The sequence below is a fragment of the Microlunatus endophyticus genome (assembly GCF_014646195.1).
In the GTDB taxonomy this organism is placed as follows: Bacteria; Actinomycetota; Actinomycetes; order Propionibacteriales; family Propionibacteriaceae; genus Microlunatus; species Microlunatus endophyticus.
This window is the reverse complement of the sequence record NZ_BMMZ01000005.1, coordinates 57,672-173,014: the sequence shown is the minus strand read 5'-3', so window position 1 is coordinate 173,014 and position 115,343 is coordinate 57,672. Positions and strand designations below refer to the sequence as shown.

Here is a 115,343-nt window from a genome sequence, read left to right as displayed (position 1 = left end):
CGTGGGTTTCCTAAGCGACGACGAGTTGGCGCAGGCCGCCGACCCGCAGGTCGAGACCGGGGTCGGACCGGCCCCAAGACCGTGGCCGACCGACCCGCGGCTGGACGTCGGACTGCTGGCCGAGGGCGACCGGCGCAATGTGGTCGACAAATACCGCTATTGGTCGGTGGAGGCGATCGTGGCCGATCTGGACCGGAGCCGCCGACCGCTGCGGATCGCCATCCAGAACTGGGAGCACGATTTCAACATCGGCTCGATCGTCCGGACGGCCAACGCCTTCAACGTCGCGGCAGTGCACATCATCGGTCGCCGGCGGTGGAATCGGCGCGGCGCGATGGTCACCGACCGCTATCTGCACGTGCAGCACCATCCCGACGTCGCCGACTTCGCCGACTTCCTGCAGGCAGGCGACTACCGTCCGATCGGCGTCGACAACCTGCCGGGCTCGGTCCCCCTGGAGACCGCGAAGCTGCCCGAGCGCAGTTGCCTGGTCTTCGGTTCCGAGGGCCCCGGCCTGACCGAGGAGATGGTTGCGCTGTGTGACAGCCTGGTCGCGATCAGCCAGTACGGCTCCACCCGCTCGATCAACGCCGGCGCGGCGGCAGCGATCGCGATGTATCACTGGTCACTGCAGTGGAACTAGTGATCACGAACCCGGTGCTCACCGGCCGGCGGCGTGATCGCGTACGGCTGCACCCATCTGCCTGACCGCAGTGGTGAGGATCGGCTCCGGCGTCGCGAAGATCATCCGTACGAATCCGGGCGCCCCACAACCTTCGCCGTCGGTCAGTGCGACGCCGGCGTGCTCGCGGAAGAAGTCGGCCGGGTTCATTCCCAGCTCAAGATCACGACAGTCCAGCCAGCCGATGTAGGTGCCCTCCGGTGGGGTGTACTTGATCATCGGTAGCTCCTCGGCCAACAGCTCGCCGAGCAGCCGGCGATTGTTGTCCAGATAGCCGACCACCTCGTCCAGCCAGGGTCGTCCCGAGGTGTAGGCGGCGGTGTTGGCGACCACTCCCGGGGTCGCCGTGCCGTGTCCGGCGAACTGCCCGAAATCCTCCCAGGCAAGGGCATCGGCATCATTGCTGATGATCAACTGCGCACACTTGAGTCCGGGCAGGTTCCAGGCCTTCGACGCCGAGATCGCGGTCACGGTGTGGCTTGCGGCGACCTCGTTGACCGAGGCGTACGGGACGTGCTTGGCACCCGGGTAGACCAGCGGGGCGTGGATCTCGTCGGAGAAGACCCGGCCGCCGTGCTCGGCGACCACATCGCTGATCGCGGTCAGCTCATCGATGCCGAAGACCCGGCCGACCGGGTTGTACGGGTTGCACAGCACCAGCAGATGGCCGCCCTCGTCGAAGGCACGGGCGAGCCCGTCCAGATCGAAGCTGTACCTCCCCTGATCCTCGGCCAGCGGCAACTGGATGATCTTACGGCCGAGGCTGGTCGGCACCTTCAGGAAGGGCATGTACGCCGGAACCGGGACGATCACCGGCGACTCCGGTCGCGAGTAGTGCTCGATCGCGATCTCCAGCCCCTTGATCACGTCCGGTATCGGATGCACCCGGGACGGATCGACCTGCCACCCGTAGCTCTTGGCCTCCCACTCGGCGGCGGCCACCGAAAGCGCCTCCGACAGCTTCTTGGGCAGGTAGCCGAAGAGGCCGTCGTCGACCAGGGCATGCAATGCCGCGGTGATCGCCGGAGCAGCGCCGAAGTCCATCTCCGCGACGAACGCCCCGATCGTCTCGGGGAAGAGCGTCCACTTCATGCTGCCGATGTCGCGGAGCCGTTCGGCTGAGATCGTGTCGAAGTCGGTTGCGTAGCTCATCGGAAAACCACCATCTGGTCAACTCCCTGGGTATCGGATCAGTCGTCGGTAGCGTCGTTGATCTCGTTCAAATAGTTGTAGATCGTGAATCGGGTGACGCCGAGCGACGTGGCGATCATGTCGACCGCGTCCCGGAGGAGGAACATCCCTCGGGCCTTCAGGTCGCGGACGACCGCGACCTTGTGCTTCTTCTGCATCAGATCGACCGGGACGCCGGTCTTCTGGACAGCCTGGTGGATCAGATGGGCTGCGAGCTCGTCGACGTCGTGGGCGAACACCTCGTTCGACTCGGTCCGGGCTGTCTCGGACTCGACCTCCGCACTCGGGGCGGTCGGCCGACTGGCGGCGGGCACTGCGGGTTCCTCGCCGATCATCATCCGGGCGATCCTTTGGACCGAATACCAGTGGGAGAGGTCGGTGTTGATGCACAGTGCTGCAACGGGAGTCCCCGCCACGTCCCGGATGACCATCGTCGAGGATTTCATCCGCCGCCCGTCCGGCAGCGTCGTCTCGTAACCGACCTGATGCTCCAGCGATCCCGATACCGCCTTCTGCAGCAGCAGATTGGTGGCGGGATCGCCCACCTGCCGTCCGGTCACGTCTCCGTGGATGGCCACGATCGAGTCTGGCAGCAGGCTGAGATCGTGCAGGACGACTTCGCTCGAGGCCGGCAGAGACCTGCCGATCGGCTCCACCAGAGCCGAGAACACGGCAATCAATCGCTCACCGTCCACACTGCGCTTCACCGCACTGACTTCAACATCCGGTTGAATGTGGTCCGCAGCCGTCTCGTTCAACGCCATCAGTAACTCCCGGTCCCCTAGGTCTGGTGACAGCTCCTCCTCCGTGGAGCCCTTGCGAAGAATAGGCCGCCCGGCCAGGGGTTACCGGGCTCGCTCAGCTGGCGGGCACCCTCGCCGGCTCCCATCTGATCAAACAGATGTGACGATCGTGTCAACAGCATGTTGCAGTCATCAACAAGTTCTTGACGGTCTCAACATACCGTCCGTACGTTGATCGGAGATTACGGCGATCTGCTGTCCGGTCGGGTGCCCGGTTCACCTGGCGTCCACGGGCTCGACAGCCGGCGCCGGACACCTCAAGCCGAGGAGCGTCGCCATGGACTCGGATTCATCCGCTTCGTCTCGTTCCGCCCTGCACTACTCCGCCGCTCACCACGCCCGCCTGCCGCAGCTGGCCAGGGCGGCCTTCGCCGCGGTCGCTGTGCTGACCGCTCTCGTGCTGGCAGCCTGCTCAGGTGGCGGCACATCGTCGTCGCCGCCCGGAAACGCCGGCTCCGCCGCGACCTCCGGCGGCAGCGCCACCTTCGCTGTCGACACCCCGTTCGTCTCCTTCGATCCCAACGTCGCTGCCGCGGCCCAGGACGCGCGGGTGATGCGCCAGATCTACGACTCGCTGGTCGCCCTGAACGCTGATCGGCAACCGGTCGGCTGGCTGGCCAAGTCGTGGAAGGTCAGCGATGACGGAAAGACCTACACCTTCACCCTCCGCGACGACGTGAAGTTCCAGGACGGATCGAAATTCGACGCAGCAGCGGTGTGCTTCAACCTGAACCGGATCGTCGATCCCAAGAGTGCGTCCATCTACGCGGTCAGCCTGATCGGTCCCTACCAATCCTGTCGGGCGACCAACGCCACGACCGCAGTCGTCAAGCTCAAGACGGCCTACGCGCCTTTCCTCTACAACCTGAGCTCACCATTCCTGGGAATGGTCTCGCCGAAGTCGGCGAAGTCCATGTCGTTGGCCGCCTTCGCTCTGCATCCCGTCGGCAGCGGTCCGTTCAAGTTCTCCAGCTACACGCCCAACGACCGCATCGTGCTGGTCAAGAACCCCGACTACGACTGGGCACCGTCGACCGCCAAGCACACCGGGCCCGCCCACCTGGACAAACTGACCTTCCAGATCATTCCGGACGCAACGGTCCGGATCGGATCGCTGCGCAACGGCAGCGTCCAGGCGATCGGCAACGTCCCGGAGAATCAGGCGGCGGTGATCAAGAAGGATCCGACGCTGAGCTTCTACGCGCAGGCACAGTCGGGATCGCCGTTCCAGCTGAATTTCAACACCAGCCATGCACCGCTCAACGACCCGGCGGTCCGCAAGGCGATCCGCGAGGGCATGGATGTCGGTTCCGCGGTCAAGGCGCTCTACTTCGGCGTCTACCAGCGCGCCTGGGGGCCGCTGGCGCCGACCACGGCCGGCTACGACAAGTCGCTGGAGAACTCGTTCAGCTACGACCCGGCGGCAGCGAAGAAGGCGCTGGATGATCTTGGTTGGAAGGTCGGTCCGAACGGCATCCGGCAGAAGGACGGCAAGCAGCTGACGCTGACCTACGTCGAAGGCGCCCCGAATCGCGAGAAGCGCCAGGACATCGCCCAGTTCATGAAGGACAACCTGAAGGCCATCGGCGTCAACGTCAACGTCGTGCTCCAGCAGTCGGCCCCGCTGCAGACCACCCTGCAGAACGGCGACTACGACATCGCCGGGCTGAGCCTGGTCAGCGTCGACCCGAACGTGCTCTACTCGCTCTACAGCCCGGAATTCATTCCCAAGCCGGGGCGCAGCGGATTCGACTTCACCCACGCGGACGACAAACAGCTGAGCAGCGAGATCCTCAAGGCTCAGCAGGAGAGCGATCCGGCAAGCCGGGACAAGCTCTACCAGCAGGTCCAACAGCAGGTCGTCGATCAGGCGTTGAGCGTCGGGATCTACGTCCCGACCTACACGGTCGCCACCAGTGGCATCACCGGGCTGCGTTTCGATGCCGAGGGCTATCCGGTGCTGTACGACGTCTCCTTGACCAAGTCCTGAGAGCGGAACGGAGGTCAGGAATGGGATTCTTGATCATCAAGCGCGTCGGCCTCGGTATCCCGACCCTGATCGGCGTCACCCTGGTGCTGTTCATCACGCTCCGGATGCTGCCAGGTGACCCGGTCTCGGTGTTGCTGGCGGGCGCGCCGGCAACGCCGCAGGCCGAGGCAACACTGCGGCAGCAGTTCGGACTCGATCAGCCGATCGGGCTGCAGTACCTCAACTTCATCGGGCACGCGGCCGGGCTCGACCTCGGGCTGAGCTACACCACCCGGCAACCGGTGACGACCATGATCGGCCAGCAGATCCTGCCGACGCTCGAGCTGGCGCTGGCCGCAGCGTTCGTCTCGGCGGTTCTGGGCATGGTGCTGGGATCGCTGTCGGCGATCTATCGCAATCGGTGGCCGGACGCGGTGATCCGGGTGCTCAGCCTGCTCAACACGTCGATGCCGTCATTCTGGGTCGGACTGTTGTTGATCATGATGTTCTCCTTCACGCTGAAGATCTTCCCGGCGACCGGCAGTTCCGGCGTGCAGAGCCTGGTGCTGCCGGCCTTCACCCTCGGGTTGTCGGCTGCCGGGACCGTGACCCGGCTCGTCCGCAACAGCGTGATCGAGGTGCTGGGGGAGAATTTCGTCACCGCGCTGCACGCCAAGGGGCTGCGGCCACGGGTGATCGTTTTCAAGCACGTGCTGCGCAACGCGGTGATCCCGACGGTGACGATCGTCGGACTCCAGCTGGGCGCATTGATCGCCGGCGCCGTCATCGTCGAGGCCGTGTTCGCCCGTCAGGGCCTCGGCCAGATGCTGGTGCAGGCGATCGCCGGCAAGGACTATCCGGTCGTCCAGGGTGTGGTGCTGGTGATCGCGGTCATCTACATCGTGATCAACATTGTGGTCGACGTGTCCTATGCAGTTATAGACCCCCGTGTCCGTACGGTCGCCTGACCTGTCGATCGACAGAGAGGTTGGAGAATGAAGCTCTATACAGCTGGTTTGGTGCTGACTCAGGATGCCGGCCGGGCATATGCTCCCGGTGCCGTCCTGGTCGATGACGGCAAGATCATCTGGGTCGGCGCGGAGGCGGACTTTCCGCTGGCGAGCTATCCACCGGATCTTGTGATCGAGTCGCTGGGGGACGCGACGATCATGCCCGGCCTGATCGACGCCCACGTCCATCTCGGCTTCGACGGCGGTCCGAAGCCGGTCGAGCGGATGATGGCCGAGGACGATGTCCGTCAGGTCGCATTGATGCTGCAGAGTGCCCGCCAGCTGCTCAGTGTCGGCGTCACCACCGCCCGGGATCTCGGGTCGCGGGACTATCTCGGGCCGGCGGTGCGCGACATCATCCAAGACGGAACGGCACGTGGGCCGCGGATTCTCACCGCTGCCTCGCCGATCACCGTCACCGGCGGTCACTGCTGGTTCATGGGTGGCGAGGCCGACAGCATCTCCGATGTCCGGACCATGGTGCGCCGGCACCACAAGTTCGGTGCCGATCTGATCAAGGTGATGTCGACCGGTGGATTCATGACCGCCGGGTCGGCGCCGTGGTATGCCCAGTTCGAACAGGATCAGTTGTCGGCCATCGTGTCCGAAGCGCGTCGGGTCGGCAAGCAGGTGGCGGCCCACGCACACGGTATCGAGGGCATCGAGCGTGCGGTCACCGCCGGGGTGACGACGATCGAGCACTGCTCCTTCGTCCACGCCGACGGCAGTCGGTACGTCGACCCGGAACTGGCCGACCGGATCGCTGCCTCGCAGAGCTATGTGTCGCCGACGATCAACTATCGGATGCCACAGATCGTCGAGCTCACCCAGGGACGGTTCCAGCCTGCCCTGGCCGAGCTCTATCGCCGTGGCTGCAAGATCATCGCCAGTACCGACTGCGGCATCGACAACACTCCGCACCACGGTTTCCCCGGTGCGCTGGAGGCGATGGTGTCGTTGGGGCTGCCGGCGCAGGCCGTTCTCGACGCCGCGACCTCGGTCTCGGCGACCGCACTGGGCATCTCCGACGTCACCGGGCGGCTGGCCGTCGGACTCGATGCCGACCTGATCGCGGTCGGTGGCGATCCGAGATCCGACATCTCGGTGATCAGCGACTTGCGACTGGTCGTCAGCCGCGGCGTGGCGTTCATCCCGGATCCGCTGCCGCCCCTGGAACCCCTTGATCCGACGACCTTGTCGCCCTTCCTGCGCGCCGCAGCGGCGTCCGATCCCGGCGTCCGCCATGACCCGCAGCCCGCCGGGGCGGTGACCTGATGAGTGCATCCGCCGACGCCGCACTCGTCGGCACACTTCCCCTGCGGACCCGGCGTCGCCGGATGTCCGCGGCCTCGGTCGTCACCGCACTGGCGTGCGTGTGGATCCTGCTGGTGGTGCTCGCGAGCCTGGTGCCCGGGCTGCTGGTCCGCGGCGACATCGGGGCGTTGCATGCGAGTCGAGTCCTGCAGCATCCCGGGGTGACACTGCTCGGCACCGACCAGTACGGCCGCAGCGTCGCCGGACTGCTGGTCTTCGGCGCCCGGGGAGCCATGATCATCGGTGTTGCGGCGACCTTCCTTGCACTGGTCCTGGGCGGACTCATCGGTCTGATCGCCGGTTACTACGGCGGGGTCACCGACATGATCATCGGCCGGGTGCTGGACGTGCTGTTGTGCTTTCCGGGTGTACTGCTGGCCTTGATCATCACGGTCGCACTCGGACCGACGACCGGCAACCTGATCCTCGGCGTCGGGATCAGCGCGACGCCGTCCTTCGCCCGGGTGATGCGCGGCCAGGTCATGTCGGTCCGCGGCAGGTTGTACGTGCACGCGGCGCGGTCCGTCGGGTTCCGGCCCTCGCGGCTGCTGTTCCGGCATGTGATGCCGAACGCCATCACTCCGGTGGTCGTGCTGGCGACCGTCTCGATCGGGACCGCGATCGTGGCGAGCGCATCGCTGAGCTTCCTGGGACTCGGCCCCAAACATGACATCCCGGACTGGGGCCAGCTGCTCGCCGAGGGACAGCCCTATCTCGGGACGGCGTGGTGGATGTCGACCTTCGCCGGACTGGTGATCACCTGCACCGTGATCGCGGTCAGCCTGCTGGGTGACTGGATCCGCGACCGGATGGATCGAGGATGATCATGGGTGAGTCGGCCGACGGCAGCGGTCCGCTGCTGGAGATCGATCGGGTCTCGGTGACGCTGCATCGTCCGGGCGCGTCGTCGTTGCCGCTGGTCCGGGAGGCGACCCTGGAGGTGCGCGCCGGTGAGATCGTCGTCCTGGTCGGGGAATCCGGCAGTGGCAAGTCGGTTACGGTCCGGACGCTAATGGGGTTGATGCAGCTCGACGGCGACGTCGAGGTCGGTGGGTCGATCCGGGTCGACGGCGTCGAGCTGAGCAGTGATGATCAGTTCGGGGCCTTGCGTGGACGGGACCTCGCGATGGTCTTCCAGGAGCCGATGAGCTCCCTGGACCCGGTGTTCACCGTCGGCAGTCAGCTGACCGAAGCACTGCGCCGCAGGGGGCGACTGGACAGGCAGGCGGAGCGGGAGCGGTTGCGCGAGTTGCTCCGGGAGGTCGGCATCTCCGATCCGGATCGCGTACTGCGCAGCTATCCGCACCAACTCTCGGGCGGCATGTGTCAGCGGGTCATGATCGCCGCCGCTCTCGCTGCCCGGCCCCGGTTGCTGCTGGCCGACGAGCCGACCACGGCACTGGACGTCACCATCCAGGCACAGATCCTGGATCTGATCGACCGGCTGCGGATCGAAGCCGATCTTGGCGTTCTTCTCGTCACCCACGATCTGGGGGTCGCCGCCGAGGTGGCCGATCGCGTCGTGGTGATGTATGCCGGTCGCGTCGTGGAGACCGCCGCGCCGTCCACGGTCTTCACCAGGCCGGCGCATCCGTACACCCAAGGATTGCTGGGGAGCATCCCCTTGATCACGGGGCCGCGGCCGGACCGGCTGCCGGCGATCGACGGCAGCGTCCCGGACCCTGGGCAGCTGCCGTCCGGATGTGCGTTCCACCCGCGCTGCCCGCGTGCGGATGCGCAGTGTGCGGTGGAGGATCCCCCGGTCGTGGCGTTCGGCGACAGCACGACCGCCTGCTGGCATCCCGGCCAGGAGGGCCTCGTGGCGGCCGTCCAGGACCACACACCACCTGCCGAGCAACACGAGATGGCCACCGGGCCCCTCCAGAAGGCAGGGCGGCCATGATCGAAGCACCGGCATCCGCCCCGAGCCAGGCACCGGCGTTGCTCAGCCTGGAAGGGGTGAGCAAGCACTTCCGGGTCCGAACCACCTCCAATCCGTTGGCGCCACGTGCTGTGCTGAAGGCGGTCGACGACGTCTCGGTGAGCATCGCCGAGGCCGAGACGTACGCGCTGGTGGGTGAGTCGGGATCCGGCAAGTCGACGCTGGGTCAGGTCGCGCTGCGCCTGCTCGAGCCGACGGGCGGCCGGATCGTCTTCGACGGCACCGACATCACTCATCTGCACGACGCCCGGATGCGACGGCTCCGCTCCGGACTGCAGGTGATCTTCCAGGACCCGCTGGGATCGCTGAATCCGCGGATGCGAGTGGCGCAGATCGTCGCCGAGCCGCTGCGGGTGCTCGGCGGTCTGACCGGATCCGAGCTGGAATCACGGACCGAGGAGTTGATCAAGGCCGTCGGGCTGGATCCGTCGCGGGCCGGTGCCCGGCCGAGATCGCTGTCGGGCGGCCAGCGGCAGCGGGTCGGGATCGCCCGCGCGATCGCGCTCAATCCGAGGCTGGTCCTCGCGGACGAGGCGACGTCGGCGCTCGATGTCTCGGTGCAGGCCCAGATCGTCAACCTGCTCGTCGATCTCCGCGAGCAGCTGGGGCTCAGCTATCTCTTCATCGGGCATGGCCTGCCGGTCGTCCGGCAGATCTCGCAACGGGTCGGTGTGATGTATCTCGGCCGGATCGTCGAGGACGGTCCGACCGACGAGGTCTTCGCCGAGCCGCGGCACCCGTACACCAGGGCGCTGATCGCGGCTTCTCCGGTTCCGAGACCGGGGGAGCGGGAGCGGGTGCGGTTGGCAGGCGAGCCGCCGGATCCTCTGGCTGTCCCCACCGGCTGCCGCTTCCGGACCCGCTGCCCGCTGGCGACCGAGCTGTGTGCCAACGAGGCCCCTCCGGTGGTCACGATCAGTCCCGGGCACACCGCCGAGTGCCACTACGCTACTTGATCTTCCCGGGCCGGATTCGTCCGCCGGTCCGATTGGCGGTTGGATGGCAACACAGACCCGAGGCTTCTTCAACAGAAGGATTGCGATCATCGACAACGCAGCGAACGAACCAAGGACGGTGCCGGTCGTGACGTCGGCGGTCGGCTGGCAACGGCGACCGGAGATCATCGCGGCCCAACGCCGCAGCGTACGGCTGCTGATCCTGGGGCAGGTCCTCGGCTCGTTCGGCATGGGCGCCGCGCCGTCGGTCGGGGTGTTGCTGGCCGAGCAGGTGACCAACAGCGAGACGATGGCCGGGCTGGCACGGACATCGATGACGCTCGGTGCGGCGCTGGCCGGCATTCCACTGGCAGTGCTGGCCACCCACGGCGGGCGCCGGGTCGCGTTGTCCATCGGCTGGTTCGTCGCTGCGGTCGGCGCCGCGGTGCTGATCGGTGCGGCGATCACCGACAACGCCGCGCTGATGATCGGTGGCATGCTGCTCTTCGGCTGCGGTACGGCGGTCGGCCTGCAGTCCCGCTTCGCCGCGACGGATCTGGTGTTGCCGGCGCTGCGCGGCAGGACGCTGTCCTTCGTCGTGTGGTCCGGCACCCTGGGGACGGTTCTGGGCCCGAATCTCGGTGAGCCGGGTGAATGGGTGTCCCGGCGCCTCGGGCTACCGCCGCTGGCGGGTGCTTTCGTGATCTCGATCGTCGTGCTGGTGGTCGCCGGACTGCTGATCATGATCATGCTGCGCCCGGATCCGCTGCTGACCGCCGCACGCTACGAGGTCCGCGCCGACGGGCACACCGGTCGCGCTTCCATCCGCGAGGTGTTCGCCACCCTGTGGTCGATCGGGCCGGCGCGATTCGCGCTGTTGACGGTGATCGGCGCGCACCTGTCGATGGTCAGCCTGATGACCATGACGCCGGTCCAGCTCAGCCATCACGGATCAACCCTGACGATCGTCGGCATCACGATCAGCATCCACGTGCTCGGGATGTACGCGCTCTCCCCGCTGGTCGGCTACGCGAGCGATCGCATCGGCCCGGTCCGGGTGATCATGATCGGGCAGTTGATCTTCCTCAGCAGCACGTTGATCGCGATCATGTCGGCCGGGGCAGCGGGCTGGACGATGCTGAGTCTTTTCCTGCTGGGGTTGGGCTGGTCGTGCGGAACGGTGCCCGGATCGATCATGTTGACCGAATCCGTACCGGCCCCGATCCGCCCGTCCGCTCAGGGAGTCGTCGACAGCGCCATGAACGGGTTCGCGGCGCTGGCCGCGTTGATCTCCGGCCCGATCTTCGCCGCGGTCGGCTTCGGCGGGCTGTCCCTGATCGCGGTCCTGGTCGCCGTACCGCTCCTGGCATACGCCGTCCGGATGGACCGCCGCATCATCGTCCCGCTGGCCCCCAGCGTCGACCCCGACTAGTCGTCCCGGTACACACTGCCTAATCGGTCTGCGTGATCTTGCGCAGTCCTCGGGGCGCATCCGGATCCAAGCCCAGCTTGTGGGCGAGGCGTTCGACTGTCAGCTGCGCCGGGATGATCAAGGTCAGAGGGGCAAGCGTCTCGCTGGAGTCCGGCCCCGGGACGGCAAGATCGCAGGCGGCCCGGAAGCTCTCGTCGCCGCCGATCCCGATCACCATGCTGTGCTTCTCCCGTACGATCCCGGCAAGCTCGGTCAGTCCGGGGACGGTTGGACCGGACGGGCCAGCGACCAGCACGGTCAGCAGCTCATGATCGACGATGGCGATCGGTCCGTGCTTGAGGTCGGCGTACGACAGGCCGCGGACCGGGCGGAGGCAGGTCTCTTCGAGCTTCAGTGCGGTCTCCAGCGTGGTGCCGAAGGCGAGTCCGCGTCCCGAGGTGAGCACCTCGTCGACCTCCGCCAAGGCACCGGCCATCGCGTCAAGCGTCTCGGCCGGCGTCTCCAGCATCGCCCGGGCCTGGTCACCGATCTTGGCGAATTCGGCGTCCAGCGCACCTGACCGTCCGAAGGACGCGGCCAGGGCATCGACCGTCACGGCCAGTGCGGCGACCTGCGTGGTGTAGGTCTTGGTGGCCGGCACGGCGCGTTCCTGCCCGGCCTGGGTGATCAGCGCCAGATCCGCGGCCTCGGCCAGCGGCGACCCTTCGGCGTTGGTGATCGCGATGGTTGCCGCGCCGCCGCGCTTGCTCCACTCCAGGGTGTCGACGATCTCGGCGGTCGAGCCGGACTGGCTGACACAGACGGCGATGGTGTCGGAGAGGTCGACGTGGGCGTCGTACAAGGTCGCCACCGACGGCGCCGCCAGCGAGGCGGCCATGCCCGCATGCAGTTCGGCGAGATAGCGGCCGTAGATCGCGGCGTTGTCGCTGGAGCCGCGTGCGACCAGCAGCAGCCGCTTGCGGCCTGCGGTCACCTGCGCGATCCGGGACCGCAGCGGCAGCAAAGCAGCCAGGGTTGCCTCGAGCGCGGCAGGTTGCTCGGCAATCTCCGAGGCCATCAGGGTGGCCGCGGGCCGGGTTTCCCCTGACAGCTCGGATGCAGGCTGGTTGTTGGGCACAGACACCCTCCGTCATACTGGTATGGACTGGTCTAGCAGGCGGACTCATCGTAGTGGCCGCAGCGACCAGATGCGGAGTCGGGCCGCCCGGGGTCCGGCCGCCTGATCCAGGGAGCAGGGAGTGTCCGAGCGTGCACCGTTCGACGGTCGTGCGGCGCCCGTCGCGGCAGCATCGCCGGGCGGCTTCGTCGAACGCTACCGGTTGGATCGCCCGGTCGGGCCGGCTACGACGAAACGGGCCCAGGTGCGGGGCATCCTGGAGGAGTTGATCGACACCGAGTTACATCCCGGTGACGCGATCCCGTCCGAGCGGGTGCTGGTCACCCGGCTCGGCGTCAGCAGGGTCACCATCCGGCAGGCGATCGCCGATCTGGTCGAGACCGGGGCGCTGGAGCGGGTGCACGGCAAGGGCACTTACGTCACCGGCCCGCAGATCGACTCCCGGCTGCACCTGACCTCCTTCTCCCGGGAGATGCGTGATCGCGGGCTCATCCCGGCGACGGTCGTGCTGTCGGCCGGCGAGGAGCGTGCCGGTGACGATGTCGCGTACGCCTTGCGGATCCGGCCCGGCCGGCCGGTGATCCGGGTGGAGCGGTTGCGGACCGCCGACGGCACCCCGATGGCGTACGAGGTCGGCTACTACCCCTCGGCACTGTTCCCCGGGCTGCTGAAGTGCGAACTCGGCTCGCTCTACGATGTCTTCGCCACCGAGTACGGCCTGGTCGTCACCAGCGGCGAGCAGACCGTCCGCGCGGAGGCCGCCGACGTCCACCAGGCACGAATCCTGAATATCCCGCGCCGGGCGCCGCTGTTGGTGCAGGAGCGGGTCACCTACGCCGGTGACCGGGTGATCGAGATGTCGACCTCGGCCTACCGTGCCGACCGCTACCGGATCCACATGGCGATCACACCGCGAGGAGCCGGTTGATCATGTACGTGCCGAAACACTTCGCCGCCGACGATGATCAACTGTCCGGCCTGTTGACCGGCCCGCTGGCCGGTGATCTGATCACGCCGACCCCCGACGGTCTGCAGGCCACCCTGTTGCCGTGGTTGCATCTGCCCGACTCCGACGGCGGACCGGGCCGCCTGCAAGGTCATCTGGCCCGCAACAACCCGCACTGGCAGCTCACGCCGACCGGCGACTCGCTGGTGATCCTGAAGGGACCGGACGCGTACATCTCGCCGTCCTGGTATGCCAGCAAGGCCGAGCACGGACGGGTGGTGCCGACGTGGAACTACCTGATCTGCCATGTCCACGGCCGGTTGGTCGTGCACGACGACGTGGCTTGGCTCGATGATCTTGTCCGCAGGCTGACCGATCACCACGAGCGGCTGCAGCCGGGCGGTGATCATCCGTGGTCGGTCGACGATGCGCCCCAGCGCTTCGTCAGCGGCCAGCTGCGGGCGATCGTCGGCGTCGAGTTGATCATCAGCAGGATCGAGGCGAAGGCCAAGCTCAGCCAGAATCGACCGGCCGCCGATGTGCTCGGCGTGATCAACGGGCTGACCGAGCGCGGCGACCTCGCTTCGGCCAGGGCGGTCAGTGCAGCCAGTACGACGAGGATGAGGGGAGACGGCCGGTGACAACGGGGATCGATGAATTGGTTGTCCCGTACGATCCCACTCCGGCAGTCAACCGGGTCCAACGGTGGCAGCGGATGTTGCGGAGCCGATTGATCAGCCTGGGCATCTCAGTCCTGATCCTGCTCCTGGTGTTCATCTGGCAGCGTGATCGACTCACTGCCAATCCGACCGGGACGATCGTGGTCTACGGCGTCATCCTGCTCGCTGGGCTGGGCTGGGCGCTGTTCTGCTGGATCGCTCTGCGGCGCTCCCGTGCGGTGGTCGCGGCGTCCGGGCGAGGAACCGCGCTGCGGGTGACCCGGGCCGGCATCGAATTGGCGGATCGGCAACTCGGCTGGTCCCAGCTCGCCGTGCTGACCACGGCCAAGGGCGTCTGGCCATCCGGGCCGGTGTTGCGGGCGGTCGGCGTCGATGGCAGCCAGGTCGATCTTCCGCTGGAGCAGCTGCCGGTGCTGCCGGCAACCCTGGACACCACCGTACGGGCCTACTCGGGCGGCCGGCACGGGCTGGACCTGAGCGGCCTGGACGCCTGACCGGGCCTGCCCGACTTGCCGAACCTGCCCAAGCGCTTGCCTAGCCGGCCAACAGGGACCCGCCGTCGACTCCGAGCACGGTCCCGGTGACGTAGCCGTTCTGCATCAGATACAGGTGTGCCTGAGCGATCTGCTCCGGTTCCCCGACGCTCCCTACGAGGGTCTGCTGCGACAGCCGTGTGAAGATCGCCTCGCGCTGCGCCTCGGGGACGCGCTCCCACAGCGGCGTCCGGAATGCGCCGGCGCGGACGGCATTGACCCGCACCGGCGCAAGCTCGACGGCCAGCCCACGGACGAGCGCTTCGGCTGCGCCCGCGCCGGCGGCCGCCAGTGCGGTGCCCGGCGATGGCCGCTGCACAACGGTGCCGGTCGTCAATGAGATCGAGGCACCCGGACGCAGATGCGGGATCGCGTACTTGATGGCGGTAACCGCGCCCCAGAAGCGGACCTCCAGTAGCGCGTGGGCGTCGGCGAGGTCGAGATCGGCCAGCGGACGGGGCGTGAAGCTGTCGCCGGCGGTGAAGACCAGGTGATCGACCTCGCCGACCTGATCGAACATCGCGGCGACCTGTTCGCGATCCCGGACGTCGAGCACTGCACCCGCGCACCCCGGCGGCAGCTCTGCCAGTGCGGCGTCGATGCGTTCCGGCCGGCTCGACGCGATGGTCACCTGTGCGCCCTCGCCGGCGGCGGCCCGTGCCGTCGCCAGCCCCATGCCGGAGCTGCCTCCGACGACGACGATCCGCTGCCCGTTCATGGTCTGCCCGTTCATGGTCATGAATGTCTCCAGTCTTGTGTTATGTCTCACTGAGACATCACAGTAGCAGGTTGATGTCCCAGTGAGACATCGCGAGTACCATGACCCTGTGGCCAGATGGGAACCCGACGGCGAGGAACGGCTGCGCAGCGCGGCCATCGAACTGTTCCTGGAACGCGGATACGACAACGTCACGGTGGCCCAGATCGCCGACCGCGCCGGCCTGACGCGACGGACGTTCTCGCGCTACTTCGCCGACAAGCGCGACGTGCTGTTCGCCGGCTCCGACCAGCTGTCCGTGCTGCTGGCCGAGGCGCTGCACCGGGTCGAGCCCGAGGTCCGGCCGTTCGAAGCCGTCGAGCAGGCGCTGGCCGCGGTAGCGGAGGTACTCGGCGAACGGGTTGCCGAGCACGCGCCGCAACGTCGCGCGATCATCGCCGCCAGCCCCGAACTGCAGGAGCGTGGACATGCCAAATTCGCCGCCATTGCCGCCGCGTTGGCCGCTGCGCTACGTGGCCGCGGCGTCGACGAGTCGACGGCGATGCTGCTGGCCGACGTCGGCGTTGCGCTCTTTCGCGTCGGGTTCGATCGCTGGGTGCAGGAGGCCGGTGCGATCGATCTGGCTTCCAGTGTCCACGCCGCGGGCCTGCAGCTCAGGGAGGCCACGGCGGTGGCGTCCGGTTGATCGGATCGCCGGGATGCACTGTTGGGGGCACAGGTGAAAGACTGGCCCCAAGCAAAGCCGTGAGCGCCAGAGAGGGACCCCACATGCCTATTGCAAGCCCCGAGGTTTACGCCGAGATGCTGGATCGGGCGAAGGCCGGATCATTCGCCTATCCCGCTATCAACATCACCTCGTCCCAAACGCTGAACGCGGCGTTGCAGGGCTTCACCGACGCCGGTTCGGACGGGATCGTGCAGATCTCCACCGGAGGTGCGGAGTACGCGTCCGGACCGAAGATCAAGGACATGGTCACCGGTGCGGTCGCGCTGGCCGAATACGCCCACGAGGTCGCCAAGAACTACCCGGTCAGCGTCGCCCTGCACACCGACCACTGCCCCAAGGACAAGCTCGACGGCTACGTCCGTCCGCTGCTGGCGATCTCCGCCGAGCGGGTGAAGGCGGGCAAGGATCCGCTCTTCGGCTCCCACATGTGGGACGGTTCCGCGGTGCCGCTGGAGGAGAATCTGTCGATCGCCTCCGAGCTGCTCGCCCAGGCCGCCGCTGCCAAGATCATTCTCGAGATCGAGGTCGGTGTCGTCGGTGGCGAGGAGGACGGCGTCAGCAACGAGATCAACGAGAAGCTCTACACCACCCCGGGTGACGGGCTGCGTACGGTCGAGGTGCTGGGCAGCGGTGAGAACGGCCGCTACATCACCGCGTTGACCTTCGGCAACGTGCACGGCGTCTACAAGCCCGGTGCGGTCAAGCTGCGTCCGGAGGTGCTCAAGGACATCCAGGAGCAGGTCGGCGCCAAGATCGGCAAGGACAAGCCCTTCGATCTCGTCTTCCACGGTGGCTCCGGTTCGACGCTGGAGGAGATCCGCGCCGCGGTCGACTACGGCGTGATCAAGATGAACATCGACACCGACACCCAGTACGCCTTCACCCGCCCGGTCGCCGCGCACATGTTCAGCAACTACGACGGTGTGCTCAAGGTCGACGGCGAGGTCGGCAACAAGAAGGCCTACGATCCGCGTGCCTGGGGCCGGGCGGCCGAGGCCGGTCTGGCCGAGCGTGTGGTCGTCGCCTGCGAGGACCTGCGCAGCACCGGAACGTCGCCGAAGGCCTGACCTTGGCGGCTGGCGGGCCGGTCGCGCTGAGCGAGGCGTGGATCGGGAGTCGGGTCATCGCACACGATCTGGACGGCGATGACCTGGCTGACGTCCTGCAGCAGAACGGGGACGCTTCGGCGTGGGCGATCGTGCCTCGTGAGGAGACCCCCGAGCTGCTCCGGCTCGCCAAGATCCTCGGGCTCGACGAATACGCGGTCAGCGAGTTGCTGACCCCCCGGCATCGCTGCCGGGTCAGCGAGTACGCCGACTGCCTGCTGGTCAGGATGCTCGCCGTTGAGCTTCATGATCGTGATCTGGTCGACGAGGACGTTTCCATGATCATCGCCGACCAGGTGGTGATCGTGCTGGCCGGGGACGGGTACGGACAGCGGATCGCGCGAATGCTCGAGGAGGCCGGGTCCCGGCTCACCGAAGGCGGCGCCGACCGCGCCGCCCAACTGGTCGTCGATCTCGTGATCGACACCACCATCTCCACCACCGAACAACTCGAGGCCGCCTCCGACGAACTGGCCGACGAGTTGTTCGGCGGTAGGCCGTTGAGCACCCAGCGCAAACTCGACGCCTTCCGGCTGCGGCGGGCCGTGACGGACCTGCGGCGGATCACGGCGCCGACCCGCGACGTCGTCCAGGAGCTGGCCGACAACGTGCCGGCATCCGACGAGATCAACTTCCGGCACTGGAGCAAGATCATCGACCGGACCGAGCGGGTCACCATCGAGGTCACCGCGCTGGCCGACGGCCTGACGTCGATCTTCGACACCAGCCTGTCGCTGGACAACGCCCGGCTGGACGAGGTGATGAAGAAGCTGACCGGCTGGGCGGCGATCATCGCTGCGCCGACCTTGATCACCGGGTTCGTCGGGATGAATGTCGACTTTTGGTTCCAAGGCTCGCAGCTCGGCTTCTACGTCTACCTGGCCTTGATCATCATCACCGCCGGCGTGCTGTACATCGTCTTCCGCCGCAAGTCCTGGATCTAGCCGGGTCCGCCTCCCTCCCTCGGCCAGCGCCCGCGGCAGCGGAACTCGCGACAACACGAGATCCGGGCCCGTTTCGGCTCCGGCAGCCCGTGGAACTCGTGACAACTCGACTTTCGGCCCGGAACCCGCGGAAGTCGAGTTGTCACGACTTCGATGGCTCAGGATGCCCGATCGGCCTCGCAACTTGAGTTGTCGCGACATTGCTCGTACGCGTCCGTGGCGGCGACCCGGACCGGATCCCGATGATCTTGCCCGAGTAGGGTCGAGGTGATCGGGGAATCCCAGTCGCCCAGAGATGTGCACGAGAGGACAGCCATGGTCACGCCCAACCAGAGCCAGGACATCACCCGGCCCGATCCGGACCTCGTCGCCGCACTGGCGAGGATCGGCAGTGCGACGGCGAGCGGCGAACTCGCCAAGCTCGGCGTCCGCAGCGCCCACCTGGTCGGACCGGTCAGCCACACTCCCGGCGTTGCCACCGCAGGCCCCGCGCTGACGTTGCAGTTCGTCCCCCGGCGCGAGGATCTGCATGCCGTCGACGAGTACGACAACCCGGACCGGCAGCTGCACCGCGAGGTGCTCTACCACGTGCAGCCCGGGGATTTCGTCGTCGTCGACGCCCGGGGCAGCATGACCAGCGGGGTCTTCGGGGAGATGATGTTGACCTACTTCGCCGGCCGTGGCGGCGCCGGGGTGGTGATCGACGGCTGCATCCGGGATTCCGGTCATGCCAAGCAGCTCGGGATCGGATTGTGGTTGCGGGGCGTGACACCGAACTTCCACACCCAGACAGACGTTTTTCCGTACGCCGTCAACGTCCCGGTGGCCTGCGGCGGCACGCTGGTGATGCCCGGCGACATCATCGTCGCCGACGACGACGGCGCCGTGGTGGTGCCGATCGCGTTGGCACCGAGGCTGCTGGAGACCGCCGGCGAGCACGCCGAGTGGGAGGAGTTCTCCCGGCTCCGGTTGTCCGAGGGCGGCGACCTGCGGCGCTACTACCCGTTGTCCGACGAGGCCAGACCCGAATACGAGCAATGGCGGGCCGGACAGGCGGCGGCGCAGCGATGAAGATCACCGCGATCGTTCCGTGGTTGATCACCACGCCGGCCTCCTTCTGGGGCGAGTTCCTCTTCGTCGAGGTGCGCACCGACACCGAACTGAGCGGTTGGGGAGAGGTCACCACGACGACCCCGATGGCCAACCGCGCCGTTGCCGGGATCCTGCGCCAGTTGAATGATCTTGTCGTCGGGGACGACCCGGCGCGGATCGAGGCGATCTGGCACAAGATCTTCCGCACCTTCACCTACACCGGCAGCAGGGGAGCGGCGCTGAACGCCTTGAGCGCCATCGACATCGCGCTCTGGGACCTGCGCGGCAAGTCTCTCGGCGTGCCGATCCATGAGCTGCTCGGCGGACGGGTCCGTGACGACATCCGGCTCTACACCCATCCCGACCAGTCGCAGTTCCGTTCCCCGGCAGCGATCCGGGAGGAGATCGGGCGGATCACCGACTCTGGTCACGACGCGATCAAGTTCGACCCGTTCCCGCACGCCGCCGGTGTGTCGTCGGCCAACGACGGCTACCTCGACGGCTTCCTGCCGCGGGACCTCGAACGGCAGGCCGCCGAGCTGACTGCGGTGGTCGCCGAGGCCGCCGGACCGGGCACCGAGGTGCTGATCGACGCACACGGGCGCTTCGACGTGCCGACGGCGATCCGGGCCGCTCGGGCACTGACCGCGGTCGCGGATCTGCACTGGTTCGAGGAGCCGGTGCCGCCGGAGAGCTATCACGCGCTGGCGCAGGTGCGCGGGATGCTCGACGTGCCGATCTCGATCGGCGAGCGGCTGCACACCCGCTGGGACTTCGTGCCGATTTTCGAGAACAAGCTCGCCGACTTCGCGATGCCGGACGTCACCTGGACCGGGGGCATCAGCGAACTCAAGAAGATCTCGATCATGGCGGAGGCGTACAACATTCCCATGTCGCCGCACGACGCCAGCGGTCCGGTCAACGTGATGGCCGGCGCGCAGGTGATGGCCACGGTGCCGAATTTCTACCGGGTGGAGACCAGCAGCTTTGACCTGAGCAAGTACGACCCGATGCTGACCGAACCGCTCGACAACAGCGGCGGCGCGCTCAAGCTCCCGACCGGACCAGGTCTGGGGATCGGCTTCGACCTCCACTACCTGCGGGCTCACGTGGTGGAAGGTTTCGGGGACTGAGCGTCCGTCGGGTCGGCCGGTCGGTGCTGGCAGGATGGGGTCTGTGACCGAGGCCCATCGCAACCTGTTGTCCAGTAACGCCGGCACCCCCGAGACCCGGCTGCCGGAAGATCCGGCCGCCGCCGAGGTCGAGGCCGACGGCACCCGGCTGGTCGAGATCGTCGGCCGGCATCCGGCCTCGAGTCTCGGCTGGGCACTGCTGGCCGAGCTGGCGCTGGACCGGAACACTCCCGAGGACACGATCAGGGCGTACGCCTTCGCCCGGACCGGATACCACCGGGGCCTGGACGCGCTCCGCCGAGCCGGCTGGCGCGGCTCCGGCCCGGTGCCGTGGGAACACCTGCCCAACCGCGGCTTCCTGCGGGCGCTCTGGGCGCTGTCGGTGGCGGCCGGGCGGATCGGCGAGACCGAGGAACGGGAGCGCTGCGCGCAATTCCTGCGGGACTCGTCCGAGACCGCCTACGGCGAGTTGGCCGGCTGACCGGCCGGTAAACAGAGGAGCGATCCGTCAGGGGCGGGCCGGCCGGCGTCGTACGCGTCCGGTCCGCTTCGGCTTGCCGAGGATCTGGATGTTGAGCTCCATGTGCTTGTGCATCACCTGCCGGGCGCGCTCGGCATCTGCTGATTCGATGGCTTCCAGGATCTCCCGATGGATGGCAGTTGCAGCGGCCAGGCCGTGTGGCTCCTCGTTGGTCACCCGACGACTGGTCGCCAGCAGCCATCGAGCGGCGTACATGATCCGGTCGAGGATGCGATTCTGCGAAGCCCGGCAGATCTCCATGTGGAAGGCGTGGTCGACCTCGAGGTAGTCCTCGGGGCTGTTCTCGAGGTCGAGCATCCGGTCCACCAGTTCGTTGAGCCGGCGCAACGATGACTTGGAAATCATGGTCGCTGCGCGGGCAGCGAGTTCGGGCTCCAGCAGCAGCCGCGTCTCCTGGAACTCACGGAGCAGGGCGGTGACCTGATCCTCGGGCAGCCACTCGAGCAGTTGAGGGCTGAGATAGTCCCATTCCTCCGCCGGCCGCAGCACCAGCCGACGTCCCTGCGCGATGTGCACGATGTCCAACGACGACAGGATCTTCAGGGTCTCGCGGGCGACCACCCGCGACACGCCGAACTGCTGGGTGATGTCGAGCTCGGACGGCACGTGCTCGTCGGTCAGTTCACCGGCGGCGATCCTGCGGACCAGATGCGATGCCACCTGCATCGGAAGCGTTCGGACCTTGACATCAGGCCGCACTTCCTGTTTGCTGACCATGTCGTCAGCTTATATGACAAGTTCCTATCAGCAGGACCGACACGAGGGATCAATGAAGATCACCAACATCACCACCGCCGTTGTCCGCTATCACGGCGAAGCAACTCTGGTCCGAATCGACACCGACGAAGGCATCTCCGGATATGGCGAGGCCAATCCTGACGCCGGCGCCGGTGGCGTCGTCGGGGTAATCAACACCGTCCGGCCGATGCTGATCGGCGAGGACCCCCGAAATGTCGAGCAGTGCTGGGAGAAGCTACGCCGCCGGGTCTTCGCCGGCGCCCAGTCAGGAGTCTTCGTGATCGCGATCAGCGGGATCGAGCTGGCACTGTGGGATATCGCCGGCAAGGCGATGGGTCAGCCCGTCTATCGTCTGCTGGGCGGCAAGTTCCGCGACCGGATCCGGGTGTACGCCGACTGCGGCGACGGCGATGATCCCGAGGGCTCGATCGCGGGTTGCGTCGACCGGGCGCAGCGCATGGTGTCGGAGGGCTTCACTGCGATCAAGTTCGACATCGACAATCTCGGTCACCCGGCGAAGTTCGACCGCTACAACCACACCTTGGGGGGCCGGGAGATCCGCGACATGGTCGACCGGGTGGCCGCGGTCCGCGAGGCCATCGGGTCCGATGTCGATCTCGCCATCGACATGCACGCCCGCTACGACGTGCCAAGCGCCTGCCGGATCGCGGCCGAGCTGGAGCCGTACTCCCTGATGTGGTTGGAAGAGCCGACGCCGCCGGAGAACCCCCAGGCCCTGGCCCGGGTCCGTGCCAGCACCAAGACCCCGATCTGTGCCGGAGAGAATCTCTACCTCCGCTGGGGATTCCGGGAGCTGCTCGATGCCGGTGCGGTCGATGTCATCGAGCCCGACATCCCTAAGTGTGGCGGGCTGGCCGAGAGCAAGAAGATCGCGAATCTGGCGGAGATGTACTACGTCCCGTTCGCCCCCCACCTGGTGTCGACCCCGCTCGGCACCATGGCATCGGCCCACCAGTGCAGCACGGTGCCGAATTTCTACGTCCAGGAATGGCACGCACTGGAGGAGCGCGAGGTCTGGGACAGCTATGTTGTGCCGCCCGATGGCAGCGGGTCCATCGTCAAGGACGGTTACATCACTCTTCCCGATACGCCGGGGATCGGCGTCGAGCCGGATCTCGACGCCGTACGGCGGCACGCGGTGCCCAGCTTCGGGATCTTCGAATAGGGCCACAACCAACCCGAACCAACCAACCCGAACCAACCAGCACGAACCGATCAGTAGCAACCATCTCCGTCCACGTTGGGACAGCGTCGTACCCAGGAGGATCGATGACGAACAAGATCACAACACCTGCCGGCTTCTCCCGCCGGGCAGCGCTCGGGCTGGGAGGCGGTGCAGCAATCGCCGGCCTGGTCGGCTGCGGCGGCAGCACCCCGCCGAGCAACTCCAGCAAGATCACCGTCGAGAAGTCGGTGGTCGATGCCGCCAAGCCGTTCAAGGGCTCCAAGCTGGGCATCCTCGCTCAGAAGCAGTACGCCCAGTCCGCCAACACCGCTTTCACCAACGCGATCGCGGCGTTCAGCAAGGCGACCGGCACGAGCGTCACCTCCAGCACCATCGAGGGCGACACCGGAGACCTGGTGGCCAAGACCGATGCCGCGATCAAGGCCGGGAACAACCGAGACATGGCTTTCGTCGACGACGGCCGCTTCCTGGCCGAGTTTCATGAGCTCGGTGATCTCGAGGATGTCACCGATGTCGTGGAGGAACTGAAGAAGACCTGGGGCGAGCCGTCGCCCGAGGCGCAGCTGAACTGCGTGTTCGACGGCAAGTGGTACGGCATCCCCTACTACTTCATCGGCCAGGGCATGTTCGCTCGCAAGGACTGGTTCGCCGACAAGGGCATCAAGACCAAGGAGTACTACTCCTACGAGGAATTGCGCGACATCTGCCTGGAGATCTCCGACCCGACGAAGAAGCGGTACGGCTGGGGGATGACCGTCAACCGGTCCGGGGACGCCAACGGGATGATCGAGGGAGTGATCAACTGCTACGGCGGCGCGATGACCGACAACACTGGTCGCAAGGTCAAGCTCTACAGCTCCGAAACCATCGACGGGGTCAGCTTCCTGGCCGATATCTTCACCAGTCCGAAGTACAAGCCGATGCTGCCGCCGGGTATCGGGAGCTGGACCGACTCCAGCAACAACGAGAACTGGCTGGCCGGCATCGTGGGCGTGATCAACAACCAGTTCAGCGTCTACGCCGACTCCAAGGCCCAGAAGAATCCGGTCTACAAGAACACCCAGTCCTTCATCGGCTGCACCGGACCAGCCACCGACACGCCGCTGTCCGCCGGCGCCAGCGAGGCCCTGGTGGTCTTCAAGGGGGCCAAGAACGCCGGGCTGGCCAAGGTTCTCGCGCAATACCTGATGCACGGGGACGCCCTGCTGGACATCGCCAAGGACTCCACTGGCTTGGTGTTGCCCGCGTGGAAGAAGGTCTGGGACTCCGATTCCTTCTACACCAACGGCGATCCGGCCTTCACGATCATGCGCGACATGCAGGAGGCGCCGCTGCCGCACAAGACAACGACCGGTTACACCTTCCCCTCCGTACCGAGTGCCGGCCGGCAGGCGGCCAACCAGTCCTATGTGTTGACCGACATGATGCAGCGGATTCTGAAGGGGATGTCGGTCAAGCAGTCGGTGCAGCAGGCCAACGATGATCTTATCAAGATCTTCGAGCAGCAGGGCGTCAAGCAGTGACCGCAGTGCACACGGCGGCCGCGAGGCCGGTCGCGGGCAAGGCGCCGCCGCAACGCCGCCGCCCCGCTGGGGAGTGGCGGCTGGCCTGGATCCTGCTCGCACCGACCGCGCTGTTGGTCGGCGCGCTGATCCTCTTCCCGATCGTCTACTCGATCGTGTTGAGCACCACCCAGCGGCACGGCAGTTCCACCGTCTTCGTCGGGGTGGCGAATTTCGCCTCGCTGGTGCACGACGACCTCTTCCACGCGGGCGTGGTCAACTCCTTCGTCTTCACCTGTTATTCGGAGTTGTTCAAGGTCGTCGCCGGGCTGGTGGCTGCACTGCTGCTGCACAACCTGCAGCGCGGCCGGGCCGTTGTGGCCGGGGTGCTGCTGCTGCCCTGGGTGGTACCGACCACGGTCACCGCCTTCACCTGGCGGTCGCTGCTCGACCCGATCTTCGGCAGTGTCAACACGCTGCTCAGCGCCTCCGGTATCGGTCCGCTGCTGGCGTCGTTGCATCTGGTCTCCAGCTGGCCGGCACAGTGGCTGTCCGATCCGAGCCTGGCGATGCCGTCGGTGATCATGGTCAATGTCTGGAAGGGCATCCCGTTCTTCACCGTCAACTTCCTGGCGGGACTGAAGGCGATCGACTCCGGTCTCTACGAGGCGGCGATGGTCGACGGGGCTTCGGCATTTCAGCGCTTCCGGCATGTGACGCTGCCGGGTCTGCGTTACGTGATCATCGTGACGACGCTGTTGTCCTCGATCTGGACCTTCAACAATTTCGACCTGGTCTGGCTGATGACCCAGGGCGGCCCGGGCAACGCAACCGCACCGTACGTCCTGGTGGCCTACATCAAGGCCATCCAGCAGCTGCAGTTCGGTCCCGGTGCCGCCTCGACGCTGGTTCTGCTGCCGGTGGTCGGAGTCCTGGTCGTCCTGCTGGTCAGGATGATGCGGTCCGGCGATCGCGAGACTGCCGAGAGGAGACAGCGGCTGACCGCGATGCAGCGACGGACGTTGGTGATCATCGCGTTCATCGCTGTCGCCGTGCTGCTGCTGATCGCCAGTGTCAGTTTCTTCTGGCGGGCGGCAGTGCTGATCGTCGTTCCGGCGCTGATCGTGCTCGGCGTAGGCGGGCTGGCGTCCTGGCTGGCATCCCGCGGTCGGATCGGTCCCTCGAAGCTGGTCTCCGGGGCCGGCACCGGCGTGGTGCTCGCCGTCCTGCTGGGCTTCGTACTCCTTCCGCTCTACTGGATCGTGGTCACGGCGTTCAAGTCCGACATCCAGATCACCACCCGGTTGCACGACCTGTGGCCGACGCCGTGGAGCACCCAGCAGTTCACCGAGTTGTTCACCTCCCAGCCGTTCGCGATCTGGTATCGCAACACCCTGATCGTGTCGTTCTCCTCGACCGCGCTGACGCTGGTCTGCGGCTCGCTGGCCGGCTACGCGCTGGCCCGGCTCCGGTTCCGCGGCGCGCAGAGCTTCACCTCGACGATCCTGCTGACCTACGTGATGCCGGGCGCACTGCTGTTCATCCCGCTCTACCGGTTGCTCAGCGGCATCCATCTCACCGACTCGCTGTGGTCGTTGTTCCTGACCTATCCGACCTTCGGGTTGCCGTTCGCGACGTGGCTGCTGATGGGCTACTTCCGGTCCATCCCGGTCGATCTCGAGGAGGCGGCGCTGACCGACGGTTGCTCGCGGATGCAGGCGTTCCTACGGATCGTGCTGCCGTTGGCCAAGCCCGGCCTGCTGGCGGTGGGGCTGTTCACCCTGACCAACGCCTGGAACGAATTCCTCTTCGCCTTCGTGTTGATCACCAAGGACGAGCTCAAGACGCTCCCCGTCGGCATGCAGTCGATGATCTTCGGCGACGTGGTGCCGCAGGGCCAACTGGCCGCAGCCTCGCTGTTGATCAGCATCCCGGTGGTGCTGATGTACGCCTTCGGCCAGCGGTTCCTCACCGAGGGACTCACTGCCGGAGCCGTCAAGGGCTGACAACTCACGACCGCATGCAGGGCCGGGTCGGCACCCCGAAGCTGTGACGGACCTGAGAGATCCTCGGTCGCCGCTGAGTCGGCCGCAGGTCGACACACCTTCGACGCTGCGACGTCTATCGCGGAGTTCGGATCGCTTCGGTCCTAGAGTCCGGACCGGAACCGAGCCTTGTGAGGAGTGGCACAGTGGAGGCAACGCTGCCCGAGTCCGGCGCCGTGAGCGGCGCACCGCCGAGGACCCGGGTTGCTCGTCGGACCAGGTCACGGTCGGCCCGGGACGCCTGGGTGTTCGTCGCCTGCGTGGCTCCGAACGTCGCGTTGATCATCGCCTTCATCTACCGTCCGCTGATCTCCAACATCTACTACTCGACGCTGAACTGGTCGCTGGGCGACCGGTACGCGACCCGGGTGGGCTTCGGCAACTACGTGCAGTTCTTCACCGGTTCCGACGCCGGGACGATCCTGGGTACGACGGCGATCTTCACCATCGCAACGGTCGGCGGATCGATGATCATCGGGCTGGCGTTGAGCCTGGTGCTGAATCAACGGCTGATCGGTCGAGGGTTCGCCCGGGCGACTGTGTTCGCACCGTACGTCTTGTCCGGAGTCGGTATCGGACTGGTCTGGACCTTCATCTTCGATCCCACCACCGGCGCTCTCAGCGACATCCTGCGTGGGCTGGGCCTTTCCGCCCCGAACTGGTTCGGCAATCCCCATCTCACTCTGCTGATGGTGATCATCGTCTACGTCTGGAAGAACCTCGGCTACTGTGCGGTGATCTACCTGGCGGCGCTCCAGGCGGTACCGGTCGATGTCCTCGAGGCCGCCTCGATCGACGGAGCCGGGGCCTGGAACCGGTTCTGGCGGGTGACGCTGCCGCTGATCTCGCCGACGACGTTCTTCTTGTTGCTGACGACGATTCTGAGCTCACTCCAGGCTTTCGACCTGCTCTACATCATCTCGCCCCAGGGCTACGGCACGAACACCCTGATGTTCGCGACCTACTACCAGGCGTTCCAGGCTTCGCAGGCCGGCTACTCGGCCGCGATCTCCACCATCCTGTTCGCCATCTTGTTGATCATGACAGTGATCCAGATGGTGCTGATCGAACGGCGGGTGCATTACCGGTGACCGCGTCCATCCTGCAGAGCCCCGCCCGGCCGGTAAGCCGCCGGCGGCGGCTGAACCGGTCGTCGCCCGCCGGTTACGTGCCGCTTATCCTGAGTGCGGCGGTGATCGTGATCCCGCTGCTGTGGATGGCGATCGGCTCGCTCAAGACCTCTGATGAAGTGGTCACCCAGCGACTGGTGCTCGTCCCCTCACACCCGAGCTTCGCGGCCTACCAGACGGCGTCAGAGCTGGTGGACTTTCCCCGGCTGTTCCTGAACAGCTTCATCGTCACCTTTGTCGGCTCGTTGGTGAAGATCGTGCTCGCCATCACCAGTGCGTACGGGCTGGTGTTCGTCCGGTTCCCCTTCAAGCGGATCATCTTTCTCGGCATCCTCGTCGCGCTGATGGTGCCGTCCCAGGCTGCGCTGCTGCCCAACTACACATTCATAGCCAGCCTCGGGGGAGTGAACACCTACTGGGGCATCATCCTGCCGGGCCTCGGAACGGCGTTCGGCACTTTCCTGCTCCGGCAGCATTTCCTCACCCTGCCGCCTGAGCTGCTGGAGGCCGCGGAAGTCGATGGCGCGGGCCACTTCACCCGGTTGACGCGAATCGTCGTCCCGGTGTCGCGGCCGACCATCGCGACTGTGGCTCTGGTGACGATCGTGACGGAGTGGAACGACTACATCTGGCCCCTGGTGATCACCAATTCACAGCAGATGATGACGCTGCCGGTCGGTCTGACGCTGCTGCACAACACCGAGAGCGACCCGAGCCTGTACCCGGTGATGATGGCCGGAGCGGTGCTCGTGGTCCTCCCGGTCCTGATCGTCTTCGCCGTCCTGCAGCGCCAGATCGTTGCCGGCCTGACCCAGGGGGCGGTGAAGTGACCTTCCGACCTGGTGTGCGCGGTCTTGATCGTCGAGCCTTCCTGGGACTCACCGGTGCCGTCGGCGTGGGTGCCGCTGTCACCGCCTGCGGCGGGCCCATCGTGACCAAGAACGGCAGCGGCACGTCCTCCACGATCAAGCCGCCGGACTTCTCGGGAGTCAAGCCGGCGAGCAAGATCACCTTCTGGACCGACAACCCGGGCAGCTCGCAGCAGGTGACCCAGCAGATCATCGACAAGTTCACGGCCCAGACCAAGATCCAGGTCGAGCTGGTCACAGCCGGGTCGAACTACGACCAGATCGCCCAGAAGTTCCAGACCGCGCGGGTCGGCGGCGGGGTGCCCGATCTGATCGTGCTCTCCGACGTCTGGTGGTTCCGCTACTACCTGCAGGGTTCGATCATCCCGCTGGACACCGCACTGACCGCGGCCGGGATCGATCCGGACGACTACGTCCCGACGTTCTTCAACGACTATCGCTACGGCGGCCATCAATGGGCCGTGCCGTGGGCCCGCTCGACGCCGCTCTTCTATTACAACAAGAACCATTGGCGGACGGCCGGTCTGCCGGATCGTGCTCCGATGACCTGGGAGGAATTCTCCGAGTGGGCGCCGCGGCTGCAGTCAGTGACCGGCAGGACCGGTGCCCAGCATGCCTTCGAGTACACCAGCTCGGTGAACACCCCGGCCTGGGTGGATCAGTCGATGCTCTGGGGTGAAGGCGCCGCGCTCTCGGCGGCTGACAGTTTCAAGCTGACGATCGACGCGCCGGAGGTGGTGTCGGTCTTCCAGAGGATCCAGGACAACATCAGGGTCCACAAGTGGGCGATCATGGCCGGGAGCAACGAAGCCAACGACTTCTCCGCCGGCGCGGCCAGCGCGACCTGGGGCTCCACCGGAAGCTCGGTCGGCATCCAGAAGACCGCAACCTTCGAGATCGGTGTCGGCTTCCTGCCCGGCGGTTCGAAGGTCAGGCAGCCGGTCTGTCCGACCGGCGGCGCCGGACTGGGGATCGCAGCGCAATCGTCGCCGGCCAAGCAGTTGGCCGCCGCTAAATTCATCGCCTACCTCACCAACGCCGAGAACACGGTGACCTTCGGCGAGGCGACCGGCTATCTCCCGGTCCGTACGAAGGTCGACACCGCGGCGCTGCGAAAGGCCAACCCGCTGGTCGGGACACCGCTGGAACAGCTGGCGCGGACCCGTTCGCAGGACTGGGCGCGGGTCTTCATCCCCGGGGCGGACACCGCTATGACGCAATCGATCACCCAGATCTGCAATTCCGGTGCCGATGTTCACAAGACTCTGACCCAGCTGCAGGAGACCGTCCAGGGGCTCTACACCCGACAGGTCGAGCCGAAGATCAGCTAGCTCCGCGTTCCAGCTGGGGCCCGGCCGGCTGGCCCGACTGGACTGGCTGCTGAGGACGGTCCGATAGACTCTGGTCGCAAGAGTCCCGCAGCCTTGTGGTGTGCGGGACTTAACAATTGACGGGTAAGGGCGGCGATCACATGCCGGGAATCGTTGTGGTGGGCTCGCAATGGGGCGACGAGGGCAAGGGCAAGGCGACCGATCAGATCGGTGACCGGATCGACTACTGCGTGCGCTACTCCGGTGGCAACAACGCCGGGCACACGATCGTCGTCAACGGGGAGAAGTTCGCGCTGCACCTGCTGCCGTCCGGGCTGCTGAACCCCGGCGTACGGCCGGTGATCGGCAACGGCGTCGTGGTCGACCTCGACGTGCTCTTCGCTGAGATCGATGCCCTAGAGGCACGAGGGGTCGACTGCTCAGGGCTGGTCGTCTCAGCCAACGCGCACGTGATCACCAGCTACCACCAGACCATCGACAAGGTGACCGAACGGTTCCTCGGCAAGGCCCGGATCGGCACCACCGGGCGCGGCATCGGCCCGGCGTACGGCGACAAGATCAATCGACTCGGCATCCGGATCCAGGACCTGTTCGACGAGTCGATCCTGGCCAAGAAGGTCGAGGCCGCGCTCGAGCAGAAGAACCATCTGCTGGTCAAGGTGTACAACCGGCGCGCTGTCGACCCGACTGAGGTCACCGAGCATCTGCTCGGCCACGCGGAGCGCATCAAGCCGCAAGTCGTGGACACCGCGCGGATGCTCAATGACGAGCTCGACGCCGGCAAGGTGGTGCTCTTCGAGGGCGCCCAGGCGCATCATCTAGACGTCGATCACGGCACCTATCCCTACGTGACCAGCTCTAACCCGGTCGCTGCCGGTGCCTGTGTCGGAGCCGGTGTCGGACCGACCCGGATCGACCGGGTGATCGGCATCGCCAAGGCCTACACCACCCGGGTCGGTGAGGGGCCGATGCCGACCGAGTTGCTGGATGCCGACGGCGACCGGCTCCGCGAGACCGGTGCGGAGTTCGGCACCACGACCGGACGGAACCGGCGCTGTGGCTGGTTCGACGCGCTGGTGGTCGAGCATGCACACAAGATCAACTCGTTCACCGACATCTTTCTGACCAAGCTGGACATCCTGACCGGCTGGGAGAAGATCCCGGTCTGCGTCGCCTACGACGTCGACGGGGTCCGACACGACACGATGCCGATGACACAGACCGAATTCCACCACGCGAAGCCGGTCTACGAATTCCTGGACGGTTGGCAGGAGGACATCTCCGGCTGTCGCAAATTCGGCGATCTTCCGGCCAACACCCAGGCCTACGTCAAGCGCCTCGAGGAGCTCGTGGGCTGTCGGATCTCCGGGATCGGTGTCGGCCCCGGACGCGGCGAAGTCGTGATGATCAACGATCTGCTGGCCTGAGCGCGGGCAGCCGCCGCCGCGCTCCCCGCTCGGGTCTGGCGCCGCGGAATCGCTGTCACCCGGATCCGCTCGGTAGGCTAGGTGGACGTGGCAGAGCTTGGAGCTGAGATGTCCGTGCTGGTGGTCGGCAACGGTGCCCGTGAGCACGCCATCGCTCTGGCACTGAGTCGCGATCCTGAGGTCGGCGACCTCTACGTTGCACCCGGCAATCCCGGCACCGCGGCCATTGCCGAGAATCGCGCGGTCGATGCTGACAACCCCGCTGCGGTGGCCGCATTGGCGACCGAACTCGGCGTCGATCTGGTGGTCGTCGGACCCGAGGCTCCCTTGGTCGCAGGGGTTGCCGACGCAGTCCGGCTAGCCGGCATACCGGTCTTCGGCCCGAACGCTGCCGCGGCCCGGATCGAGGGCAGCAAGGCCTTCGCCAAGGAGATCATGACCGCTGCCGGCGTACCGACGGCCGCGGCCGTGGTGTGCACCGATGCCGGAGAGGCCCGACAGGCGCTCGAGGAGTTCGGTGCGCCGTATGTGGTCAAGGACGACGGCCTGGCCGCGGGCAAAGGGGTCATCGTCACCGACGACCTTCGAGCCGCCATTGAACACGCCGCACATTGCGGCCGGGTCGTGATCGAGGAATTCCTGGACGGGCCTGAGGTCAGCCTGTTCGCCTTCGTCGACGGCCGTACTGTCGTCCCCTTGCAGCCAGCCCAGGATTTCAAGCGGGCCCACGATGATGATCAAGGACCCAACACCGGGGGGATGGGGGCGTACACCCCTTTGCCATGGGCTCCGGACGATCTCGTCCAGCAGGTGGTCGACACGGTGATCCAGCCGACGGTCGACGAGTTGGCCCGCCGCGGTGCACCGTTCGTCGGGCTGCTCTACACCGGGCTCGCGTTGACCAGCCGCGGCATCCGGGTGGTGGAGTTCAACGCCCGGTTCGGCGATCCGGAGACCCAGCCGCTGCTGATCAAGCTCGACACCCCCCTCGGGGGCGTGCTCTACGCCGCCGCCACCGGCAAGCTCGCCGATCTCGCGCCGCTGCGATGGAAGCCTGGCGCGGCGGTCGGTGTGGTCCTGGCCTCGGAGGGCTATCCGGAGCAGCCGGTCACTGGCCGGGTGATCACAGGGCTTGATGACGTCCCGGTTCCGGTGCTGCAGGCAGGCACCAGCACCGACGATCGCGGGCAACTGGTCAGCTCGGGTGGCAGGGTGCTGACAGTCGTCGGCCTGGGTGAGGATCTGCACGCGGCCCGCGACCAGGCGTACGCCGAGATCGCCAAGATCAAGCTCGAGGGTGCCTTCTACCGTACGGACATCGCACTCGCCGCAGCCGAGGGCAAGGTGGAGATTCGATCATGAGCATTCCCAATGTGCTGGCCAACCGGTACGCGTCCACCGCGATGCAGCAGCTGTGGTCGGCGGAGAACAAGATCATTCTGGAGCGGCGGCTGTGGATCGCCGTACTGACCGCACAACGTGATCTTGGTGTCGACTTCGGCGGCGACGACCCCGACGTGGTGATCGCGGCGTACGAGAAGGTCGTCGACCAGGTCGACCTGGCCAGCATCGCCGCCCGGGAGCGGATCACCCGGCATGATGTCAAGGCGCGGATCGAGGAATTCAACGCGCTGGCCGGATTCGAGCACATCCACAAAGGGATGACCAGCCGGGACCTGACCGAGAATGTCGAGCAGCTGCAGATCGTCTCGGCGCTCAAGATCATCCGCGACCGGGTCGTCGCCACGTTGGTCACGCTGACCAGGCTGGCCGCCGAGTACGCCGAGCTGCCGATGGCCGGCCGCTCGCACAATGTCGCAGCCCAGGTGACCACGCTCGGGAAGCGCTTCGCCACCGCGGCCGACGAGGCGCTGGTCGGCTATGCCAGGATCACCGATCTGATCAACCGCTATCCGCTCCGCGGTATCAAGGGCCCGGTCGGCACCAGCCAGGACATGCTGGACCTGCTGAACGGCGACGAGTCGAAGGTCGCCGAGCTGGAGCGGCGGATCACCGAGCATCTCGGCATCCCCGAGGTGTTCACCTCCACCGGGCAGGTGTATCCGCGGTCGCTGGACTACGACGTGGTCTCGGCGCTCGCGCAGATCGCCGCGCCGCCGTCGAATGTCGCAACCAGCATCCGGCTGATGGCCGGCAACGAGTTGGTGACCGAGGGCTTCCGTCCCGGCCAGGTCGGGTCGTCGGCGATGCCGCACAAGATGAACACCCGGTCCTGCGAGCGGGTCAACGGCCTGTCCGTGATCATCCGCGGTCACGTCTCCATGATCGGCGAGTTGGCCGGTGATCAGTGGAACGAGGGTGACGTCTCCGATTCGGTCGTCCGCCGGGTCGCGCTGCCGGACAGCTTCTTCGCCTTGGACGGTCTGTTCGAGACCTTCCTATCGGTGCTCGCCGACTTCGGCCCGTTCCCAGCGGTGATCGAGGCCGAGCTGGAGAGCTACCTGCCCTTCCTCACCACCACGAAGGTGCTGATGGCAGCGGTCCGCAACGGCGTCGGCCGGGAGACCGCCCACGAGGCGATCAAGGAACATGCGGTCGCCGTCGCATTGGAGATGCGGGAGACCGGCCGGCGGGACAACGACCTGCTGGACCGCTTCGCCGCCGATCCGCGGCTCGGGCTCGATCGGCACGCTCTCGACCAGGTCCTCGCGCATCCGCTCGAGCTTGCCGGTACGGCGGTCAGCCAGGTCTCCGCGCTGGCGGCCGAGGTCGAGAAGATCGCCCAGGAGCATCCGGAGGCGGCGGCGTACCGGCCCGGCGACATCCTCTGATCCAGGCTCCCTGAGCTTGTCGAAGGGTCAGCGATATCCCCGAGCCTGCAGGTCGTACAACTCGGCGTAATGGCTGCCGGCCGCGTACAACTCGGCATGGGTGCCGACCTCGGCGACCCGGCCCTCCCGCAGCACCACGACCAGATCGGCCGACGCGACGGTCGAAAACCGATGGGTGACCAGCAGCGTCACGCCGCCTCGGCCGCCGGCCCGGCGGGCGGCATCGGCGTACCGCTCGAAGAGCGCGTGTTCGGTGCCGGCGTCCAGTGCGGCGGTCGGCTCGTCCAGCACCAGCAGCAGAGGGCTCTCGCGCATCATCCCGCGCGCGATCGCGAGCCGCTGCCACTGACCGCCGGAGAGTTCGACACCGCCCGGCCAGGTGGTGCCCAGCTGGGTCTGCAGACCGGTCGGCAGTGCGGTCAGCACGTCCGTCGCCGACGCCCGGTCCAGCGCCGCGTGCACGGCGGTCTCGCTGTCCAGAGTGTCAAGATCACCAACGCCGATCGACTCCTGGGCGAGCAGCTCCAGCCGCGCATAGTCCTGGAAGGCGCCTGACATCCTTGCCCGCCACTGCTGATGATCAAGATCATTCAGGTCGACACCGTCGACGAGCACCCGGCCTTCGGTCGGAGTGAGCATCCCGGTCAGCAGTCCGATCAGGGTGGATTTGCCGGCCCCGTTCTCGCCGACGACGGCCACGACCGCGCCAGCGAGCAGGTCGAGATTCACATCGCTCAGCGTCGGCTTCTCGGCGCCGGGATAGTTGTAGCCGAGACCGATAGTGCTGATCCCGGCGCGGAGCCGTCGGGGCGGCGTTGCCGTGCCGGTGTGCTGGGCCTGCTGTTCGGCGGCATAGTCCCGCAGCCACAGGAATCGCCCGCCGTCGTTGCCGACCCGGATCAGCACCCGCATCGACCACTGCAACACGTCGCTGGTCATCTGCAGCCGAGTCACCAGGCTCGCGGCCAGGACGAACGCGGCGACCGGGACTGCGCCGGCGATGGTGTCCCGCAGGATCCAGGCCAGCACGATGCCCGCAACGGCGAAGAAGAAGACCGACGTCGAGGTCTGCACGATCGCCTGCCGCCGGGCCAGCGCCACTCGCAGGTCCAACCAGCGGCGGGTCGCCGCTGCGGTCGCATCGCGCAGCCAGGACTGCAGTCCGAAGACCCGGACCTCGGCTCCGGGGCCGGGCCGGACGGCCAGGTCGAGCAGGTGCTTGACCTGCCGGCTGGGCTGGGCGGAGGCGTCGTCGGTCTGGGTCTGCCACCGGCTGGTCCAGCGTGCGGTGATCACTGCCGGAACGCCGGCGATCACCACCAGCAGCATCCGGGGATCCGCGGTCAGCGCCAAGGCCAGCGTTCCGCCACCCTGGACCGCCATCCGCAGCGCGTTCAGCACCATGTTGAACGCGAAGCCCAGCAGGCCCTGATGATCGCGCAGGGTCTGGGCCTTATCCTGGTATTCGGCACTCTGCAGATGATCAAGGGTGCTGATCGATGAGGTCAGCCGGGAGATCTCGGTGTCGAACCAGAAGCCGACCCGTTCGTACTGGGAGATCCGGGCGTTGTTACCGATGATCATCAGCACGCTGACGACGGTCAGGGAGACGACGAAACAGATCAGCGCCCTGATCACCAAGCTTCCGTCGTGCTGGATGGCGCCGGTCACCAGCCAGGCAATGAACAGCGGCTGCAGCATCCCGACGAAATTGCCGAGGGTTTCCAGCAGGCAGACCAGGCTCTGCCGAGGGCTGACCCGGATCGAGGCGGCGACCACCAGGGCGATGGACTTGATCATGGTGATCAACGGACTGCTCCTTCAGCGATCGCGGCGGACTCGGTGGACCGCCCGGAGGCCGTGGCGAACCGGCTGGCCTGCAAGGTGAACATGTCGGCGTAGCGGCCGCCGCGCTGCAGCAGCTGGTCGTGGTTGCCGTCCTCGACGATCCGTCCGTCCTCGATCACCACGATCCGGTCGACGTGGCGTACGGAGCTCAACCGGTGGCTGACCAGGACGGTGGTCATCCCGCGCGTCACCTCCAGGAACCGGTCGAACAGCTGTGCCTCGGCCCGTACGTCCAGGGCCGCGGTCGGCTCGTCCAATACCAGCACTCCGGATCCGCCGGCGACCGCGGCCAACGCCCGGGCCAGCGCGACCCGCTGCCACTGGCCACCGGAGAGATCGGTGCCGCCGGCGTATTCACCGGAGAGCACGACATCCCAATCGTCGCCGAGCCGGGCCAGGACATCGTCGCCGGCGGCATCATGCAGGGCAGTACGGATCACGGCATCGATGTCGGCTGCGCCGCGAGCACCCAGGGCGACGTTCTCCTTCAGCGACAGCTGGTAGCGGACGAAGTCCTGGAAGATCACCGCGACTCGGTCGCGGGCCGACGGGTCGGTCGCGGGATCGGCACCGTCGACCAGGACCGCACCGGAGTCCGGTCGGTAGAGGCCGCAGAGCAGCTTGATCAAGGTCGACTTGCCGGCGCCGTTGACGCCGACGATCGCGACGGACTGGCCCGCCGGGATCCTCAGATCGAGTCCGTCGAAGACCGCCGTCTCCCGGCTCGGATAGCTGAAGTGCAGATCGCGGATCACGATCTCCGCCGGGGCGACCGCAGGATCGTCGACACGTCGCACAGATGGAGGAATTTGTGACCCCTCGGCATATCGGAGGCCGGGGAGCTTGACCTGGAGTCGGGCCGTACGCACCCGCTCGGTCGTGGCCATCGCCTGACTGAAGAGCACCTGCTCATCTCCCAGCATTCCGAGCGCCTGCAGGCCGACCGAGGCCCCGACCAGGGCAGTGACTGTCGCTGCCGGGATGGCGCCGGTCCAGGCCTCATGGCCGAGGACCGCGTAGAACAGCGCTGTGCAGGCGGCCATCACGATCGTGCTGGACAGCACCGGCCCGATCGTCGCATTGCGACGGCGCCAGACGTCGGTCATCGCTTGCCGCCACATCGTGCCGTAACGCTCGATCATCCACGTGGGCAGGCCGAACAGCCGGATCTCCTTGGCTGCGTCGGCCTTCATCAGGGTGTCGAAGAGATAACTGGCCCGGCGGCGCTCGATCGGTGGATCGAGGGCCATGTCGGCGAAGATCGACAACAACCAGGCGGTGAGTGCCCGGCCGGTGACCAGGTAACCGGTGACCAAGATCAGCGCGGCCCACCAGTGCCAGGTCACGATCACCGCGAAGGCGCCGATACCGCTCAATCGGGTCTGCAGCACCGTCCAGGTGCCGGCGATCCCTTCCAGGTAGGTCCATTCGCCGATTGCCTGCACCATCCGATGCAGCCGGCGTGACTCGTCCGGTTCCTCGAGGTGCTCGATCCCGCTGGGGGAATTGGCATATTCGGATGTCAGTGCGGCCACCCGGGCGGCGGCCGCGGAGGTGATGTGCTGGCTGAGCACGTTGATCACGCCGCCGACGACCGGCGGGACCAGGAAGCTGATCGCCAGCCAGACCAGCCACATCATCGCCTGATGGGAGGCCGCCGACCCGGGATGGCCGACCGCTGCTACCCCGGACCCGATCACTTTTCCGAGCAGCACAATGCCGGCTGTCGAGGCGGCCGCTCCGATCAGAGTGAGGATCAGCGCGGCCAGTGAGGCGGCCGGTGCCGTCAGCCAGAGCAACTGCGCATGGCTGAGGTAGGAGCGGCCGACCGGCGCGATCGAGGCGATCCGTGTCCTGACGGCGCGTCCGGAGCGGGTCTGCGAGGCGGCTGACAGAGGCATGGCGCCATCGTGACATCACTATGACGCCATGTCAACCAACAATGACGTCAAACTGGCATCAGAGCGGTGTCATTGTTGGCCCTGCGGCGTGTGGGCGATCATGGTCGCGGCTCGCGGCGAACCCCGTGGTCCGATGATCTTGGTGCGGTCGTCCGTTCCGTGGGCCAATAAGGCGGATCATTCGGAGTCCGGTGGCTCCAGGCGCCATGCGTAGTCCTTTGCGGCGTCGTCCGGGCTGTGCCAGCGCTGTGCTGGGCCGGCCACGCGCAGGATGTCGGTCAGCCACCAGGTCTGGTCGGGGTCCCAGCCCGCCAGCACGGTCGCGGCCTCGTCGGTGACAGCCAGCGATCGGGTGGCGGTGGTCAGGTAGCCGGATCACGGTCAGGTGGACGCCGTCCCAGTCGTCGGCGTCGCCAGGGCTGTCCTCCTCCCAGATCAACTTGATCGCCCCAAGTCGGGGTAGCTGTCTCGTGGTGGCGATCAGTCCGCTGAGGGCGGGAATCGACCACCAGTGCCCGCTGTAGTTCGCGGCTGGGTCGGCGGACAGCAGCCGACGATCCCGCTGGTTGGTCTGCATCTCGGCTGCACGCCACCGCTCGAGGCGCGTGGTGGTGTCGCCAAGAGTCGGGTCTACAGGCGGGTGCAACTTGTCGTGGCGGTCGAACCGGCTGGTGTAGCGGAGTGCGTCGAGGTCTACGGCGGTCGGCCACCACCTCGCGCCGGGCGCCGACACCACGGCCTCGCCGATCGGACCGAGGGCCGCAACGACTGGTGCGGCTCGGCTGATGACGTCTTCCGGATGTGGTTCCTGCCAGCCCATCGCGCTCGACACGGTGAGGTCCATCGGATCGGCGAATGCCAGCGGGTCGGTCCAATCCGGGATCGGGCTCGGATCGATGTCGGCGAGCAACTGGACCAGATTGTCCAGCAGCCGGTCGTTGCCCGGCTGCCAGGCGGCCTGCGACCACGCGGAATGAACCTGCTCATCGACGCCGCCGGCGATTGCCAAGCACAATCCCCGTCCGCGCGGCGCGGACAACAAGGCTTCGACGTTCGGGAGGGTCACTGCGCCAGAGTCGGGCAGAAGCTGCCGGACACGCAATCGGGTTTTGCCAGATCTCGGTGCGGATCCGGGGACGTTGTCAGTGCAGACATGAATGATGGGCGCATGCGATGGGATCCTGGAGCTGCGAGGGCGTTTTCCGCGACGCACGCTCGCGTGATCGATCGTCGCCGGCTGAGCGTGGTGCTGGGAGACGATGGCGATACTGCCGCAGTGGTGGCCGCGTTGGACGGGTACCGGAACCCCGACGGCGGTTACGGGTGGGCACTGGAACCTGACCTCAGGTCGCGGACGAGTCAACCGGTTGGTGCGATGCACGCATTGGAGGTCCTGGCTGACATCCGCGATGTGTTCACCCCGCGGCCACGCGAGATCTGCGATTGGTTGGCCGAGCATGCCCTGGCGGATGGAGGTCTGCCGTTCGGGCTTGGTCATGCCGACTCCGAAGGGGAGGCACCGCACTGGAGGGACGCCGATGCGTCGGTGTCGTCGCTGCAGATGACAGCCCAGCTTGCCGCCCAGGCGCACCGGCTGGCGGCCCTACGGCCGGATGTGGCCGGCCACCCCTGGCTGGCCGGCGCCACCGAGTATTGCCTGTTCGCGATCGCGGATCTGCGGGAGCCGAACCCGTACGAGTTGATGTTTGTGCTGCGCTTCCTCGACGCGGCCGCAGGGGTGAACCGGCGTGCCGCCGAGTTGGTGGACCCGTACGCCGGCCGGGTGATCAGTGACGGGCCGACTCCGGTCGCTGGTGGGGCAGAGGGCGAAGCGCTGCACCTGCTGGACTTCACGCCGTACGCCGATGCGCCGTCGCGGGCGGTATTCGGGTCGGCGGCAGTGGCGAAGGACCTTGAGCGGCTGGCGGGCCAACAACAGCCCGACGGCGGCTGGACCGTTGACTACCAGACATTCAGCCCGGCGTCCGCCTTGGAGTGGCGCGGCTATGCAACCGTCCAAGCGGTGCGCATTCTCCGCAGCGGCGGTCTGTGATCAAAGTCAGAGCTTCCTGCCGACGATCATGTCCGAGGGACTTCCTGGCACGATCGTGATTGTGGATTCGGCAGTGTTGGTGACGTTTGACGACCTGCGCGGTGTCGTGGACCCGCTTCGTAGCGTTTCGCGATTGCCTGCGGGTGATGGCTTGAGCCTCGCGGAGGTGATCCCGCCACATATGACCATGGCATCGCCGGCCTGTACGGATCCATCAGGGGAGGCTGCCCGGGACAGGCTCCGCGGCTGCGTCGCTGGACTCGATCAGTTCATGGTCCGGTTCGCAGACGTCCGGACCTTCCCTCAGGGAACGGTCTATCTGGCACCGGAATCAAGTGTCGATCTTGATCGCTTGCTGGCGGCCGTTGCGCACGGATTCGCAGAGTTCGGCGGCGTTCGGGCCGACCACGTCTGGCACCTCAGCGTTGCACGTCGCGGCGGCGAGCCATTGGCCGGGCGATTCCGAGCATCATTTCGTCCAATTGATGCACTTGTCAGGAGTGTGTCGATCTGGACGCAGGAAGCGCCGGGAGGCCGCTGGTCGCTCTGCCACGACGCGCCACTCGCCGGATCCGCTTCATCGTCGCGATCGGGGTAGTGCGATGCGCGTCGATGATCATCTAGGGTTCGGCACAGGAGGCTGACGATGAGCGATGATGCTTCGGATGGCTGGACACGCGCGGCGATGGTTGTCGGTGGTGTTGCCCGCCGCGGCGACGAGATCTTGCTGGTTCATGAGCACACTCTTGGCGGTGAAGGACCGGACCAGTGGGTGTTGCCGGGTGGACGCCTCGAGCCGGGTGAGCTGCTCGATGCTGCTGTCAGGCGCGAGGTCGAGGAAGAGACCGGGTTGGTGGTGAGATCGGTCGGTTCGCTGGCGTTCGGCACCCAGCATTACGCGCCCGGACGTGATCAGCCGCTGTTGTTTCTGGCGTTCAATGTTGATCTTGGCGAGGTCACGGAGGACAGCTTCACGCCCGATGATCCTGACGATTTGATCATCGAGGCACGATTCGTGCCGTTGCGAGAGGCGATCGACCTGGTGCTGAGTGCCGGTGTCTTTCCCGGTTCGCAGTCGACCGCAGACTTTCTTCGCCAGGAACCCGGCGATGGTCCGACGTTCTCGTTGTGGGATCTGAACCGGTACGGCGATGGGCCGCTTGTGCGCCTCCCGGACGATCATCCTCCGGCTGGCTCCGCCCGCCAGCCAGACGGAAGTGACCAGGCGTTCCCGCCCCACCCATGACTGGCCGGCAGTGGTCGGGTCGTGATCCAGGCACTATCGATGGACTCCACTCAGCAGTCGGTCGCGGCCTGCTTCGACTCCGGCAGGTAACCCGGTCACGTGGTAGTGGCGCAGATACCAGAGCCCGTGGAGCAGCCAGAGTGCACGGTAGCTGCGATCGTTCGGCGTCCGGAACATCCCGGGATCGCCGTAGCCGTCCAGGATCCACTCGACCGGGAATCGTGACCCTTCTCGGAAGTCCCATTTGGCGAAGTCGTTGGCCACGGGTTCCGCTGCGGCCACACCGAAGTCGATGATCCCCGACAGCCTTCCGTCGTGCACCAGGACATGGATAGCCAAGAGATCGTTGTGGCTCATGATCATCCGAGGTGGAGCCGTACGGAACGTGTCGACGATCTCCCGCAACCATCCATGGATCATCGCGGGTGCGAGCCCGACGGACCGACCGGCTTCCTCGAACTCCTTCGCCCGACCGGTCACGTTGGCCAGCCACTGATCCGGGGTGGCGAACTCGCCGACGCCGGAGCCGTCCAGATTGCCGAGGCCGTGCACCGGGATGGCGTGGAGCTGCTTCAGCCATTCCCCAACCTCTCGCAGGACGCGGCGAACGTTGACCTCGTCCGGACCAAGATCGGCGAGTCGCTCGCCCGGCAGCTTCTCCATCACCATCACGGACCGGACCTCGCCGTCGACCTCCATGCGACGAACGGCGTGAACCCGGGGAGCCGGAATGCCTCGTGCCCTGCACTCGCCGACGACCCACGCCTCCCGGTCGTGGCTTTCGGCCCCGTCATGCGCGATCCGCACGATCACGGATGGGGCCCGCTCCATCGTGACGTCGTAGACCTCGTTCTGCTCGCCGTCGAGAATCCTGCGGGAGTTGATGATCGGCGCCCTCGTCACCTCGCCGACCACCGACGCCACGACGTCCATCGGCGTCGTCCATGCACCGTGCAGAGCGGCCAGGTGCTGGCCTCGGTCGACGTCAGACGGTGCCCCGACTCCGCGCTCCGACATCCCAGGATCGTAAGCGCCGGCGTACCGAACAGGCGACGCAGTTTCTCGCGACCGGCGTCGGTTCCTGGGCACTCTGCGTCTTCGCCCCGCGCCGGTGTTGACTCTCGGGCGGACGAGGATGGCACCGTATCGGTGTGGCCCCTGATGAATGGATCGGAATCGGCGCATTCGCGCAGCTGTCGGGACTGACCGTCGACACGTTGCGGCATTACCACCAGATCGGCCTCCTGGTGCCGGCGGAGGTCGATGACCGCACCGGCTACCGCCGCTACCGACTGCGCCAACTGCCGCGCGCCCGCACCCTGGCCGTCCTGCGGGACGTCGGGATGCCCCTCGAGGAGGTCGCCGCCATCGTCGACACCTCGGATCGAGGGGCCCGCCGGGCGCGGCTGGTCGAGCACCGCCGTCGCTTGACCCAGGCGGCTCGCCGGGCGGCTGCGCAGGTGGACGCAATGGACCGGATGATCGAAAGAGAGGATGTCGTGGAGTCATCGCTACGCGTGGACGAGGGAGCGCCGTTGATCAGCAGCGAGAGATTCGCCAGGGAAGTGCGCGGGGCTCTCGACCGCACCGACTTCGACCACCTGGGTGCCCGGCACGAGGGGAAGGTCCGTGACAGCTACGTCGACGGGGATGTTCGCACCATCGTGACCACCGACAGATTGTCGGCGTTCGACCGGCTGGTGGGAACGATCCCGTTCAAGGGGCAGATCCTCAACGCAATCGCGAAGTATTGGTTCGACGCCACCGCAGATATCGTCCGCAATCACCTGATCGAGGCGCCCGATCCGAATGTCTGGCGGGTCCGCGAGTGCACGCCGGTGCCGCTGGAATTCGTTGTCCGTGGCTACATCACGGGCGTCACGAACACATCGCTGTGGATCAACTACGAGGCCGGGACACGAAGTATCGCGGGCAACCGACTGCTCGACGGGCTTCGCAAGAACCAGCAATTGCCGGATCCGATCCTGACACCGACGACCAAGCTCGAGGAGCACGATCGAAACCTCAGTCGTTCGGAGGCGATCGCCGGCGGCCTCATCACAGCCGAGCTGTTCGACCGCTGCGCCGAAATCTGCTTCCAGTTGTTCGCCCGGGGCACCGAGATCGCTGCCGAACGCGGGTTGATCCTGGTCGACACGAAGTACGAGCTGGGGCTGCTCGGCGACGAGATCGTGCTGATCGATGAGGTTCACACACCCGACAGCTCGCGCTATTGGTATGCAGACACCTACCAGGAACTGTTCCGCAGCGGACAGGAGCAGCGAGCACTTGACAAGGAGCCGTTGCGGGAGTGGATGGTGGAGCGAGGTTTCCACGGCGAGGGAGAACCGCCGATCCTGTCCGACGACGTACGGATCGCGACAGCGACCCGCTACATCCTCCTTGCGGAGGAGCTGACCCAGCGATCCTTCGAGCCTTCAGAGCTGACCGCGAGCGAGCGGGTGGTGAAAGTCCTCGGCGGCTGACCCAGGGCAGCGCAAAAAGCTGTTGACGCCGCCGATCCGGAGTCGTAACGTCGCGTGATTGTGCGCCGCTACCTTCTCCTCGCTTCGGCAGAGTTCCGGCGGCAGAGCACCTACCGGCTCGCGCTGGCCGCCGGCATCAGTGCCAACACCGTCTTCGGGTTCATCCGGTTCAGCGTCTTCTACGCCGCCCTGGTCGGAGCCGGCGGGACCATCGCCGGCTACGACCGGGCTCAAGCGTCCACCTACGTCTGGCTGGGCCAGGGTCTGCTCGCCGGTATCGGGCTGCTCGGCACCCATGAGGTCTCCGAACGAGTCCAGACCGGTGAGATCGCGATCGATCTGTCCCGGCCGATCGACCTCCAACTTTCCTACTGGGCAAGGGACTTCGGTCGGGCGGCTTTGATGATCCCGGCCCGTGGCCTGTTGCCGGTGATCATCGGCGCGGTCACCACCGGGCTGGCGTTCTCGTCCTCCCTGTGGGCGATTCCGCTCGGATTGATCAGCCTGGCGCTGGCGGTTTCGATCAGCTTCCTGCTGCGCTACGGGGTGAATCTGATCAGCCTGTGGACCATCGATGTCCAGGGCTACACCAGCCTCTACATGCTGCTGATGTCGCTGCTCAGCGGCTTCTACGTGCCGGTGCACATCTTCCCGGGATGGCTGCAGGTGATCGCCACCGCGTCGCCGTTCCCGTCGATGTTCCAGAGCCCGATCGACGTGATGTCCGGCAGGGTGGTCGGTGCGGCCGCGCTCCGGGTGGTCGGCGTGCAGCTGGTCTGGACGATCGTGCTGGCCGCGGCTACCAGGCTGATGCTGTGGCGCGGCTCGTCCCGATTGGTGGTGCAGGGTGGCTGAACTGGTATCCCCGCCGACGACCGATCTGGTCACCAAGCGGGAGTCGTACGCGATCCTGCTCGCCTCCAGACTGCGCGCCCAGATGACCTACCGGTCCAGCTTCTGGATCAACACCGTCAACTCCTTCTTCACCGGCGTGCTCGAATTCGTCGAGACCTATGTGCTGCTCACCAACACCCCGACCCTCGGCGGGCTCAACTTCGCGCAGGCGTCGCTGGTCTTCGGTCTGGCCAACCTGGGGTGGAGTATCGCGGATCTGATCTTCGGCCAGACCGACACCATCCCGCGCTACATCCGGGAGGGCAAGCTCGAGGCGTTCCTGATCCGGCCGATGCCGCTGCTGGCGCAGATGATCACCGCGGACTTCCAGCTGCGTCGCGTCGGCCGTGCCTTCCTTGGACTGCTGATCGCGGTGATCGTCCTGTTCTGGGTGCACCTGGATTTCAACGCCGCGACCATCTACTTGTTGATCACCACGCCGCTCTACGGTGCCGCCATCTACGGCGCTCTGTTCGTGCTCGCCGGCGGTCTGCAGTTCTGGATCGTCGACGGATCAGAATTCACCAATTCCTTTGTCTACGGGGGCTCGTACGCCGGACACCTGCCCGGCAGCGCACTGCTGCTGCCGCTGCGGGTGCTCTTCACCTTCGTCTTCCCGGTGACGGCGACGGCGTACGTGCCGTGTTTGATCATGTTGGGAATGGACGGTCCGAGCTGGCTGCCGGCCTGGTTGGGCTGGTTGCCGCCGGTCTTCGCGGGCTGGACCTGGTTGCTCGCCGCCGTGGTGTGGCGCCGGGGCGTACGTCATTACACCGGAGCCGGAGGGTAGGCGTGTTGACCATGAGCGATGCCATCATCGAATTGGACGAATTGCGCCGCACCTTCATCGTGCGGGCGCGGACCGGTGGCCTTCGCCGGGTCGCCCGCGAGGTGCATGCCGTCGACGGCATCAGTGCACGGATCGACGCCGGCGAGGCGGTCGGCTACATCGGGGCCAACGGCGCCGGCAAGTCGACCACGATCAAGATGCTGACTGGGATTCTGGTGCCCAGTGGTGGACGGGTCCGGACCTGCGGCTATGAGCCGGTGCCGCAGCGCAGGACTCTCGCCCGGGAGATCGGTGTCGTCTTCGGTCAACGCAGCCAGCTGTGGTGGGACCTGCCGCTGCGGGAGTCCTTCGACATCCTGGCCGCGATCCACCGGCTGCCGGCGGCACGGGCCAGACCGCGGATCGAGCAGTTGATCGAGGGTCTCGAGTTGCAGGCCTTCCTGAGCACTCCGGTCCGGCAGCTGTCCCTGGGGGAGCGGATGCGGGGTGAGGTCGCGGCTGCCCTGGTGCACCGGCCGCGGCTGTTGATCCTGGACGAGCCGACCATCGGGCTGGACATGATCAGCAAGGAGCGGCTACGACAGTTCCTGATCACCGAACGAGCCGAGGAAGGCACCACACTGCTGCTGACTACCCACGACATGAGCGATATCGAGCGACTCTGCGAACGGGTGCTCGTCGTTGATCATGGAAAGCTCGCCTACGACGGAACACTCCGCGGACTGTCCCGGCGGGTGGCGCTGCAGCGGGTCCTGGTCGTCGACCTGGCCGAGCCCCAGCCGGGGCTGGAGGTTCCGAGCGCCGTCAACGTCGGGACCGAGTTGAACGGCGCCCGGCAGAGCTTTTCGTTCGCACCGGACCAGACCACCGCGGCGATGGTGCTGGCCGAGGTGAGCGCCGTTGCCGAGGTCAGGGACCTGACACTGACCGAGCCGGCGATCGAGGACATCGTCCGCACGCTCTACCACCAGTCGATCGAGTCCTGAGCAGGGTCAGCAGTCAGCGCTCGTTGGGGATCAGCACCCAGCCGATGATGTAGAGGATGAACTGCGGGCCCGGCAGCAGGCAGCTCAGCACGAAGATCAGCCGGACGATGTTGGTCGGGATTCCGAACCGCCGGCCCAGGGCCGAGCAGACACCGGCGATCATGCGGTCGTTGCGAGGACGGGCGAGGGTGGGCATGTCAGGTTTCCTTCTGCTGGTTGCCAGCGCGGCCGGTCCGGCCGCGTCGATGCCTCCACTGTGCCGCATTTCAGTGTCTAGATCGAGGGTTCGGGCCACGGTCCCGGGCGAGGTCAGGGACAGATCCTGGGGATTCCCCTGTGAAGATCCGACTCGCGACGGATGCGGCCGACCCTTCGACCGCCTAGCGTCGTACAAGATCACCGTAGTTGCGGTGGGTGGATGTGGTGAGCGGACGCGGCAGGGGGACTTGGGACATGCAGGGCTCGGAGAACCGACCCAGACGAGCGCAAGCGGACGGCGACTCCGGATCCGACGATGTCCGGCCGACCGCAACGCCCCGGTACGGAACGGGTGCTATCAGCGCTTCACCGACCGAGTCACCGACAGCCTCGCCGATGGAGTCACCACCCGCCTCGCCGGTGGGGATCTCCGCAGGATCCCCGGCCGTTTCCCTCCGAGGCCGGCCGGCACACACCCCGACCGGGCCGGGTGCAGCGCCGATCGTGATCGACAACCTGACCAAGCAGTTCGGCTCCGTCCGCGCGGTGTCCGGTCTGAGTTTCACGGTCGAGCCCGGCCGGATCACCGGCTTCCTCGGGCCCAACGGCGCCGGCAAGTCGACAACACTACGGGTCCTGCTCGGCCTGGCCGGCGCGACCGCAGGGTCGGCCACTTTCGGCGGGGTCGCGTACGCAGAGCTCGACCAACCGCAGCGGCGGGTCGGCGCGGTCCTTGAACCCGCCTTCCACCCTGGCCGGACGGGCCGCGACCACTTGAGAGTGCTGGCGGTCACGGCCGGTGCCAGCGACAGCCGGGTCGACGAGCTGTTGAATCTGGTCGGGTTGGCCGATGCCGGAAGCCGGCGGATCGGCGGTTATTCGCTCGGCATGCGGCAGCGGCTGGCCCTGGCCGGGGCGTTGCTCGGTGACCCGGACTATCTGATCCTCGACGAACCGGCGAACGGCCTCGACCCGGAGGGCATCCGCTGGCTGCGCGGCTTCCTGCGCAACTTCGCCGGCCACGGCCGGGTGGTGCTGATGAGCTCGCACCTGCTCAACGAGGTCGAGGCGACCGTCGACGACGTGATCGTGATCGGCCACGGGCGATTGATCCGGCAGGCGCCGATGAGCGAACTGGCCGCCAGCACCTCGGCACGCGTACGGGTCAGGGACCCGGAGGCCGCCGGGGCGGCACTTGATCAACTCAATGCGACCTGGACGCGGCAGGAGGACGCGGCCGGTCCATACCTGATCGTTGCCGGCGCCGAGCTGGCGACCATCGGCCTGAGGTTGTTCGAGGCGGGCATCCCGGTGCTCGAGCTCGCGGCCCAGGTGGTCGACCTGGAGTCGGAGTTCTTCGCGCTGATCAATGAGCAGGACGGCGGCACGCCGCCTTCCGGCGCATCAACTTCGACAGGAGTACGGGCATGACGACGGTGCTGGCATCCGAGGTCCGCAAGATCGCCACGACCCGCGGCTGGATCATCATGATCTGCATCACGGCCGGTGTCTCGTTGGTCTTCTCCGGCATCTTCGCCCTCGTCGGGCTGATCGGACCGACCGAGGGGAACGTCTTCACCCATCCGGAGTTCATCGCCGCGATCTACACCGGCAACAATCAGGCCGCGCGGGTGGTGGCGATCATCGCCGGTGCCTTGATGATGGGCCAGGAATTCCGCTACAAGACCCTGTCCAGCAGCTATCTCGCCGTCCCGAACCGTACGAAAGTGGTCGGCGGCAAGGCGATCGTCACCTTCGGCTACGGACTGGCTTTCGGCCTGGTCGCCACGGTAGCCGGATTCATCGTCGCGACCGTCTTCGTCCTGATCAAGAACGGCAGCCTGGCGCTGGGCCACCGGGGGACCTGGCAGGCGCTGCTGCTCAACATCGTCGCGATCGCACTCTGGGCGATGATCGGTTTCGGATTCGGCATCCTGATCAAGAACATGCTTGCCTCGGTCCTGATCGCGGTCGGCTTCGCCTACATCATCGAGCCGATCATCAGCGTGATCTTCGCCCTCCAGCACTGGACGGTGCCGGCGAATCTGATGCCCAGCAGTGCCACGTCGACGCTGCTGGGGGTCGACGCCACCAGCGCGATCGGGGCGGCTGCACCCGGCGGTGCCGGTTGGCCGGCCTGGGCCGGCCTGCTGGTGCTCCTCGGATGGGCCGTCATCCCGGCGGTCGTCGGCATCATCACCACCGTCCGCCAGGACGTCGCCTGATTCCCGGCGAAGATCTGATCACATCGATAACCGCGGCCCGGCACCGGTAAGGTGCAGTCGATGTCTGAATCGCTTTATGGGTCCGTTGTCGACCTCCCCCTGGTGCACGCCGGCAAGGTGCGCGAGTTGTACGCGATCGGCGACGACCGGCTGTTGATGGTCGCCACCGACAAGATCTCCGCGTTCGACTTCGTGCTGACCCCGCCGATCCCCGACAAGGGCGAGATTCTCACCCGGATGTCGCTGTGGTGGTTCGACCAGCTGCGGGATGTAGAGAATCACGTCGTGTCCACCGACGTGCCCGAGGCCGTCGCCGGGCGTGCGGTGATCTGCGAGAAGCTCGAGATGATCGAGATCGAGTGCGTCGCCCGCGGCTACCTGATGGGTTCGGGCTGGGCCGAGTACGAGCGCACCCGGACGGTCTGCGGCATCGAGCTGCCGATCGGAATGCAGAACGGTTCCCGGCTGCCCGAGCCGATCTTCACCCCCGCCACCAAGGCGCCGATCGGTGAGCACGACGAGAACATCGACTTCGATGAGACCGTCCGCCGGGTCGGGCGGGACACCGCCGAGCAGATCCGCGACCTCACCCTCAAGATCTACCGCCAGGCGGAGTCGTACGCCTCCGAGCGCGGCATCATCCTGGCCGACACCAAATTTGAGTTCGGTCGCCGCGCCGACGGCACCATCGTGCTCGCCGATGAGGTGCTGACCCCGGACTCGTCGCGGTTCGTCGACGCGGAGACCTGGCAGCCGGGCGTGCGGATCGATTCCTACGACAAGCAGTTCCTGCGCAACTGGCTGACCGACGAGACGGACTGGGACCGGGCGTCGAACGTCGCTCCGCCGCCGCTGCCGGAGGAGATCGTCGCAGCCACCCGCCAGCGCTACGTGGAAGCGTACGAGGCACTCACACAGCAGCGCTTCCGGTAGCGGCTCAGGACGCTTGGGTGATTCATAGCCGCCCCAACTAGGATTCACTCCATGGCGCGCGTTGTGGTTGATGTAATGCCCAAGCCCGAGATCCTCGATCCACAGGGCAAGGCGGTGACCGGGGCCCTACAGCGGCTGGGCTTCGACGGACTCACCGTCCGGCAGGGCAAGCGGTTCGAGATCGAGGTCGACGGCGACGTCACCGAGGACCGGCTCGAGGAGATCCGCAAGGCGGCCGACACGCTGCTCGCCAACACCGTGATCGAGTCGTTCACCGTCCGCGAGGAGACGGTTGCCGACCAGGCGGCCAACCGATGACCGCACGGATCGGAGTCATCACCTTCCCCGGCTCGCTGGATGATCACGACGCGCTGCGCGCGATCCGGCAGTGCGGGGCCGAGGCGGTGCCGCTGTGGCACGGCAGTGACTCCCTGGACGACGTGTCCGCGGTCATCCTGCCCGGCGGCTTCTCCTACGGCGACTACCTGCGCTGCGGTGCGATCGCCCGATTCGCGCCGATCATGTCCGAGGTGATCACCAGAGCCGGCGCCGGGCTGCCGGTGCTCGGGATCTGCAACGGCTTCCAGGTGCTCTGCGAGGCCCATCTGCTGCCGGGCGCGCTGATCCGCAACGACGTCCAGATCTTCACCTGCCGGGACCAGAAGCTGATCGTGGAGAACGACCGGACCGCCTGGACCAACCAGTTCAGCGCCGGCCAGGAGATCACCATCGTGCTCAAGAACGGCGAAGGCCGCTACGTCGCTGACGCCGACACCCTCGACCGGCTCGAGGGTGAGGGCCAGGTCGTCTTCCGCTACGCGAGCAGCGATCTCAATCCCAACGGCTCTTACCGCGACATCGCCGGGGTGTCCAACGAACGGGGCAACGTCGTCGGTCTGATGCCGCATCCGGAGCACAACGTCGACCCGCTGACCTCGCCGACCCTGGACGGAGTCGGCTTCTTCGCCAGCGTCCTGGCGCAGTTGCAGGCTGTCTGAAGCTGACGCTCCGGCCGTGAGAGCAGGCGTACGACCCCGGCGGGCGCTGACCGTCCGGACCATCTTGATCATCGTCGCCCTGGCGGTGATCTTCGCGATCCTCCGGCTGCTCAGCGGGCTGCCGACGCCCGCCAGTGACAGCGGCTTCTACACCACCAAACTGGTGCTGGTCGGGGTCACCGGCAGGACCACTCCGGACGCCACCGACCGGAGGGTGATCGACGCCCACCGTGACGATGCGCAGATCGGCGCGATCTCCATTAGGCCCCAGGAACAGCAGGAATGTGCAGCCGCCGGCTGGCTGACCATCGGAGCCGGTCGACGAACGACTGCCGGCGGCTTGTGCGATCCGACCGTGACCGGTTCGGGTACGACGGCAAGGGTCACGGACTGGTCGCAGCGGCTTGACATCGCGGCTCGCAACGCCGGCGACGCAAAGCTAGGTACCCTCGCCTCGACAAGCCCCGGTTGTGTCGAGGCGGTCGGGCCGGGTGCGGCCCTGGCGGCAGCCAACCCGGACGGCACACTCGATCGCTACGAGACCGCCACCGACCTGATCGGCAGCAAGGAGCGGCTGGACTGCCCGCTGACGATCGTCGACGCCGGCTCGGAATCGGACAAGATCATCTCGGCATTGGCCGCCCGCAGCGACGTCACCCTGATCGTCAGCGGCGTGGGGCCGAATGCCGGCAGCCGGAACCGGGATCTGCAGGCCATCTACCGGATCGGCACCACGCTGCCGGGGATGATGACCTCGGACAGCACCCGGCGTCGCGGGATCGTGATCCTGACCGACCTCAGTCGCACGCTGATCGGCTTCAGCCTGGGGGACAAGCCGGTCCCGGCCGGTGCGCCGATCGACGGCAGTCCTATCGAGGTGCAGACCGACCGGACCCCGTCGGCCGCGCTGCTGGCCGGCCACCTGCGATCGATCCACAACCTGTCTGCGGTCGCGCCGGCCGGCTACCTGGCCGGCACCATCGTCGGCGTGCTGCTGGCAGCCGTGCTGGCCGTCGCCCTGCTCCGTCGGTGGTGGCGTACGGCCTGGGCCATGATCGCCGGGCTCGGCACTCTGACCGCCACGCTGATGCTGACCGGGTCCTTTCCCTGGCAGGCCAGTTCGCACCCAGGTGTGGCGCTGGTGATCACGCTGGTGCTGTGGACCGCGATCCTGATCGGCCTGACCTTGTTGATCTCCCGATGGCGACGGCTTCCGGTCCCGATGGTCGCGGCCGGCCTGGTGATGGCCGCCTTCACCACCGACGCCGCGCTCGGCGGGCTGATGGAACCGGGATCGCTGCTGAATTCCAAGCCGGTCATCGGCGGGCGGTGGTACGGCTTCGGCAACGTCAGCTTCGGCTGCTACGCCGCCTCGATCCTGTCCGTCGCCGGATACGTTGCCCACCGCTACCTGCGCCACGGCCATCGAACGGCGGCCATGATCGGCGTCCTCACCGTCGGCGCGCTCGGCGTGCTGGTCGAGGGCTGGCCGTCGATGGGCTCCGACTTCGGCGGCGTCATCACGCTGGTGCCGGCGATCCTGCTGATGGCGATCGCGATCTCCGGCCGACGGATCACCTGGGGCAAGATCATCGGCATCGTTGCGGCGGCCGTGATCGTCGTCGCCGGGGTATCGCTGCTGGACTGGTCGCGCGGCGCGGGTCACCGCACCCACCTGGGCGACTTCGTCCAGCGGGTGATCGCCGGTGACGCCTGGCCGATCCTGATCCGCAAGGCCGAGGCCTCCTTGCACACGATGATCCTGCCCGGCGGGATCGCCGGGATCATCGTCGCCGCCGCGATCTGGGTAATCATCCTGCGCTGGTTGCGCAAGGCCGTACCTGAGGATCTGTACGCCCCGTTCACGATCACCGCGATCGCGGCCTGCCTGACCAGCGTGCTCGGCACACTGGACAACGACGGCGGGGTCTGGGTGCTGGTAACCGTGACCGGGCCCTTCGCGCTGACCACCTTCGCGCTGCTGATGTATCGCTACCAGGCGTACGGCCTCGGGGCGGTGCTGCGCTGGGAGGAATTCGCCGACCGGCCGACACCGGGGGTCGAGCACCCGGTTGCCGATCACCGTGATCCGCACCGGTCGGGCAATCCTGCGATCCGTGGCCGTACGCGTCGCCGCCGCTAGCCGCCGATGAACTCCAGCATGTCCTTGTCGAGTTGCTCCTGGTAGGCGCCGTAGATGCCGTGCGGTGCGCCCGGATAGACCTTCAGGGTGCCGTTCTTCACCAACTTGATCGACTTCTCGGCGGCGTCGGCGATCGGCACGATCTGATCATCGTCCCCATGGGCGATCATGATCGGGACGTCAAGGGACTTCAGGTCCTCGGTCTGGTCGGTCTCGGAGAACGCCTCCACGCAGTCGTACGCCGCCGCCAGATTGACCAGCATGCTCTGCCGCCAGAAGTCGTCGATCGCACCCTGGGAGACCTTCGCCCCATCGCGGTTGGCACCGTAGAACGGAACCGCAAGTTCCTTGTAGAACTGGGATCGGTCCCTGAGCACGCCGGCGCGGATGTCGTCGAACGCTTCGATCGGCGTGCCCTCCGGATTGGCATCGGACTTCACCATGATCGGTGGCACCGCTCCGGCGGTGATCACCTTCGCGACCCGCCCGGCGCCGTACCGGGCCGCGTAGCGCACCACCTCGCCGCCTCCCGTGGAGTGCCCGACCACGACGAGATCGTGGAGATCGAGCGCCTCGACGAGCTCGGAGACGTCCTTGGCATAGGTGTCCATGTCGTTGCCGGTGTAGCTGGACGATGACCGTCCGTGACCACGGCGATCATGAGCGATGGTACGGAAGCCGGCGTCGGCGAAAGTCTTCAACTCGACCTGCCAGGCATCGGAACTCAGCGGCCAGCCGTGGCTGAAGAGGATCGGCTGACCCGATCCCTGGTCGGTGTAATAGATCTCGGTGCCGTCGGTCGCAGTGATGTGGGGCATCAGGAACCTTTCGGTGGTGGGAGGTCTCGTCGGGAAGCGCGGTCAGGAGGTGAACCGCTGGACGAATTCCAGGGTCGGCTCGGCCACCTCCCGCCAGCCGTGGTCGATGGTCAGCGAATGGCCGCGATCGGGAATCTCGGTGAATTCGGTGACGCCCGGGTTGTGCTTGTGCTGGTAGTTGTAGGTCGCCCTGGTGATCGCCAGCGGGACCGTATTGTCCTTGGCCCCGCCGATGATCAACAAGGGGCCGCGGTCGGTGTTCCTGGCAGCCACGGTGACCTCGTTGTGGAAGGGGTTGAAATTGGCGACCACGGCCTGGAAGAGCGGCACCCCGGAGGCGGCCACGTGGTAGCTGTCGTAGAGCTGCCGGGCCTCGTCCCGATCGAGATTGTTGGCCCAGCCGTAGACGAACTGGTCGAAGGTCAGCGCGATCGCCTTGCCGCGATTGGCGGGGTTGCCGAGCACCGGCGACGACGACCGGATCGATGACAGTGGCACCGGCAGCACACCTTTGAACGGTGCGTTGTCGATCGCCACCGTGGCCGCGGCGGCGCCCGTGCCGGCGATCTTCTGGGCGATCAACCCGCCGAAGGAGTGGCCGACCACGGCGGGCTTCCTGTCCAGCTGTGCGATCGCAGACAGGTAGTGGTCGGTGACCTGCTGGACCGTCTTGTGGGCGAACACCTCGGGGTATGCGCGGGCTTCCTGCACCGTCGGCGGATCGTCCGGCCAGCCCGGGGCCAGTGTCGCGTAGCCGCTCTCCTCGAAGAGATCGCGCCACGGCTGCCAACTGCTGGACAGCAACCACAGTCCATGGACGAAGACCACCGGCGTCCGACCGGACGCGTTGGCCCGGTCGATCTCGTCCTGCTCCCACTGCGCCAGCTCGGTCGCCAGATCGGTCATGGACCGCCCCCACTGTCCGGATGCGGCCGAGGCCGCCACGAGAAGCTATCCATCAGTGTGGTGCAAGTCCGCACATTCCGATAGAGGGGAGAGACCGGATTCGCCGGCGGGCGGCGCGGCTCGATAACCTTGGCCCGTGGCGGACACCGTTGATCAGGCGGCCAAGACTCCCGATACCCAGCAGCCGTGGAGCGAGCTGGGTCTCAAGGAGGACGAGTATCGGCGTATCCGGGAGATTCTCGGTCGACGCCCGACCGGCAGCGAGCTGGCGATGTACTCGGTGATGTGGTCCGAGCACTGCTCCTACAAGTCCTCCAAGGTGCATCTGCGCCGGTTCGGCGAACTGGCGCCCGAGACCCCGGTCGGCAAGCTGTTGGCCGGTATTGGCGAGAACGCCGGTGTGATCGACATCGGCCAGGACTGGGCCGTCACCTTCAAGATCGAGTCCCACAACCATCCGTCGTACGTCGAGCCCTATCAGGGTGCGGCGACCGGCGTCGGCGGCATCGTCCGCGACATCCTGGCGATGGGTGCGCGGCCGGTCGGCGTGATGGACGCGCTCCGCTTCGGGCCGCTGGACGCGGCCGATACGCATCGGGTGCTGCCCGGTGTGGTCGCCGGGGTCGGCGGCTACGGGAACTGCCTCGGGCTGCCCAACATCGGCGGCGAGGTGGTCTTCGACCGGTCCTATCTGGGAAACCCGCTGGTCAACGCGTTGTGCGTCGGAGTGCTCAAGCACGAGGACCTACACCTGGCCAAGGCGACCGGGGTCGGCAACAAGGTGATCTTGTACGGCGCCGCGACCGGTGGCGACGGCATCGGCGGTGCCTCGGTGCTCGCCTCCGAGACCTTCGACGAGACAGGCCCCGCCAAGCGACCGAGCGTCCAGGTCGGCGATCCGTTCCAGGAGAAGCTGCTGATCGAGTGCACGCTGGAGCTCTTCGCCGCCGGTGTGATCAACGGCATCAGCGATCTCGGCGCCGCCGGACTCAGCTGCGCGACTGCGGAGCTGGCCAGCTCCGGTGACGGCGGCATGCATGTCGAACTCGACCGGGTGCCGCTGCGCGACCACACGCTCAGCCCGGAAGAGATCCTGATGAGCGAGTCCCAGGAACGCATGATGGCGATCGTCGAGCCGCAGCATGTCGAGCGGTTCTTCGAGATCTGCCGCAAGTGGGACGTGCTGGCCACCGACATCGGCGAGGTCACCGAGACCGGGCGCCTGATCATCGACTGGCACGGCGAGACGATCGTCGATGTCAAGCCGCGCACGGTCGCCGCCGAGGGCCCGGTCTACGAGCGGCCGTACGCCCGCCCGGACTGGCAGGACCGCGTCCAGGCCGACGGCGTCGCCGGGCTTGCCCGACCGACGACCGATGATCAGCTGCGCGACACCCTGCTCGCGATCATCGGCTCGCCGAATCTCGCCGACAAGTCCTGGGTGACCGATCAGTACGACCGCTACGTCCGCGGCGATTCGGTGCTGGCCCAGCCGGAGGATTCCGGGATGCTGCGGATCGATGAGGGCACCGGCCTCGGCGTCGCTCTGGCGACCGACTGCAACAGCCGCTTCGCCTATCTGGATCCGTTCGCCGGCGCGCAGCTGGCGCTGGCGGAGGCGTACCGGAATGTGGCCGTCACCGGCGCTCGTCCGGTCGCGGTGTCGGACTGCCTGAATTTCGGGTCTCCGGAGGATCCCTCGGTGATGTGGCAGTTCGAGCGCGCGATCGCCGGGCTGGTCGATGCCTGCAAGAAGCTCGGCACGCCGGTCACCGGCGGCAACGTCAGCTTCTACAACCAGACCGGGACCCAGGCCATCCTGCCCACCCCGGTCGTCGGAGTGCTCGGCGTGATCGACGACGTCGCCAAGCGGACGCCGATGGGCTTCGCCGCCGATGACGATGTGATCCTGCTCCTCGGCGACACCAAGGACGAGCTGGCGGGCTCCGCCTGGGCCGGGGTGGTCCATGATCATCTCGGTGGCCGGCCACCGGCCGTCGACCTTGATCACGAGCAGCGGCTGGCCGAGGTGATGATCACCGCGGCGCACCAGGGCGCTCTGACCAGCGCCCACGATCTGTCCGAGGGCGGCCTGGCCCAGGCGCTGACCGAGGCGGTGCTGCGCAACGGGCACGGTGCCCGGATCACGCTGGCCGACGACGCCGGCCCGTTCGTCGCGCTGTTCTCCGAGAGCACCGGGCGGGTGCTGGTCTCGCTGGATCGCGACCGGCTGGAGGGATTTGTGGAGCTCTGCCGGACCCACCGGGTCCCGGTCCGCGAACTGGGCACCGTCGGTGGCGACCGGCTGGACTTCGACGGTCGCTTCAGCCTCGGTATCAAGGAGCTGCGGACCGCCTGGCAGGCACCGATCCGGGCCGTCCTCGCCGCCTGACAGGCCCCCGCTGGACCAGCCGCAGGCGGTGCGGATCCGCGGGGTGGGCCTGGTCCCGGGCTGCGATAGCGTCGGGATCGTGACCTCATCGTTCGCGGTCGACGTGCAGGGCGGCACCTTGGCCGTTCACGAACTCGCCGGCGACAGCGACAGCCCGACCACGATCCTGGCCGTGCACGGCATCACCGCCAACGGTCTGTCGTACGCGACCCTGGCCCGGCGGCTGCCCGGAGGCGTACGGCTGCTGGCTCCGGATCTGCGGGGTCGCGCCGAGAGCGCCGCTGTCACCGGTCCCTGGGGACTGGCTGCGCACGTAGCCGACCTGATCGCGGTTCTTGATCACTTCGGACTGGACCGGGTCCCGGCGATCGGCCACTCGATGGGCGCGTACGCGCTGGCGCTGGCTGCCGCCCGGCACCCGGATCGGTTCGAGCGGGTGGTCCTCGTCGACGGCGGGATCGGCTTCCCGACACCGCCCGGAGCCGATGTCGACGCGATGCTGGGCGCCGTCCTCGGCCCGGCCCAGGCGAAGCTCTCGATGACGTTCGCCGACCAGGCGGCGTACCTGGAATTCATGCGGACCAACCCGGCGATCGTCGAGACCGAGGCGCTCGGACCGAAGATCGCGAAGGACCTGCAGAGCTACCTGTTCCACGATCTCGTTCCCCGCCAGGGCGGCGTGCTCGGCAGTTCCTGCGTCCCGGAGGCGATCCGGTCCGACGGTGCGGATACCATGATCGACTCCGAGGTGCTGACCGCCGCGAGCCAGCTGACGATGCCGGGCACGTTGTTCTGGGCGCCACGTGGGCTGCAGAACCAGACGCCCGGGCTGTTGCCACCCGAGCTGGTCGAATCGGCCGGGCTCGGGCCGCGCGTGCGAACCGAGTTCGTGCCGGACTGCAACCACTACTCGATCGTGTTCGCCGACCATGCCCTGGATCGGGTCCTGAACGCGCTCTTCGGTTGATGGCGGACGCAGTCCCGGCTGAGAGCCGGATCGACAGGATCACCGGCTTCGGCGATCACGTCCGGATGTTGTGGTCGATCACACCCGGCTGGACGCTGCTGTGCCTGATCACTTCCCTGATCAGCGTCGGTTGCAATGTGCTCGCCATGATCGCCATCGGCCGGCTGATCGGCGCGCTGGCAGCGGTGGTCGGGCACAGCGGCCCCGCCGCGACGCTGTGGCAGTGGTTCGTGATCTTCGCCGGCGGGGCGATCCTGCTGCAGCTCGTCAGTGCGGTGACGACCTGGGGCAATGCCCGGGTGAGCGCCGCCTACCGGGTCCGGCTGGACGAGCTGATCGCCGAGGCCGGTCTGCACCCGCGCGATCTCGGCACCCTCGAGGACCAGCAGTTCGCCCAGCGGCTGACTGACCTGACCGCCAACAGCAAGGGCTGGCTGTTGCGCAACGGGTTGACCGGCTCCTGGATGTTCCTGGTCCACAAGCTGGTCGCGGTCGGCGCGGCGGTGATCGTCTTCTCCTGGCGCTGGTGGGTGCCGTTCGTGGTGATCGCGGCCTTCCTGCTGGTGGCGCGGCTGAGCCGGTCCTGGCTGGATTCGATGCTGGACAACGTCTTCGAGAAGCCCAATGTCGACCGGCAGCGTTCGGACTACATCGGACGGCTGATGATCCATCCTCAAGCAGCGAAGGAGATCAGGATCTTCGGCATCGGCCGCTGGCTGGAGCGCCGCTACGTGCTGCTGTTCGAAGCCGCGGGGAACGCGTACTGGCCGAAGGCGCACCGTGGGCTGGTCCGGATGGCCGGGGTGCTGCTCATCGAGGCCGCGGTGATGTTCGGTGCCCTCGGCCTGCTGGGTCGGGACGCCTGGCGCGGCGCCGTACCGATCGGCACCGTCACCACCACGGTGATGGCGATCCTCGCGCTGGAAGCGTTCGCGCCGATGGGCGATATCGAGTCCGGCCTGATCCGGATCGCGGTCTTCCTGCGCAATCTCTTCGGGCTGCGGCGATCGGTCGGGCTGCCCGAACTGCATACGGTGACGCCGGCTCCGGCCGCCGCGCGGCGGCCCGGCGCAGTCGGGATCGATATCGACGGCCTGACCTTCACCTATCCGACCCGCGACGAGCCGACCCTGCAGGAGCTGTCGCTGCACGTCCCGGCCGGCCAGTCCCTGGCGATCGTCGGCGTGAACGGCGCCGGCAAATCGACCTTGATCAAACTGATCGCCGGCCTCTACCCGGCGGGCAGCGGGACCGTACGCGTCGACGGCAGGGATCCGTACGCCGACGAGACCAGCCGCGGCCAGGTCGCGGTGGTCTTCCAGGATTTCGTCCACTATCCGCTGTCGTTGCGGGAGAACGTGGGCTTCGGTGCCATGGGTTTCGGAGGCACAGCCGGCGGTGAGATCGACCAGGCGTTGCTGGACCGGGCCCTCCGTGATGCCGCCGGTATCGCGGTGCTGGAGCGGGTCGGCGGTGACTGGGACACCGTGCTGACCAACCAGGCCGAGGGCGGCACCGACCTGTCAGGCGGTCAGTGGCAGCGGGTCGCGCTGGCCCGGGCGCTGGCGGCCGTCGGCGGTGGTGCCGGGGTGCTGGTGCTGGACGAACCGACCGCGGCGTTGGACGTCCGGGCCGAGGCGGAGATCTTCGACCGCTTCCTCGACATGACCCACGGCGTCACGACGATCCTGGTCAGCCACCGGCTCTCCACCGTCCGCCGGGCCGAGCGGATCGTCGTCTTGGACGGCCGCACCGGCAGGATCGCCGAGGACGGCAGGCACGAGGAGCTGATCGCCCGGGGCGGGGCGTACGCCGAGATGTTCACCCTGCAGGCGCGACGCTTCGCGATGGCCGGCCCCGAGGATCCCGCATGATCGCCACCGTACGGGCGCTGTGGCTGGTGACCGTGATCGCCTTCAGGGTCAGCAGGACCCAGAGCCTGCTGGCCTTCGGCGAGACCGCGGGCAAGGTCCTCTACGGCCTGAATCCCTTGTTCTACGGGCTTTTCGACTCCGGAGTCATCCATCGCGACGTCCGCCAGTTGATGATCGCGGTCATCGGGCTGGGCTTCGGGACCGGCATCAACGGCATCCTGCAATGGGTCGGCACCAGTGCGCGGCTGAAGCAGCAGGTCTACGTCGGCTTCGAGTTCTCCCGGCAGATCGCCCTGATGATGTCGGAGATCGAGACCCTCGACCACCACGAGGATCCGGTTCTGCTCGACAAGCTGCAGTCGTTCCGCAGCTGGTCAGGCGGGGTCGGTGGTGCCCTGAACGCCCTTCTCAATATGGTCAACTCCGTGGCCTGGAGCGCCACCACGCTGATCGTCGCACTGTCGGCCGACTGGCGGTTGATCATCCTTGCGCTGCTGGGAATCCCGCGGCTGCTGCTGGTGCCGGTGACCCAGCGCTGGAACAAGATCGCCGAGGAGACCGGCAGCCCGTTCCGCCGGCTCGCCGACCAGTTGGTCGATCTGACCCGGGATCGTGACGCCGGCGCCGAGAGCCGGGTGTTCGCCCTGCGGACCCTGCTGATGCAACGGATCTCCAGCAGCAGCCGGCGTGCCCAGCGGCCCGATCAGGATCGCAACACCAAGACCGCAATGCTTGAGCTGGGTAACGGATTGTTCTTCTTCGGCGGCGCCGCCGCGATCATCGGTTGGATGGTGCACGACGCGATCGGCGGGACGGTGGCGGTCAGCGCACTGACCATCGCCGTCACCTCGATGGGTTCGCTGCAGGAGATCAGTTCCGGCCTGGTCAGTACGGCGCGGTGGCTGGGCCAGGAGTCCCGATCGGCGACCCGCTTCGTCTGGTTGCGCGACTATGCTGCGACCATCCACGCCCGGCACACCGGGCACCGCCGGCCGCCGGCCCGGCTCGACAACGGGATCCGGCTGGAGCACGTCAGCTATCGCTACAACGGCGCCGATTCCGACGCCCTCTGCGATGTTGATCTTGACCTGCCGGCCGGCACCGTGGTCGCCGTAGTAGGGGAGAACGGCGCCGGCAAGTCAACCCTGGTGAAGCTGTTGACCGGCATGTACCAGCCGACCGGCGGCCGGGTGCTGATCGACGATGTCGATCTTGCCGAGATCGATCTCGACGCCTGGCGGGCACGGACCTCTGCAGCCTTCCAGGATCATGCCAATCTCGAATTCCTGGCCGGCGAGGCGATCGGCCTCGGCGACCTCGACCACATCGAGGACGAGCCCGAGATCAATCGCGCGCTGGCCGACGGTGCCGCCTCCGACGTCCTGACCGCCCTGCCGCAGCGGTTGCAGACGCAGTTGGGCACCACCTGGCCCGACGGGGTCAACCTGTCGGGCGGCCAGTGGCAGCGACTGGCGATCGCCCGCGGGATGATGCGCCGGCAGCCGCTGCTGCTGGCGCTCGACGAGCCGACCTCGGCGCTGGACGCGGCGACCGAACACGCGCTCTTCGACCGCTACGCCACTGCGGCCCGCGACGCCGGCCGCAGCGGCGGCGTCACGGTGCTGGTCACCCACCGGTTCTCCACGGTGGCGGCCGCCGATACGGTGCTGGTCCTGGCGGAGGGACGGATCGTCGAGCAGGGCACCCACCGGCAACTGATGGCCGCCGGTGGCGCCTATGCCGAGTTGTACGAGATCCAGGCCCGCGGCTATCGCTGACCGGCCCCGGTATAGGTTGCGGTCATGACGATCCCCAGCACTGCCGACGAGGTCCGCGCGGCCGTCGAGCGCGAGCTGCCGCGCGTTCTCGCCGATCTTGCCAGCCACGTCGCCATCCAGTCGGTGAGCGCCGATCCGGATCGCGCCGACCAGGTGCAGGCCAGCGCCGAGTGGGTCGCGAACCAGTTGCGTGATCTTGGTGCTGCGACGGTGGCGATCGACGCCGTCGACGGTGGCAAGCCGGCCGTGATCGCGCACTTCCCGGCGCCCGAGGGCAGGCCGACGATCTGCCTGTACGCCCACCACGATGTGCAGCCGGAGGGTGACCCGGGGCTCTGGGAGACCGGAGATCCGTTCCAGGTAACGGAGAAGGGCGATCGGCTCTTCGCCCGCGGGGTCACCGACGACAAGGGCGGCCTGGCCATGCACCTGGCCGTGCTCAGGGCGTACGAGGGCAGGCCGCCGGTCGGTGTGACCCTCTTCATCGAGGGCGAGGAGGAGGTCGGATCGCCGACCCTGAAGGCCTTATTGGCCAAGCACCGCGACGAACTCGCCTCCGATGTCTTCGTGATCGGCGACTCGGGAAACTTCGCCGTCGGCGTGCCGACGTTCACCAACACCCTGCGCGGCCTGGCCGAGGCGTATGTGGAGGTGCAGACGATCGATCATGCATTGCACTCGGGCGGCTTCGGTGGCGTCATTCCCGATGCGCTGATGGTGCTGGTCCGGCTGCTCGGCACCCTCCACGATGATCAAGGAAACGTGGCCGTCGAAGGCCTGCACTCCGAGCCGGCGCCCGACGTCGACTACCCCGAGGAGCGGATCCGGCAGGAGTCGGCAATCCTTGACGGCGTCGACTACATCGGCGACGGCAGCTTCGCCGAGCGGCTGTGGACCAAACCGTCGATCACCATCGTCGGCCTGGACGCGACGCCGGTCTCCAAGGCCTCCAACACCCTCTGGCCGAAGGCTGCTGCCAAGATCAGCATGCGGCTGGCGCCGAACGAGGACGCGGCCGCCGCGCAACAGAAGTTGATCAAGCACCTCGAAGATCACGTGCCGTGGGGCGCACAGGTCAGCGTACGAGCCGGTGAGGCGGGCGAGCCGTCCGTCGTGCCGTTCGACGGCCCGTACGCCGAAGCCGCCCGGTCGGCCTTCCGGGATGCCTGGCAGGCCGAGCCGGTCTTCATGGGCCAGGGCGGCTCGATCCCGATGATCGCCGATTTCCAGCAGGCCTATCCGCAGGCGACGGTTCTGGTCACTGGTGTCGGTGATCCGGACTCCAGGCCGCACGGCAGCAACGAATCCCTGCACCTGGGCGATTTCCGGCGCGCCTGCCTGTCCGAGGCGCTGCTGGTGCACAACATCGCCGGCCTGTAGTTCATCGATGTTCGTGGGGATGATCGCGCCGTCACGACGCGGCACATTCTTTCCCCACCAGGCGGCGTCAGCCGAGCAATGAGAGTGTCACCGACCGGGTTGCGGCCCACACGGAACTCGTCACATCCAGATATTCGAAGTGCCCGGCTCCGGTCAGCGTGAAGGACCGGCATTCGTCGCCGGCTCTGGTCGCGGCGGCGACGAAGGTCTGGGTCTGCTCGTACGGCACACGGTCGTCCTTGGTGCCGTGCAGGCAGACGCCCGGCACGCCGATCGGCAGCCGGTTGATCGGCGAGCCCAACTCGTAGGCTTCCGGCTGTTTGTTCGGTTCGCCGCCCAGGAAGCTCTGGATCGCGCCGTTGTCCAGCCGGTCGCGAGCGCCGGTGATCAGATCCAGTACGCCGCCGAGACTGACGTAGCCGGACAACCGCACCAAGGGATCCGCGCCGGGCGCGCCGGCCGGTAGCCCGGGACGCGCCGCAGCCCAGACCGCCAATTGGCCGCCGGCTGAGTGGCCGACCGCGACCACCCGACCAAGATCAAGTTCGTCGCGTCCGGCGAGGGAGTCGATCGCCGCCGCGATGTCGAGGAAGGTCGCCGGCCAACCGCCGCCGCCACTGACCGGGCTCTTGCCGACCCGGCGGTATTCCACGTTGACGGCGGCGACCCCGTTGGCGACCAGATCCTTGATCAACGGCTCGCCCTGGTCGGCGCCGTGAAGCTGGCGCCAATAGCCGCCGTGGATGAAGATCACCACCGGCAGTGGAGCGGTTGCGCTCTCCGGGGTGCTCAGGTCGATCCACTGGCTCGGATGGTCGCCGTAGGGGATCCGCGTGGTGTGCACGCGCCACAACTACCAGAGTCCAGATGAGGCGATCCCGGTGCCCGGCGGGTAAACTCCAGGCGTGCCCCGCGGAGACGGTCGTCTGACCCACGAGCTCGATCCCAACGACCGCGGCCCCCAGGACGCCTGTGGCGTCTTCGGTGTCTGGGCCCCCGGCGAGGAAGTCGCCAAACTCACCTACTTCGGCATCTACACGCTGCAGCACCGCGGCCAGGAGTCGGCCGGTATCGCGGTCAGTGACGGTCGCCGGATCACCGTCTTCAAGGACATGGGCCTGGTCAGCCAGGTCTTCGACGAGGCGACCCTCAACTCGTTGCGGGGCCACCTGGCCATCGGCCACACCCGCTATCCGACCACCGGCGCCAGCGTCTGGCAGAACGCCCAGCCGACCTTCCGCCCGACGGCGACCGGTGGCATCGCCCTGGGCCACAACGGCAATCTGACCAACCTCGACGAGCTCGAGGCCTGGCTCGCCGATCGCGACCTGCCGGGCAACTCGCTGATCCCCGGTGCGCTGAGCAAGGAGGTCACCAACGACACCTCCGCGGTCACCGCGCTGATCGCCACCTTCACCGACCTGAGCACCGAGGACGCGGCGATGCAGGTGCTGCCCCGGTTGCGCGGCGCCTTCAGCCTGGTCTTCATGGACGAGGAGACCCTGTACGCCGCCCGCGACCCCCAGGGCATCCGTCCGCTCGTGCTCGGCCGGCTCGAGACCGGGTGGGTGGTGGCTTCCGAGACCGCGGCACTGGACACCATCGGTGCCTCCTTCATCCGCGAGGTCGAGCCCGGCGAGATGATCGCCATCGACGCCGCGGGGCTGCGCAGCCGCAGATTCGCCCAGCCGGAGCCCAAGGGCTGTCTCTTCGAGTACGTCTACCTGGCCCGTCCGGACACCATGATCAGCGGTCAGCGGCTGCATTCGGTCCGGGTAGAGGTCGGGCGCACGCTGGCCAAGGAATTTCCCGCCGACGCTGATCTGGTGATCCCGGTCCCGGAGTCGGGCACGCCGGCTGCGATCGGCTACGCCGAGGAGTCCGGTATCCCGTACGGCCAGGGGCTGGTCAAGAACTCCTATGTCGGGCGGACGTTCATCAAGCCCAGCCAGACCCTGCGCCAGCTGGGTATCCGGCTGAAGCTGAATCCGCTGCGCGATGTGATCGCCGGCAAGCGGCTGGTCGTCGTCGACGACTCGATCGTCCGCGGCAACACCCAGCGAGCGTTGGTCCGGATGCTCCGCGAGGCCGGTGCCGCCGAGGTCCACATCCGGATCTCCTCGCCACCGGTCAAGTGGCCGTGTTTCTACGGCATCGACTTCCCGACCCGCGCCGAGCTGATCGCCACCGGGCTGAACACTGACGAGATCTGCCGGTCGATCGGCGCGGATTCGCTCGGTTACGTCAGTCTCGACGGGTTGATCGACGCCACCAACATCGGCAAGGACAACCTCTGCCGCGCCTGTTTCGACGGTGTCTACCCGGTCGAGATCCCGCTCCGCGAGCGGCTGGGCGCCCAGCTCGCCGATCTGTCGGTCGAACGCACCGACGTCGACGGCCTGGCGACCAGCGCACCCGGCATCGGCGCGATCGACGCGCTGACCCGTCCGTAGGCCACCCGACCCGAACGCGAGGACCGATGAGCGCCAACGAACAATCCGCGTACGCCCGGGCCGGCGTCGACATCGAGGCCGGTGACAAAGCCGTCCAGCTGATGAAGCAGTGGATCAGCCGGACCGAGCGGTCCGAGGTGATCGGCGGCATCGGCGGCTTCGCCGGGCTCTTCGACGCCAGCAAGATCGCTCGCTACCACCACCCGGTGCTGGCCACCTCGACCGACGGTGTGGGCACCAAGGTCGCGATCGCCCAGGCCATGGACGTGCACGACACCATCGGCTTCGACCTGATGGGCATGCTCGTCGACGACCTCGTGGTCACCGGCGCCGAACCGCTCTGGGTGACTGACTACATCGCCTGCGGCAAGGTCGTGCCCGAAAAGATCGCCAGCATCGTCAAGGGCATCGCCGACGCCTGCGTGGTCGCCGGTTGCGCACTGCTCGGCGGCGAGGTCGCCGAACATCCCGGCCTTCTCGGCCCGGACGAGTACGACGTCGCCGGCGCGACCACGGGCGTCGTCGAGCACGACGACATGCTCGGCCCGGACCGCGTGCGGTCCGGTGACGTGGCGGTCGCAATGGCCTCGTCGGGCCTGCATGCGAACGGGTATTCCCTGGTCCGCAAGGTGCTGCTCACCGACGCCGGCTGGTCGCTGGACCGCGAGGTGCCCGAATTGGGCCGTGCGCTCGGTGCCGAGTTGTTGGAGCCGACCCGGGTCTACGCGCTGGACATCCTCGCCCTCATCGAGGCCGTCGAAGTCCATGCGATGAGCCACATCACCGGCGGTGGCCTGGCCAACAACCTGACCCGGGTGGTGCCGGCCGGGCTGGCCGTACGGATCGACCGGGCGACCTGGCAGCCGCCGTCGATCTTCCGCCTGGTCCAGGAGGTCGGCGCCATCTCCCAGCCGGACATCGAGGCCACCCTCAACCAGGGCGTGGGCATGGTGGCCCTGCTGCCGGCAGACCGGGCCGAGGACGCCGTGGCACTGCTTGCCCGACGGGGCATTCCCGCCTGGGTCTGCGGCGAGGTGGTGTCCGCGGCGGATCCGGGGCTTCCGGGGTCGGTCGAACTGGTCGGCCGGCACCAGTGACAGACGCCCGGCGACGGCGACAGTAACCGAATCGTCACAGACTCGGGCGCGGGGTTGGCCGGGGTGCGGTTTGCGGTGTGGGCGGCATTAGGTAGCCTTGGCCTCACGACATTGACCAACACATAGCCGCGGTTTACCGCCGGCGGATCACGCGAGGGGGTCGACCCTATGGGGCGCGGCCGTGCAAAGGCAAAGCAGACGAAGGTTGCCCGCGAGTTGAAGTACCGGTCGGTAGACACGGACTTCTCCTCCTTGGAGCGCGAATTGCGAGGGCAACCTCCGCACGAGGAGTCGGTGGACTCGGTCCCCGAGGCGTACGCCGACCTCGCCGAGGAGTACGAGCACGGCTCGCCCTCCCATGCGGACGACTACCAGGACGTCCGCAAGTCCGGCTAGTCCTCGCCGCCGCGAGCCTTCGCGGATGATCGAGTACGAGGGAAACGGCGACTATGCCGGTGATGGACCCGTGTTGGCTTTACGGTCATTCTCATGACCGAGCCACACTTGGGTGACGATCCCTACTGGCAGAACGGCTCCGGCCAGCCTGGTCCGGGGCCGAGCGGCCTGGGGCTGCCGCCGCACTCCCCGGGGTCTCACCAACAGCAGGGGTCGTACCGACAGCCCCAGCAACCCCCGTACCAGCAGGGGCCGTACCAGCAGGGGCCGTACGGGCCGACCGGTCAGCCACCGCTGTCGGATGCCGATGCCCAGCTGTGGTCCATGCTGTCCCACGTGGGCGTCATCGTGACCGGATTCATCGGGCCGCTGATCATCTGGGCTGTCTTCAAGGACCGCAACCCGCTGGTGCGGCAGAACGCGGCCGCGGCGACGAATTTCGGTTTTCTGATGGCGATCGGATATGTCGTCGGCTCGATCCTGCTGGTGGTCGTCGTGGGCGGTCTGGTGATGGCCGCGGCTGCGGTGCTGGCGATCATTTTCGGCATCATCGGAGCGGTCCGGGCCAACAACGGCGAGGTGTATTCGTATCCGTTCAATGTGAAGTGGATCAAGTGACCCCGCTTGGTTGGGATCGGTCTGGCAATCTGGATCTATGAGCGAGGAGGTCGTCGACGGCTGGCAGCCGGACATTCTGCCGGGTTACGAGTGCCGGGACCTGCCGCTGCCGGACGCCGAGATCGTCGCCGGTGACGCGGAAGGCCCGCTCTCCGCAACACTCGTACGCCGCCGCGGCCGCCGCCGGGAGAAGGTCGTGCTCTATCTGCACGGCTGGAACGACTACTTCTTCCAGACCCATCTCGGGGACTTCTTCGCCGAGCTCGGCTACGACTTCTACGCCATCGACCTGCGCCGCTACGGCCGTAGCCTCCGCGAGGGCCAGCTGCAGGGCTACATCACGACGCTCAGCCACTACACCGAGGAGTTGGATGCTGCCGTCGCGATCATCAACGACGCCGCGCCGGGGGAGCGCCCGGAGCAGTTGATCGTCTCCGGTCACTCGACCGGCGGGCTGATCGCTGCGCTGTGGGTGGCCGACCGGCCGGGCGCCGCCGACGGTGTCATCCTCAACTCGCCGTGGCTGGAGTTGCAGGGCTCGGCGATGATCCGGGCCGTCGGTACGCCGGTGCTGCAGGCACTCGCGAGCCGGGGGATGGCGACGACGGCGATCCCGATGACCGGCACCGACTTCTACGCCCGGGTGCTGCGGGCGGACCGGGACGGCGAGTGGACCTACAACCAGGCATGGAAGGGCTCGCCCGGGCCACCGATCCTGATCGGCTGGATCCGCGCGATCCGCCAGGGCCATGCGCGGGTCGCGGCCGGACTGGGCATCGAGGTGCCGATCCTGGTGATGACGTCGGCCAGGACGCTGTTCCGGCGGCGCTGGGCGCCCGAACTGGCCGAGGTCGACACCGTGCTGGACGTCGACCAGATCGCCAACCGCGCCCAGCGCCTGGGCCGGCACCTGACCCTGGTTCGGTTCGACGGCGGCGTGCACGACCTGGTACTCAGCGCGAAGCCGGTCCGGGAGGCGGTATTCGCCGAGATGAAGGCCTGGATCGGGTACCTGGGCTCACTGGAGCCGGCCGATCAGCAGCGTACGGTGATCCACTGAGTCGACCTTCGCAGCCACGGGTATGTGGGCGAGGAGACAGAACATCCCGCCACCCGATGCTGTCCTGTATCGGATCTAACAGGGAGGTGACATGAGGAACACAGATCACCTACCGCACGTGGTCGTCCTCGGTGCCGGGTTCGCCGGCGCCTCTGCGCTCCGCGCTCTGGCTGACGCCGACGTCCGGGTCACCGTCGTCGACCAACATCCCTACAACACCTTCCGTCCGTTGCTCTACCAGGTGGCGACCGGAGGACTGAATCCTGGTGATATCACCTACCCGTTGCGTACGCTCAGCGCGCGCAACCGTGCGCGCTACCGGCGGGCCAAGGTCACTGGCGTCGACCGTGATCATCAGCAGGTGCTGGTCGACTCCGGCCCGGCGATCGACTACGACTATCTGATCATCGGCATCGGCAGCACGACCAATCACTTCGGCATCCCGGGAGCCGCCGAACACAGCATGTCGATGTACACCCGCGCCGACGCGCTGCGGGTCCGGGACGCGATCTTCAGCGGGCTGGAGAAGATCGCCGGCCAGTCGTCGACGGGCACCGGTGGATTCACCATCGTGGTCGTCGGCGGCGGCGCGACCGGCGTCGAGATGGCCGGAGCAATCGCCGAGCTGAAGAGTGCGATGCTGACCCCGACCTTCCCGGAGCTGAATCCGTCCGAGGTCAACGTGATCCTGGTCGAGATGACGGATGCGCTGCTGCTGCCCTTCGAGAAGGGCCTACAGCGCTACGCCCTGCGCCAGTTGATCAAACGCGGTGTCGACGTCCGGCTGAAGACCGCCATCGCCGAGATCGCCGAAGATCACGTGATCTTGAAGGATGGCACCCAGTTGCATTCGGATCTGGTGATCTGGGCCGCCGGTGTCGCCGGCTATCCGGAGGTCTCGGAGTGGGGACTGCCGATCGGCAAGGGCGGCCGGATCGAGATCGGCAGCGATCTCCGCGTCCATGATCATGATCGCGTGTTCGCCGTCGGTGACGCGGCAGTTGATCCTGATCATCCGTTGGCCCAGCTGGCGCCCCCGGCGATGCAGATGGGCGTCCACGCCGCACAGCAGATCGTACGGCTGGAGCGCGGCCTGCCGACCGAGCCGTTTCACTACCATGATCGCGGGATCATGGCCACGATCGGTAACAAGACCGCAGTAGTCCAACTCAGCAACGGTCTCAAGATCACCGGCCTGGTCGCTTGGGCGGCCTGGGTGGCGTTGCACCTGTGGTACCTGCTCGGCGGCCGCAATCGCGTCGAGACGATCATCAACCTCGTCTACCGCTACCTGATCTGGCCCAGCCAGACCGCCGCCATCGTCGGTGACGTCGAGACCCCGGACGACGACCGGCCCGACACCTCCCAGGCCGAGAGCGCGTAGACCCGTACGCCTCCGGCGCTCCGGACTGCTGCTGCGCGTTCGCTTCTCGTCGCACGGTCCGGCCGCCCGTGCTTGGCGCTCGCTTGGCGTTCATACCGCTGCCGCTTCCCGTCGCTGCCCCGCTCCCGGCGAAGGGAAGCGCGGGCACGGAGCGGAAGCAGGGACGGCGGAGCGGAAGCGGGGACGGCGGAGACCCAGCCACAGACCCCAAACGGGCCCGGCAGGACGAGCGAAGCGAGGTCGTCGCGGAGTATTCGGAGCAACGACGCCGTAAGACGACTGTGGAGATAACCGATCCGGGGGCCGGGGGTCGTCCCCCGAAACGCAACTCCGATGCCCAGAATCGCGGCAGCGGAACAGAGCGGACGAAATAGGGTGGCCAGGGGCGGGCTCGAACCGCCGACCTTTCACTTTTCAGGCGAACGCTGCTACCAGCTGAGCTACCTGGCCAGAATCACAAACGGCGAGGACGAACCTCGCCGTTCCGCGACCCAGACGGGACTTGAACCCGCGACCTTCGCCGTGACAGGGCGACGCGCTAACCAACTGCGCCACTGGGCCTTGCATCGTCTCCGGCATCCCACTCCCGGATCGGCGCCGTTTCCGGCGCCCGCGAAACTATAGCGTAGGTGGACGGCCGGTAAAAAACCGAATCGAGCAGGCCGCGACGGTATCTCGCCAGTACTCATCGGCGGGCACCTGACGCTGCCACCACGGCTTGATCGAATCCGCCCAGTGCACGGGAATGGATCAGTCCGAAAGCCCTCGGGCATCGTGTAGCCCCGGGCCGGGCGGTCAGCCGCGCGGCGGGCCCGACAGCATCCCGTCGTAGATGTTGTCGCCGGCGAATGGTGTCCCCAACGGGATTCGAACCCGTGTTACCGCCGTGAAAGGGCGATGTCCTAGGCCACTAGACGATGGGGACCTGACCGCATGACTATAGAGCCACCGGGCGTGCTGTCCCAAACCTGGATCCGGCCGTCGTGACGGGCCCGGACACCAGTCCGCGGTCCGTTCCGGAGGGAACGAACCGCGGACGGCGGTGATCCAGGTCAGGACGGATCACCTGCGGACGGACTGTGGGGGATCAGCCCGGTCGTGTGGCGCCGGCGACCGGCATGTAGGAGATCGGCGTGTATTCGACGGTCTTGCCCGGCCGGGGGGCATTGATCACCTGGCCGTTGCCGGCGTAGATGCCGACGTGGCTCGGGCTCGGACCGTAGAAGAAGACCAGGTCTCCCAACTTCAGGTTGCTCAACGAAACCCGGGGGCTGGCGTTGAACTGTTGCTGCGACGTACGTGGCAGGTTGACGCCCGCCTGCTGCCAGGCCCGCATCACCAGGCCCGAGCAGTCGAAGGAGCTCGGACCCTCGGCACCATAGACGTACGGCTTGCCGAGCTGGGCCTTGGCGTAGGCCAGGGCGATCTGGCCCTTGTTGCTGTTGGAGACCAGTGGCGCCGCGTCGCCGGTGTTGCGCGGCGTACCCGGCTTGGACTTCGAGAGGTAGTCGTCGGTGACCCACCGGACGGCGCCCTTGTAGACGATCTGCGCCTTCTGGTTCTTGTAGACACCGGTGATGCTCAGCTCGGTGCCGGCAGGAACCGAGCCGTACGCCTTGTAGTCCGCGGTCGAGTGGTTGCGGATGATCAGCTCGGTGGTCGCGTACCGGGTGCCGATGATCTTGGGCAGAGTCGGTCCGCTCGGCGCGTCGTCGTCCTGTTTGGGTAAGGTCGTCGACAGGTATTGGGCGGTGACCCATTCGGCCGCGCCGTTGTAGATCACCTGCGCCTTGCCGTTGCTCACCTTGCCGGTGATGGACAGCTTGGTCCCGGTCGGCACGTCGGTGATCGACTTGAAGTCGCTGCCCGGTGTCGTCCGGATGATCAAGGAGGTGGTGGCGTACCGGGTACCGATCACCCTGGGCAGCGTGGCCTGGGTCGGAGTGGGCCGGGCGTCCTTGTGGGCGGTGCTCTTGGAGGTCGACTTCGAGCTCGACTTGCTCGTGGTCTTGGAGGTCGACTTGCTCGAGGTCTCGGCCGGCCGGCTGGGTGTCGGGCCGGTGACCGACTGGTTGGAGAGGTACTTCGCGGTCACCCACCGGATCGCATTCTGGTAGACGATCTGGGCGTACCCGTTCTGGGTTGCCCCGGTGGTCTGCAGCTCGGTGCCCTTCTTGACCGTGGTGATGATCTTGAAGTCGGCATCGGTGCTGGTCCGGACCAGCAGGTCGGCCGTGGCGTACCGTGAGCCGGTGTCCTTGGGCAGCGAATTCATCGAGCTGGCCAGGTACTGACCGCTGACCCAGGCACGCTGACCGCCGTACAGCATCTCGGCGAATCCACGGGACTGTTTGCCGGTCAGCGTGACGTTCTGGCCCTCAGCGATGTAGCCGATCACCTTCGAGCCAAGACTCGGTCCCTGACGCACATTCAGTGCGGCGGTCGCGATCTTGGTGCCCTTGGTGTAGATGGCGGCCGGTCCGGCTGTTGTGGTGCCGGACTTCAGATTCAGATAGGCGGCGGACACATAGGCCGTCGAGCCGTTGAACTGGACCTTGACCCATCCGTTCTTCGGCTGTCCGACTGCTGTGATCCGCTGCCCGGCATCGAGGCCGCCGACGATCTGGTACTTGGTGCCGGGGCCAGACCGGATGTTGACGCCGGCCGTAGCCGTCGCCGACTCGGCCGAAGCCATCTGGACGCTGCCTACCGCGACTGCTGTGCCGGTCGCGGCCAGCAATGCAGTCACGGCACCGGCTCTGCGCATGGTGCTCACTGGGGGTTCCTCCTCAACGGCCTTCCCGGACCGTGGATGGACGTACACACTGCTGCGACCTTGTGGTTCCCCAACCACGCCAGTAACAGCAGTCACAATCTGCTCAGGACTTTAACCACGCCACAGCGAGCACGGCAACCGCCTGAGTAGCTCCAGTAGCGTTGTTGCAATCCGACACGCCGTTTGATTTGATTAAATTTCACTGATGTGATTTGGGTACCTTCTCGGGGAACTCAACCCGGGGTGGCAAAGCCGGATTCACGCGGGAAAGTCGCCCTTTCGGGGGTCCGGACATGAGCCGACCGCCGGCAATAACGGTTCCGGTCACAGTCCCATCACGAGACGATCACGGAGTTATCACCGGCGGTCGAGTTGATCTCGATCAACAGTTGAGAGTTTGGCGCCCGAACAGTGCGTCACATCCTCGTCCGGGCGCCTGAGTCAGCTCACGGAGCCAGGCCCGGAGTCAGGACCGACTCGTCACCGCAGTCCAAGCTTCGTGCTGCAGGCCGGCCAGGCACCCCAACCCTGGGCCGCCAGGACGCGTTCGGCGACCTCGATCTGGTCGGCCCGGCTCGCCTTGTTGGGCATGCCGGTGCCACCGAACCCGCGCCAGGTCTGCAGCGTGAACTGCAGGCCGCCGTAGAAGCCGTTCCCGGTGTTGATGCTCCAGTCGCCGCTGGACTCGCACATTGCCAGTTCGTCCCAGACGCTGTCGGAGACGTTCTTGGTCTTGCCGTGGTAACTGGCGTCGACGGCGCCCGAGCTCTTGGTGGAGCTCTTGCTCGAGCTCTTCCCCGAATTGCTCGAGCCAGAGGTGCTGCTGGCCGATCCGGACCGCGGTTCGGAGGTCGACAGGTATTGCGCCGTCACCCAGCGTGCAGTCCCGTCGTAGACGATCTCGGCCCGGCCGTTGCGGGTGCTGCCGGTGATCTTGACCGCGTCACCGCGCTGCACGGTGGCGACCGTCTTGTCGCCGCTGCCCGACGAGGAGCGTACAAGCAGCTCGGTGGTCGCGTAGCGGGTGCCGATCGCCCGCGGAGTGGCGGCGCGAGCCGGCGAGGATGAGCCCGACTGCGAGCCTGACGATGCCACCGGGCCGGCCTTGGCCGTCGACGAGAGGTATTTCGCCGTCACCCAGCGGATCGCGTTGCCGTAGACGATCTGGGCGTAGCCGTTGCTGGTTGCGCCGGTGATCTTGAGCGTGCTCCCCTTGGGCACTGTCGTGACGATCTTGAATCCGGAGTCGCTGGTGGTCCTGATCATGAGGTCGGCGGTGGCCACCCGGGTGCCCGAGCTGCTCGGCAGCCCGTGCACCGAACTGATCAGATATTGGGCGATCACCCAGGCCCGCTGTCCGCCGTAGAGGATCTCGGCGAACCCCTTGGACTGTTTGCCGGTCAGTGACACCGCTTGTCCGTCGGAGACGTAACCGATGACCCAAGAGGTCAATGCCGGTCCGCTGCGAACGTTCAGGGGCGCGGATGCGATCTTGGTGCCGCTGGTGGAGATGGTCACCGGGGCCGAGGACTTGACCGTCGTTCCGGCGAGGTCGAGATATTGCGCCGACACATAGGCGGTGCCGCCGTCGAAGCGGACCTTCACCCACCCATCCTGGGGTTTGCCGACGGCGCTGATCGACTGGCCACGCATCAGGCCGCCGACGATTGCGTACGAGGTACCCGGGCCGGAGCGGATGTTCACCCCGGTCGTGGCGGTTGCCGCTTCGGCCGTCATCAGGTGTGCTCCGCCGGCCGTGATCGCGGTGCCGGCTGCGGCGGCGATCGCGGTGCCGACGGCAGCCCTTCTCAGAATGCTGCTCATGCAACTTCCTCCTCTGCGGCCTTCCCGGACCGCGATTGGGGGATCTTTGTCTGACGCCGCCGCGCACTGTGGTCCCCAGCCACGGGAGTCACAGCAGCCTCAAATTTCTCAGGACTGTAACGGTTAGGTCTCGGACGATCAACCCGTCGAGTACGCAACTCGGCGATTACGCAACTCGACACGCCGCGTGTGGGGCACAAACTTCAGCGGTGTGATTCAAGCGTGAGCGCGCCGCGGAACCCTGGCGATGGTTACGTGCTGAGGGTGGGACGATTCCGGCGTGCAGACCGAGATCCTGGCTTTCGACCAACTGCCGCCGCGGGTCGCGTACGAGGCCTGGCGGCTGCGGCAGGACGTGTTCGTGGTCGAACAGGACTGCCCCTATCCGGACCTCGACGGCAGGGACGTCGAACCGGGCACCCGGCATCTGGTTCTGATCGACGCCGAGACGGTCGTCGGCACGCTGCGGATCCTCGATGACGGAGACGTGTGGCGGATCGGCCGCGTGGTGCTGGCGACATCAGCGCGCGGCACGGGCCTGGCCGACACCATGATCACCGCAGCTCTCGCAGCGACCACCGACCGGGACGTCGTCCTGGATGCGCAGTCCCCGCTGGCCGGCTGGTACGGCAGCCACGGGTTCGTGATCAGCGGCGCCGAGTTCGTCGAGGACGGCATCGCTCATCTCCCGATGCGGCTGCACCTTTCAGGAGCCGAAGCTGATTACGGTGGAGTTGATCGCGACGGGCCGCGGACGACGTAACTCACCTTACGGTCGCTGACCCAGCGGTCACAGCGGCCGAGGTGTTGATCACTGACATAGCCGTTCTGCAGATCGATCCGGCTGACCAGTGTGGCCCCGGTGGCTTCGACGATCGTGTCGACCGGGATCGGATCGCGGGTGACCACAGCGACAACATCGATCATCCGCTGCAGGTGGTTGACGACCAGAGTGTCGAGGACCTCCGATGACAGCGTGGGGGCGACCACGACCAGAGCGGTGTGATCGGTGATCATGTGCTCCAGGACGCTGATCAACTCCCGGATCGCCATGATCGGCTCGGCGCTGACCAGCAGCCGTGGGCTGTCGATCACTGCTCGTCCGGATCCGGTGTCGGTGATGAATTCGGGGGCAGCGAAGCCGACTGGGATCCGTACGGTCCCGGCGGCTTTCAACTGCCCGGCCAAGTGACGTTGTTGATCGTCGTCGAGGGCTGGACGCGGGTCGGTGACGCGATGCGCCTGGAGCGTGGACAGGTACCGGGGCCGCTGGGCGTCGGGCGGCATGCTGGGGATGGTGCGAGGTGGCGGGGACAGCATTTCGGCAACCGCGCGCCGGTTCTTCCGCCGGTCGGAGAACGCACCGAAGGCGATCAGTCCCACGCCGATCACGACGAGCGCGATCAGTCCGATCAACCAGCCGTCCATGACATCCAGACTTCCACACCGCCGGGCCTTGGTGCCGGTCCTGCGAGCCGGTAAGGTGCTCGTGAACGCATTCACATACTCCTGCCGAAGGAGACAGCGATGAGTGAGAATCCTGCGGGTCGTAAGCCCGGCCAGCGCAACGAGTCGGTCCACGACCGGCTGATCCGCGAGGCTCAGGAGCGCGGCGGATTCGACAACCTGAAGGGCGCCGGCAAGCCGCTGCGCCATCTGACCGGGCCGGGAGCCCGTGACTGGGTCACCCAGTGGGTCCAGCGCGAGGACCTGTCCGGTGTACTGCCGCCGGAGCTGGCGTTGCGCAAGGAGGCGGAGAAGATCGTCGACACCTGCGCCGACCTGCCCACCGAGGCCGAGGTTCGCAGCGTGGTCGATGAGCTGAACCGGCGGATCCGCGAGATGCGTCTGCGGCCCCCCTCTGGTCACTACCGCGGGCCGGACTCGTTCCTGCGGACGGTGAGTGCCGATCGGGTGGTCGGCGAGTGGCGGGAGCGCCGGGCCGGCCGCTGAGGCCGGATCGCATACCGGACCGCATCTGCCGCTAGGCTTGGCCGGCGCCCGCACCGCTCTCGGAGGCGGCCTGGGAGCACGAGGGCCTCTAGCTCAATTGGCAGAGCAGCGGACTTTTAATCCGCGGGTTGTGGGTTCGAGTCCCACGGGGCCCACCTGCATCCTGTGATCCCCGGGGCGGTCAGCTTGAGGGCGGCGCCACCTGGGCATCGTCACGACCGGAGCGCCGGAGTGCCTCGGCGACGAAACCGGTGGACTTGAGTTCCTCGATCACCCCGGCCAGGTACGCCGCCGCGTCGTCGGGCAAGCCGATCGGCGAGGCCACCGACTGCCGGATCTGCTGGAACGCGGGCTCCAGGATTCGCAGTCCGTGTTCGGCCGCGAAGCCGGTCAGCGGCGTGCGGAGTCCCGCAGCCACGTCAAGCCGGTCGGCATCGAAGATCGCTGAGCCCTCCTCACCACGGACGAGTTCGGCGTGCTGCAGACTGCGGGTCAGGAACAGGTCATAAGCCGACCCCTCCTTGACCCCGATCCGGATGCCGGGGTGGTCGACATCGTCGGCCGTCTCCAGCGCCGAGTCGGCGGCAGTCGCATAGACGGCCTCGATGATCGCGTACGGCGCCGTGAACCGGACCTGCGCGGCCCGGGCCGGTTCGATCGCCAGGAAGGCGATGTCGGTCCGGTAGTTCACCAGGTCCTCGAACGACTCCCGTGCGGCCTGATGACAGCTGAACGCTGCCTCGATGCCGAGGCGTCGCGCGATCTCCCGGGTGAGGTCGACGGTGACGCCGCGAGGATCATCCGTCCTTCCCTGGGCCAGCACCGGATTGCCAAGATTGATCGCGGCTCGCAGGGTTCCGGTCGGCGCCAGCGCTGCCGCAAGGTCGGTCTGCCTATTCGTTGGCACGGTGTGAGGCTAGTCGCCCCGGTGCTAAGAACGTCCTCCCGGTTCTCCAACGGAGCGCGATAAGCGCGGATTCGTGAATCCGTGATGACGTTCTTGGCGTTGAGCGTCAGCTCTGCGCGACGGCGAAGAGCAGGCAGGCGAGCACCAGCACGATGGTGATCAACCAGACCAGTCGGGTCATCTGGACGTGTCGCATCGGCAGCCTCCGTTCAGACCATGTTGAAGCGCTCGGTGTGCACGCGCTCTGTCGGGACGCCCAGCCCGAGGAGCGCGCCCTCGGCGGCATCCATCATCGGATCCGGTCCGCAGATGAAGTACTGGAACCGCCGATATCCCTTCGGCAGGTGCCGGGACAGCATCTCCCGGTCCACGTAACCCCTCTCGCCGGTCCAGTCGGCCGCGGCCTGGGTCAGCACGTGCACGGTGGTGAGATTGATCAACTTCTCCAGCCGTTCGATCTCCTCCCGGAACGCGACGGATTCCCAGTCGCGGTTGGCATAGATCAGGATTGCTTTCCGGGCGTCCTCCCGATCGGCCATCGTCCGCAACATACTGAGCAGCCCGGTGATGCCGACGCCGCCGCCGATGAAGCAGAATCCCGGTCCTTCGTCCTGGTCCATCGAGAAGACGCCGTGCGGGCCGTCGACGTAGACCTTGGAGCCGGCCTGGAGCTGGTTGATCGCGGAGGTGAAGTCTCCGAGCGCCTTGACCGCGATCTCGATCTCGCCTTGTTCGGCACTCGAGGACAGCGAGAACGGGTGCGAGGTCAGCGAGAACGGCGAGCGGTTGAAGACGAACCAGGCGAACTGGCCAGGATCGAACCGGAACTCCTCGCCTGCCGGCGGCGCCATCCGCAGCGTCGTGGTCTGCCCTCGCTCCTGACCGACATGCACCAGCTGCCAGGCCCGCGAGCGCATCGTCCAAGGCTTGATCACCCGTACCCATCCGATCAACGCCAGGAATGCCGCCGACATCAGGCCCCAGAGCAACTGCTTCCACAGCGAGCTCAAGTACTGGTTGACCAGGTAGACGTGGACCAGCGCACCAACCACCAGGACCAGCGCCAGCAGCGTGTGCACGACGTGCCACACCTCGTACGGGATCCGCAGCCGCTTACGCCAGACCGAGGTGATCACCAGCACGACCAGCGCGGCCGCTGCCGCGACACCCACCCAGATGAAGGCCGGGGCCCGGAAGGTGAGGATGGCTCCCCAGTTGATTGAGATGACGATGTGGATGATCACGAACGCCAGCCCGAGGAAGCCGATCTGGCGGTGGAATTGCAGCAGTGCGTCCTGACCGAATGGTGCCGCGACCGGCTTGAACCGGGCGACCAGGACGAATTCCAGTCCCATCATCGCCAGGCCGACGAAGGCCAGGGCGACCGAGAAGTTGGTCCAGAAGCCGTAACCGGGATCGGTGGCACCGATGGCGGCGAAGACCAAGGGCGCCAGGACGACGCCGACGTATGCCAGCACTGCGGCGACCGCGCGGACCGCGAGCGTCATGCAAGCCTCCGATCATGATCGACGGCTGCTCGTTACGTCATTGTCAGCTGCCGCCCCGGCCATGCTATCCGGCTCCGTGATCCTCCTGTGGGAGGCGAGCGTCAGCACACCGCCGATCAGGAAGACGATGATCTCGGTCACGGTCAGCGACCAGATGATGCCGGTCAGTCCGAACCAGAGATTGCCGATGATCACGATCGGAATGAACAGCACGCCCTGGGCGATCGACATGACCATCGCCGGTACCGCTCGGCCGGTGGCCTGGAAGAGTGAGGTGATCAGGCCGGTGAAGCCGTTGACGATCATCGCGGTCAGTTGTGCGACCAGGATCGTGATGCCGACGGCGAAGAGCGAGTGGTCGGCCAGGAACAGACCGAGCAGTTGATCACGGAAGCCGAAAACCGCGCCGGCGAAGATCACGCCGATGACCCCGACGGCGATCGCGGAGGCACGCAGTGCGGCATTGAGCCGGGCCGTGTCGCCCTTGCCATACGCGTACGCCAACAACGGCAGGATGCCGATCGTCACGCCCATCACCAGGAACTCCGGGACCTGGGCGATCCGGACCGCGACACCCATCGCCGCCAGCGGACCGTCCCCGTACTGGGCTGCGAGGTTGTTCAGCACCAGCGAGGTGATGATCAGGAAGGCGGACTGCAGCAGCTCCCCGACCCCGACGCCGAAGACCGGCTTGAGCACTTGTGGCGACAGGGTGAACCAACGTGGTGCAAGGCTGATGTGTTCGCTTTTCCTTTGCAGCCAGGAGAAGAAGTAGCCGACGGTGATCAGGTTGGACAGCCCGATCGCGAGCCCGGCGCCGGCCACACCCCAGCCCAGTACGAGGATGAAGAGGACATCGAAGATCAGGTTGGCGACGGTCGACATGATCAGGCCGATCATGGCCTGGCGGGCGGCACCCTCGGCGCGGATCAGCTGTTCGAGACAGAAGGACGCGGCCAGGACCGGGACGAAGGCCAACATGACGGCGACGAATGCACTCGTCGGGCCGACGGCCGCGCCGTTGGCACCCAGGACGGTGACCAGCGGGTGCAGCAGCAGGAGCCCAGCGCCGCCGAAGACCGCGCCGGCGATCACCGAGCCCCAGAGCGCGAACGCGGAGACGTATTTGATCCTGCCGGCCTCGGCCGGGTCGTTCTCGGCGGCTCCCAGGAGGCGGGAGACGAGCGCGCCGCCGCCGACGCCGAAGACGCCGCCGATGGCCATCACCAGACCGAGCAGGGGAGTGCCGAAGGTGACGGCGGCCAGCAGCGCACTGTTGTGCAGCGATCCGATGAAGCCGGCGTTGATCACGTTGTAGACAGCCCCGACGACCATGGCTGCGGCCATCGGAGCGGCCAGGTGGACCAGAGCGCGCACGATCGGTGCGGCTGACAGGTACCAGCGATTGGAGCCGGAGTCGTCGGCCCCGGTTGATGATTGAGGTGCGGGCGGTCGACCCGCAGCAGATTCTGTCGTGGTGGTGCTCATGGCTGCTCCCTTCCGGGCAGGACGGAGCGCACGCCGGCGATGCGCCGGTGTCGCAGGAGATGTTGTGGTTGAGGTGGGTGATGCGGTGCGGCCGCTGAAGACGTCAGTCGCGTGACGGTTTCGGCAGCTCCGCGGTGATCTTGGTCAGCAGGATCATGAACGTCTCGCGTTCCGTGGCCTCCAGCGGGCTGAGAATCGTGTCGTCCGCAGCGGCCATGGCCGCGTCGAATCCCTCGATCAGCGCGATCCCGGCCTCGGTCGCGTACACGCGCTTGCTGCGTTCGTTGCCGGGATCAGTACGGCGCTCGACCAGCCCGCGGCGTTCGAGTCCCTGCAGCAGACTCGAGACGCTCGCGGCACTGGTCCGGGTGATCGTGGCGATGTCGCGCTGGATGGTGCCCGGATTCTGCTCCAGGTAACCCAGCACGAATCCCTGTTCGAAGCTGATCTCGCGCTCACGGATCCAGTCCTCGGCAGCCTTGCGTTGGGCCCAGCCGATCCAGCGGAGCTGGCCGAGCGGGCTGGCGAAGGCGTCCTCGGGAGGTTCCATGATTAGAACTCTAACAGTTAGAAGACTGACAATCAATCCTCTAACTGAAGTCAGAGGTAGTGATCGAGTGCGTCGTCCAGCCGCGTGCAGAAGGCCCGCCCGAAGTCGCCGCCGTCGTCGACCGTGAGGATGGCGAGATAGGCGAAGATCCGCCACAACTCGCGCCGCTCGGCGAAGCCCGGGTCGATCGCCCGGATCTCCCGGTACGCCTCCCAGGTCTGGGGCGGCACGGGTGAGAAGTAGTCCAGGAGAGCCAGGTCGAGTTCGGGGTGCCCGAAGTACGGCGCCGCATCGATCGCCACCGCTCCGCGCGGCGTGCTGACGAAATTGTGGTGCTGGGCGTCGCCGTGCAGCAGCCGCGGTGACGGCTCCGAGCCGATCAACCCCGGTAGCAGCTCGGTCAGCTTTTCGACCCGGGCCGCCGTCGCAGCATCGATCGCGTCGGCGTCACGGGCGGTCCGCAGCCACGGGAGCACACGGCGTACGGCGTAGAACTCGGCCCAGGTGTTGGAGTCGACCGGCCGGTTGTCCTGCCGCAGCGGGCCGAAGAAGCCGTCGGTGGTCCCGCCGAAGATCTCGCCCGGCACCTCGTGGATCGACGCCAGGGTGCGCCCGATGGCCCGCCAGTCCTCTGGCCTGCGGTCGATGCATTCGTCCAGCGCCTCGAAGATCAACATGGCCGAACCGTCCGGCAGATCGAGCCGACCATCGGCGATCGGGACCGGTACGGCGACGCCCGACAGTTCGCCGATCAGCCGCAGTCCCGCCAGCTCGTTTTCGGCCCGGGCAGCCGCCTCGGCCTGGTCGGCCAGCTTGGCAAAGACGTCGAACCCGTCGCCGCGGAGTACCAGTGCCGGATGCGAGGACCGCTCGGCCAGATCGGTCCAAGTGGTGACCTGCCAGGAACGTCCCAGGTGGCTCGAAACCGCTGCCTCGATCAGTTCCCGGGTTGCCGACGTCAACAACGGGTGAGCCATGCTCGCCATCCGTCCTCCTCGCCGAGAATGTTCCGGCATCGTCGCACACGGTGGTCGGTGTTTGAATGGCTCAATGGGTAGCGCGAAACAGATCTTCCGGCCGGGCAGCCTGATAACCCGTTATGAGTCACATCGCGGCCGGGACTGGATGGACCATCCGGTTCGTGTCGTCCAGGACTCGGGCGATCGGTTCGCGGTGCTGCTCAGCCCCGGCTCGGCATTCCGGTTCCATGATCATGATCACCCGCTCGGACCGCATCCATGGCGTCGCCACCCCGACTGGAGAGGTCCGGAAGTCCTTCAGCTCTACCGGATGGACACGCCGTACTCGGTCTGGATGTTCTTCGATGACCATCGATTCCGCAACTGGTACATCAACTTCGAGACGCCGGCCCTCCGGCGACTGGACGGATTCGAAACTGATGATCATGGGCTCGACCTGATCATCGAACGCGACGGCACATTGGTGTGGAAGGACGTCGAAGACCTCGACGCCATGCTCCGCTCCGGCCGACTCGTCGCGGCCGAGGTCCTGGGCATCCTGTCCGCAGCTCACACCGTCAGCGACGAAATCCGACGGGGTGAACGGTGGTGGTCAGGCTGGGACGACTGGACGCCTGCGCTGATCGACCGAACCCTCTAGAACGGGCAGGGCAGTGCCCAGGCCTGCTCATGTTCCATCGTGGTCAACTGCTGCAGGAAGGTGCCGAAGTGCCGGGTCGGCGCGTAGCCGGTCTCTGCCCGACCACCTTCGAGGACGATCTCCGGCTTTCGCGTGACGTCCAGCCGGTAGCGTTCGACGGCCTCGGCGGCACCGGGGAAGAGCCTCTCCAACCGGCCGACGGGATCCTCCTCCCAGCCCTCGACTTGCTCGGCGGTGAAGACATTCGGCCGGGTCGCGTCCAGCACCAGTGCGGCGTCGTCGACCTCGCGGACATGATCAACAGCAGCAAACACGGAGTCCAGGACGTCCTCCCGATCGACGCCGCCGTAGAGCAGCCGGGCGCCGTAGCGCTGCGGCCAGTCCCCGCTCCACGGAGTGAAGTCGTGTGGACGGATCGCCACGTAGGACAGCCCGTGCTGCGCGTGATGGTAGGCGAGCAGCTCCTCGCTGATCCTCTTGGTGAAGCCGTACTTCTCGTAATGCCCGTGCCAGGACTGCGAGGACAGGAAGACGCAGCGGCGGACGTTGTTGACCAGCGCGGCCTGGAGTGCCCAGAAAGTGCCGTCGACGTTGAGGCGCCAGAAGTCGGCCTCCGTCTTCGTGGAACTGTGGATGCCATGCCAGGCAGGCAGATGGAGCAGCAGGTCGCAGCCTCGGGCGGCTGTCTCGAGACCGACGCCGATCTGGAGGTCGAGTTGGTGGAACTCCACACCGTCGGGCAGATCGGCGGGACGGACAAGATCACTCAGCACGAGTTCGTGCCGCCCGTCGTCGAGGAGCCGTCGCACAATTCCGCGGCCGAGGTTGCCGCCGACACCAGTGATCAAAATGCGCACGCGATCACAGTACGCAATTCGCTACGGTCGACGGATGAGCCCCGACATTGCGCCAAGACCGACGACTGGGCAACGACCGCCGGCGAGCGCGACGCGCTGGAGACCTTCCTTGATCAATACCGCGCCATCGTCGTCTGGAAGCTGGCCGGGCTGTCTGACGATCAGGCCGGCCGCAAGCTCGTCGAGTCCGGCACCACCCTGGGAGGGATTGTCAAGCACCTGCGCCACGTCGAGGAGGCGTGGTTCGTCAACGCGCTCGACGGCGTGCCGCGCCCGGAATGGCGGGACACCGATCCCGAGTGGCAGTACCGGATGGAGCCCGGCGAGATGCTGGCCGGCCTGATCGCCGACTACGAATCCGCCTGTGCGACGTCGCGGAGAATCGCCGCAGGCCGCGGGCTGGACGATCTGGCTCAGCACCCGAGATTGGGCGAGCTGAGTCTGCGCTGGGTCTACCTGCACATGATCGAGGAGACCGCCCGGCACGCGGGCCACCTCGACATCCTGCGCGAGCAGATCGACGGCCGGACGGGTTTCGCCTGATGCCCGGACCACCACGTCACTGCTCGATCCGGGGTCCGGTCCCTATCATCACGGTGTGAGTACGACTCCAGCCCGGCCGGCGATCGTGCTCGTCTCCGACGAACATGCCGAGACGTTGCTCGATGAATTCGGCCGCTACGCGCGCGACTACGAACTCCGCACCGCGCGTTCCTGCGTCGAGGCGATCGCGGCCGTCGAACGCTTACGGGCCGAGGGCTCGGACATCGCCCTGTTCGCCAGCGACTCCCGGCTGCCCGACGCCGACGTACTGGTCGCCTTCTCCGCCTGGCGTGCCGCGGTGCCGACCGCCCGACGTGCGATCATTGCGCCGTGGGAGCGCTTCACCTCCGACGCCGCCCCGCTGCGGCTGGCGATGGCCAAGGGCAAGTACGACGCGTATCTGCTGATGCCGCGCGGGCCGCGTGACGAGGAATTCCACAACGCGATCACCGACCTGCTGTCCGATTGGGGCTCCTCGGTGCCCGACCCGGAGGCGATCACCGCCAAGATCATCGCGCCGACCCAGAACGGGCTCACGTTGGAGATCCGGGATTTCTTCGACCGGATGGGCATGCCGACCCGGTTCTACGCCCCCGACAGCGAGGTCGCGCGGCACGTCCTGGCAAGCCTGCCGGCCGAGGTGGAGCCGGACCCGCGCTTCCCGCTGGTCTGGTCGGTCGTCCGCGAGCCGATCGTCGCCCGGTCCGTCAGCGACGTGGCCCGGTCCATCTATGGCGCGCCGGACCAGGTCGCGGTCCCCGGTGTCGTCGATCTCGCGGTGATCGGCGCTGGTCCGGCCGGGCTCGCCGCCGCCGTCTACGGCGCATCGGAGGGCCTGTCGACGGTCGTCCTGGAGTCCGGCGCGATCGGCGGCCAGGCAGGCACCAGTTCGATGATCCGCAACTATCTGGGCTTTCCCCGCGGCATCTCCGGGATGCGACTGGCCCAACGCGCCCGCAACCAGGCGTTGCGGTTCGGCACCCAGTTCTTCACCGGCTGGCCGGTCCGGGAACTGCAGCCGGGGGAGCCAAGGCCGGGCGATCCGCACGTCGTACGGACCGAGGTCGGCGACATCCGGGCCCGCGCGGTCGTCATCGCCAGCGGTGTCCGCTACCGCAAGCTCGGGGTCGACTCGGTCGAGGCGCTCGTCGGCAACGGCGTCAACTACGGCGCCGCGCTGACGGCCGCGCGTGAGCTGGACGGTCGTGACGTCGTGGTCGTCGGTGGCGGCAACTCAGCCGGCCAGGCGGCCGTGCACCTGGCCCGCTTCGCCCGCTCGGTGCGCCTGGTCGTACGCCGTCCGAGCCTAAAGGAGACGATGTCGTCCTATCTGATCGGCGAGATCGCCTTCACACCGCGGATCACCGTGCAGACCTGCACTCGCGTCGTCGACGGGGCGGGTGACCCGCTGCTCGAGCAGGTCACCCTGCAGGACACCAGGACCGGCGAGCGCAGCACCGTCCCGGCCGCCGGCCTCTTCCTGCTGCTCGGCGCCGAACCGTATTGCGACTTCCTGCCCGAATCGATCGCCACTGACGACCGCGGATTCGTGCTCACCGGCCGCGACGTCCCGCAGACCGCCTGGGCCAAGGGCCTGCCGCCGGCCGATCTGGCGACAACCGTGCCTGGTGTGTTCGCTGCCGGAGATATCCGGTCGGGCTCGATGAAGCGGGTCGCCGCGGCCAGCGGGGAGGGCTCGTCGGTGGTGCCTCTGGTACACCGCTGGCTGGCATCCAGCCCATCCGTGACAACCCCATGACCGGTTTCCGGACAACCTGATTGTTAATTCTTGATCAAGGGCGTTCTTGATCAACAACTGTGGCGGATCACCTGTTTGATCTTGGATTAGCACTGCGTCGGCTGTTCGTCAACGAAATCGCGCTGCCGTGACCATGATCAATGATCTTGAACTGGGTTAAGGCTGGCACAAGGACGGCTCAGGACCCGTCTGTCAGGAAGGTTACAGACATGTGAAACCTGGTTGTGATACTTGGCATGATGGGCCGGATCCGCCACAGTGTTGGAAAGGAGTTACCGCACCGTCGAGTCGTGCCGGCGCTGCGGAATCGCTGTACTGGTGGGAGATTCCCGCCGTAGCCCGACCGGACATCGGCGTTCGGGATCCAGGTTTGACAGACCGGCTTGGTTCTGTTGTCCTGGATCGACCTGGTCGTTGCGGACCTGAAGGACGCCGAGGATCACTCAGCCCTGCCACACGAGGCTTGCCAGAGCCCCGAGGAGTTGATCATGTCTCTTGAGATCGTTATTCCCGCCCATAATGAAGAACATCGGATAGCGCAGACGCTCCACGCCTATTCGAACGAGCTGTTGCAATCCGATCTGACGATCACGGTTGCGTTGGACGACTGCACCGACGCGACCGCCGAGATCGTCGACTCCTACGCCACCGACGATGATCGGATCCGCGCCAAGGAGTACCCACGGCTCGGCAAGGGGGGAGTGCTCTCGGAGGCCTTCCGGTCCACCGACGCGGACATGGTCGCCTTTGTCGACGCCGACTGCGCCACTCCACCCTCGGAGATCGAGGTGCTCACCTCGACCCTGGCGCAGACCGGTGCCGACATCGCGATCGCGTCCCGTTGGCACCCGACCTCGGTGCTGCCGCGTCCCCGGCCACTCGGCCGGCGGATCGCCAGCCGGGGTTTCGCCACCGCAGTCCGGACGATGTTCTCGCTCCCGTACGCCGACACCCAGTGCGGTGCCAAGGTGCTCACCCGCGGCGCGGCCGGCCGGGTGATGCCGCTGATGAGCTCCCGAGATTTCGTCTTCGACGTCGACCTGCTGCTGGTGGCCCGCGCCCTCGATCTCCAGGTTGCGGAGGTGCCGACGGTCTGGATCGACCGCGAGGGATCGCGGGTCCGGGTCGTCCACGACAGCATGCGGATGGCCGCCTCGCTCGGCCGGTTGTGGCTGCACCACCAGGTGGTGCCGGTCAAGATGCCGGCCCGGCCCGCGATGGAGATTGCGCAGCCGGCCTTCGGCCGCGCGACGGTCTCCCGGATCCCGGCGGTCGTCCATGCCGACATCCCCGCCAGGGTCGGAGTCGGTGTCGACGTCGGAGTTGAAGTCGATGACGTCCTCGGCGAAGGCGGGTTGTCACGTGCCTCCTGAGTCTGCACCTGATGTGGCTCTGATCAGCCCCTATCCGCGACTCGGCACCCGGCACGACGGAGATTCCGGCGTTGCCTCCTACACCGCCAACCTGGCGCACGCGCTGGCCGGCTGTGGTGCGAAGGTCGTCGTGATCGCGCCGCGAGTCGCGGGTGAGCCCGAGTGCGGCGACGACGGACCGGTCGAGGTCCGCCGGGCCTTCGTCGACCGCACCCCGACCGCCGTGCCGCAGGCTCTTGCGGCGGCGTCCGCGACCGGCGCGCCGGTCGCCCATCTGCAACACGAGCTGTTCCTCTACTCGGGTGCCGGCGGGCTGCCGACGACGGTCGCAGCGCTGGCCGCCCGCCGTGCGCCCGGCCGGGGACGCCGACAGCGGACCGTGATCACCATGCACCAGGTGGTGAACCCCGCCGCGGTCACCCGGGACTACACCCGGATGCACCGGGTCGCGGTCCCGGCGCCGGCCGCCCGGCTGGCGATCGGCTCGGTACAGCGCGTGCTGCCGAAGCTCGCCGATCGGGTGCTGGTCCATGAGCCGGCCTTCGCCCGGATCATCCGCGGCGCCGCGGTCGTGCACCACGGCATCGAGGTGCCGGAGCCGCCGACCGAGTCCAAGGCCGCGATCCGTGAGCGGCTGGGCGCCCCCGCGGACGGGCTGCTGGCCATGTGCTTCGGCTTCCTGGCGCCGTACAAGGGCTTGGAGACCGCGCTTGAGGCCGCCTCACTGACCGACGAGTCCGTACGCCTGGTGGTCGCCGGCGGCCCGCACCCGCGACTGGCCGGACAGGGCGACGACTATGCCGAGCGGCTGCAGAGCCGCTGGGGCGCCGCCGCCACCTTCACCGGTTACGTTCCCGACCAGTCGGTCGGCGACTGGTTCAACGCGGCTGACGTACTACTGCTGTGCTACCCCGAGCCGCACGCCTCCAGCGGGCCGCTCGCTCTGGCCCTGGCCCACCACACGCCGGCATTGCTGAGCCGCCGTCTGGCGGAGACGGTGGGGGCCGATCCGGCGCTCGCCGTCGGCCCGGACCCGCACGACTGGGCCGACCGGTTGACCGCCCTGGCGGCCGACCCGGACGGACTCACGCTCATCGGTGAGCGGATCGACCAGATGGCCGGCGACCGCGCGTGGCCGGCGGTGGCACAACGCCATCTCGACCTCTATCGAGGAGCACTTGATCATGACGACCGCCCTGCTGCTGCAGACCTCGCATTGGCGTGATGCGGCGCACGACGCCGTCCTGACCGCAGCAGCCCGCGAACTGGACCCGGTCCGGGTCGTCGCGGCGACCGCGGATCCCGAGCGAACCGAGCGGATGACCGGCCTGCCGGCCGTCGCCGCCGATCGTCGTACGCTGCTGCGCACGCTGCGATCGGTCGACGCGGTGGTCGTCATCGGCGGCCGCCCGCTGGCATCGTCCGCCGCGATCGACCAGATCTTCGGCCTGGCCGACCTCTACACGATCGCGACCGCGGCCAGGACCGTCGGCAAACGCTTCGCGATGATCGGCGTCGCCGCCGGCCCGCTGCAGACCCGGCGGGATGCTTTCCTGGCCCGTCGGCTGGTGATCGGCAGCGCGCTTGCGGTCGTCGACGAGCCCGAGTCCGCCGACATCCTGACCAAGGCCGGAGTGCCGTTACCGATCCGGGTCGGAGCCGATCTCGGCTGGCTCGAGTTGCAGGAACCGCCGGTCGAGCCCGAGCCCGCCCAGGATGGTGCGGGCACCTTCCCGGGCGAGGAACTCTGGTTCGCCATGACCCGCCCCGGTATCGACGCGGCCGGCGGCGAGAAGGCCGTCGCCGATGACCTGGCCGCCGTCCAGAGCTCACTGGCCGATCGGCTCGGCGTCCCGGATCCCGGTGTGCTGATCCAGGCTTGGCGCGGCGGCACCGCCTCGGGCGCGGACCTGGAGTCGGCGGCCGCGATCGCCGGCGAGCTGCGCAGCGGCGATGTGCCCGTGCGGGTGTTGCCGCCGCCGCTGTCGCTGGCCGAAGTCCGGGACGGCCTCAGCCGGGTCGCGCTCTGTGTGACCGGGGACCAGCACGCCCTGATGGCGGCCGCTGCAGCGGGCGTCGGTGTGATCTCGTGGCCGGCCGACCCTGCGGCCCGCGCCATGTCGGACTGGCTGGACGTTCCGACCATCACCGACAATCTCGCGGCGAGTGGGCACACAGCGCCGACGCTGGTCGACAGCGCCCTGACGCGCGCCGGCCAGACCCTGCCTGTCGTCCGCGAGCAGATCGCGACCGCCGGCGAGGTGGTCGACCTGCTCCGGGTGCTGCTCACCGACGGCGGCGAGTTGCCGCGTACGCCCTCATCCGGCCGGGCCGACCATGCCCACGTCGTCCGTCCGACGGGGGTCATGCGATGAGCGCCGTCGACACCGCCCGGACCGGATCAGGCGGACCCGGATCAGGCGGACCCGGATCGGGAGGCGCCGGAGCCGGCGCCCCGGCCACGCTGCTCACCAGGGTCCGTCGGGCCGGCAGCAAGCAACTGCTGACCATGTCCGGCCAGTTGGTCGCCGGCGTCGGCAACATGATCATCTCGGCGCTGTTCGCCCGGGTGTTGCTGCCCGGCGAGTACGCCGTCCTGGTTTCCTTCGTCTCCGCCTACGTGCTGATGCACATGGTCGGCTCGAGCGTCACCGCCGCTGTGGCGATCGACCCCGGGCTGCACAAGCGGCTGTTCCGTCGCGGGTTGGCGCTGGGACTCGGTATCGGCGCCGTGCTCGCCGCCCTGTCCGGGGTGCTGTCCCCGCTGCTCAACCTGCCGGTCCCGGTGATCATCCTGCTCGGCGCCGCCGGGCCGTCGGCAGTGCTGCTCGCGCTGGCCCGCGGCCGGTTGTACGGCACCCAGAGCGTCGGCGGCACCGTCGCGACCCTGATCACCGAGCCGATCGGGCGGGCCGTGATCGGCCTGCTGCTGGGCAGCGTGATCGGGCCGGTCGGCGCCGCCGTCGGCGTGGTCGCCGCCGGTTACGCCGCGCTGGCTGCGGCCTCGATCGCCGCCCGTCGCAGGCCCGAGCCGCTGCCGCGGCTGGCCGAGGACACCGGCCGGCATGCCCGCCGGGCCCGTACCGGCGACTCGCTCTACGTCACCGTCACGTTCCTGCTGGTCGCCTGCCTGGCGTCGGCGAACGCGATCTTCTCCAACCGGCAGCTCGGCCCGGGCGAGGCCGGCGTCTTCGCCGCCGTCGCGACGATCGGCAGCGCCGCCTACTTCGCCACCGGCACCATCCCGATGATGCTCAGCGGTAGCCGTGATTCCGGCCGCAGCAGCCTGCTGGTCGCTGTCGGCGTGGCCGGGGCTGTATCGCTCGCCGGTGTCGGCGTCGTCGCCCTGTTGCCGGCCCGGGCGTACGCGATGGTGCTCGGCGAGCACTACGCCTCGGTCGGCGACTACGTGGTCGCCTACGTCGCCGCGATGGCCGCGTTGGGGATCGGCCGGGTTCTGATCGCCCAGCTGTGCAAGACCGGACTCGCCCGAGCCGCCGCGGTGCTGTCCGCGCTGTCGGTGGCCGTCCAGGTCGGGGTGCTGATCCCCGCCCACTCGGCCAGCGCGGTGGTCGCCGCGACTGCCGCCGGCTGCGGCATGCTGCTGGTCGGATCGGCCGCCGTGCTGCTGCGCGAGGCACGTCTGCAGCGGGCGATGGTGGTCGTCGACCCGGAGGCGTCCCGGACGGCTGTCCGGCCGAGCGCCGCTCCGGCCCCGGCCGCCCCGCCCGTCGTCCAGCGGGTCCCGCTGGGATCGAAGATCAAAGCCTTGTGGCCGCTGTGGCTGGCGATGGGGATCGGCATCGGCCTGCGGGTCATCGTCACCCGGAGTATCTGGGTGGACGAGGCGATCAGTATCCAGCAGGCCCAGCTGCCCTACCCGGACATGATCAACACGCTGAAGAACGACGACGTGCATCCGCCGTTGTTCCACACCATCCTCTGGGCGCTGGTGCACCTGACCGGGTCGACGGCCGAATACATCGTCCGGCTGCCGAGCCTGCTGGCCGGCACCGCGTGCATCCCGATCTCCTTCGCGATGGCCAAGGACCTGTGGAACCGCCGTACGGCCGTGGTCGCCGGGTTTGTGGTCGCCGTCGCTCCGGTCGCCGTCTGGTATTCCCAGGAAGCCCGGATGTACGGCCTGTGGATGCTCGGCGCGACCATCCTGGCCTGGTGCCAGATCCGGATCCTCCGCGACATCAAGGAGGGCAAGGGATACGGCAGCCTGGCCGACTGGGCCGGCTTCACCGTGGTGACCGCCGCGATGATCTACGTGCAGTGGTTCACGGCGTTGCCGATCATCACCCAGCATCTGATCTTCCTGATCGCGGTGCTGAAGGTGCGCAAGTGGCGCTTCGTCCGCAACTGGCTGCTGTCGGCCGTCGTGCAGTTGATCTTGTTCGCTCCGCTGGTGCCGTACATGCTCGACCAGTTCGGCAACATCATCGCCGCCCAGGGCGCCTCGACGGCGCCGTCGCAGACCGGCTCCGACACCGCGACGACCGGCAAACCGGACGTCTACGCCGCGGTCGCGAACACGATCTGGTCGGTCTGGGGCTATCACGCGGACTCCACCATGGTGCAGTTGGGCGCTTTCTGGCCGGTCGCGGTGCTGATGTGTTTCGCCGCGCTGGGCCGGGTCCGGGACCGGACCAACCTGATCCTGGCGACGATCGCCGTCGCTCCGCCGGCGATGTTGTTCCTGGTCGGCTTCGAGCGGCGTCAGTTCTTCGAGCTGCGCTACTTCGACAGCACGGTGCCGATGCTGCTGTTGGTGCTGGCCCGGATGGCCGCCACCTGGGGACGTGGGCCGCTGACGAAGCTCCTGCTACCGGTCGTCACGATCGCCTCACTGGGCGCCGGGCTGATCGACCAGCAGATCAACCAGTCCAACCCACGGGTCTACGACTTCCGCGGCGCGGTCGGCTGGGTGAAGGCCAACTCCCAACCCCAGGACGTGGTGCTGTACGCGCCGAACTTCCTGCGGACGGAGCTGGAGTACTACCCGTCCGGATTGACCACGCTGGATGCCAACAGCGCCCACCCGAGCCGCGCCCAGACCGGCATGCCCGCGATCCCGAAACAGGGCCGCCGGGTCTTCGTCTTCGGCAGCTTCCTGGAGGAGCCGCAGGTCGCCGGCCAGGTCGGCGGCGTGCTCTCCGATCTTGATCGGGCCAGCAATACCAAGCGACTGGCGGTGCACTCGGTGGCCAACGTGAAGGTGTGGGAATACCAGCAGTTGCCACCCAGTAAGTCCGACACGAGCAAGGCCGACACCGACCACACCAAGCAGACGAAGGGTGGCAAATAGATGTCCGACCTGCCGATCACACCACCCGCGAACGCAACCCTGGCAACGAGACCGCGGCATCGCCTGACCGGTCCGACCGCCGACACCACCTACGCCGTGCTCCGGCAACCCGAACCGTGGCTGGTCCGGCTGATGGTGCTGCTCAACGTCCTGGCCACATTCTGGTATTTCAGCTGGCTACTGCACCCCGAACGGGTCGGGAATCCCTTCCTGTACGGGCTTCTGCTGCTCGCGGAATTCTTCAACGTCGCCCAGGCGCTCGGCTTCTGGTGGACGATGCTCTCGGACCGGCCGCGCAAGACGCCGGTGCCGGCGGCACACTACGCGTCGGTCGACGTCTTCGTGCCGCGCTACAACGAGCCCGTCGACATCGTCGAGCCGGTGATCGCGGCCTCGGTGGAGTTGCGCGGCGCCGATGTGACCGTCTACCTGCTGGACGACGGCGGATCGCCCGAATTCGCTGCCCTGGCACGGAAGTACGGTGCCGAATACATCGCTCGCGACGAACACGACGGCGCCAAGGCGGGCAACATCAACAACGCCCTGGCGATGACCGACAGCGACTACGTGCTGGTGCTGGACTGTGATCACGTACCACATCCGGAATTCCTGCGTCGGACCCTGGGCTACTTCGCCGACGAGAAGCTGGCCTTCGTCCAGACTCCGCAGTATTACGCCAATGCCGACCGCAATCCGGTCGCGGCAGCGGCCTGGGCTCAGCAGGCGCTGTTCTTCGGCTGCATCGCCCGGGGCAAGAGCCGGATCGGCGCGATGTTCTGCTGTGGCACCAACGTCGTCTTCCGGCGTACGGCGCTGGACGACGTCGGCGGCTTCCCGACGCACTCGATCACCGAGGACTTCGAGCTGTCGGTGATCATGCAGGAACGCGGCTGGCACACCGAATACGTATCGGAGGTGCTGGTCCAGGGACTGGGGCCGGAGGACATGGCCTCCTACACCAGCCAGCAGTTGCGCTGGGCCCGCGGCTGTCTGTCGGCGGTCGGCCGGGTACTGCGAGCGAAACTCCCGATCAAGATCAAGAGCCAGTACGCGCTGTCCAGCCTGCACTTCCTGACCGGCTGGACGGTGATGATCTACATGTCGCTGCCGGTGATCAAGCTGCTGACCGGCGAGCAACCGGTCGCTGCGTCGACGGCGAATACCTTCCTGGTGCATTTCGCGCCCTATTTCATGTTGTCGATCGCGATCGTCGGCATCGCCGGCGGGGGCGTCTACAAATTCAGCGCCTACGCCCTGTCCGCCGCATCCTTCTGGATCCACATCGCCGCGACGATCTCGGTGGTCACCAGGCGTAAGGGTCGCTTCGTGGTGACGCCGAAGGGCGGCGCCGGACAGTGGCAGCCGGCCACCGTCTGGCCCGGGCTGGTGGTCTGCGGGCTGCTGCTGGTGGTGGGCGTCCGGGGAGTTCTGTTGAGCCAGGACGCCGCAACGTTGAACAACGTGGCGTTCGCCGGCCTGCACCTGGTGGTGCTGGGGACCGGCATGTCGTGGGCCCTACGACCGCGCGCCCTGGAGGAGCGCAGTAAGGCAGAGTTGCCGACCGGTGAGTCGCGCTGGCAGTCCACCAGCGGCCGACCCGGCGAAGATCAATCCGATCCGCTGAAGGAGTTGGTCCCCGCACCATGACCACACGCATGATCACGCGCACCATGATCACAAGAGCTGTCAAGAGGGGTGGAAGCGCACTGGCCGCTGCAGCACTGGCCGCCGGAGTGCTCGCGGTCGGGGCCGCTCCGTCGAATGCCGTCAGCTCGGCGTGCGCGGCCGAGGCGGCCAAGATGCCGGCCCCGTGGCACTCGACGGCCAACTATGACTGGGCCTCACCGGCCAACCGGTACACCAAGGCGTCGATGTATGTGCCGCCGTACCCCAAGGCCCAGGCCGCAGCCGACCAGGCCCAGGCCAGCGGCAACACCGCTGAGGCCAAGCGACTGCGGGCGATCGCTGCTCAACCTCGCGCCGTCTGGTTCACCGACGGCTCGATGAGCAGTTCGGCCCTGACCACCGCGGTGGCCGACGTGGTCTCCGCGGCCCGCAGCAAGGGCGAGGTCGCCACCCTGGTGATGTACGCGATCCCGCTGCGCGACTGCGGCGGCTACTCCGAGGGCGGCGCCAAGTCCGCCAGCGCGTACCGCTCCTGGATCAAGGCCTTCCGTGCCGGACTGGTGAAGGGCGGAGTCGCCAGCGGCCCCGGCGTCTCGGTGATCGTCGAGCCCGATGCTCTGGCCCTACTGGGCAATCTGCCCGAGAACCGACGGACCGAGCGAATGGACCTGATCCGGACCGCCGTCCGCAATCTGGCTTGGACGCCCAAGACGTCGGCCTACATCGACGCCGGCACCCACGGCTGGGTCTCGACCTCGACCATGATCAGCAGGCTGTCCAAGTCCGGCCTCGGCATGGCGCGCGGCTTCTCTCTCGACGTTGCGAATTTCAACGCCGAGAAGGGCGAGGAGAGTTACGGCAACCAGATGATCGGACGGTTGGGCTGGAAGCACTACGTCGTCGACACCAGCCGCAACGGCAACGGCGCCAACGGCGAATCCTGCAACCCCTCCGGCCGCGCGCTCGGCCATAAGCCGGTGGCCGACCCGAAGGGCAAGACCGGCAGCATCGACGCCTACGTGTGGGTCAAGCCGCCGGGCGAGTCCGACGGCTCCTGCGCCAAGGGCGATCCGGCCGCCGGCGAGTTCTTCCCGTCCTATGCCAACGAGCTCGCCGTCAACGCCGGCTGGTACGTGGCGTGATCAACGGGGAACACTGGGAACCGAACCGCTGACAACCATGAGGATCGGAGGCCATCGTCGCGAAGCGTTGGATCGTTCTGTCGTCGATCACCGCAATGGTGGTGATCGCGGTGATCGCTGCTGCCGTCATCGTGACGCATCGCGGGGACGCGTCCGCCCGTCCGGAGGTGTCGGTCTCGCGCTGCAAGCAGCAGGCCGACCGGATGGGCAAACCGTGGAGCTTCCCCGAGAAGCCGAGCGGTGCGGTACCGGTATCCCCCTTCCGGAATGCCGGCATGTATGTCCCGCAGTACGGTGCCGCGCAGTCGGCGGCCGCCGCCGCCCAGAAGGCGGGGAACACCGGTGAGGCCGAACGGCTGCGCAAGATCGCGGCTCAGCCGACGGCGACCTGGTTCGCCGATTCCTCGACCACCGGGCAGGCCCTCACCGACCAGGTCGCGACGGCCGTCAAACAGGCGAGGGAACGCCAGCAGGTCACCACGCTGGTCGCGTACGACATCCCGTTGCGCGACTGTGGTGGGTACTCGGCAGGCGGTGCACCGTCAGGGGAGGCGTACGTCGCTTGGATCAAGGCGTTCGTGGCGGGGCTGGAGCAGGGTGGCGCCGCCGACGGTCCGGGGGTCGCGGTGATCCTGGAGCCCGATGCGCTCGGGCTGCTGGACAATCTGCCGGCCAGCCGGCGGGGCGAACGCCTTGACCTGTTGCGGGCGGCCACCACCTGGCTGTCGGCCGTCCACGGGACCGCCGTCTATCTGGACGCCGGAACGGTTGACTGGCTGCCACCCCAGGAGGCCGCCAAGCGGCTCTCCGAGGCGGGGGTGGCGCACGCGCGCGGCTTCTCCCTCAACGTGTCGAATTTCTTCAAGGCCGACGACGTCGCCAACTACGGCCGGCAGATCTCGTCGCGGGTCGGCTGGAAGAGTTTCGTGATCGACACCGGTCGCAGCGGCAACGGGCCGGCGACCGGTGGTGGCGACGAGAACTGGTGCAACCCGCAGGGTCGCGCGCTCGGACCGACACCGCGCGCCGCGCCGGGCCCGAACATCGACGCCTATCTGTGGATCAAACCGCCGGGGGAGTCCGACGGCGACTGTGGTCGAAACGAACCGCAGGCCGGACAGTTCTGGCCCCAGTACGCCGATCAGCTCGCCCGCAACGCGGGTTGGTAACACCTCTTTGTCAGCAGGTTCGAAAAGGAGCCCCTCATGAACTCGTCAGCCGACGCCCTCAGTCCGGTGGCGACCGCGGTGGCAGCGCGACCGGCCCAGGAACAGCGGCTCACGGCGGTCCGGATCCCGCTCCGCGACCGGGCCTGGATGCCTTTCCACACCGTACGGGCGATCGGGCCGGTCCGGACACCGTCGACCGCCCGGGTGCGGGAATTGTTGATCAAGCTCTGGCAGACCGCTCCGCGGCATCCGCTGGTGTGCCGGATGGACGAACGGACCGCCGTACGGCGTCCGGTCCCGGCCGACCAGCTTGACGGCTACCTGGGGGCGGTGATCGTCCCGGCCCCGGCCGGTGCCGACGCCGTGGAACTGGCTCGGTTGCTGCAGGCCAGGCCGCTGGACGGATTGCCGTTCATGATCGCGATCAGCGACCGGGCGGCGGCGATGCGCTCGGCGCATGTGATCGGTGACACCGCGACGGCCAATCCGTGGTTCTTCGGGCTGTTGCGCGCGGGTGATCCCGACCGGGCGCTCGACCTGATCACCAGCGGCCGCACGACCCGCTTTCCGTTGGCTGCGGCATTGATCAACCAGTTCGGCCGGAATCCGCGGCGGGCGATCAGGGCTTTCCGCCGGGCACTGCCGCTGGGACCTGCGACAGGGGCGGCGGAAACTCCTGTTGCCGCGACCGTCGGGACGCCGGAGTTGATCACCCGGACCGCGACGCCGGACGTCGAGGCCGCCCTGCGGACCTGGCGTGCTGATCATGCTCCCAAAGCTTCGGTCGCGGCACTCTGGATGGCGGCCTCGGTCCGGGCCCTGCGGCTGCACGGCATCGACACCGGTGACGGCGTTTTCACCATGATGAACTGCCGGCGTTATCTGCCCGAGGGTGCGGCCGTGCAGGGCAACTTCGCGGTCGGACCGTATCTGCTCCCCGATGATCTTGCCGATCCCAACGCGCTCGGCGCCGAACTGGCCGGCGCGGCTGCCGACGGCGTACCGCTGGTGCTGCTGACGGCGATCGCCGCGCGCTCGGTGCTGCGGCGCGGACGCCCGGCACAGATGCCGACGATGGCGTCACCGGGCTCGGCACCGAAGATCAATCTCAGCTATTTCGGCGGCATCTCTGCCGACGACGTGGACTTCGTGGAACCGGGTGATCTTGACGGCCAGCGTCACGGTCAATACGTGGTCGCGGCCGAGCCGGCCGGTCCCAACGCGGTCACCTACGTCTTCGCCCGGAGTCCGTACGGGATGCATCTCAGCGCGACCGCGCACCGCGAGTACACCGACGTCGTAGCACTGGATGGTGCGTTGCAGTCGGTGGCGACGGACCCGGTCGGCCTGCTGGACGGCATGGTCTGAGGCTGCCATGGCAGGCTGGTGATCATGACGGCGGTGATCATCGAGCGGGCCGATTTCTCGGATCCCGGGCTGGCGACCTTCCTGCAAGCCCATCTCGATGATCTTGAACCGACCAGCCCGCCGGAGAGCCGGCACGCACTGGACCTGATCGCGCTGCAGGCACCCGGCGTACGACTCTGGGTGGCCCGGAGCGAGGACGGCACCATCGTCGGCACCGTCGGCCTGGCGGCGCTGGAAGTCGATCATGAAGAGTTGAAGAGCATGCGGACCGATCCGGGATTCCGTGGCCGGGGCATCGGACGGCGGCTGGTCTCGGTGATTATCGGCGACGCCAACAGCCGCGGTGTCGGCAGGATCTCGCTGGAGACCGGAAGTGGAGAGTTCTTCGCGCCCGCTCGTGCGCTCTATGCCAGCATCGGGTTCGTCGAGTGCGCACCCTTCGGCAACTATCGCCACGATCCGTACAGCACGTTCATGACGCTGGTCGTTTCGTGACATTGGATGTTGCCTGAGACGGATACCCAGAAGTGGGCCCACGCGGTGAGGGGCTGGCGGCGGCGGACACAGCCGCCATCCCCTCACCGGACCGGACCACATGGCTGCGTGACGATCCCCCGTGGCGTCACGACTCCATGTAGTCCGGTGGGGCACTATGAACCGGCGCTGGCCTCCCCCAAAGCGGGCACCGATCATCCCCCCGTTCGCGCCCATTCGGCGATGAGCACGACATAAGACTCTCGCACCGGAGTATCTGCGTCGTCAACCTTCGGCATCATCTTCGCGTACTACGCCAGGATGACAGGGGACCACCGGCAGCCATACCCACGGTATTTCTGGCTCGGACTGATGCGTAACCATCCGATCAGCGCAATGATCATCGCATGCAGATTGGTTCAGAGGTCGCCATCCACGCCCGGGGCGACGGTGGCAGTGTCGGCGAGGCCGTCGGCACGGGCAAGATCATCCATCCTCAGGTCGTCCAGGTCGCGCCGCCGCTCGACGCGGAGCTGTCCCGGGTCGCCCGGCAGGCCGGCGAGTTCGTGATCGTGACCCCGGAAGGCAACCACGAGGTCTTCCGGATCCGGCCGGGTCTGGTCGGCTACGACGAGGCGGTCGAGATCGCGTCCCGCGAGCAGCCGGGTGCCGAGTTCGTCGAGACACAGACCGGCATCGTTGCTTTCGAGATCAAAGAGACTCTGGGCGAGGATGACGGGCCGGTCGGCGGGGACCCGTGGATCTGTCGGGTCATCTGCCTCGACTTCTGCAAGTCGTGTTGACGTGTCCGTCGCCCATCTAGGTCGAGCCGGACCGGCTCGACCCGTCCGTCCAGCACTGCAGTCAGGGCTGGACGTTCTCCTGGCAGCGGCAGCAGGGGCCTTTGATCTGACGACATATCTCAATGCCAGCTCCGCCGGCTTGCGGCATGGCGCCGGTCTCCTTCCGGTGCCAGTCGGCGTCGCGTTGATCCTGATCGGTGCGGCCGCTCTGGTGGTGCGCCGTCGGTGGCCGACACTGACCTTCGTCATTGCGTGGTGTGTGGGCTTCAGCGCAGTCTTCGCGCCCGATATGCAGCCGGTGGGCATCCTTTTCGTGGCCTTGTACGGGGTAGCTGTCGCAGCGCACCGGTACGGTGCGGTGCTCGCGCTTGTGGCGACCTTGGGAGTTCTGGGAGTTTCGGTCGTCAACAGCAGCCCAGTCGGCACGACGCATTGGGGCAGCTGGGTAATCGCAGTCGTCGTTTCTGACGTGGTGCTTCCTGTGGCCGTTTGGTCCTTCGGCCGCTTTCGCTACCGTTCGCTGGCCCGGATCCGTGACCTGCGTCGGGAGCATGATCAGGCGCTCGAGATCGCCCGCCGCGACGAGCGGCTGATGCTCAGCCACGAGCTGCACGACATCGTCTCCCACACGGTCAACGTGATGACCCTGCAGGCGGCCGGCGCCCGGGCGATCATGGATCTGGATCCGTCCAAGGTCGGGCCGAGCCTGGAGATCATCGAGCGCGCCGGCGTCCAGGCGATGAACGAGCTGCAGCGGCTGCTCGGCGTGCTCCGCGCCGACGGCACGGACCAGACCACCGCGACCCAGCCGCAGCTTTCTGATCTTCCGCAGCTGCTGGAGACCGCGCGGTCGTCCGGACAGACGGTCGAGTTGGCGATCAACGGTTCGCCGGGTGAGCTCGACCCGAGCGTGGAGCTGGCCTGCTACCGGATCGTCCAAGAGGCGTTGACCAACGCCCGCAAGTATGCGGGGACCAGTGCCCAGGTAGCGGTCGGGATGGAGTGGATCCCACCGCAGCTGGTGCTGACCGTCCGCAATGCCGCGGGGGCGGCCTCCGACCAGGCGGTGCTGTCCACCGGCAACGGCCTGGCCGGCCTGTCCGAACGGGTCCGGCTGGTCGGGGGCCGACTGGAGACAGAGGAACTTTCGACCGGCGGATTCGTGGTCCGTGCCACGCTCCCCGTCGCGTCGATGCGTACGGCTGTCGTCGAGGCAGTCTCGACCCAGGGGTAAAAATCCTCCCTTGCGGTATCCAGCGTCGAGACCCGGCACTATCATCGTCCCCGGACGTGATCACCGTCCGGTGCGACGGCTGGAGAAAGGGGCGCGACAGGAGTGTCCATCTCTGTCGTGGTTGCCGATGATCAAGAGTTGATCCGGGCCGGAATCGTGATGCTGCTGGCAGCCCAGCCGGACATCACCGTGCTGGGCGAAGCGGCCGATGGCAACCAGGTCCTGGCACTGGTCGCCGAGCATTCACCCGACGTCGTGTTGATGGATCTGCGGATGCCCGGCCTGGACGGCATCGAGGCCACCCGGCGGATCACGACCGACCCGGCTGATCCCGATCGCCCGACCAAGGTGCTGGTGCTCACCACCTTCGGTGACGACGAATCCGTCTATCCAGCACTGCGCGCCGGAGCCCAGGGCTATCTGCTCAAGCATGCGGCGCCGCAGGACCTGCCGTCGGCCATCCGCCGGGTGGCGGCAGGCGAGGCCTGGCTCGATCCGTCGATTGCCGGCGGCGTCATCGAGCGGCTCTCACAGGTCCCCGATCACGGGGTCGGTGCCGCCGAACTGCGCAGCCTGTTGACGCCGCGCGAACTCGAGGTGCTGGCCCTGATCGCCCAAGGCCTGTCCAACCGGCAGATCTGCGAGAAGCTGGTCGTCAGCGAGGCAACGGTGAAGACCCACGTCGCGCGGGTGATCATGAAAACCGGCTCGCGTGACCGGGCGCAGGTGGTGGCCCTGGCCTACCAGTCCGGCCTGATCCGCGTCAGCTGAGCCTGGCCGCGCCCGGCTCAGGCGACGCGTTCACCTGCGTGGGCCTCTTCGAAGGCCCGATGGATCGCGTCCGGGATCTTGCCCCGCGCCGAGACCCGCAGGCCGTTGGCCAGCGCCCAGGTCCTGATCGCTTGCGCATGCGCGCGGTCGACGCGGGACATCGCCCGATGCGGTTGACCGTTGGCCTGTCGATTGACTTGGCGACGACGTTGCCGCCGCGACTGCGGCACAACCCTGGCATGTTCCCGCCACGGACGCAGACACTCGCGGAGCTGGTCCGCATGCTCGTCGGACAGATCGATCTCGTAGTTCAGGCCATCCAGAGCGAAATACACCGTCTCGTCTGCAGCGCTGTGACCATCAAGATCATCTACCAAAACGGCAGTGACCCGGTGAGCCATTTGTTTCCTCCCCCGAGAGGAGGCAGCCCGTACGTACCTGCCCCCTTCGGACAGTTCTCCCCGACGGAACCGTCCGCATCACATCGTAGTTTCCTGAGTGCTCCCTTGTGCGGAATTCGGAGGATTTCTACCTTCAGCGCCGAGTGACGACCGGGGTCAGATCGGGATCGGTGTCGAGCTCGTCGAAGGGATAGACCCCCGGCTCGAGGTGGGTGTGCGGCAGCCGCAGCAGGTCTTGATCAACTCCACCCGGGGTCAGCCCGAGCTTCCAGCCGGCAGCGGCCTCGTACAGCTGCGGCTCGAGATAGCCGATCTTGACCAGCACGATGTCGGCCTGCAGCGGATCGAGTCCGAGCGCGGTGAAGTCGGTGATCCGATGGAAGGGCTTGCGGCGCTGGGTGACGATCTCGTAGACCGAACCCGAGCGCAGCACGACCTGGGTGCCGGCGGTCGGATCGCCCTCGGTGATCGAGAACACCTCAGCCTTCATCGGTACCGGCCCGCGTGGCCCGCCGTCGACGTGGCCGCCGACCTCGACCTCGACCGTGCCGCCGACGCCGGCGGCGACCGCAGCGTCGACCGCGACCGGATCGAAGATCGATGCATGGATGACGGTGTGGTCGGTACCGGCGAATTCCGGCCGCTGCAACAGCTCGCCCAACGTCCAGGACACGTCACCGGTGCCGCCCGCGGTCGGATTGTCACCGGAATCGGAGATGAAGTACGGCCGCGGCGCACCCTCGGCCAGGGCGGCGTCGAGTGCCTGGTCCAACGGCAGTGCGTCGGCGACGAAGACGAAGTCCTTGCGGGCGTCCCAGTAGAGCTTGGCCAGCCGCTGGGCCTCGCGGGCTATCACCCCTTGATCATCACCGGTGACGACCACGGCGCACTGGTTGCGCGGCTCGTCCGCCCACGCGTAGCCGACCCAGATCGCCGCGTCCAGGACGCCGTCCATCGCCTCGGTCACCGGTACCTGGGCGTAGATGCTCTGGGCCGGTTCCAGTCGGGTGCTGGTCTTCTCGCCGGGCAGCAGCACCGGGACGGGGCGCCAGGCCTTGTACGGCCGCCGGGCCTGCACATCGGATCCGGTGCTGGCCCGGAACCGGCTGAGCAGGTTGTAGACGGCGCGTTCCTTGGTGTTCATGGCGTCCTCGTGCGGCGCCATCCGGTAGCAGGTGATCAGATCGGTGGCGTCCAGCAAGGCGCGGGACACATTGCCGTGCAGGTCCATCGAGGTGGTCATCAGGGTGTCCGGGCCGAGCGCCTCCCGGAGCGCGGTCGCAAGATCACCTTCGGCGTCGGTCCGGCCGATCACGCTCATGGCACCGTGGATGTCGAAGTAGAAGCCGTCGAACGGGCCGTCGGCCGCGATCGACTCCCGGACCGCGGTGATCAACTCGTTCTTCACCCAGTCGAAGAAGTCCGGATCCACCGCACCCCCAGGCAGCGACCGGGCGTGCACCAGCGGCACCCAGGTCGCGGCCTCGAGGATGTCGTCCCGGCGTCCGGTGAAGAACGGGTAGTAGCCGAGCAGCTCTTCTCCACGGCGGACCGCGAATGCCTCCCGCCCGCTGATGTGCGGTGAATAGGTGCTGGCCTCGATCGACATGCCGCCGATGCCGATCCTGGGCTTTTCGATGCCGCCGGCTTCGACGGCGGGCAACGGTCCGCACCAGATCTGCGAGGCGAGAGGAGTTTCGGACACGGGCACGCCTTTCCCAGGACGGGTTGGATCGACAGGTTGCTGGGTTCAAGATCACCGGTGATCGTGATGGCTGGATTCTGTCATCGGCCTCGGCCGGCCGCGGGCCCGGGGTGCTTCCGGGCCCGCGGCCTGGCGGGCCCGGCGCTGTCGAGGACGATCTTGATCGATTCACCCGTCTCGGTCCCGGGCCGGCCGGCGATTTCGCTGCCGCGCGCGATCGCGACGGGGCGGGACCGGTGGCGTACGGGGGGCCCTGCCTTGTCGCCGCCCTTGTCGAGCACGCCGACCTCGGTCCAGGCCGCGGTGATCGTGGCCGCGATCTTCGGCTCGTCGGGATAGAGCTTGGTCGCGGCGTTGACGGTCGCCTTCGCGAAGCCGGCGAAGTCGGTGTGTGCCGTGACTTCGCCGCCGGTGAGCGCCTGATACCAGATCGGCCCGGCCTGCTCCCAGCTGTGGCCGCCGAGCTTGGTCGCGGCCAGCTGGAACGCCTTGTTGGGGATCCCGGAGTTGATGTGCACGCCGCCGTTGTCATCGGTGGTCTGGACGTAGTCGGACATCGAGCCGACCTGAGGGTCCTTGCCCAGCCGCGGGTCGTCGTACGCACTACCCGGGTCCTTCATCGATCGCAGGCCCTTGGCCTTGATACCCTCGACGAAGATGCCCTTGCCGATCAACCAATCGGCCTTGGCCGCGGTCTGCTTCTTCACCCGTTGGGTGCAGATCGCGGCGAAGACGTCGGAGACACTTTCGTTGAGCGCGCCCGACTGGCCGTCATAGGACAGGCCGGCGGTGTCCTGGGTGACGCCGTGGGTGAATTCGTGGGCCATCACGTCCATGGGCTTGGTGAAACGCTCGAAGACCTCGCCGTCCCCGTCGCCGAAGACCAATTGCTTGCCGTCCCAGAAGGCGTTGTCGTAGTCATTTCCGTAGTGCACCGTCACGGTGACTCCGGAGCCGTGGCCGTCGACGGACTGGCGCTCGAAGACCTCGGCGTACAGGTCCCAGATCTGGGCCGAGGACTTCCAGGCCTCATCGACCGCCGGATCCTCCGTCGCCGGATCGCCGGCTTTGCGTGCCGCCTTGCCGGGCAACGTCTCGCTGTTGGCGGCATCGTCGATGGTGCGCTGGGCATCCGGCGACTTGGGTTCCGTACTGGATTTCGTGCGAGATGTGGTACGGGCTTTCGTGCCCGTCTTGCCGGTCCTGCGACGTGACCGGCTCTCGCGGAGCTGCTCGTCGAGCAGCAGGGTCCGCTCGCCGGGGTGCGGTGAGCGGTCCGACGTCTCGACGACGCGTTGCAACAGGTAGGACGGAATGATCGAGCACACCGCCGGGGACGGTGTGCTCGATGACGTGGCTGAGTGCTTGCTGGATGGCATGATGAAGACCCCCTATGGACCGGCCGGATCGGACGATCGAGGCTAATTCCGATCAGGGGTGGGGTCGCCGGATTCATCCACAGGCACCCGCTCCGGGCGCCACCGATGGGCCGGAAGAGGCCAACGAAGCCGACTTGTCCACAACCGGAAATGTCCGGTTGCGGACGGCTCAGCGGTACTTGCGCAGTACCGGCGGCAACTAATGTTGTGTCTGCACCGCAGCGCTTGGATCTCCGGCCCACGACGGGTCTGAGGACCTGCCGAGGGTCGAGGTTGACCTCAGCGTTGGAGCTCCGACGTGGGCGGCGCGCTCAGCCCTCGACCGACGAGGCCGTGTGAGCAGTGATGAACCCGACGCACCACTGCTCGCTTGGCAGATCGCTCAGCGATTCCCCCCGGGAGCGATCTGAACGGCCACCCCGTCGTTTGGGTGAATCGGTGATGACCCCCACCGACCACCTCGAGAGTTGGCCGGGCTTTGGACATGGACCCGGTCCGCTGAGTGCGCCGCCGCGCTAGGAATTCGGACTCCCGTGGCGAGCTGGGATCAGACCTATCTTTACGGATTCGTGATTACGCCTGCGGTGATTGATAAGGTGCTGCTGCGGGTATCTTTTGCCGTGAGATCGGCAAGCCCGTAGTCCGGCCGTGGTTTGAACAGTCGGCGCTGTTCGGGTGATCTGCCGGGCGCGATATCAGCAGTGCGGGGCGATGCCGGCTGTCCAATAGTGGACATGTCCGGTTCGGGACGGCCCGTGACGGCGTGCGCAGCACGTACGTTCTCAGTAAAGTCGAATCATCCGTAGCCGGAAGGTCGGGTCCTCCCCTCGACCACAACGGGCCGGTACGGAGGAAGGAATCATGTCCAAAGTATCAGTACGACGGTTCATCGCTCGGGGTGCCGTCATCGCTGCGGTTGCAGCAGCAGGTTTCGGAATCAGCATGGCCCCGGCCCACGCGGCGGACGTCAACGGCCTGGGTGCTCATCGCGCAGGCGATGTCAACGGGCTCGGCGTGCATCGCGCCGGCGATGTCAACGGTCTGGCGGTCAACGGGCTGTCGATCTACCTCCCCGGTGGCGTCAACGGTCTCGGTGTGAACGGCCTGGCCGTCAATGGTCTCGACGTCAATGGTCTCGACGTCAATGGTCTCGACGTCAATGGTCTCGACGTCAATGGGCTGGGTGTCAATGGTCTGGGTGTCAATGGTCTGGGTGTCAACGGCCTTACCGTGCATCGCGCAGGTGGCGTCAACGGCCTGGGCGTCAACGGTCTCTGACCTTCACAGAGTGAACCGCCGGGTCGTGCGTCGCGACCCGGCGGTTTGTCATTCCCTTCCCCAGACCGGCTGACGCCCCAAGAACAGCTGACGAGCTAGAAAAGCTGTCGGTTGTCCCGGCGGAATGCCTGGGTCCGTGCGAGGGCGGCACCCAGCTGGAGCCGGGTGCGGACGTCCAGTTCGTCCATCAACTCCGCGATCCAGCGACGGACGGATCGTTCGGTGACCCCGAACTGACCGGCGATGGCCGAATCCGTCGCGCCACTCATCAGCAGCGACACGAGCGCGTCCCGGCGGGGATCCTGCTGCAGCTCTCCGGTGTCGGTGGGCCGGATCGCGACCGATCGCTCCCAGACCGCCTCGAACAGTGATACCAGCGCCTCAACGACCACCGGGTGGCGTACGACGGTGACACGGACCTCCTGGCCCGGGTTGTACGACTGCGGAGCCGGCAGTACGGCCGCCTTGCGATCGATCAGGATCAGCTTCATCGGCACGTCGCCGAGCTTGGCCTGCTCACCGTGCCGCAGGAACAAGGTCAACTCGCTGAGCCGCTCCATGTCGAATCCGGGATGGTAGACGGCCCGCACCGAGACGCCACGGGTCAGCGCCTGGTATTCGGGGGAGTTCTCCTCCAGATAGGCGACCGTCGGCTGGTGGGTGTTGACGTACGGCGGCCGGTCGAAGGCCGCGATCTCGGTCTGCGAATGGTGGCAGAGGTCGGCCATCGCCTTGCTTGCCGCTTCCCGGCCGATCAGCACCTCGATGCCGATCGACGGGGCGACGCTCTCCCACATGTGCAGGCTCATCGCCTCCGCCGCCCGGACCGCGGCGTCGATCTCAGCGACCCGGCGATCACGGATCCCCTTGGCCGCCTCCGCCAACGGCAATGCGCGCACCCGTCCAGGTGACGGCTCGATCACCAGACCCAGTTCCTGGAGTTCGCCGAGCAGCGCTTCGGGGTCCTCGGAGCCGTTGCGCGGCAGCTCGTCCAGCGCGACATCCTCCTGACGCGCGATCTGGACGTACAGCGACTCAGCTTCCGTGCTGACCCCAAGAGCTTGAAGCATTGCCACCCTCCCGGCCGAGCATCCCTGCCATGCTCGGTCCTGCGAATCCAGGTCTGTATCCGGCTCGCGCTCGGCAGCTTAGTGCAGATCAACGAGGCGCTGATCAAGATCGGACCGGAGCACGCGCGGCTTCTCGTCAAGGCGGGGCCCGGTAGCCCGCAGCGAGTCCGGATGGGAGGATATCTGGGCCGGACTACGAGGTCCGTCGGTACTACAGCATGCTGAGGAGTCGAGATGTCTGAACTCGCCCAGATCGGTGTCACCGGCCTGGCAGTGATGGGCCGGAACCTGGCCCGGAACTTCGCCCGCAACGGCTACCGGGTCGCATTGCACAACCGGACCTACGCGCGCACCGAGTCGCTGATTGCCGAACACGGCAGCGAGGGTGACTTCGTCGCGAGCGAGTCCCTGGAGGACTTCGTCGCGTCGCTGGAACGGCCGCGGCGGATCGTGATCATGGTCCAGGCCGGTCCCGGAACCGATGCGGTGATCGACCAGCTGGTGCCGCTGCTCGAGCCTGACGACATCGTCATCGACGCCGGCAACTCGCACTTCCCGGACACCATCCGCCGGGAGAAGGCGCTGGCCGAGCACGATCTGCACTTCGTCGGGATGGGTGTCTCCGGTGGCGAGGAAGGTGCGCTCAACGGCCCGTCGATCATGCCCGGTGGTTCGCCGAAGTCGTACGAATCGCTCGGGCCGATGCTGGAGAAGATCTCCGCCCATGTCGACGGCGTTCCGTGCTGCACCTACGTCGGCTCCGACGGCGCCGGGCACTTCGTCAAGATGGTGCACAACGGCATCGAGTACGCCGACATGCAGCTGATCGCCGAGGCGTACGACCTGCTGCGGATCGGCCTGGGGGCTTCGGCCGGCGAGCTCGCGGAGATCTTCAAGGAGTGGAACTCCGGCGACCTGGAGTCGTTCCTGATCGAGATCACCGCCGAGGTGCTCGGCCACGTCGACGCCGAGACCGGCAAGCCGTTCGTCGACATCATCCTGGACCGCGCCGAGCAGAAGGGCACCGGCCGCTGGACCGTGCAGAACGCTCTTGACCTCGGGGTGCCGATCACCGGTATCGCCGAGGCGACCTTCGAGCGGTCGCTGTCAGCGTCGACACCGCAGCGGGAGGCCGCGCGGCAGAAGCTCGAGGGCAAGGCCGCCACCTGGGAGGTCACCGACCGGGACGAATTCATCAACGACGTCCGGCAGGCCCTGTACGCGTCCAAGGTGGTCGCCTACTCCCAGGGCTTCGACCAGATCGCGGCCGCCAGCAAGGAGTACGGCTGGGACATCGACCGCGGCGCGATGGCGCGGATCTGGCGCGGCGGCTGCATCATCCGGGCCCGATTCCTGAATCGGATCACCGAGGCCTACGAGCGGGATCCGGAGCTGCCGCTGCTGCTGGCCGACGACTACTTCGCCGACGCGGTCAACTCCGGTGTCGAGTCCTGGCGGCGGATCGTCGCCGGCGCGGCGACCAATGGGGTCTCGGTGCCCGCCTTCTCCAGCTCGCTGTCCTACTACGACGGCATCCGCGCCGAGCGGCTGCCGGCGGCGCTGGTCCAGGCGCAGCGGGACTTCTTCGGCGCGCACACCTATCGACGCGTCGACAAGGAGGGCACCTTCCACACCGAGTGGAGCCGGGATCGTTCGGAAACCCAGCAGTGACCACTGCGCCGCTGCCGGACAAGACGGCGGTGGTGGTGATGGGGGTCTCCGGATCCGGCAAGACGACCATCGCCGGCATCCTGTCCCGCCGCCTCGGGTGGCCGGAGGCCGAGGCCGACGACTTCCATCCGGCGGCCAACGTCGCCAAGATGCACGCCGGCACCCCGCTCACCGACGCCGACCGCCTGCCGTGGCTCGAGGCGCTCCGGGACTGGATCGACGCCGCGCCGGGCAGTGTGATCCTGACCTGCTCGGCGCTGCGGCGCAGTTACCGCGACGTGCTGCGGCAGGCGCATGCCCGGGTGGTCTTCGTGCACCTCGACGGTGATCATGAGGTGATCAGGAAGCGGATCACCGGACGCCGCGGACACTTCATGCCGGCGTCCCTGCTGGACTCGCAGTTCGCCACGCTGGAGGCGCTGCAGCCCGGCGAGGACGGCTGTGTAGTGGATGTCGGCGGCCGCCCGGACGTGATCGCCGACCAGGCGATGCACGAATTGCAGCTGGGAGGCTGAGGTGCCCGGGTCCGATCAAGAACGCAGGTCCGAACAACAGGCCGGGCTCGATCAGCAGGCCGGGCTCGATCAGCAGGCCGGGCTCGATCAGCAGGCCGGGCTCGATCAGCAGGCCGGGCTCGATCAGCTGGGTAGGCGGATGATCATCACCGGTGCGAGCGCCGGGATCGGTCTGGGCGCAGCGGCTGCACTCGCTGCGCGCGGTGCCGAGGTCGTGCTGGCAGTCCGCAATCCCGAGCGCGGCCGGGTTGCTGCCGAACGGATCCGTGCGACGGTGCCCGACGCCCGGCTCGAGCTGGCTGATCTTGATCTTGCCGAGCTGGCCTCGGTCCGCCGGTTCGCCGGTGATCAGCTGTCCCGCGGGCCGGTACATGTCTTGATCAACAACGCCGGGATCTCGATGCTGCCGAAGCGGACGATCACCGCCGACGGTTTCGAATTGCAGGCAGCGACCAACGTGCTGGGACATTTCGTCCTGACCGCCTTGCTGATGCCGGCGCTGCACGCAGCCGGCGATGCGCGGGTGGTCTCGGTGAGCAGCCTGGCCGCACGGGCGTTGCCGTCGGTCGACTATCACTTCAACGAGCGCGGTTGGTATCAGCCGGGGATCGCGTACGCGCAGAGCAAGCTGGCCTGCGGGATCTTCGCCCTCGAGCTGGACCGCCGGCTCCAGGTGGCCGGGCACCGGGTGATCTCGCTGCTGACCCACCCCGGTTGGGCAGCGACCGAGCTCTTCGCCCACCAGACCGATCCGATCAACCGGGCGATCAACTTCTTCACCGGTGCGCTGGCCACACCGGCGGACCAGGGTGCCGATTGCGAGGTCTACGCGGCCACCGCGCCGGAACTGACCGGCGGGGAGTACATCGGACCGCGATGGGTGTCCCGTGGCGAGCCCTGGATCATCCGACCGCGGGCGCTGATGGCCGATCCGCAGGTCGGCAGCCGCTGGTGGCAGGCGGCGGAGCAGCGTACCGGCGTCAAGTTCGATCTTCAGGTCTGATCGTCAGGTCTGATCGTCAGGTCTGATCGTCAGGTCTGATCAGGACCCGGTCCCGGCTGAGCGTGGCCAGGTCCTCGGGGACGTCCACGTCGGCGGTCAGCGCCGCGGGCAACCGGAGGCGTACGACCCCGGTTGCGGCATCAAGATCATCCAGCAGGCTGCGGGCGCGCAGGTTGTGTGTACCGGAGCGTTGGGCCAGCATCCGCAGGGCCGGACCGCGAGCGGCCAGTTGCAGGGGCTGATCGACTCCGGTGGCATCGACACCGATCACCGCACCGATCCCGGCAAGGGAGTCGATCAAGGTCGCGGCCAGTTCTTGCGCGGCGGCACTGCCGTAGGGCGCGTCTCCCGGCATCGTGGCGATCATGGACGCCCCGGCGTCCCGTGCTGCCCGGGCGCCGGCGACCAGACCGGCGCCGGGTCCGCCGCCCGGCGGGTCCTCACGGACGAACAGCGCCGCCCGGGGCAGTGCACGGTGCGGCCCGACGATGATCAACAACCAGTCGTCGGGAAGACCCCGGACAGCATGCTGCAGCAGCGGCACGCCGGCGAGCGGGGCGTCGAGTTTGTCCGAGCCGAAGCGCTGCGACGTGCCGCCGGCCAAGACGATGGCGGCGGTCGTCACAGACCGCTGAGGAAGTCGTTGTCGTCGTCGGGTGCTTTCGGCCGGGCGGTGTAGGAATTCTCGCGACGGGACTGGGACGAGGGACGGCCCAGGAACAACCAGCCGGCCGCGCCCAGAATCGGGAGCAGGATGATGGCGGTCGCCCAACCCCAGCGGGGCATCCGGCGAACGGCGTACGTCGGGGCCTGCGCCACCTCGACGAGGGTGTAGATGGCGAGCAGAATCGCCAAGGCCACTGGCAGAAACCGACCCATGCGGCCAGGATAACCCGCTCGGCATGCCGTCGGCCGGTCTCTGAGAGCGGGGCCTGAGAACCCTATGCTGGCCGGTATGCCTGACGCCGTGTGCCCCGACCGTCCCGATCCGGCGAGCCCGCGGGGCAACCATCCGTCGATGGCCGAGCTGAGGGCGGTGTCCCAGCCGCCCACCGTGCTGGGGCGTCGCAACTCCGAGCACTGGGCGGGTGCGCTGTATCTACGGAAGGGCTCGATCTACATCACCCGGCTGCTGCTGCCGACCGGCATCAGCGCCAACGCGGTGACCTGGTGGATCGCGATCATCGGTGTCGGCGCGGCGGCCGTGCTGCTGCTGCCGGGGTGGTGGCCGTTCCTGGTCGCGGCGGCCCTGGTCCAGTTCAGCATCATGATCGACTGCACCGATGGAGAGATCGCCCGCTGGCGCGGGCAGTCCTCGGCTGCGGGCGTCTACATCGACCGGATCTGTCACTACGTCGTCGAGGCTGCCTTGCCGATCGGTTTCGGACTGCACCTGGACGGCGGTCCGGCGCATGCGGCGGGCTGGACGATCCTCGGCATGGCGACTGCGATCCTGGTCCTGCTGAAGAAGGCGTTCGGCGATCTGGTGCATGTGGCGCGGACCTATTCCGGTTGGCCGAAGCTCTCCGAGGACGGCGAGATCGCCGCGCCCCGGTCCAACGGGCTGCGGTCGCTGCGCGGGCTGCTGCGCTTCTTCCCGTTCTTCCGGGCCTTCGGGGCGATCGAATACTCGCTGATCCTTTTCGTGCTCGCCACCGTCGACCTGCTGCATCCGCTGGGACACGAAGGGCTGTTGCGGATCTGGGCGATTGTCAGCCTGCCACTGGCGGCGCTGACCGCCTTCGGCTACCTGGTCGCCATCCTGGCCTCGAGCCGACTGCGACCGCAGGCGCCCGAGCCCGCACCCCGACCCGCTGCACCGGAAGCGGATCCCACCGCCTCGGCGGAGTAGCCCGGGGTCGCCCCGATCCCGTACGCGGCCTGTGCGTCTGGCATTACGGGGCATGAAACGCACGGCGACGGCCGACAACGAAGGCTCCGGCGGCCGCGGATGCGGCGGGACTGACCGCGCTCAGATGATCGGCGGCTGACCCAGCCGGGCCAGCTTGGCGACTGTCTTCCAGCGCATCGGCTCGCGCAGCCCCGGGGACGTACGCCAGCCCTCGTTCCACCCGGAGACCCAGGACTTGACCGACTCCCAGTCGCCGGAATTGCGGGCCAGCGAGATGGCGGTCCAGATCCCGACGTAGACCGGGATCAGCGGCGCCGGCAGGTTGCGGCGCGCCACCCAGACCCGGTTCCGGGCATTGAGCCGAAGATAGTAGGCATGCCGTCCGGGCGGCAGCGCCGGATGGTGGACGGTCAGGCTCGCCTCGTACCAGGCATCCCAGCCGCGATCGCGCATCCGCCAGCAGACGTCGACGCCCTCGTGCCCGTGGAAGAAGTTGCCCGGGAAGCCGCCGACCTCCTCCCAGGCCTGCCGGCGATACAGCGAGACCCCCTCCGGGCAGGTGAAGGCGGGACCCGAATCCATCGGGTCACCGACATGGGCCCGGGGCACCCAGCGCCGCAGTGTGACACCCGATTCGTCGGACAGCCGGGGTGCCAGCAGCCCCAGCCGCGGCCACCGGTCGAAGATCACCATCGCCTTGCTGAGGAACTCCGGGTCGGGCAACCAGGCGTCGTCGTCGAGGAACATGAAGACCTCGCTGGACACCCGGCCGGCCGCGTAGTTGCGGCCACCGGGGGACCCGAGATTCTCCTCGAGTCCCTCACACCGGACGCCGTCCGGCAACCCCTCCGGCTGCCAGCCCATGCCGACGCAGAACACCTCGAACGAGCCGTACGTCTGGGCCAGGGCGCTGCGCAGGCACTTGTCCAATTCCTCGGGCCGGTCTCCCATCGACAGCACGATGATGCTGACCCGAGGCGTGTGCGACATGGAAGTTAACTGTACGGCCACCGGGCAGTCACCACCGATTCACGACCCGCGTCGGCGAGGCCGAGGATCAGGTATGACTCAGCCGATCGCGGCGCCGATGATCAAGCCGACGGCAAGCCCGATCGACGAGATCAGGCAGGCCAGCCCGGCGGCTTTCAGTGCCGGGATCAGGTCCCGGCCTACGGCCCCCCGTAGCACCGTCACCAGCTGCGGAACCAGGTAGCCGATCCCGACCAGGGCCAGCAGCGCCCACCAGCCGGCGACCGCCGCGGTGATGACGTACGCCACCGCGGCGCCGACCGCGAGCCCGGTGAAGAGGACCCGCGTCGCCGGTGCCCCGATCCGCGTCGCGAGGGTGCGCTTGCCGGCCACCCGGTCACCGGGGATGTCACGCAGGTTGTTGACCACCAGCACGGCCACCGCCAACAAACCGACCGCGATCGCCACCAGCAGGGTCGCCAGGTCGATCCGCCCCAACTGAACGACCGTCGTCCCGCAGACCGCGACCAGGCCGAAGAAGACGAAGACGAAGACCTCGCCCAGGCCGAGGTAGCCGTACGGGTGCTTGCCGCCGGTGTAGAACCAGGCCGCCAGGATCGAGGCGATCCCGGCCGGTATCAGCCACCACTGCCAGGACAGCACCAACAGCACCAGCCCGAGGATCCCGGCCAGGCCGAAACAGCCGAACGCCGCGCGTTTCACCAGGCCCGGCCGCGCGACGCCCGATCCGACCAGGCGCATCGGACCGACCCGGTCGGCATCGGTGCCCCGGATGCCGTCGGAGTAGTCGTTGGCGAAGTTGACCCCGATCTGCAGCGCGACACTGAGCACCAGTGCCAGCACTGCCGGGACGACCTTGAAGGAGCCGCCGGCGTAGGCCGTGGCGGAGCCGGCGATCACCGGGGCGATCGACAGCGGCAGCGTACGCGGCCGGGCACCGGCGACCCATTGCGACAGATTCGGCATCCCCGGCAGTCCCGGCATGGTCTGAGCCTCACTCATGCACCGCCCCTTTCCGCAGAGGAGTCACTTATTCCCTGATCTGTGCGGTGTGTCGCGGGTTCGAGGCCCCCTCGCCGCAGCGCCTCACGATCAATCTTGCCGCTGCTGGTCCGCGGCAACGTCGCCAGGACGACCACGTCCGGCAGTTCGTGGCGGGCCAGCCGGGTCGCCAGATAGCCGCGCAGCGCCTCAGTGTCCAGTTGCCCGGCCCAGCTCTCGGCGTATGCGACCGGGCGCGTACCCCATTCCGGATCAGGTACGCCGACTACCGCGATCTCGCCGTCCAGGCCCGGCCATCGCCGGGCGACCTGTTCGACCGCCGCGGTGTCGATCTTCAGTCCACCGGAGATGATCACGTCGTCGAAGCGGCCGAGGACCTGCAGCATACCGTCGGCGAGCACGCCACGGTCGTTGGTGCGGACCCGGCCGTCGAGCAGCGTCGCGGCGGTCAGCTCGGGATTGAGACGGTAACCGGAGAAGACCATCGGTCCACCGAGCAGGACCCGACCCTCGCGGGGTCCAGGAGTCTCCGGTTCGACGACACCCCGTACAGATGAGGGATTTTGCGACCCCTCGGCGGGTTGGAGGGTGACCGTGGCACCGGGCAACGGGACTCCGTCGTAGACGCAGCCGCCGCAGGTCTCGCTCATCCCGTAGGTGGTGACGACCGTGATTCCCGCCTGCCGGGACCGTTCCAGCAGGGCCGGGTCGGCGGGACCGCCGCCGAGCAGCACCACATCGACGCGGGCCAGTGCGGCACTCAGTACCGGATCGCGCAGGGCGCGCGTGAGCTGGGTGCCGACCACCGAGAGATAACTGCGCCCGTCACCGGCCTCCACCGACCGGGACAGACCGGACAGATCCCGGCCGACCTGGTGCACCGGCCGGCCGGCCGCCACCGCGCGGGCGACGACCATGAACCCCGCGACGTAGTGGGTGGGCAGCGCCAGCAGCCAGCGCCCCGGGCCGCCGAGACGCTCCTCGGTCGCGGACGCGGAGGCTCGGATCGCAGTCCGGGACAGCACGACGCCCTTGGGAACACCGGTCGAACCGGAGGTCGATACCACGACGGCGGCATCGTCCTCGGTGACCGGCAGCTGCGGCTGCAGCATGGCCATCACCTGCTCGGCGGCGGTCGGGTCGGCTGGCAGCGGAGCGATCGGCCGGCCGGCGGTCAGCGCGTCGGCAACCGCGTCCGCCACGGTGCCCAGGTCGGCATCCGCATCCAGCACCCGCAGCTGCTCCGCGCTACCGCTCACGATGCCTGCTCACCATGCCCACTCACATGCCCACTCACACTCACTGCAACAGTCTGCCCCGCGGTCCCGGCCGGGGCGAAAGCCGGCCTGTGGCAGCGGCGTACTCCTGGACTGGGCACTCCCTAGACTGGGGCCCGTGCCCGGGCTCGCCATCACCACCTACGCGATCGGCATGCGCACCCGGTTCCGCGGAATCACCGAACGCCGCGGAATGGTCTGGCGAGGACCGGCCGGCTGGGCCGAATGGAGCCCGTTCGAGGACTACACCCCGGCCCAGATCGTGCCCTGGCTGAGAGCCGCCCGGGAGCAAGCAACCCAGGACTTTCCGGATCCGGTCCGTGACCGGGTGCCGGTCAATTGCACGATCCCGGTGGTCGGCCCGGAGGTCGCATTCCGGATGGCGACCGATTCCGGCTGTACGACGGCCAAGATCAAGGTCGCCGAACCGGGGCAGAGTGCCGGCGAGGATCTGGCGCGGG

At 67.3% G+C, this 115,343-nt stretch carries 104 protein-coding genes and 4 tRNA genes (1 of these 108 only partly in view); 74 read left to right on the top strand and 34 right to left on the bottom strand.

Annotated features, from left to right (window positions below):
* The first annotated feature begins 25 nt into the window (after positions 1 to 25).
* Positions 26 to 643, top strand: coding sequence for a TrmH family RNA methyltransferase (locus IEY07_RS11895; protein ID WP_188895750.1), 618 nt, complete (start codon positions 26 to 28; stop codon positions 641 to 643).
* A gap of 18 nt (positions 644 to 661) precedes the next feature.
* Here IEY07_RS11895 and IEY07_RS11890 read toward each other — a convergent pair whose 3' ends face one another.
* Complete coding sequence (locus IEY07_RS11890) at positions 662 to 1,834, bottom strand: MalY/PatB family protein (RefSeq protein ID WP_188895586.1); 1,173 nt, start codon at positions 1,832 to 1,834, stop codon at positions 662 to 664.
* A gap of 38 nt (positions 1,835 to 1,872) precedes the next feature.
* Positions 1,873 to 2,637, bottom strand: coding sequence for a helix-turn-helix transcriptional regulator (locus tag IEY07_RS11885; protein WP_188895585.1), 765 nt, complete (start codon positions 2,635 to 2,637; stop codon positions 1,873 to 1,875).
* 316 nt (positions 2,638 to 2,953) lie between these two features.
* Between IEY07_RS11885 and IEY07_RS11880 the strand changes: the two genes are divergently transcribed.
* The 7 genes from IEY07_RS11880 to IEY07_RS11850 are packed head-to-tail and all read left to right on the top strand — an operon-like array spanning position 2,954 to position 11,278.
* Positions 2,954 to 4,666, top strand: coding sequence for an ABC transporter substrate-binding protein (locus tag IEY07_RS11880; RefSeq protein WP_188895584.1), 1,713 nt, complete (start codon positions 2,954 to 2,956; stop codon positions 4,664 to 4,666).
* Positions 4,667 to 4,686: 20 nt separating this feature from the next.
* Complete coding sequence (locus tag IEY07_RS11875) at positions 4,687 to 5,613, top strand: ABC transporter permease (protein WP_188895583.1); 927 nt, start codon at positions 4,687 to 4,689, stop codon at positions 5,611 to 5,613.
* A gap of 27 nt (positions 5,614 to 5,640) precedes the next feature.
* Positions 5,641 to 6,930: an amidohydrolase family protein gene (locus tag IEY07_RS11870; protein ID WP_188895582.1), complete on the top strand. Its 1,290-nt coding sequence runs from the start codon at positions 5,641 to 5,643 to the stop codon at positions 6,928 to 6,930.
* A complete protein-coding gene (locus IEY07_RS11865; RefSeq protein WP_188895581.1) occupies positions 6,930 to 7,793 on the top strand; it encodes an ABC transporter permease in 864 nt (287 codons plus the stop codon). Before IEY07_RS11870 ends, IEY07_RS11865 begins: the two co-directional genes overlap by 1 nt.
* Positions 7,794 to 7,795: 2 nt before the next feature.
* Entirely contained in the window at positions 7,796 to 8,872 is a 1,077-nt protein-coding gene (locus IEY07_RS11860; RefSeq protein WP_188895580.1) for an ABC transporter ATP-binding protein, read from the top strand.
* Complete coding sequence (locus tag IEY07_RS11855; RefSeq protein WP_188895579.1) at positions 8,869 to 9,867, top strand: ABC transporter ATP-binding protein; 999 nt, start codon at positions 8,869 to 8,871, stop codon at positions 9,865 to 9,867. The genes IEY07_RS11860 and IEY07_RS11855 overlap by 4 nt, the downstream gene beginning before the upstream one ends.
* A gap of 43 nt (positions 9,868 to 9,910) precedes the next feature.
* The gene (locus IEY07_RS11850) at positions 9,911 to 11,278 is read left to right on the top strand and encodes an MFS transporter (protein WP_188895578.1); all 1,368 of its coding nucleotides are present in this window, start codon (positions 9,911 to 9,913) and stop codon (positions 11,276 to 11,278) included.
* A 19-nt stretch (positions 11,279 to 11,297) separates the two neighbouring features.
* Here IEY07_RS11850 and IEY07_RS11845 read toward each other — a convergent pair whose 3' ends face one another.
* Positions 11,298 to 12,395 (bottom strand): SIS domain-containing protein, encoded by a 1,098-nt coding sequence (locus tag IEY07_RS11845; protein ID WP_229669998.1) that lies wholly within the window; start codon positions 12,393 to 12,395, stop codon positions 11,298 to 11,300.
* A gap of 121 nt (positions 12,396 to 12,516) precedes the next feature.
* Here IEY07_RS11845 and IEY07_RS11840 point away from each other — a divergent pair, with 121 nt between their 5' ends.
* Genes IEY07_RS11840 through IEY07_RS11830 form a run of 3 tightly spaced genes read left to right on the top strand, consistent with a single transcriptional unit; the run spans position 12,517 to position 14,515 of the window.
* On the top strand, positions 12,517 to 13,323 hold the full coding sequence (locus IEY07_RS11840) for a GntR family transcriptional regulator (protein ID WP_229669997.1): 807 nt from the start codon (positions 12,517 to 12,519) through the stop codon (positions 13,321 to 13,323).
* Between the two features lie 2 nt (positions 13,324 to 13,325).
* A complete protein-coding gene (locus tag IEY07_RS11835) occupies positions 13,326 to 13,982 on the top strand; it encodes an FMN-binding negative transcriptional regulator (protein WP_188895577.1) in 657 nt (218 codons plus the stop codon).
* Entirely contained in the window at positions 13,979 to 14,515 is a 537-nt protein-coding gene (locus IEY07_RS11830; RefSeq protein ID WP_188895576.1) for a hypothetical protein, read from the top strand. Before IEY07_RS11835 ends, IEY07_RS11830 begins: the two co-directional genes overlap by 4 nt.
* Before the next feature lie 40 nt (positions 14,516 to 14,555).
* On the opposite strand, the gene IEY07_RS11825 is transcribed toward IEY07_RS11830, so the two are convergent.
* Positions 14,556 to 15,293 carry an SDR family oxidoreductase gene (locus IEY07_RS11825; RefSeq protein ID WP_229669996.1) on the bottom strand — a complete coding sequence of 246 codons (738 nt, stop codon included), beginning with the start codon at positions 15,291 to 15,293 and terminating at the stop codon, positions 14,556 to 14,558.
* An 88-nt stretch (positions 15,294 to 15,381) separates the two neighbouring features.
* Here IEY07_RS11825 and IEY07_RS11820 point away from each other — a divergent pair, with 88 nt between their 5' ends.
* From IEY07_RS11820 to IEY07_RS11795, 6 genes are all read left to right on the top strand, one after another.
* The gene (locus IEY07_RS11820) at positions 15,382 to 15,957 is read left to right on the top strand and encodes a TetR family transcriptional regulator (protein WP_188895575.1); all 576 of its coding nucleotides are present in this window, start codon (positions 15,382 to 15,384) and stop codon (positions 15,955 to 15,957) included.
* An 83-nt stretch (positions 15,958 to 16,040) separates the two neighbouring features.
* On the top strand, positions 16,041 to 17,066 hold the full coding sequence (gene fbaA / locus IEY07_RS11815) for a class II fructose-bisphosphate aldolase (RefSeq protein ID WP_188895574.1): 1,026 nt from the start codon (positions 16,041 to 16,043) through the stop codon (positions 17,064 to 17,066).
* Between the two features lie 2 nt (positions 17,067 to 17,068).
* The gene (locus IEY07_RS11810) at positions 17,069 to 18,049 is read left to right on the top strand and encodes a CorA family divalent cation transporter (protein ID WP_188895573.1); all 981 of its coding nucleotides are present in this window, start codon (positions 17,069 to 17,071) and stop codon (positions 18,047 to 18,049) included.
* Positions 18,050 to 18,364: 315 nt separating this feature from the next.
* Entirely contained in the window at positions 18,365 to 19,120 is a 756-nt protein-coding gene (locus IEY07_RS11805; RefSeq protein ID WP_188895572.1) for a ribonuclease activity regulator RraA, read from the top strand.
* Entirely contained in the window at positions 19,087 to 20,274 is a 1,188-nt protein-coding gene (locus IEY07_RS11800) for a mandelate racemase/muconate lactonizing enzyme family protein (protein WP_229669995.1), read from the top strand. The genes IEY07_RS11805 and IEY07_RS11800 overlap by 34 nt, the downstream gene beginning before the upstream one ends.
* 34 nt (positions 20,275 to 20,308) lie before the next feature.
* The gene (locus IEY07_RS11795) at positions 20,309 to 20,755 is read left to right on the top strand and encodes a DUF3151 domain-containing protein (protein ID WP_188895571.1); all 447 of its coding nucleotides are present in this window, start codon (positions 20,309 to 20,311) and stop codon (positions 20,753 to 20,755) included.
* A gap of 27 nt (positions 20,756 to 20,782) precedes the next feature.
* On the opposite strand, the gene IEY07_RS11790 is transcribed toward IEY07_RS11795, so the two are convergent.
* On the bottom strand, positions 20,783 to 21,532 hold the full coding sequence (locus tag IEY07_RS11790; protein WP_229669994.1) for a FadR/GntR family transcriptional regulator: 750 nt from the start codon (positions 21,530 to 21,532) through the stop codon (positions 20,783 to 20,785).
* Positions 21,533 to 21,584: 52 nt separating this feature from the next.
* Between IEY07_RS11790 and IEY07_RS11785 the strand changes: the two genes are divergently transcribed.
* The 9 genes from IEY07_RS11785 (at position 21,585) to purB (ending at position 33,856) form a co-directional block, all read left to right on the top strand.
* Entirely contained in the window at positions 21,585 to 22,739 is a 1,155-nt protein-coding gene (locus tag IEY07_RS11785) for a mandelate racemase/muconate lactonizing enzyme family protein (protein WP_188895570.1), read from the top strand.
* A 104-nt stretch (positions 22,740 to 22,843) separates the two neighbouring features.
* Positions 22,844 to 24,283, top strand: coding sequence for an extracellular solute-binding protein (locus IEY07_RS11780; RefSeq protein ID WP_188895569.1), 1,440 nt, complete (start codon positions 22,844 to 22,846; stop codon positions 24,281 to 24,283).
* Positions 24,280 to 26,268 (top strand): ABC transporter permease, encoded by a 1,989-nt coding sequence (locus IEY07_RS11775; protein WP_188895568.1) that lies wholly within the window; start codon positions 24,280 to 24,282, stop codon positions 26,266 to 26,268. The genes IEY07_RS11780 and IEY07_RS11775 overlap by 4 nt, the downstream gene beginning before the upstream one ends.
* Before the next feature lie 185 nt (positions 26,269 to 26,453).
* The gene (locus IEY07_RS11770; RefSeq protein WP_229669993.1) at positions 26,454 to 27,398 is read left to right on the top strand and encodes a carbohydrate ABC transporter permease; all 945 of its coding nucleotides are present in this window, start codon (positions 26,454 to 26,456) and stop codon (positions 27,396 to 27,398) included.
* Positions 27,395 to 28,267, top strand: coding sequence for a carbohydrate ABC transporter permease (locus tag IEY07_RS11765; RefSeq protein ID WP_229669992.1), 873 nt, complete (start codon positions 27,395 to 27,397; stop codon positions 28,265 to 28,267). The genes IEY07_RS11770 and IEY07_RS11765 overlap by 4 nt, the downstream gene beginning before the upstream one ends.
* Positions 28,264 to 29,637 carry an ABC transporter substrate-binding protein gene (locus IEY07_RS11760; RefSeq protein ID WP_229669991.1) on the top strand — a complete coding sequence of 458 codons (1,374 nt, stop codon included), beginning with the start codon at positions 28,264 to 28,266 and terminating at the stop codon, positions 29,635 to 29,637. The genes IEY07_RS11765 and IEY07_RS11760 overlap by 4 nt, the downstream gene beginning before the upstream one ends.
* Positions 29,638 to 29,777: 140 nt before the next feature.
* Positions 29,778 to 31,064, top strand: coding sequence for an adenylosuccinate synthase (locus tag IEY07_RS11755; RefSeq protein ID WP_188895566.1), 1,287 nt, complete (start codon positions 29,778 to 29,780; stop codon positions 31,062 to 31,064).
* A 108-nt stretch (positions 31,065 to 31,172) separates the two neighbouring features.
* Positions 31,173 to 32,426 carry a phosphoribosylamine--glycine ligase gene (gene purD / locus IEY07_RS11750; RefSeq protein WP_188895742.1) on the top strand — a complete coding sequence of 418 codons (1,254 nt, stop codon included), beginning with the start codon at positions 31,173 to 31,175 and terminating at the stop codon, positions 32,424 to 32,426.
* Complete coding sequence (purB, locus tag IEY07_RS11745) at positions 32,423 to 33,856, top strand: adenylosuccinate lyase (protein ID WP_188895565.1); 1,434 nt, start codon at positions 32,423 to 32,425, stop codon at positions 33,854 to 33,856. Before purD ends, purB begins: the two co-directional genes overlap by 4 nt.
* A gap of 27 nt (positions 33,857 to 33,883) precedes the next feature.
* On the opposite strand, the gene IEY07_RS11740 is transcribed toward purB, so the two are convergent.
* The 3 genes from IEY07_RS11740 to IEY07_RS11730 are packed head-to-tail and all read right to left on the bottom strand — an operon-like array spanning position 33,884 to position 38,671.
* On the bottom strand, positions 33,884 to 35,656 hold the full coding sequence (locus tag IEY07_RS11740; RefSeq protein WP_188895741.1) for an ABC transporter ATP-binding protein: 1,773 nt from the start codon (positions 35,654 to 35,656) through the stop codon (positions 33,884 to 33,886).
* 5 nt (positions 35,657 to 35,661) lie between these two features.
* On the bottom strand, positions 35,662 to 37,605 hold the full coding sequence (locus IEY07_RS11735) for an ABC transporter ATP-binding protein (RefSeq protein WP_188895564.1): 1,944 nt from the start codon (positions 37,603 to 37,605) through the stop codon (positions 35,662 to 35,664).
* Between the two features lie 58 nt (positions 37,606 to 37,663).
* Positions 37,664 to 38,671, bottom strand: a complete 1,008-nt coding sequence (locus tag IEY07_RS11730; protein ID WP_229669990.1) for a hypothetical protein — start codon at positions 38,669 to 38,671, stop codon at positions 37,664 to 37,666.
* A gap of 309 nt (positions 38,672 to 38,980) precedes the next feature.
* Between IEY07_RS11730 and IEY07_RS11725 the strand changes: the two genes are divergently transcribed.
* The 3 genes from IEY07_RS11725 to IEY07_RS11715 are packed head-to-tail and all read left to right on the top strand — an operon-like array spanning position 38,981 to position 40,904.
* The gene (locus IEY07_RS11725; protein ID WP_229669989.1) at positions 38,981 to 39,658 is read left to right on the top strand and encodes a hypothetical protein; all 678 of its coding nucleotides are present in this window, start codon (positions 38,981 to 38,983) and stop codon (positions 39,656 to 39,658) included.
* On the top strand, positions 39,612 to 40,256 hold the full coding sequence (locus IEY07_RS24720) for a 2'-5' RNA ligase family protein (RefSeq protein ID WP_373288841.1): 645 nt from the start codon (positions 39,612 to 39,614) through the stop codon (positions 40,254 to 40,256). The genes IEY07_RS11725 and IEY07_RS24720 overlap by 47 nt, the downstream gene beginning before the upstream one ends.
* Positions 40,257 to 40,304: 48 nt before the next feature.
* Positions 40,305 to 40,904, top strand: a complete 600-nt coding sequence (locus IEY07_RS11715) for an NUDIX domain-containing protein (RefSeq protein ID WP_188895560.1) — start codon at positions 40,305 to 40,307, stop codon at positions 40,902 to 40,904.
* Positions 40,905 to 40,937: 33 nt separating this feature from the next.
* Here IEY07_RS11715 and IEY07_RS11710 read toward each other — a convergent pair whose 3' ends face one another.
* Positions 40,938 to 41,921: a phosphotransferase family protein gene (locus IEY07_RS11710; protein WP_188895559.1), complete on the bottom strand. Its 984-nt coding sequence runs from the start codon at positions 41,919 to 41,921 to the stop codon at positions 40,938 to 40,940.
* A gap of 134 nt (positions 41,922 to 42,055) precedes the next feature.
* On the opposite strand from IEY07_RS11710, the gene IEY07_RS11705 reads away from it, so the two are divergent.
* Genes IEY07_RS11705 through IEY07_RS11690 form a run of 4 tightly spaced genes read left to right on the top strand, consistent with a single transcriptional unit; the run spans position 42,056 to position 46,060 of the window.
* Positions 42,056 to 43,390 carry a phosphoribosylaminoimidazolesuccinocarboxamide synthase gene (locus IEY07_RS11705; RefSeq protein WP_188895558.1) on the top strand — a complete coding sequence of 445 codons (1,335 nt, stop codon included), beginning with the start codon at positions 42,056 to 42,058 and terminating at the stop codon, positions 43,388 to 43,390.
* Positions 43,391 to 43,450: 60 nt separating this feature from the next.
* Positions 43,451 to 44,245 carry an ABC transporter permease gene (locus tag IEY07_RS11700; RefSeq protein ID WP_188895557.1) on the top strand — a complete coding sequence of 265 codons (795 nt, stop codon included), beginning with the start codon at positions 43,451 to 43,453 and terminating at the stop codon, positions 44,243 to 44,245.
* Positions 44,238 to 45,074: an ABC transporter permease gene (locus IEY07_RS11695; RefSeq protein WP_229669988.1), complete on the top strand. Its 837-nt coding sequence runs from the start codon at positions 44,238 to 44,240 to the stop codon at positions 45,072 to 45,074. Before IEY07_RS11700 ends, IEY07_RS11695 begins: the two co-directional genes overlap by 8 nt.
* Before the next feature lie 11 nt (positions 45,075 to 45,085).
* Positions 45,086 to 46,060 (top strand): ABC transporter ATP-binding protein, encoded by a 975-nt coding sequence (locus tag IEY07_RS11690; protein ID WP_188895556.1) that lies wholly within the window; start codon positions 45,086 to 45,088, stop codon positions 46,058 to 46,060.
* A gap of 13 nt (positions 46,061 to 46,073) precedes the next feature.
* On the opposite strand, the gene IEY07_RS11685 is transcribed toward IEY07_RS11690, so the two are convergent.
* Positions 46,074 to 46,256 (bottom strand): PspC domain-containing protein, encoded by a 183-nt coding sequence (locus IEY07_RS11685; RefSeq protein ID WP_188895555.1) that lies wholly within the window; start codon positions 46,254 to 46,256, stop codon positions 46,074 to 46,076.
* 506 nt (positions 46,257 to 46,762) lie between these two features.
* On the opposite strand from IEY07_RS11685, the gene IEY07_RS11680 reads away from it, so the two are divergent.
* From IEY07_RS11680 to IEY07_RS11660, 6 genes are read left to right on the top strand one after another with little or no spacing between them, the layout of a single operon-like run.
* The gene (locus IEY07_RS11680) at positions 46,763 to 47,689 is read left to right on the top strand and encodes an ATP-binding cassette domain-containing protein (protein WP_229669987.1); all 927 of its coding nucleotides are present in this window, start codon (positions 46,763 to 46,765) and stop codon (positions 47,687 to 47,689) included.
* Positions 47,686 to 48,483, top strand: a complete 798-nt coding sequence (locus IEY07_RS11675) for a hypothetical protein (protein ID WP_188895553.1) — start codon at positions 47,686 to 47,688, stop codon at positions 48,481 to 48,483. The genes IEY07_RS11680 and IEY07_RS11675 overlap by 4 nt, the downstream gene beginning before the upstream one ends.
* A gap of 60 nt (positions 48,484 to 48,543) precedes the next feature.
* The gene (locus IEY07_RS11670; RefSeq protein ID WP_229669986.1) at positions 48,544 to 49,416 is read left to right on the top strand and encodes a phosphoribosylaminoimidazolesuccinocarboxamide synthase; all 873 of its coding nucleotides are present in this window, start codon (positions 48,544 to 48,546) and stop codon (positions 49,414 to 49,416) included.
* Positions 49,417 to 49,467: 51 nt separating this feature from the next.
* A complete protein-coding gene (purS, locus tag IEY07_RS24120; protein ID WP_229669985.1) occupies positions 49,468 to 49,734 on the top strand; it encodes a phosphoribosylformylglycinamidine synthase subunit PurS in 267 nt (88 codons plus the stop codon).
* The gene (gene purQ / locus IEY07_RS11665; protein ID WP_188895552.1) at positions 49,731 to 50,414 is read left to right on the top strand and encodes a phosphoribosylformylglycinamidine synthase subunit PurQ; all 684 of its coding nucleotides are present in this window, start codon (positions 49,731 to 49,733) and stop codon (positions 50,412 to 50,414) included. The genes purS and purQ overlap by 4 nt, the downstream gene beginning before the upstream one ends.
* Before the next feature lie 16 nt (positions 50,415 to 50,430).
* Positions 50,431 to 52,557 carry a hypothetical protein gene (locus tag IEY07_RS11660; RefSeq protein ID WP_188895551.1) on the top strand — a complete coding sequence of 709 codons (2,127 nt, stop codon included), beginning with the start codon at positions 50,431 to 50,433 and terminating at the stop codon, positions 52,555 to 52,557.
* Here IEY07_RS11660 and IEY07_RS11655 read toward each other — a convergent pair.
* Together IEY07_RS11655 and IEY07_RS11650 are read right to left on the bottom strand one after the other, a co-directional pair.
* Positions 52,554 to 53,375, bottom strand: a complete 822-nt coding sequence (locus IEY07_RS11655) for an alpha/beta fold hydrolase (protein ID WP_188895550.1) — start codon at positions 53,373 to 53,375, stop codon at positions 52,554 to 52,556. The genes IEY07_RS11660 and IEY07_RS11655 overlap by 4 nt on opposite strands.
* A gap of 42 nt (positions 53,376 to 53,417) precedes the next feature.
* Positions 53,418 to 54,281: an alpha/beta hydrolase gene (locus tag IEY07_RS11650; RefSeq protein ID WP_188895549.1), complete on the bottom strand. Its 864-nt coding sequence runs from the start codon at positions 54,279 to 54,281 to the stop codon at positions 53,418 to 53,420.
* A gap of 136 nt (positions 54,282 to 54,417) precedes the next feature.
* Between IEY07_RS11650 and purL the strand changes: the two genes are divergently transcribed.
* The 5 genes from purL to IEY07_RS11625 all read left to right on the top strand — a co-directional run bounded on the left by purL (position 54,418) and on the right by IEY07_RS11625 (position 62,672).
* Entirely contained in the window at positions 54,418 to 56,673 is a 2,256-nt protein-coding gene (gene purL, locus IEY07_RS11645; RefSeq protein WP_188895548.1) for a phosphoribosylformylglycinamidine synthase subunit PurL, read from the top strand.
* Positions 56,674 to 56,752: 79 nt separating this feature from the next.
* Entirely contained in the window at positions 56,753 to 57,640 is an 888-nt protein-coding gene (locus IEY07_RS11640) for an alpha/beta hydrolase (protein ID WP_188895547.1), read from the top strand.
* Positions 57,640 to 59,514, top strand: a complete 1,875-nt coding sequence (locus IEY07_RS11635) for an ATP-binding cassette domain-containing protein (RefSeq protein WP_188895546.1) — start codon at positions 57,640 to 57,642, stop codon at positions 59,512 to 59,514. Before IEY07_RS11640 ends, IEY07_RS11635 begins: the two co-directional genes overlap by 1 nt.
* Positions 59,511 to 61,292, top strand: a complete 1,782-nt coding sequence (locus IEY07_RS11630) for an ABC transporter ATP-binding protein (RefSeq protein ID WP_188895545.1) — start codon at positions 59,511 to 59,513, stop codon at positions 61,290 to 61,292. The genes IEY07_RS11635 and IEY07_RS11630 overlap by 4 nt, the downstream gene beginning before the upstream one ends.
* A 24-nt stretch (positions 61,293 to 61,316) precedes the next feature.
* Positions 61,317 to 62,672 (top strand): dipeptidase, encoded by a 1,356-nt coding sequence (locus IEY07_RS11625; protein ID WP_188895544.1) that lies wholly within the window; start codon positions 61,317 to 61,319, stop codon positions 62,670 to 62,672.
* A gap of 67 nt (positions 62,673 to 62,739) precedes the next feature.
* Here IEY07_RS11625 and IEY07_RS11620 read toward each other — a convergent pair whose 3' ends face one another.
* Positions 62,740 to 63,516: an alpha/beta hydrolase family protein gene (locus tag IEY07_RS11620; RefSeq protein WP_188895543.1), complete on the bottom strand. Its 777-nt coding sequence runs from the start codon at positions 63,514 to 63,516 to the stop codon at positions 62,740 to 62,742.
* 61 nt (positions 63,517 to 63,577) lie between these two features.
* Here IEY07_RS11620 and purF point away from each other — a divergent pair, with 61 nt between their 5' ends.
* The 6 genes from purF to IEY07_RS11590 all read left to right on the top strand — a co-directional run bounded on the left by purF (position 63,578) and on the right by IEY07_RS11590 (position 69,680).
* Complete coding sequence (gene purF, locus IEY07_RS11615; RefSeq protein ID WP_188895542.1) at positions 63,578 to 65,125, top strand: amidophosphoribosyltransferase; 1,548 nt, start codon at positions 63,578 to 63,580, stop codon at positions 65,123 to 65,125.
* A gap of 26 nt (positions 65,126 to 65,151) precedes the next feature.
* Positions 65,152 to 66,222 carry a phosphoribosylformylglycinamidine cyclo-ligase gene (gene purM, locus IEY07_RS11610; RefSeq protein WP_188895541.1) on the top strand — a complete coding sequence of 357 codons (1,071 nt, stop codon included), beginning with the start codon at positions 65,152 to 65,154 and terminating at the stop codon, positions 66,220 to 66,222.
* A gap of 168 nt (positions 66,223 to 66,390) precedes the next feature.
* Complete coding sequence (locus IEY07_RS11605; protein WP_188895540.1) at positions 66,391 to 66,618, top strand: DUF3073 domain-containing protein; 228 nt, start codon at positions 66,391 to 66,393, stop codon at positions 66,616 to 66,618.
* Between the two features lie 93 nt (positions 66,619 to 66,711).
* On the top strand, positions 66,712 to 67,236 hold the full coding sequence (locus IEY07_RS11600) for a DUF4870 domain-containing protein (protein ID WP_188895539.1): 525 nt from the start codon (positions 66,712 to 66,714) through the stop codon (positions 67,234 to 67,236).
* Positions 67,237 to 67,273: 37 nt separating this feature from the next.
* The gene (locus tag IEY07_RS11595) at positions 67,274 to 68,296 is read left to right on the top strand and encodes an alpha/beta hydrolase (protein ID WP_188895538.1); all 1,023 of its coding nucleotides are present in this window, start codon (positions 67,274 to 67,276) and stop codon (positions 68,294 to 68,296) included.
* A gap of 91 nt (positions 68,297 to 68,387) precedes the next feature.
* On the top strand, positions 68,388 to 69,680 hold the full coding sequence (locus IEY07_RS11590) for an NAD(P)/FAD-dependent oxidoreductase (RefSeq protein WP_188895537.1): 1,293 nt from the start codon (positions 68,388 to 68,390) through the stop codon (positions 69,678 to 69,680).
* Positions 69,681 to 70,056: 376 nt separating this feature from the next.
* Here IEY07_RS11590 and IEY07_RS11585 read toward each other — a convergent pair.
* From IEY07_RS11585 to IEY07_RS24560, 5 genes are all read right to left on the bottom strand, one after another.
* Positions 70,057 to 70,130: transfer RNA gene (locus IEY07_RS11585), tRNA-Phe, on the bottom strand.
* Positions 70,131 to 70,167: 37 nt separating this feature from the next.
* A tRNA-Asp gene (locus IEY07_RS11580) sits at positions 70,168 to 70,241 on the bottom strand.
* A 288-nt stretch (positions 70,242 to 70,529) separates the two neighbouring features.
* Positions 70,530 to 70,605 (bottom strand) — tRNA-Glu (locus IEY07_RS11575).
* Between the two features lie 162 nt (positions 70,606 to 70,767).
* The gene (locus IEY07_RS11570) at positions 70,768 to 72,447 is read right to left on the bottom strand and encodes an SH3 domain-containing protein (protein ID WP_229670045.1); all 1,680 of its coding nucleotides are present in this window, start codon (positions 72,445 to 72,447) and stop codon (positions 70,768 to 70,770) included.
* A gap of 489 nt (positions 72,448 to 72,936) precedes the next feature.
* Entirely contained in the window at positions 72,937 to 74,280 is a 1,344-nt protein-coding gene (locus IEY07_RS24560; RefSeq protein WP_188895535.1) for an SH3 domain-containing protein, read from the bottom strand.
* Positions 74,281 to 74,560: 280 nt separating this feature from the next.
* On the opposite strand from IEY07_RS24560, the gene IEY07_RS11560 reads away from it, so the two are divergent.
* Positions 74,561 to 75,043: a GNAT family N-acetyltransferase gene (locus tag IEY07_RS11560; RefSeq protein WP_188895534.1), complete on the top strand. Its 483-nt coding sequence runs from the start codon at positions 74,561 to 74,563 to the stop codon at positions 75,041 to 75,043.
* Here IEY07_RS11560 and IEY07_RS11555 read toward each other — a convergent pair.
* Positions 75,004 to 75,708: a hypothetical protein gene (locus tag IEY07_RS11555; protein ID WP_188895533.1), complete on the bottom strand. Its 705-nt coding sequence runs from the start codon at positions 75,706 to 75,708 to the stop codon at positions 75,004 to 75,006. The two genes, IEY07_RS11560 and IEY07_RS11555, sit on opposite strands and share 40 nt — an antisense overlap.
* Positions 75,709 to 75,807: 99 nt before the next feature.
* Between IEY07_RS11555 and IEY07_RS11550 the strand changes: the two genes are divergently transcribed.
* Both IEY07_RS11550 and IEY07_RS11545 read left to right on the top strand, forming a co-directional pair.
* A complete protein-coding gene (locus tag IEY07_RS11550) occupies positions 75,808 to 76,233 on the top strand; it encodes a DnaJ family domain-containing protein (protein ID WP_188895532.1) in 426 nt (141 codons plus the stop codon).
* Positions 76,234 to 76,315: 82 nt separating this feature from the next.
* Positions 76,316 to 76,388: transfer RNA gene (locus IEY07_RS11545), tRNA-Lys, on the top strand.
* A 26-nt stretch (positions 76,389 to 76,414) separates the two neighbouring features.
* Here the strand turns inward: IEY07_RS11545 and IEY07_RS11540 are convergent.
* The 5 genes from IEY07_RS11540 to IEY07_RS11520 all read right to left on the bottom strand — a co-directional run bounded on the left by IEY07_RS11540 (position 76,415) and on the right by IEY07_RS11520 (position 81,672).
* Positions 76,415 to 77,140: a transporter substrate-binding domain-containing protein gene (locus IEY07_RS11540; protein ID WP_188895531.1), complete on the bottom strand. Its 726-nt coding sequence runs from the start codon at positions 77,138 to 77,140 to the stop codon at positions 76,415 to 76,417.
* A gap of 209 nt (positions 77,141 to 77,349) precedes the next feature.
* Positions 77,350 to 78,648, bottom strand: a complete 1,299-nt coding sequence (locus IEY07_RS11535) for a ferredoxin reductase family protein (protein WP_188895530.1) — start codon at positions 78,646 to 78,648, stop codon at positions 77,350 to 77,352.
* 12 nt (positions 78,649 to 78,660) lie between these two features.
* Positions 78,661 to 80,136 (bottom strand): MATE family efflux transporter, encoded by a 1,476-nt coding sequence (locus tag IEY07_RS11530; protein ID WP_188895529.1) that lies wholly within the window; start codon positions 80,134 to 80,136, stop codon positions 78,661 to 78,663.
* Between the two features lie 103 nt (positions 80,137 to 80,239).
* The gene (locus tag IEY07_RS11525) at positions 80,240 to 80,686 is read right to left on the bottom strand and encodes a MarR family winged helix-turn-helix transcriptional regulator (protein ID WP_188895528.1); all 447 of its coding nucleotides are present in this window, start codon (positions 80,684 to 80,686) and stop codon (positions 80,240 to 80,242) included.
* A 50-nt stretch (positions 80,687 to 80,736) separates the two neighbouring features.
* Positions 80,737 to 81,672, bottom strand: coding sequence for a fructosamine kinase family protein (locus IEY07_RS11520; protein WP_188895527.1), 936 nt, complete (start codon positions 81,670 to 81,672; stop codon positions 80,737 to 80,739).
* A 64-nt stretch (positions 81,673 to 81,736) separates the two neighbouring features.
* On the opposite strand from IEY07_RS11520, the gene IEY07_RS11515 reads away from it, so the two are divergent.
* Positions 81,737 to 82,306, top strand: coding sequence for a ribonuclease FAU-1 family protein (locus IEY07_RS11515; protein WP_188895526.1), 570 nt, complete (start codon positions 81,737 to 81,739; stop codon positions 82,304 to 82,306).
* Here the strand turns inward: IEY07_RS11515 and IEY07_RS11510 are convergent.
* Positions 82,303 to 83,115: an NAD-dependent epimerase/dehydratase family protein gene (locus IEY07_RS11510; RefSeq protein ID WP_229669984.1), complete on the bottom strand. Its 813-nt coding sequence runs from the start codon at positions 83,113 to 83,115 to the stop codon at positions 82,303 to 82,305. The genes IEY07_RS11515 and IEY07_RS11510 overlap by 4 nt on opposite strands.
* Between IEY07_RS11510 and IEY07_RS11505 the strand changes: the two genes are divergently transcribed.
* From IEY07_RS11505 to IEY07_RS11440, 14 genes are all read left to right on the top strand, one after another.
* On the top strand, positions 83,026 to 83,706 hold the full coding sequence (locus tag IEY07_RS11505) for a DinB family protein (protein ID WP_229669983.1): 681 nt from the start codon (positions 83,026 to 83,028) through the stop codon (positions 83,704 to 83,706). The two genes, IEY07_RS11510 and IEY07_RS11505, sit on opposite strands and share 90 nt — an antisense overlap.
* Positions 83,707 to 83,761: 55 nt before the next feature.
* Positions 83,762 to 85,465, top strand: a complete 1,704-nt coding sequence (locus tag IEY07_RS11500; RefSeq protein WP_188895524.1) for an NAD(P)/FAD-dependent oxidoreductase — start codon at positions 83,762 to 83,764, stop codon at positions 85,463 to 85,465.
* A 488-nt stretch (positions 85,466 to 85,953) separates the two neighbouring features.
* Entirely contained in the window at positions 85,954 to 86,838 is an 885-nt protein-coding gene (locus IEY07_RS11495; protein ID WP_188895523.1) for a glycosyltransferase, read from the top strand.
* 13 nt (positions 86,839 to 86,851) lie between these two features.
* On the top strand, positions 86,852 to 88,063 hold the full coding sequence (locus tag IEY07_RS11490; RefSeq protein WP_188895522.1) for a glycosyltransferase: 1,212 nt from the start codon (positions 86,852 to 86,854) through the stop codon (positions 88,061 to 88,063).
* Positions 88,023 to 89,213: a polysaccharide pyruvyl transferase family protein gene (locus tag IEY07_RS11485; protein ID WP_188895521.1), complete on the top strand. Its 1,191-nt coding sequence runs from the start codon at positions 88,023 to 88,025 to the stop codon at positions 89,211 to 89,213. The genes IEY07_RS11490 and IEY07_RS11485 overlap by 41 nt, the downstream gene beginning before the upstream one ends.
* Entirely contained in the window at positions 89,210 to 92,152 is a 2,943-nt protein-coding gene (locus IEY07_RS11480; protein WP_188895520.1) for a glycosyltransferase family 39 protein, read from the top strand. Before IEY07_RS11485 ends, IEY07_RS11480 begins: the two co-directional genes overlap by 4 nt.
* Positions 92,153 to 93,799 carry a glycosyltransferase family 2 protein gene (locus IEY07_RS11475; protein ID WP_188895519.1) on the top strand — a complete coding sequence of 549 codons (1,647 nt, stop codon included), beginning with the start codon at positions 92,153 to 92,155 and terminating at the stop codon, positions 93,797 to 93,799.
* The gene (locus IEY07_RS11470; protein ID WP_188895518.1) at positions 93,796 to 94,920 is read left to right on the top strand and encodes a glycoside hydrolase family 6 protein; all 1,125 of its coding nucleotides are present in this window, start codon (positions 93,796 to 93,798) and stop codon (positions 94,918 to 94,920) included. Before IEY07_RS11475 ends, IEY07_RS11470 begins: the two co-directional genes overlap by 4 nt.
* A 95-nt stretch (positions 94,921 to 95,015) precedes the next feature.
* Positions 95,016 to 96,089 (top strand): glycoside hydrolase family 6 protein, encoded by a 1,074-nt coding sequence (locus IEY07_RS11465; protein ID WP_188895517.1) that lies wholly within the window; start codon positions 95,016 to 95,018, stop codon positions 96,087 to 96,089.
* Between the two features lie 36 nt (positions 96,090 to 96,125).
* A complete protein-coding gene (locus tag IEY07_RS11460; protein WP_188895516.1) occupies positions 96,126 to 97,457 on the top strand; it encodes a PH domain-containing protein in 1,332 nt (443 codons plus the stop codon).
* 24 nt (positions 97,458 to 97,481) lie between these two features.
* Complete coding sequence (locus IEY07_RS11455; RefSeq protein ID WP_188895515.1) at positions 97,482 to 97,952, top strand: GNAT family N-acetyltransferase; 471 nt, start codon at positions 97,482 to 97,484, stop codon at positions 97,950 to 97,952.
* A 386-nt stretch (positions 97,953 to 98,338) separates the two neighbouring features.
* Positions 98,339 to 98,734, top strand: coding sequence for a hypothetical protein (locus IEY07_RS11450; RefSeq protein ID WP_188895514.1), 396 nt, complete (start codon positions 98,339 to 98,341; stop codon positions 98,732 to 98,734).
* Between the two features lie 166 nt (positions 98,735 to 98,900).
* Positions 98,901 to 99,968 carry a sensor histidine kinase gene (locus tag IEY07_RS11445; RefSeq protein WP_188895513.1) on the top strand — a complete coding sequence of 356 codons (1,068 nt, stop codon included), beginning with the start codon at positions 98,901 to 98,903 and terminating at the stop codon, positions 99,966 to 99,968.
* Between the two features lie 102 nt (positions 99,969 to 100,070).
* Entirely contained in the window at positions 100,071 to 100,739 is a 669-nt protein-coding gene (locus IEY07_RS11440) for a response regulator (protein WP_188895512.1), read from the top strand.
* A gap of 17 nt (positions 100,740 to 100,756) precedes the next feature.
* On the opposite strand, the gene IEY07_RS11435 is transcribed toward IEY07_RS11440, so the two are convergent.
* The 3 genes from IEY07_RS11435 to IEY07_RS11425 all read right to left on the bottom strand — a co-directional run bounded on the left by IEY07_RS11435 (position 100,757) and on the right by IEY07_RS11425 (position 104,173).
* A complete protein-coding gene (locus IEY07_RS11435) occupies positions 100,757 to 101,140 on the bottom strand; it encodes a histone-like nucleoid-structuring protein Lsr2 (RefSeq protein ID WP_188895511.1) in 384 nt (127 codons plus the stop codon).
* Between the two features lie 133 nt (positions 101,141 to 101,273).
* Positions 101,274 to 102,845, bottom strand: a complete 1,572-nt coding sequence (locus tag IEY07_RS11430; RefSeq protein ID WP_229669982.1) for a M81 family metallopeptidase — start codon at positions 102,843 to 102,845, stop codon at positions 101,274 to 101,276.
* An 80-nt stretch (positions 102,846 to 102,925) separates the two neighbouring features.
* The gene (locus IEY07_RS11425) at positions 102,926 to 104,173 is read right to left on the bottom strand and encodes a M4 family metallopeptidase (protein WP_229669981.1); all 1,248 of its coding nucleotides are present in this window, start codon (positions 104,171 to 104,173) and stop codon (positions 102,926 to 102,928) included.
* Between the two features lie 912 nt (positions 104,174 to 105,085).
* On the opposite strand from IEY07_RS11425, the gene IEY07_RS11420 reads away from it, so the two are divergent.
* A complete protein-coding gene (locus tag IEY07_RS11420; RefSeq protein ID WP_188895786.1) occupies positions 105,086 to 105,502 on the top strand; it encodes a hypothetical protein in 417 nt (138 codons plus the stop codon).
* A 95-nt stretch (positions 105,503 to 105,597) separates the two neighbouring features.
* Here IEY07_RS11420 and IEY07_RS11415 read toward each other — a convergent pair whose 3' ends face one another.
* A complete protein-coding gene (locus tag IEY07_RS11415; protein WP_188895509.1) occupies positions 105,598 to 106,572 on the bottom strand; it encodes a helix-turn-helix domain-containing protein in 975 nt (324 codons plus the stop codon).
* Positions 106,573 to 106,806: 234 nt separating this feature from the next.
* Here IEY07_RS11415 and gnd point away from each other — a divergent pair, with 234 nt between their 5' ends.
* From gnd to IEY07_RS11400, 3 genes are read left to right on the top strand one after another with little or no spacing between them, the layout of a single operon-like run.
* Positions 106,807 to 108,243 (top strand): NADP-dependent phosphogluconate dehydrogenase, encoded by a 1,437-nt coding sequence (gene gnd, locus IEY07_RS11410; protein WP_188895508.1) that lies wholly within the window; start codon positions 106,807 to 106,809, stop codon positions 108,241 to 108,243.
* On the top strand, positions 108,240 to 108,758 hold the full coding sequence (locus tag IEY07_RS11405; RefSeq protein ID WP_229669980.1) for a gluconokinase: 519 nt from the start codon (positions 108,240 to 108,242) through the stop codon (positions 108,756 to 108,758). Before gnd ends, IEY07_RS11405 begins: the two co-directional genes overlap by 4 nt.
* Before the next feature lies 1 nt (position 108,759).
* Positions 108,760 to 109,761 carry an SDR family NAD(P)-dependent oxidoreductase gene (locus tag IEY07_RS11400; protein ID WP_188895507.1) on the top strand — a complete coding sequence of 334 codons (1,002 nt, stop codon included), beginning with the start codon at positions 108,760 to 108,762 and terminating at the stop codon, positions 109,759 to 109,761.
* Between the two features lie 16 nt (positions 109,762 to 109,777).
* Here IEY07_RS11400 and mobA read toward each other — a convergent pair whose 3' ends face one another.
* Positions 109,778 to 110,386, bottom strand: coding sequence for a molybdenum cofactor guanylyltransferase (mobA, locus tag IEY07_RS11395; protein WP_188895506.1), 609 nt, complete (start codon positions 110,384 to 110,386; stop codon positions 109,778 to 109,780).
* A complete protein-coding gene (locus IEY07_RS11390; RefSeq protein ID WP_188895505.1) occupies positions 110,383 to 110,640 on the bottom strand; it encodes a PLD nuclease N-terminal domain-containing protein in 258 nt (85 codons plus the stop codon). Before IEY07_RS11390 ends, mobA begins: the two co-directional genes overlap by 4 nt.
* A gap of 76 nt (positions 110,641 to 110,716) precedes the next feature.
* On the opposite strand from IEY07_RS11390, the gene IEY07_RS11385 reads away from it, so the two are divergent.
* Positions 110,717 to 111,613 carry a CDP-alcohol phosphatidyltransferase family protein gene (locus IEY07_RS11385; RefSeq protein ID WP_188895504.1) on the top strand — a complete coding sequence of 299 codons (897 nt, stop codon included), beginning with the start codon at positions 110,717 to 110,719 and terminating at the stop codon, positions 111,611 to 111,613.
* Positions 111,614 to 111,733: 120 nt separating this feature from the next.
* Here the strand turns inward: IEY07_RS11385 and IEY07_RS11380 are convergent, their stop codons facing one another.
* From IEY07_RS11380 to IEY07_RS11370, 3 genes are all read right to left on the bottom strand, one after another.
* Positions 111,734 to 112,603 (bottom strand): glycosyltransferase family 2 protein, encoded by an 870-nt coding sequence (locus tag IEY07_RS11380; protein ID WP_188895503.1) that lies wholly within the window; start codon positions 112,601 to 112,603, stop codon positions 111,734 to 111,736.
* Positions 112,604 to 112,681: 78 nt separating this feature from the next.
* Positions 112,682 to 113,569: a 1,4-dihydroxy-2-naphthoate polyprenyltransferase gene (locus tag IEY07_RS11375; RefSeq protein WP_188895736.1), complete on the bottom strand. Its 888-nt coding sequence runs from the start codon at positions 113,567 to 113,569 to the stop codon at positions 112,682 to 112,684.
* 32 nt (positions 113,570 to 113,601) lie between these two features.
* On the bottom strand, positions 113,602 to 114,864 hold the full coding sequence (locus IEY07_RS11370) for an AMP-binding protein (RefSeq protein WP_188895502.1): 1,263 nt from the start codon (positions 114,862 to 114,864) through the stop codon (positions 113,602 to 113,604).
* A gap of 136 nt (positions 114,865 to 115,000) precedes the next feature.
* Between IEY07_RS11370 and IEY07_RS11365 the strand changes: the two genes are divergently transcribed.
* A protein-coding gene (locus tag IEY07_RS11365) for an o-succinylbenzoate synthase (protein ID WP_268239212.1) crosses the window boundary here: on the top strand, positions 115,001 to 115,343 show its 5' portion. The gene runs 680 nt beyond the window's last position; 343 of the gene's 1,023 nt are visible here — the first part of the coding sequence; the start codon lies at positions 115,001 to 115,003; its stop codon lies off the right edge, out of view.

Coding starts and splice junctions, on each gene's coding strand:
- IEY07_RS11890 (WP_188895586.1), bottom strand. CDS start 1,834: ATGAGCTACGCAACCGACTTCGACACGATCTCAGCCGAACGGCTCCGC.
- IEY07_RS11885 (WP_188895585.1), bottom strand. CDS start 2,637: ATGGCGTTGAACGAGACGGCTGCGGACCACATTCAACCGGATGTTGAA.
- IEY07_RS11880 (WP_188895584.1), top strand. CDS start 2,954: ATGGACTCGGATTCATCCGCTTCGTCTCGTTCCGCCCTGCACTACTCC.
- IEY07_RS11875 (WP_188895583.1), top strand. CDS start 4,687: ATGGGATTCTTGATCATCAAGCGCGTCGGCCTCGGTATCCCGACCCTG.
- IEY07_RS11870 (WP_188895582.1), top strand. CDS start 5,641: ATGAAGCTCTATACAGCTGGTTTGGTGCTGACTCAGGATGCCGGCCGG.
- IEY07_RS11865 (WP_188895581.1), top strand. CDS start 6,930: ATGAGTGCATCCGCCGACGCCGCACTCGTCGGCACACTTCCCCTGCGG.
- IEY07_RS11860 (WP_188895580.1), top strand. CDS start 7,796: ATGGGTGAGTCGGCCGACGGCAGCGGTCCGCTGCTGGAGATCGATCGG.
- IEY07_RS11855 (WP_188895579.1), top strand. CDS start 8,869: ATGATCGAAGCACCGGCATCCGCCCCGAGCCAGGCACCGGCGTTGCTC.
- IEY07_RS11850 (WP_188895578.1), top strand. CDS start 9,911: ATGGCAACACAGACCCGAGGCTTCTTCAACAGAAGGATTGCGATCATC.
- IEY07_RS11835 (WP_188895577.1), top strand. CDS start 13,326: ATGTACGTGCCGAAACACTTCGCCGCCGACGATGATCAACTGTCCGGC.
- IEY07_RS11825 (WP_229669996.1), bottom strand. CDS start 15,293: ATGACCATGAACGGGCAGACCATGAACGGGCAGCGGATCGTCGTCGTC.
- fbaA (WP_188895574.1), top strand. CDS start 16,041: ATGCCTATTGCAAGCCCCGAGGTTTACGCCGAGATGCTGGATCGGGCG.
- IEY07_RS11805 (WP_188895572.1), top strand. CDS start 18,365: ATGGTCACGCCCAACCAGAGCCAGGACATCACCCGGCCCGATCCGGAC.
- IEY07_RS11800 (WP_229669995.1), top strand. CDS start 19,087: ATGGCGGGCCGGACAGGCGGCGGCGCAGCGATGAAGATCACCGCGATC.
- IEY07_RS11795 (WP_188895571.1), top strand. CDS start 20,309: ATGGGGTCTGTGACCGAGGCCCATCGCAACCTGTTGTCCAGTAACGCC.
- IEY07_RS11790 (WP_229669994.1), bottom strand. CDS start 21,532: ATGGTCAGCAAACAGGAAGTGCGGCCTGATGTCAAGGTCCGAACGCTT.
- IEY07_RS11785 (WP_188895570.1), top strand. CDS start 21,585: ATGAAGATCACCAACATCACCACCGCCGTTGTCCGCTATCACGGCGAA.
- IEY07_RS11780 (WP_188895569.1), top strand. CDS start 22,844: ATGACGAACAAGATCACAACACCTGCCGGCTTCTCCCGCCGGGCAGCG.
- IEY07_RS11755 (WP_188895566.1), top strand. CDS start 29,778: ATGCCGGGAATCGTTGTGGTGGGCTCGCAATGGGGCGACGAGGGCAAG.
- purD (WP_188895742.1), top strand. CDS start 31,173: ATGTCCGTGCTGGTGGTCGGCAACGGTGCCCGTGAGCACGCCATCGCT.
- purB (WP_188895565.1), top strand. CDS start 32,423: ATGAGCATTCCCAATGTGCTGGCCAACCGGTACGCGTCCACCGCGATG.
- IEY07_RS11740 (WP_188895741.1), bottom strand. CDS start 35,656: ATGATCAAGTCCATCGCCCTGGTGGTCGCCGCCTCGATCCGGGTCAGC.
- IEY07_RS11735 (WP_188895564.1), bottom strand. CDS start 37,605: ATGCCTCTGTCAGCCGCCTCGCAGACCCGCTCCGGACGCGCCGTCAGG.
- IEY07_RS11725 (WP_229669989.1), top strand. CDS start 38,981: ATGCACGCATTGGAGGTCCTGGCTGACATCCGCGATGTGTTCACCCCG.
- IEY07_RS24720 (WP_373288841.1), top strand. CDS start 39,612: ATGCAACCGTCCAAGCGGTGCGCATTCTCCGCAGCGGCGGTCTGTGAT.
- IEY07_RS11715 (WP_188895560.1), top strand. CDS start 40,305: ATGAGCGATGATGCTTCGGATGGCTGGACACGCGCGGCGATGGTTGTC.
- IEY07_RS11710 (WP_188895559.1), bottom strand. CDS start 41,921: ATGTCGGAGCGCGGAGTCGGGGCACCGTCTGACGTCGACCGAGGCCAG.
- IEY07_RS11690 (WP_188895556.1), top strand. CDS start 45,086: ATGAGCGATGCCATCATCGAATTGGACGAATTGCGCCGCACCTTCATC.
- IEY07_RS11685 (WP_188895555.1), bottom strand. CDS start 46,256: ATGCCCACCCTCGCCCGTCCTCGCAACGACCGCATGATCGCCGGTGTC.
- IEY07_RS11675 (WP_188895553.1), top strand. CDS start 47,686: ATGACGACGGTGCTGGCATCCGAGGTCCGCAAGATCGCCACGACCCGC.
- IEY07_RS11670 (WP_229669986.1), top strand. CDS start 48,544: ATGTCTGAATCGCTTTATGGGTCCGTTGTCGACCTCCCCCTGGTGCAC.
- purS (WP_229669985.1), top strand. CDS start 49,468: ATGGCGCGCGTTGTGGTTGATGTAATGCCCAAGCCCGAGATCCTCGAT.
- purQ (WP_188895552.1), top strand. CDS start 49,731: ATGACCGCACGGATCGGAGTCATCACCTTCCCCGGCTCGCTGGATGAT.
- IEY07_RS11655 (WP_188895550.1), bottom strand. CDS start 53,375: ATGCCCCACATCACTGCGACCGACGGCACCGAGATCTATTACACCGAC.
- IEY07_RS11650 (WP_188895549.1), bottom strand. CDS start 54,281: ATGACCGATCTGGCGACCGAGCTGGCGCAGTGGGAGCAGGACGAGATC.
- IEY07_RS11635 (WP_188895546.1), top strand. CDS start 57,640: ATGGCGGACGCAGTCCCGGCTGAGAGCCGGATCGACAGGATCACCGGC.
- IEY07_RS11630 (WP_188895545.1), top strand. CDS start 59,511: ATGATCGCCACCGTACGGGCGCTGTGGCTGGTGACCGTGATCGCCTTC.
- IEY07_RS11625 (WP_188895544.1), top strand. CDS start 61,317: ATGACGATCCCCAGCACTGCCGACGAGGTCCGCGCGGCCGTCGAGCGC.
- purM (WP_188895541.1), top strand. CDS start 65,152: ATGAGCGCCAACGAACAATCCGCGTACGCCCGGGCCGGCGTCGACATC.
- IEY07_RS11605 (WP_188895540.1), top strand. CDS start 66,391: ATGGGGCGCGGCCGTGCAAAGGCAAAGCAGACGAAGGTTGCCCGCGAG.
- IEY07_RS11600 (WP_188895539.1), top strand. CDS start 66,712: ATGACCGAGCCACACTTGGGTGACGATCCCTACTGGCAGAACGGCTCC.
- IEY07_RS11595 (WP_188895538.1), top strand. CDS start 67,274: ATGAGCGAGGAGGTCGTCGACGGCTGGCAGCCGGACATTCTGCCGGGT.
- IEY07_RS11590 (WP_188895537.1), top strand. CDS start 68,388: ATGAGGAACACAGATCACCTACCGCACGTGGTCGTCCTCGGTGCCGGG.
- IEY07_RS11570 (WP_229670045.1), bottom strand. CDS start 72,447: ATGCGCAGAGCCGGTGCCGTGACTGCATTGCTGGCCGCGACCGGCACA.
- IEY07_RS24560 (WP_188895535.1), bottom strand. CDS start 74,280: ATGAGCAGCATTCTGAGAAGGGCTGCCGTCGGCACCGCGATCGCCGCC.
- IEY07_RS11555 (WP_188895533.1), bottom strand. CDS start 75,708: ATGGACGGCTGGTTGATCGGACTGATCGCGCTCGTCGTGATCGGCGTG.
- IEY07_RS11550 (WP_188895532.1), top strand. CDS start 75,808: ATGAGTGAGAATCCTGCGGGTCGTAAGCCCGGCCAGCGCAACGAGTCG.
- IEY07_RS11535 (WP_188895530.1), bottom strand. CDS start 78,648: ATGACGCTCGCGGTCCGCGCGGTCGCCGCAGTGCTGGCATACGTCGGC.
- IEY07_RS11530 (WP_188895529.1), bottom strand. CDS start 80,136: ATGAGCACCACCACGACAGAATCTGCTGCGGGTCGACCGCCCGCACCT.
- IEY07_RS11525 (WP_188895528.1), bottom strand. CDS start 80,686: ATGGAACCTCCCGAGGACGCCTTCGCCAGCCCGCTCGGCCAGCTCCGC.
- IEY07_RS11520 (WP_188895527.1), bottom strand. CDS start 81,672: ATGGCGAGCATGGCTCACCCGTTGTTGACGTCGGCAACCCGGGAACTG.
- IEY07_RS11515 (WP_188895526.1), top strand. CDS start 81,737: ATGGGTAGCGCGAAACAGATCTTCCGGCCGGGCAGCCTGATAACCCGT.
- IEY07_RS11495 (WP_188895523.1), top strand. CDS start 85,954: ATGTCTCTTGAGATCGTTATTCCCGCCCATAATGAAGAACATCGGATA.
- IEY07_RS11485 (WP_188895521.1), top strand. CDS start 88,023: ATGACGACCGCCCTGCTGCTGCAGACCTCGCATTGGCGTGATGCGGCG.
- IEY07_RS11480 (WP_188895520.1), top strand. CDS start 89,210: ATGAGCGCCGTCGACACCGCCCGGACCGGATCAGGCGGACCCGGATCA.
- IEY07_RS11475 (WP_188895519.1), top strand. CDS start 92,153: ATGTCCGACCTGCCGATCACACCACCCGCGAACGCAACCCTGGCAACG.
- IEY07_RS11470 (WP_188895518.1), top strand. CDS start 93,796: ATGACCACACGCATGATCACGCGCACCATGATCACAAGAGCTGTCAAG.
- IEY07_RS11465 (WP_188895517.1), top strand. CDS start 95,016: ATGGTGGTGATCGCGGTGATCGCTGCTGCCGTCATCGTGACGCATCGC.
- IEY07_RS11460 (WP_188895516.1), top strand. CDS start 96,126: ATGAACTCGTCAGCCGACGCCCTCAGTCCGGTGGCGACCGCGGTGGCA.
- IEY07_RS11455 (WP_188895515.1), top strand. CDS start 97,482: ATGACGGCGGTGATCATCGAGCGGGCCGATTTCTCGGATCCCGGGCTG.
- IEY07_RS11450 (WP_188895514.1), top strand. CDS start 98,339: ATGCAGATTGGTTCAGAGGTCGCCATCCACGCCCGGGGCGACGGTGGC.
- IEY07_RS11435 (WP_188895511.1), bottom strand. CDS start 101,140: ATGGCTCACCGGGTCACTGCCGTTTTGGTAGATGATCTTGATGGTCAC.
- IEY07_RS11420 (WP_188895786.1), top strand. CDS start 105,086: ATGTCCAAAGTATCAGTACGACGGTTCATCGCTCGGGGTGCCGTCATC.
- IEY07_RS11415 (WP_188895509.1), bottom strand. CDS start 106,572: ATGCTTCAAGCTCTTGGGGTCAGCACGGAAGCTGAGTCGCTGTACGTC.
- gnd (WP_188895508.1), top strand. CDS start 106,807: ATGTCTGAACTCGCCCAGATCGGTGTCACCGGCCTGGCAGTGATGGGC.
- IEY07_RS11390 (WP_188895505.1), bottom strand. CDS start 110,640: ATGGGTCGGTTTCTGCCAGTGGCCTTGGCGATTCTGCTCGCCATCTAC.
- IEY07_RS11385 (WP_188895504.1), top strand. CDS start 110,717: ATGCCTGACGCCGTGTGCCCCGACCGTCCCGATCCGGCGAGCCCGCGG.
- IEY07_RS11380 (WP_188895503.1), bottom strand. CDS start 112,603: ATGTCGCACACGCCTCGGGTCAGCATCATCGTGCTGTCGATGGGAGAC.
- IEY07_RS11375 (WP_188895736.1), bottom strand. CDS start 113,569: ATGCCGAATCTGTCGCAATGGGTCGCCGGTGCCCGGCCGCGTACGCTG.